99 protein-coding genes, 1 other RNA gene and 1 pseudogene (2 of these 101 running past the window's edge) are annotated in these 115343 nt (G+C 44.7%); 71 read left to right on the forward strand and 30 right to left on the reverse strand.

All coding sequences use genetic code 11. The features are described 5' to 3' along the window. The 7 genes from L4C34_RS01110 to purF all read left to right on the forward strand — a co-directional run. Positions 1–4036: the 3' portion of a FimV/HubP family polar landmark protein gene (locus L4C34_RS01110; protein ID WP_428787496.1), read on the forward strand. It extends 3431 nt beyond the left edge of the window; only the last 4036 of its 7467 coding nucleotides appear in the window; its start codon lies beyond the left edge, outside the window; it ends in the stop codon at positions 4034–4036. Between the two features lie 223 nt (positions 4037–4259). Beyond that, positions 4260–5054: a tRNA pseudouridine(38-40) synthase TruA gene (truA, locus tag L4C34_RS01115; protein ID WP_428787497.1), complete on the forward strand. Its 795-nt coding sequence runs from the start codon at positions 4260–4262 to the stop codon at positions 5052–5054. A 179-nt stretch (positions 5055–5233) separates the two neighbouring features. After that, positions 5234–6160 (forward strand): acetyl-CoA carboxylase, carboxyltransferase subunit beta, encoded by a 927-nt coding sequence (gene accD, locus L4C34_RS01120; protein WP_428787498.1) that lies wholly within the window; start codon positions 5234–5236, stop codon positions 6158–6160. 45 nt (positions 6161–6205) lie between these two features. Next, positions 6206–7471 (forward strand): bifunctional tetrahydrofolate synthase/dihydrofolate synthase, encoded by a 1266-nt coding sequence (gene folC, locus L4C34_RS01125; protein WP_428787499.1) that lies wholly within the window; start codon positions 6206–6208, stop codon positions 7469–7471. Beyond that, positions 7472–8032, forward strand: a complete 561-nt coding sequence (locus tag L4C34_RS01130; protein ID WP_428787500.1) for an SPOR domain-containing protein — start codon at positions 7472–7474, stop codon at positions 8030–8032. It begins immediately after the preceding gene. Between the two features lie 61 nt (positions 8033–8093). After that, entirely contained in the window at positions 8094–8585 is a 492-nt protein-coding gene (locus tag L4C34_RS01135; RefSeq protein WP_428787501.1) for a CvpA family protein, read from the forward strand. Between the two features lie 33 nt (positions 8586–8618). Then, on the forward strand, positions 8619–10133 hold the full coding sequence (purF, locus tag L4C34_RS01140; protein WP_428787502.1) for an amidophosphoribosyltransferase: 1515 nt from the start codon (positions 8619–8621) through the stop codon (positions 10131–10133). A gap of 58 nt (positions 10134–10191) precedes the next feature. On the opposite strand, the gene L4C34_RS01145 is transcribed toward purF, so the two are convergent. Further along, positions 10192–10614 (reverse strand): hypothetical protein, encoded by a 423-nt coding sequence (locus L4C34_RS01145; RefSeq protein WP_428787503.1) that lies wholly within the window; start codon positions 10612–10614, stop codon positions 10192–10194. Positions 10615–10859: 245 nt separating this feature from the next. On the opposite strand from L4C34_RS01145, the gene L4C34_RS01150 reads away from it, so the two are divergent. From L4C34_RS01150 to L4C34_RS01160, 3 genes are read left to right on the forward strand one after another with little or no spacing between them, the layout of a single operon-like run. Further along, on the forward strand, positions 10860–11090 hold the full coding sequence (locus L4C34_RS01150; RefSeq protein ID WP_428787504.1) for a FeoA family protein: 231 nt from the start codon (positions 10860–10862) through the stop codon (positions 11088–11090). Beyond that, entirely contained in the window at positions 11087–13357 is a 2271-nt protein-coding gene (feoB, locus tag L4C34_RS01155; protein ID WP_428787505.1) for a Fe(2+) transporter permease subunit FeoB, read from the forward strand. The genes L4C34_RS01150 and feoB (L4C34_RS01155) overlap by 4 nt, the downstream gene beginning before the upstream one ends. Further along, complete coding sequence (locus L4C34_RS01160; protein ID WP_428787506.1) at positions 13354–13584, forward strand: FeoC-like transcriptional regulator; 231 nt, start codon at positions 13354–13356, stop codon at positions 13582–13584. Before feoB (L4C34_RS01155) ends, L4C34_RS01160 begins: the two co-directional genes overlap by 4 nt. A gap of 114 nt (positions 13585–13698) precedes the next feature. Here L4C34_RS01160 and L4C34_RS01165 read toward each other — a convergent pair whose 3' ends face one another. Both L4C34_RS01165 and L4C34_RS01170 read right to left on the reverse strand, forming a co-directional pair. After that, positions 13699–14685 (reverse strand): ABC transporter substrate-binding protein, encoded by a 987-nt coding sequence (locus L4C34_RS01165; protein WP_428787507.1) that lies wholly within the window; start codon positions 14683–14685, stop codon positions 13699–13701. 303 nt (positions 14686–14988) lie between these two features. After that, positions 14989–15420 carry an HIT domain-containing protein gene (locus L4C34_RS01170; RefSeq protein ID WP_428787508.1) on the reverse strand — a complete coding sequence of 144 codons (432 nt, stop codon included), beginning with the start codon at positions 15418–15420 and terminating at the stop codon, positions 14989–14991. A 381-nt stretch (positions 15421–15801) separates the two neighbouring features. Between L4C34_RS01170 and L4C34_RS01175 the strand changes: the two genes are divergently transcribed. Together L4C34_RS01175 and feoB (L4C34_RS01180) are read left to right on the forward strand one after the other, a co-directional pair. After that, positions 15802–16029 carry a FeoA domain-containing protein gene (locus L4C34_RS01175; protein WP_428787509.1) on the forward strand — a complete coding sequence of 76 codons (228 nt, stop codon included), beginning with the start codon at positions 15802–15804 and terminating at the stop codon, positions 16027–16029. A gap of 45 nt (positions 16030–16074) precedes the next feature. Beyond that, the gene (feoB, locus tag L4C34_RS01180) at positions 16075–18426 is read left to right on the forward strand and encodes a Fe(2+) transporter permease subunit FeoB (RefSeq protein ID WP_428787510.1); all 2352 of its coding nucleotides are present in this window, start codon (positions 16075–16077) and stop codon (positions 18424–18426) included. Positions 18427–18668: 242 nt separating this feature from the next. Here the strand turns inward: feoB (L4C34_RS01180) and argS are convergent, their stop codons facing one another. Then, entirely contained in the window at positions 18669–20402 is a 1734-nt protein-coding gene (argS, locus tag L4C34_RS01185) for an arginine--tRNA ligase (RefSeq protein ID WP_428787511.1), read from the reverse strand. A gap of 200 nt (positions 20403–20602) precedes the next feature. Here argS and L4C34_RS01190 point away from each other — a divergent pair, with 200 nt between their 5' ends. Beyond that, positions 20603–21226: a VOC family protein gene (locus L4C34_RS01190; protein ID WP_428787512.1), complete on the forward strand. Its 624-nt coding sequence runs from the start codon at positions 20603–20605 to the stop codon at positions 21224–21226. Positions 21227–21279: 53 nt separating this feature from the next. Here the strand turns inward: L4C34_RS01190 and L4C34_RS01195 are convergent, their stop codons facing one another. Next, positions 21280–24069: an insulinase family protein gene (locus tag L4C34_RS01195; protein ID WP_428787513.1), complete on the reverse strand. Its 2790-nt coding sequence runs from the start codon at positions 24067–24069 to the stop codon at positions 21280–21282. A gap of 256 nt (positions 24070–24325) precedes the next feature. On the opposite strand from L4C34_RS01195, the gene sixA reads away from it, so the two are divergent. The 23 genes from sixA (at position 24326) to L4C34_RS01310 (ending at position 45867) form a co-directional block, all read left to right on the forward strand. After that, positions 24326–24790 carry a phosphohistidine phosphatase SixA gene (gene sixA / locus L4C34_RS01200; RefSeq protein WP_428787514.1) on the forward strand — a complete coding sequence of 155 codons (465 nt, stop codon included), beginning with the start codon at positions 24326–24328 and terminating at the stop codon, positions 24788–24790. A gap of 154 nt (positions 24791–24944) precedes the next feature. Further along, positions 24945–27038: a flagellar biosynthesis protein FlhA gene (gene flhA, locus L4C34_RS01205; protein WP_428787515.1), complete on the forward strand. Its 2094-nt coding sequence runs from the start codon at positions 24945–24947 to the stop codon at positions 27036–27038. A gap of 52 nt (positions 27039–27090) precedes the next feature. Next, the gene (gene flhF / locus L4C34_RS01210; protein WP_428787516.1) at positions 27091–28611 is read left to right on the forward strand and encodes a flagellar biosynthesis GTPase FlhF; all 1521 of its coding nucleotides are present in this window, start codon (positions 27091–27093) and stop codon (positions 28609–28611) included. Between the two features lie 13 nt (positions 28612–28624). Further along, positions 28625–29512: a MinD/ParA family protein gene (locus tag L4C34_RS01215; protein ID WP_428787517.1), complete on the forward strand. Its 888-nt coding sequence runs from the start codon at positions 28625–28627 to the stop codon at positions 29510–29512. Beyond that, complete coding sequence (locus L4C34_RS01220) at positions 29505–30239, forward strand: RNA polymerase sigma factor FliA (RefSeq protein ID WP_428787518.1); 735 nt, start codon at positions 29505–29507, stop codon at positions 30237–30239. Before L4C34_RS01215 ends, L4C34_RS01220 begins: the two co-directional genes overlap by 8 nt. A 44-nt stretch (positions 30240–30283) precedes the next feature. Further along, entirely contained in the window at positions 30284–30652 is a 369-nt protein-coding gene (gene cheY / locus L4C34_RS01225; protein WP_118088826.1) for a chemotaxis response regulator CheY, read from the forward strand. Between the two features lie 54 nt (positions 30653–30706). Beyond that, positions 30707–31426 carry a protein phosphatase CheZ gene (locus L4C34_RS01230; protein ID WP_428787767.1) on the forward strand — a complete coding sequence of 240 codons (720 nt, stop codon included), beginning with the start codon at positions 30707–30709 and terminating at the stop codon, positions 31424–31426. A gap of 9 nt (positions 31427–31435) precedes the next feature. After that, on the forward strand, positions 31436–33715 hold the full coding sequence (locus L4C34_RS01235) for a chemotaxis protein CheA (protein WP_428787519.1): 2280 nt from the start codon (positions 31436–31438) through the stop codon (positions 33713–33715). Positions 33716–33742: 27 nt separating this feature from the next. Then, entirely contained in the window at positions 33743–34852 is a 1110-nt protein-coding gene (locus L4C34_RS01240) for a protein-glutamate methylesterase/protein-glutamine glutaminase (RefSeq protein ID WP_428787520.1), read from the forward strand. Between the two features lie 10 nt (positions 34853–34862). Continuing rightward, the gene (locus L4C34_RS01245) at positions 34863–35639 is read left to right on the forward strand and encodes a ParA family protein (RefSeq protein WP_428787521.1); all 777 of its coding nucleotides are present in this window, start codon (positions 34863–34865) and stop codon (positions 35637–35639) included. Beyond that, on the forward strand, positions 35629–36693 hold the full coding sequence (locus L4C34_RS01250) for a chemotaxis protein CheW (protein ID WP_428787522.1): 1065 nt from the start codon (positions 35629–35631) through the stop codon (positions 36691–36693). Before L4C34_RS01245 ends, L4C34_RS01250 begins: the two co-directional genes overlap by 11 nt. Before the next feature lie 33 nt (positions 36694–36726). Next, complete coding sequence (locus tag L4C34_RS01255; protein ID WP_428787523.1) at positions 36727–37221, forward strand: chemotaxis protein CheW; 495 nt, start codon at positions 36727–36729, stop codon at positions 37219–37221. Further along, positions 37221–37715: a DUF2802 domain-containing protein gene (locus L4C34_RS01260; RefSeq protein ID WP_428787524.1), complete on the forward strand. Its 495-nt coding sequence runs from the start codon at positions 37221–37223 to the stop codon at positions 37713–37715. Before L4C34_RS01255 ends, L4C34_RS01260 begins: the two co-directional genes overlap by 1 nt. A 151-nt stretch (positions 37716–37866) precedes the next feature. Continuing rightward, positions 37867–38493, forward strand: a complete 627-nt coding sequence (gene ccmA, locus L4C34_RS01265; protein ID WP_428787525.1) for a cytochrome c biogenesis heme-transporting ATPase CcmA — start codon at positions 37867–37869, stop codon at positions 38491–38493. Beyond that, on the forward strand, positions 38493–39167 hold the full coding sequence (gene ccmB, locus L4C34_RS01270; protein ID WP_428787526.1) for a heme exporter protein CcmB: 675 nt from the start codon (positions 38493–38495) through the stop codon (positions 39165–39167). Before ccmA ends, ccmB begins: the two co-directional genes overlap by 1 nt. Positions 39168–39198: 31 nt before the next feature. Continuing rightward, complete coding sequence (locus L4C34_RS01275) at positions 39199–39969, forward strand: heme ABC transporter permease (protein ID WP_428787527.1); 771 nt, start codon at positions 39199–39201, stop codon at positions 39967–39969. Next, complete coding sequence (ccmD, locus tag L4C34_RS01280) at positions 39969–40175, forward strand: heme exporter protein CcmD (RefSeq protein WP_428787528.1); 207 nt, start codon at positions 39969–39971, stop codon at positions 40173–40175. The genes L4C34_RS01275 and ccmD overlap by 1 nt, the downstream gene beginning before the upstream one ends. Continuing rightward, a complete protein-coding gene (gene ccmE / locus L4C34_RS01285; protein ID WP_428787529.1) occupies positions 40172–40651 on the forward strand; it encodes a cytochrome c maturation protein CcmE in 480 nt (159 codons plus the stop codon). The genes ccmD and ccmE overlap by 4 nt, the downstream gene beginning before the upstream one ends. Continuing rightward, positions 40651–42627, forward strand: coding sequence for a heme lyase CcmF/NrfE family subunit (locus L4C34_RS01290; protein ID WP_428787530.1), 1977 nt, complete (start codon positions 40651–40653; stop codon positions 42625–42627). The genes ccmE and L4C34_RS01290 overlap by 1 nt, the downstream gene beginning before the upstream one ends. Before the next feature lie 3 nt (positions 42628–42630). Further along, positions 42631–43185 carry a DsbE family thiol:disulfide interchange protein gene (locus tag L4C34_RS01295; RefSeq protein WP_428787531.1) on the forward strand — a complete coding sequence of 185 codons (555 nt, stop codon included), beginning with the start codon at positions 42631–42633 and terminating at the stop codon, positions 43183–43185. After that, the gene (locus tag L4C34_RS01300; protein WP_428787532.1) at positions 43182–43715 is read left to right on the forward strand and encodes a cytochrome c-type biogenesis protein; all 534 of its coding nucleotides are present in this window, start codon (positions 43182–43184) and stop codon (positions 43713–43715) included. Before L4C34_RS01295 ends, L4C34_RS01300 begins: the two co-directional genes overlap by 4 nt. Continuing rightward, positions 43712–45016 (forward strand): c-type cytochrome biogenesis protein CcmI, encoded by a 1305-nt coding sequence (gene ccmI, locus L4C34_RS01305; protein WP_428787533.1) that lies wholly within the window; start codon positions 43712–43714, stop codon positions 45014–45016. The genes L4C34_RS01300 and ccmI overlap by 4 nt, the downstream gene beginning before the upstream one ends. 65 nt (positions 45017–45081) lie before the next feature. After that, positions 45082–45867 carry an MlaA family lipoprotein gene (locus L4C34_RS01310; protein WP_428787534.1) on the forward strand — a complete coding sequence of 262 codons (786 nt, stop codon included), beginning with the start codon at positions 45082–45084 and terminating at the stop codon, positions 45865–45867. A gap of 81 nt (positions 45868–45948) precedes the next feature. On the opposite strand, the gene L4C34_RS01315 is transcribed toward L4C34_RS01310, so the two are convergent. The 4 genes from L4C34_RS01315 to L4C34_RS01330 form a co-directional block, all read right to left on the reverse strand. Continuing rightward, positions 45949–47205 carry an OmpP1/FadL family transporter gene (locus L4C34_RS01315; RefSeq protein ID WP_428787535.1) on the reverse strand — a complete coding sequence of 419 codons (1257 nt, stop codon included), beginning with the start codon at positions 47203–47205 and terminating at the stop codon, positions 45949–45951. A gap of 265 nt (positions 47206–47470) precedes the next feature. Continuing rightward, on the reverse strand, positions 47471–48196 hold the full coding sequence (locus tag L4C34_RS01320; protein ID WP_428787536.1) for a DUF3379 domain-containing protein: 726 nt from the start codon (positions 48194–48196) through the stop codon (positions 47471–47473). Continuing rightward, positions 48189–48761 carry a sigma-70 family RNA polymerase sigma factor gene (locus tag L4C34_RS01325; RefSeq protein WP_428787537.1) on the reverse strand — a complete coding sequence of 191 codons (573 nt, stop codon included), beginning with the start codon at positions 48759–48761 and terminating at the stop codon, positions 48189–48191. Before L4C34_RS01325 ends, L4C34_RS01320 begins: the two co-directional genes overlap by 8 nt. A 341-nt stretch (positions 48762–49102) precedes the next feature. Beyond that, positions 49103–49639, reverse strand: a complete 537-nt coding sequence (locus L4C34_RS01330) for a hypothetical protein (protein ID WP_428787538.1) — start codon at positions 49637–49639, stop codon at positions 49103–49105. Positions 49640–50008: 369 nt separating this feature from the next. On the opposite strand from L4C34_RS01330, the gene fadI reads away from it, so the two are divergent. The 3 genes from fadI (at position 50009) to L4C34_RS01345 (ending at position 54175) form a co-directional block, all read left to right on the forward strand. Beyond that, positions 50009–51316, forward strand: coding sequence for an acetyl-CoA C-acyltransferase FadI (gene fadI, locus L4C34_RS01335; protein WP_428787539.1), 1308 nt, complete (start codon positions 50009–50011; stop codon positions 51314–51316). Continuing rightward, positions 51316–53436 (forward strand): fatty acid oxidation complex subunit alpha FadJ, encoded by a 2121-nt coding sequence (gene fadJ, locus L4C34_RS01340; protein WP_428787540.1) that lies wholly within the window; start codon positions 51316–51318, stop codon positions 53434–53436. Before fadI ends, fadJ begins: the two co-directional genes overlap by 1 nt. Before the next feature lie 190 nt (positions 53437–53626). Beyond that, positions 53627–54175 (forward strand): NAD(P)H nitroreductase, encoded by a 549-nt coding sequence (locus L4C34_RS01345; RefSeq protein ID WP_428787541.1) that lies wholly within the window; start codon positions 53627–53629, stop codon positions 54173–54175. Between the two features lie 112 nt (positions 54176–54287). Here the strand turns inward: L4C34_RS01345 and L4C34_RS01350 are convergent, their stop codons facing one another. Then, complete coding sequence (locus tag L4C34_RS01350; protein WP_428787542.1) at positions 54288–55160, reverse strand: LysR family transcriptional regulator; 873 nt, start codon at positions 55158–55160, stop codon at positions 54288–54290. Positions 55161–55394: 234 nt separating this feature from the next. Between L4C34_RS01350 and L4C34_RS01355 the strand changes: the two genes are divergently transcribed. From L4C34_RS01355 to recR, 6 genes and pseudogenes are all read left to right on the forward strand, one after another. After that, complete coding sequence (locus tag L4C34_RS01355; protein ID WP_428787543.1) at positions 55395–56495, forward strand: response regulator; 1101 nt, start codon at positions 55395–55397, stop codon at positions 56493–56495. 235 nt (positions 56496–56730) lie between these two features. Beyond that, positions 56731–57119 (forward strand): annotated as a pseudogene (locus L4C34_RS01360) (YbaN family protein). Between the two features lie 160 nt (positions 57120–57279). Next, on the forward strand, positions 57280–57825 hold the full coding sequence (gene apt / locus L4C34_RS01365) for an adenine phosphoribosyltransferase (RefSeq protein WP_428787544.1): 546 nt from the start codon (positions 57280–57282) through the stop codon (positions 57823–57825). A 24-nt stretch (positions 57826–57849) separates the two neighbouring features. Then, positions 57850–60051: a DNA polymerase III subunit gamma/tau gene (gene dnaX / locus L4C34_RS01370; RefSeq protein ID WP_428787545.1), complete on the forward strand. Its 2202-nt coding sequence runs from the start codon at positions 57850–57852 to the stop codon at positions 60049–60051. Between the two features lie 75 nt (positions 60052–60126). Then, entirely contained in the window at positions 60127–60456 is a 330-nt protein-coding gene (locus tag L4C34_RS01375; RefSeq protein WP_428787546.1) for a YbaB/EbfC family nucleoid-associated protein, read from the forward strand. 18 nt (positions 60457–60474) lie between these two features. Further along, positions 60475–61074, forward strand: a complete 600-nt coding sequence (gene recR, locus L4C34_RS01380) for a recombination mediator RecR (RefSeq protein WP_428787547.1) — start codon at positions 60475–60477, stop codon at positions 61072–61074. Between the two features lie 145 nt (positions 61075–61219). Here the strand turns inward: recR and L4C34_RS01385 are convergent, their stop codons facing one another. After that, positions 61220–61468: a YkgJ family cysteine cluster protein gene (locus L4C34_RS01385; RefSeq protein WP_428787548.1), complete on the reverse strand. Its 249-nt coding sequence runs from the start codon at positions 61466–61468 to the stop codon at positions 61220–61222. A 126-nt stretch (positions 61469–61594) separates the two neighbouring features. Here L4C34_RS01385 and L4C34_RS01390 point away from each other — a divergent pair, with 126 nt between their 5' ends. Beyond that, positions 61595–62044: a YcgN family cysteine cluster protein gene (locus tag L4C34_RS01390; RefSeq protein WP_428787549.1), complete on the forward strand. Its 450-nt coding sequence runs from the start codon at positions 61595–61597 to the stop codon at positions 62042–62044. Between the two features lie 262 nt (positions 62045–62306). After that, on the forward strand, positions 62307–62849 hold the full coding sequence (locus L4C34_RS01395; RefSeq protein ID WP_428787550.1) for a hypothetical protein: 543 nt from the start codon (positions 62307–62309) through the stop codon (positions 62847–62849). Positions 62850–62883: 34 nt separating this feature from the next. On the opposite strand, the gene L4C34_RS01400 is transcribed toward L4C34_RS01395, so the two are convergent. Both L4C34_RS01400 and L4C34_RS01405 read right to left on the reverse strand, forming a co-directional pair. Then, complete coding sequence (locus tag L4C34_RS01400) at positions 62884–63654, reverse strand: PilZ domain-containing protein (protein ID WP_428787551.1); 771 nt, start codon at positions 63652–63654, stop codon at positions 62884–62886. A 215-nt stretch (positions 63655–63869) separates the two neighbouring features. Then, positions 63870–64172 (reverse strand): MGMT family protein, encoded by a 303-nt coding sequence (locus tag L4C34_RS01405; RefSeq protein WP_428787552.1) that lies wholly within the window; start codon positions 64170–64172, stop codon positions 63870–63872. Positions 64173–64224: 52 nt separating this feature from the next. On the opposite strand from L4C34_RS01405, the gene L4C34_RS01410 reads away from it, so the two are divergent. From L4C34_RS01410 to L4C34_RS01450, 9 genes are all read left to right on the forward strand, one after another. Next, positions 64225–64965 (forward strand): VP0952 family biofilm-associated protein, encoded by a 741-nt coding sequence (locus L4C34_RS01410; protein ID WP_428787553.1) that lies wholly within the window; start codon positions 64225–64227, stop codon positions 64963–64965. 203 nt (positions 64966–65168) lie between these two features. Further along, an RNA gene (ffs, locus tag L4C34_RS01415) (signal recognition particle sRNA small type) lies at positions 65169–65265 on the forward strand. A gap of 89 nt (positions 65266–65354) precedes the next feature. After that, positions 65355–66176 carry a 4'-phosphopantetheinyl transferase family protein gene (locus L4C34_RS01420; protein ID WP_428787554.1) on the forward strand — a complete coding sequence of 274 codons (822 nt, stop codon included), beginning with the start codon at positions 65355–65357 and terminating at the stop codon, positions 66174–66176. Positions 66177–66510: 334 nt separating this feature from the next. After that, the gene (locus L4C34_RS01425; protein ID WP_428787555.1) at positions 66511–66852 is read left to right on the forward strand and encodes an STAS domain-containing protein; all 342 of its coding nucleotides are present in this window, start codon (positions 66511–66513) and stop codon (positions 66850–66852) included. A gap of 228 nt (positions 66853–67080) precedes the next feature. Beyond that, positions 67081–74838 carry a non-ribosomal peptide synthetase gene (locus L4C34_RS01430; protein WP_428787556.1) on the forward strand — a complete coding sequence of 2586 codons (7758 nt, stop codon included), beginning with the start codon at positions 67081–67083 and terminating at the stop codon, positions 74836–74838. A gap of 150 nt (positions 74839–74988) precedes the next feature. Further along, the gene (locus tag L4C34_RS01435; protein ID WP_428787768.1) at positions 74989–76188 is read left to right on the forward strand and encodes an MFS transporter; all 1200 of its coding nucleotides are present in this window, start codon (positions 74989–74991) and stop codon (positions 76186–76188) included. A 170-nt stretch (positions 76189–76358) separates the two neighbouring features. Further along, positions 76359–76778: an ATP-binding protein gene (locus tag L4C34_RS01440; RefSeq protein ID WP_428787557.1), complete on the forward strand. Its 420-nt coding sequence runs from the start codon at positions 76359–76361 to the stop codon at positions 76776–76778. Between the two features lie 162 nt (positions 76779–76940). Continuing rightward, the gene (locus L4C34_RS01445) at positions 76941–78710 is read left to right on the forward strand and encodes a SpoIIE family protein phosphatase (protein WP_428787558.1); all 1770 of its coding nucleotides are present in this window, start codon (positions 76941–76943) and stop codon (positions 78708–78710) included. 210 nt (positions 78711–78920) lie between these two features. Next, positions 78921–79757, forward strand: a complete 837-nt coding sequence (locus tag L4C34_RS01450) for an SMP-30/gluconolactonase/LRE family protein (RefSeq protein WP_428787559.1) — start codon at positions 78921–78923, stop codon at positions 79755–79757. A gap of 875 nt (positions 79758–80632) precedes the next feature. Here L4C34_RS01450 and cspE read toward each other — a convergent pair. Together cspE and L4C34_RS01460 are read right to left on the reverse strand one after the other, a co-directional pair. Continuing rightward, entirely contained in the window at positions 80633–80845 is a 213-nt protein-coding gene (gene cspE, locus L4C34_RS01455) for a transcription antiterminator/RNA stability regulator CspE (protein WP_428787560.1), read from the reverse strand. A 468-nt stretch (positions 80846–81313) separates the two neighbouring features. Further along, on the reverse strand, positions 81314–81697 hold the full coding sequence (locus L4C34_RS01460; protein WP_428787561.1) for a carboxymuconolactone decarboxylase family protein: 384 nt from the start codon (positions 81695–81697) through the stop codon (positions 81314–81316). A gap of 108 nt (positions 81698–81805) precedes the next feature. On the opposite strand from L4C34_RS01460, the gene L4C34_RS01465 reads away from it, so the two are divergent. Then, a complete protein-coding gene (locus L4C34_RS01465) occupies positions 81806–82705 on the forward strand; it encodes a LysR substrate-binding domain-containing protein (RefSeq protein ID WP_428787562.1) in 900 nt (299 codons plus the stop codon). Between the two features lie 65 nt (positions 82706–82770). On the opposite strand, the gene L4C34_RS01470 is transcribed toward L4C34_RS01465, so the two are convergent. Further along, positions 82771–83871: an extracellular catalytic domain type 2 short-chain-length polyhydroxyalkanoate depolymerase gene (locus L4C34_RS01470; RefSeq protein ID WP_428787563.1), complete on the reverse strand. Its 1101-nt coding sequence runs from the start codon at positions 83869–83871 to the stop codon at positions 82771–82773. A 247-nt stretch (positions 83872–84118) separates the two neighbouring features. Between L4C34_RS01470 and L4C34_RS01475 the strand changes: the two genes are divergently transcribed. Further along, a complete protein-coding gene (locus L4C34_RS01475; RefSeq protein WP_428787564.1) occupies positions 84119–85492 on the forward strand; it encodes a hypothetical protein in 1374 nt (457 codons plus the stop codon). A 23-nt stretch (positions 85493–85515) separates the two neighbouring features. Beyond that, on the forward strand, positions 85516–86394 hold the full coding sequence (locus tag L4C34_RS01480; protein ID WP_428787565.1) for a phosphatidate cytidylyltransferase: 879 nt from the start codon (positions 85516–85518) through the stop codon (positions 86392–86394). On the opposite strand, the gene L4C34_RS01485 is transcribed toward L4C34_RS01480, so the two are convergent. The 6 genes from L4C34_RS01485 to L4C34_RS01510 form a co-directional block, all read right to left on the reverse strand. Then, positions 86366–87100, reverse strand: a complete 735-nt coding sequence (locus L4C34_RS01485) for an SDR family NAD(P)-dependent oxidoreductase (RefSeq protein ID WP_428787566.1) — start codon at positions 87098–87100, stop codon at positions 86366–86368. The two genes, L4C34_RS01480 and L4C34_RS01485, sit on opposite strands and share 29 nt — an antisense overlap. Before the next feature lie 24 nt (positions 87101–87124). Further along, the gene (locus L4C34_RS01490) at positions 87125–88168 is read right to left on the reverse strand and encodes a patatin-like phospholipase family protein (RefSeq protein WP_428787567.1); all 1044 of its coding nucleotides are present in this window, start codon (positions 88166–88168) and stop codon (positions 87125–87127) included. Next, positions 88165–89865, reverse strand: a complete 1701-nt coding sequence (locus tag L4C34_RS01495; RefSeq protein ID WP_428787568.1) for a bifunctional alpha/beta hydrolase/class I SAM-dependent methyltransferase — start codon at positions 89863–89865, stop codon at positions 88165–88167. Before L4C34_RS01495 ends, L4C34_RS01490 begins: the two co-directional genes overlap by 4 nt. 7 nt (positions 89866–89872) lie before the next feature. Next, positions 89873–90460: a CDP-alcohol phosphatidyltransferase family protein gene (locus L4C34_RS01500; protein WP_428787569.1), complete on the reverse strand. Its 588-nt coding sequence runs from the start codon at positions 90458–90460 to the stop codon at positions 89873–89875. Positions 90461–90636: 176 nt separating this feature from the next. Then, positions 90637–92775 (reverse strand): ATP-binding protein, encoded by a 2139-nt coding sequence (locus L4C34_RS01505; protein ID WP_428787570.1) that lies wholly within the window; start codon positions 92773–92775, stop codon positions 90637–90639. Between the two features lie 5 nt (positions 92776–92780). Next, on the reverse strand, positions 92781–93281 hold the full coding sequence (locus L4C34_RS01510; RefSeq protein ID WP_428787571.1) for a putative pterin-binding protein: 501 nt from the start codon (positions 93279–93281) through the stop codon (positions 92781–92783). A 315-nt stretch (positions 93282–93596) separates the two neighbouring features. On the opposite strand from L4C34_RS01510, the gene L4C34_RS01515 reads away from it, so the two are divergent. Then, positions 93597–94109 (forward strand): NlpC/P60 family protein, encoded by a 513-nt coding sequence (locus tag L4C34_RS01515; protein ID WP_428787572.1) that lies wholly within the window; start codon positions 93597–93599, stop codon positions 94107–94109. A gap of 189 nt (positions 94110–94298) precedes the next feature. Here the strand turns inward: L4C34_RS01515 and L4C34_RS01520 are convergent, their stop codons facing one another. Continuing rightward, positions 94299–95777: a DEAD/DEAH box helicase gene (locus tag L4C34_RS01520; RefSeq protein WP_428787769.1), complete on the reverse strand. Its 1479-nt coding sequence runs from the start codon at positions 95775–95777 to the stop codon at positions 94299–94301. A 269-nt stretch (positions 95778–96046) separates the two neighbouring features. On the opposite strand from L4C34_RS01520, the gene L4C34_RS01525 reads away from it, so the two are divergent. Beyond that, positions 96047–96802, forward strand: a complete 756-nt coding sequence (locus L4C34_RS01525) for a substrate-binding periplasmic protein (protein ID WP_428787573.1) — start codon at positions 96047–96049, stop codon at positions 96800–96802. A 47-nt stretch (positions 96803–96849) separates the two neighbouring features. On the opposite strand, the gene L4C34_RS01530 is transcribed toward L4C34_RS01525, so the two are convergent. Together L4C34_RS01530 and L4C34_RS01535 are read right to left on the reverse strand one after the other, a co-directional pair. Continuing rightward, entirely contained in the window at positions 96850–97374 is a 525-nt protein-coding gene (locus tag L4C34_RS01530; protein WP_428787574.1) for a hypothetical protein, read from the reverse strand. A 48-nt stretch (positions 97375–97422) separates the two neighbouring features. After that, positions 97423–98298, reverse strand: coding sequence for a DMT family transporter (locus tag L4C34_RS01535; RefSeq protein ID WP_428787575.1), 876 nt, complete (start codon positions 98296–98298; stop codon positions 97423–97425). Positions 98299–98409: 111 nt separating this feature from the next. Between L4C34_RS01535 and soxR the strand changes: the two genes are divergently transcribed. Then, positions 98410–98859 (forward strand): redox-sensitive transcriptional activator SoxR, encoded by a 450-nt coding sequence (gene soxR / locus L4C34_RS01540; protein ID WP_428787576.1) that lies wholly within the window; start codon positions 98410–98412, stop codon positions 98857–98859. 97 nt (positions 98860–98956) lie between these two features. Here the strand turns inward: soxR and L4C34_RS01545 are convergent, their stop codons facing one another. Further along, on the reverse strand, positions 98957–99592 hold the full coding sequence (locus L4C34_RS01545; protein ID WP_428787577.1) for a DUF2057 family protein: 636 nt from the start codon (positions 99590–99592) through the stop codon (positions 98957–98959). Between the two features lie 85 nt (positions 99593–99677). Next, positions 99678–100793, reverse strand: a complete 1116-nt coding sequence (locus L4C34_RS01550) for a porin (protein WP_428787578.1) — start codon at positions 100791–100793, stop codon at positions 99678–99680. 651 nt (positions 100794–101444) lie between these two features. On the opposite strand from L4C34_RS01550, the gene L4C34_RS01555 reads away from it, so the two are divergent. From L4C34_RS01555 to L4C34_RS01570, 4 genes are all read left to right on the forward strand, one after another. Then, the gene (locus L4C34_RS01555) at positions 101445–102632 is read left to right on the forward strand and encodes a TroA family protein (protein WP_428787579.1); all 1188 of its coding nucleotides are present in this window, start codon (positions 101445–101447) and stop codon (positions 102630–102632) included. Then, positions 102629–103801, forward strand: coding sequence for a FecCD family ABC transporter permease (locus tag L4C34_RS01560; RefSeq protein WP_428787580.1), 1173 nt, complete (start codon positions 102629–102631; stop codon positions 103799–103801). Before L4C34_RS01555 ends, L4C34_RS01560 begins: the two co-directional genes overlap by 4 nt. Next, positions 103801–104550: an ABC transporter ATP-binding protein gene (locus L4C34_RS01565; protein ID WP_428787581.1), complete on the forward strand. Its 750-nt coding sequence runs from the start codon at positions 103801–103803 to the stop codon at positions 104548–104550. Before L4C34_RS01560 ends, L4C34_RS01565 begins: the two co-directional genes overlap by 1 nt. An 80-nt stretch (positions 104551–104630) precedes the next feature. Beyond that, the gene (locus L4C34_RS01570) at positions 104631–105347 is read left to right on the forward strand and encodes a riboflavin synthase subunit alpha (RefSeq protein WP_428787582.1); all 717 of its coding nucleotides are present in this window, start codon (positions 104631–104633) and stop codon (positions 105345–105347) included. Positions 105348–105458: 111 nt separating this feature from the next. Here the strand turns inward: L4C34_RS01570 and L4C34_RS01575 are convergent, their stop codons facing one another. Further along, positions 105459–106241, reverse strand: a complete 783-nt coding sequence (locus L4C34_RS01575) for a siderophore-interacting protein (RefSeq protein ID WP_428787583.1) — start codon at positions 106239–106241, stop codon at positions 105459–105461. A gap of 1005 nt (positions 106242–107246) precedes the next feature. Between L4C34_RS01575 and L4C34_RS01580 the strand changes: the two genes are divergently transcribed. The 4 genes from L4C34_RS01580 to L4C34_RS01595 all read left to right on the forward strand — a co-directional run bounded on the left by L4C34_RS01580 (position 107247) and on the right by L4C34_RS01595 (position 112955). Next, on the forward strand, positions 107247–108623 hold the full coding sequence (locus L4C34_RS01580; protein ID WP_428787584.1) for a DUF3137 domain-containing protein: 1377 nt from the start codon (positions 107247–107249) through the stop codon (positions 108621–108623). A gap of 463 nt (positions 108624–109086) precedes the next feature. Then, positions 109087–109713 (forward strand): LysE family translocator, encoded by a 627-nt coding sequence (locus L4C34_RS01585; RefSeq protein ID WP_428787585.1) that lies wholly within the window; start codon positions 109087–109089, stop codon positions 109711–109713. Between the two features lie 273 nt (positions 109714–109986). After that, positions 109987–110889 (forward strand): hypothetical protein, encoded by a 903-nt coding sequence (locus L4C34_RS01590; protein WP_428787586.1) that lies wholly within the window; start codon positions 109987–109989, stop codon positions 110887–110889. Positions 110890–110972: 83 nt separating this feature from the next. Next, the gene (locus L4C34_RS01595; protein WP_428787587.1) at positions 110973–112955 is read left to right on the forward strand and encodes a methyl-accepting chemotaxis protein; all 1983 of its coding nucleotides are present in this window, start codon (positions 110973–110975) and stop codon (positions 112953–112955) included. Between the two features lie 117 nt (positions 112956–113072). Here L4C34_RS01595 and L4C34_RS01600 read toward each other — a convergent pair whose 3' ends face one another. Together L4C34_RS01600 and L4C34_RS01605 are read right to left on the reverse strand one after the other, a co-directional pair. Beyond that, complete coding sequence (locus L4C34_RS01600; RefSeq protein WP_428787588.1) at positions 113073–114089, reverse strand: nickel/cobalt transporter; 1017 nt, start codon at positions 114087–114089, stop codon at positions 113073–113075. Between the two features lie 10 nt (positions 114090–114099). Continuing rightward, positions 114100–114810, reverse strand: coding sequence for a DUF1007 family protein (locus tag L4C34_RS01605; RefSeq protein WP_428787589.1), 711 nt, complete (start codon positions 114808–114810; stop codon positions 114100–114102). Positions 114811–115124: 314 nt separating this feature from the next. On the opposite strand from L4C34_RS01605, the gene L4C34_RS01610 reads away from it, so the two are divergent. Then, positions 115125–115343, forward strand: partial view of an efflux RND transporter periplasmic adaptor subunit gene (locus tag L4C34_RS01610; protein ID WP_428787590.1) — the 5' portion only. The gene runs 918 nt beyond the window's last position; 219 of the gene's 1137 nt are visible here — the first part of the coding sequence; the start codon lies at positions 115125–115127; the stop codon falls past the right edge of the window.

Genomic DNA, 115343 nt, shown 5'->3' on the forward strand with positions numbered 1-115343 from the left:
AGAACCAGTTGAAGAGATTTCCGATGAAGTGTCCGAGCTTGAAGGCCCATTGGAAGAAACAGCGGAAGAGACTCCTGATGAAGTGTTTGAACTTGATGCTTCGTTGGAAAGTGAGTTAGCGGTAGAACCTGAGGCTGTATCTGACGAGTCCGCGGAGATCGACGCTGAATTAGAAGAGGTAACGCCACAAAAAGAAGCTGGCATTACAGAGGATATTTTCTCAGCACCAGATGAAGAGTCTGAACTTGAAGCAGCACTAGAGAGCGAGCTAGCGCCAGAGCCGGAAGTGGTTTCTGACGAGCCAGCAGGCATCGGTGTAGAACTAGAAGATGTATTGTCACTAGAAGCAGTAGAATTTGCGGAAGAACCCGTCGCTGAATCAGAAGATCTTCTTCCTGAGTCAGAACCTTCTGAAGATACGCCAGTATTGGAAGAAGCAGGCGAAGCAGGCGAAGAGTTCCCCGATGAAGTACCTGAACTTGAAGCCGAGCCGGAAAGCGAATTGGAGTTAGAGCCGGAAGCCGTCTCTGACGAGTTAGTAGAACCCGATGCAGAACTAGAAGAAGCACAGTCATCAGAAGAAGTAGATTTTTCGGAAGAGCCAGTCGTTGAATCAGAAGATCTTCTTCCTGAGTCAGAACCTTCTGAAGATACAGCAGTATTGGAAGAAGCAGGTGAAGCAGCGGAAGAGTCTCCCGATGAAGTACCTGAACTTGAAGCTGAGCCGGAAAATGAATTGGAGCTAGAGCCGGAGGCCGTCTCTGACGAATCAATTGAACCTGATGTAGAACTAGAAGAAGCACAGTCACCAGAAGAAGTAGAGTTTTCGGAAGAACCAGTCGCTGAACCAGACGATCTTCTTCCGGAGCTAGAATTCTCTGAAGATACAGCAATAGTGGAAGAAGCAGGTGAAGCAGCGGAAGAGTCTCTCGATGAAGTACCTGAACTTGAAGCCGAGCCGGAAAGCGAATTGGAGTTAGAGCCGGAAGCCGTCTCTGACGAGTTAGTAGAACCCGATGCAGAACTAGAAGAAGCACAGTCATCAGAAGAAGTAGATTTTTCGGAAGAGCCAGTCGTTGAATCAGAAGATCTTCTTCCTGAGTCAGAACCTTCTGAAGATACAGCAGTATTGGAAGAAGCAGCGGAAGAGTCTCCCGATGAAGTACCTGAACTTGAAGCTGAGCCGGAAAGTGAATTGGAGCTAGAGCCGGAGGCCGTCTCTGACGAATCAATTGAACCTGATGTAGAACTAGAAGAAGCACAGTCACCAGAAGCAGTAGAGTTTTCGGAAGAAGCAGGTGAAGCAGCGGAAGAGTCTCTCGATGAAGTACCTGAACTTGAAGCCGAGCCGGAAAGCGAATTGGAGTTAGAGCCGGAGGCCGTCTCTGACGAGTTAGTAGAACCCGATGCAGAACTAGAAGAAGCACAGTCATCAGAAGAAGTAGATTTTTCGGAAGAACCAGTCGCTGAACCAGACGATCTTCTTCCTGAGCTAGAATCCTCTGAAGATACAGCAATAGTGGAAGAAGCAGGTGAAGCAGCGGAAGAGTCTCTCGATGAAGTACCTGAACTTGAAGCCGAGCCGGAAAGCGAATTGGAGTTAGAGCCGGAGGCCGTCTCTGACGAGTTAGTAGAACCCGATGCAGAACTAGAAGAAGCACAGTCATCAGAAGCAGTAGATTTTTCGGAAGAGCCAGTCGTTGAATCAGAAGATCTTCTTCCTGAGCCAGAACCCGCTGAAGATACAGCAATAGTGGAAGAAACAGGTGAAGCAGCGGAAGAATCTCCCGATGAAGTACCGGCACTTGAAGCCGAGCCGGAAAGCGAATTTGAGTTAGAGCCGGAGACCGTCTCTGACGAGTCAGTTGAACCAGACGTAGAACTAGAAGAAACCCTGTCACCAGAAGCAGTAGAATTGTCGGAAGAGCCAGTCGCTGAATCAGCAGATATTCTCCCGGAGCCAGAACCCGCTGAAGATACAGCAATAGTGGAAGAAACAGGTGAAGCAGCGGAAGAATCTCCCGATGAAGTACCTGCACTTGAAGCCGAGCCGGAAAGCGAATTTGAGTTAGAGCTGGAGACCGTCTCTGACGAGTCAGTTGAACCAGACGTAGAACTAGAAGAAACCCTGTCACCAGAAGCAGTGAAACTTGCGGAAGAGCCAGTCGCAGAATCAGAAGATATTTTCTCCGAGCTAGAACCTGTTGAAGATTCAACAGTATCAGAACAAGTGGTTGAAATAGAGGAAGAGTCTCCTGGTGAAGAATCTGAACTTGAAGTCGCACCGCAAAGTGAATTAGCACCAGATTCAGAGATTATCTCTGACGAGTCAGAAAAAATCGAGGCTGAGGCTGAACAAGAAGAGGTAGCGGAAGAGTCAATCGCGGAGCCAGAAGATATTTTCTCTGAGCCAGAACCCGCTGAAGATGCAGCCGTATCAGAAGTACTGGGGGAAACGGCAGAAGATGCTATTGATGAAGAGCCTGAACATGAAGTGCCAGAGACTCATTCCGATGAGCTTGAAGAGAGTGCGGCTGAACAAGGGGAGATAACCGCTCTAGAAGAATCGGAGGTTACAGCAGAACCCGATATCGCGGAAGAATCTTCTGTCGAAGATGTATTTGTTAACCTCGATAATATTGAAGTTGAAGAACACACGTCGCCGGAATTGGGAGATATTGACCGAATTTCCGAAAAAGATTCCAAATTAAGTTTAGGAGAGGCCGCAGAACAGGAGCCCCCTACCCATGACGCGTTTGCTGTTGATTTAGACGATATCGATGAAAACGAGTTTGCTCAGCCAAATATCGGTGAAATTGAAGAGGGTGAAGAGTTAGTTGCCCCAGAGCCAGAAGCGAGTGGAGAGAGTGAAGATTTATTCTCTCACTCGATTGGTGAAATAGAGGTTGAGGCGTCTGAACAACCTGAGTTAGGAAATATAGACGACGCGAGCGATGGCGTTCCGTTTGTAGGTGAGACTACAGCTGAGTTAGAGGTTGATGATAGTTCTATTCCTCCAGTAAGTATCGACGATACTGATTTGCCGGAGTATAACGAAGAAGATGCGCTTGAAGATGCATTTAGCGACCAGGCAGGAGACATTGACTCCAGTTTGGAATCAAGTTTGGATGAGCTTCCAGAGCCCGAAACAACGCCAATCGAGTTGGCTGAAAATGATTTGCCTGAATACAGTGAAGAAGATGCTTTAGCGGATTTGGATCTTGAAGAAATGTCTGACGACGAAGGCGATTTAGGCGAAGATTTCCATCTTGATGATATTGATTTACCAGACGTGGCAGAAGTCGAAGTGGCTGGTAATGAACATTTTACTTCCGATGAACAGCCAGCTTCCGATGATCGTGATGCTCAAGAACCAGAAGAGATGACGTTGGATGAAGCGCGTGAGTTTGATGAAGCAAGTTTACGCGAATTACTGACCGAACCAAGTGGTGACGATACGACGCCATACGTCGCAGACTCAGCAGATAATCCCGATTCTTTATACAACGCAGGCTTAGATATAGAGGCTATGCTGGAAGTCGGTGGTGAAGATTGGAATGGTTTTAGTTTATCTGAAGAGCAGCAAGCGAGCATTCCAGACGAAGTGCCGTCAGAAGAGCAATCTATTTGGAATGAAGATAATTTACCAGAGCAGGCCGAAGTTCAAGATGAAAACTGGGAGAACCAGCACCAGGTAAACGACCTATCGGATGATAGTTCTCAATATCGAACCATAGATGAACTGATGGCAGAAATTGATCAAGAAGAAACGGAGTCGAATGTTGAAGAAAGCAGCCCTGGCGTTGATTTGAATGTAGGCTTGAATGAATTTCCTGATGTGATTGGAGACATTGACGAAATAGATGTTGATTCTAATGCTGAGGCAGCGGGGAAATTGGACTTAGCTAAGATTTATATCGAAATGAATGACCCTCAAGGGGCTATAAGTCTGCTTGAAGAAGCGTTGGTTGATGGTGATGATGAGGTAAGGCAGGCTGCCAAAAACTTGATAGATTCCCTGAACAATCAACGCTAATCGGAAGTTACCCTTGTGACTTCATGTTACGAGGGTGCTTTAACGCATTAGATCGAGCTAGTTTATCCTCGCCCTTTGTATAATTTATCGCACTGAGATTGGCGGTGAACGCTGATTCTATAGCCATCAACTTCTCCTTTATGCTTTCCACTCAATGTTCAAAATTCGCATCACTTAGGTTTTGGGTATATACTTCACGCCCCGTTTTTAATGAGTATTTGAGATGAGAATAGCGTTGGGTATTGAGTATGACGGTGCTCGGTACTTTGGATGGCAGCGACAACGTGAAGTGAGAAGCGTGCAGCAAGAGCTGGAAAAAGCGTTATCGGTTGTTGCAAACGGCCCAATCGAAGTGCAGTGCGCAGGGCGAACTGACGCTGGCGTACACGGCACAGGACAAGTCGTGCACTTTGATACCGAAGCAAGTCGAAAGGTTGTTGCTTGGAGCATGGGAGCGAATGCCAACTTACCCAAGGACATTACGGTTCGTTGGGCCAAAGAAGTGGATGAGGAATTCCACGCTCGTTTCACGGCTACCGCACGTCGCTATCGTTACGTTATATTTAACAATGCGTTGCGTCCTGCTATTTTGGGGGCGGGTGTTAGCCATTACCACGGCGCATTAGATGCTGAAAAAATGCATCAAGCGGGGCAGCAACTACTGGGTGAAAATGACTTCAGCTCTTTTCGCGCCGCGCATTGTCAGTCTCGTAGCCCTTGGCGCAATATGATGCACCTTAATGTAAGCCGACATGGCAATTATGTCGTGATCGATATTAAGGCGAACGCCTTTGTTCATCATATGGTTCGCAATATCGTTGGTAGTTTGATAGTTGTAGGAAAAAATGAGCAGCCTCCAGAGTGGATTGGCTGGTTACTGCAGCAAAAGGATCGTAAACTGGCGGGTGCAACTGCTAAAGCAGAAGGCTTGTACTTGGTGGATGTTGATTACCCTGAAGTTTTCGAACTGCCGAGGGTAGCTATCGGTCCATTATTTTTGCCAGATAACCTGAACTAAATTCAGGTTTTAAGCTCTAACATAGGGCGGTTAGGAGCGCGAGTTATTAGCATTTGATATAGGTACAACCAGTTTTTTGTCTACAGTTGGCCTTATATATGCTTTAATCCACCGCGCGTAAATGTCGAATTTATTTCTTTCGCGATGGGGCGAAAGAATTTGATAGAAAAAGGTCTTCCATGAGTTGGCTTGAAAGAATTTTAGAAAAAAGCAACATTGTTAGTTCACGTAAAGCGTCTATCCCTGAGGGTGTATGGACTAAATGTGGTTCATGTGAACAAGTTCTATACCACGCTGAGTTAGAGCGTAACCTAGAAGTATGTCCTAAATGTGACCATCATATGAGAATGAAGGCGCGTCGTCGTCTGGATACATTCTTAGATGAAGCAAACCGCGTTGAGATCGCGGATGAGCTTGAACCACAAGATAAGTTACGTTTTAAAGATACTAAGCGTTATAAAGAGCGTTTAGCATCGGCACAGAAAAACACAGGCGAAAAAGATGCCTTGATCGTGATGAAAGGTGAGCTTTTAGGGCTTCCTATTGTTGCGTGTGCATTTGAGTTTTCTTTCATGGGTGGTTCCATGGGATCTGTTGTCGGCGCGCGTTTTGTTCGTGCGGTTGAAGCAGCAATGGAAAACAACTGCGGTTTGGTTTGTTTCTCTGCGAGTGGCGGAGCGCGTATGCAAGAAGCGCTGATGTCTCTGATGCAGATGGCGAAAACCAGTGCAGCCCTAGAACGTTTGTCTGCGAAAGGCTTGCCTTACATTTCAGTATTAACTGACCCAACCATGGGTGGTGTTTCTGCGAGTTTGGCGATGCTGGGTGATGTCAATATCGGTGAACCTAAAGCACTTATCGGCTTTGCTGGTCGTCGAGTGATTGAGCAAACCGTACGTGAAGATTTGCCTGAAGGCTTCCAACGCAGCGAGTTTTTGCTTGATCACGGTGCCATTGATATGATTGTTGATCGTCGTGAAATGCGTCAGCGTGTTGGTAGCTTAATAGCGAAAATGACTAATAAAAAGTCACCTCTAGTGGTTTCTATGGATGAAGCACCACAAGAGCCGTCTTATTCTGTACCAGAACCGCAAGAAAAAGAGTAAAGTAGACACTAACGTATAACCTTAAACATGTTGGTTAAAAGTTAGATGACGAATTCTCAAATACCCCAAGCCACATCGCCTCTATCGGTGTGGCTTGATTATCTCTCAAGTATCCACTCTTCTGCGATTGATCTCGGACTCGAACGAGTAGAGAAAGTCGCCTCCAAAACCCAATTGACTAAGCCTGCGCCGACTGTGATCACGGTCGCTGGAACTAATGGGAAAGGTTCAACTTGTGCCCTAATGGAAGCCATTTTGCTCGATGCAGGGTATTCCGTTGGTGTATACAGTTCACCTCACTTAATCCGTTACAATGAGCGGGTTCGAATCAATGGCCACGAGCTAGACGATGAGCGACATGCAGAGGCATTTGATTATATCGAAAAGCAGCGCGGCGATGTTACGCTGAGCTTCTTTGAGTATGCGACCTTAGCTGCATTACATATGTTTCAGTCCAATAAAGTTGAAGTTGTACTTCTTGAAGTTGGTTTGGGTGGTCGCCTAGATGCTACGAATATTGTCGATCACGATGTGTCGGTGATTACTAGCTTAGCTATCGATCATGTTGATTGGCTTGGAGACGATATCAACGTAATTGGTTATGAAAAAGCGGGTATTTACCGAGCGGGTAAACCTGCCATTTGTGGTCAGCCAAAACCGCCGGGGACCGTACCTGCTCACGCTGATGATATCGGCGCTGAATTCTACCAAGTCGGAATTCAATATGATTATCAAGTAATCTCTGAAACAAGCTGGAATTGGCGCAGTGGTTCATTTTTGATTGAGGATCTTCCTCTTCCAAGCTTACCTCTGCAAAATTCAGCGACGGCTTTGATGGCATTAGGCGCTTCAGAGCTTGCTCTTACCGACGTAAATATCGTGAACGGTTTAAAAGCTGCACGTCTACCTGGTCGAATGCAGCAGATCAGCCAAGCACCTGAAATCATACTTGATGTCGCGCATAACCCTCAATCCGCCGAATATTTGTCTCATGAGATCCAGCAACGTTACCCGAACAAAGCGGTTCACGTGGTGGTAGCGATGTTACACGACAAAGATATTCAAGCAACGCTGCAAGCATTAACGCCAGTCGCATCTTATTGGTATCCGGCATCACTAACGGGTGAAAGGGCGGCAACGGCTGAGCAATTGAACCAATATCTACCAACTAGTGTAGGAACATTTACTGATCCAATTAAGGCATTAGAAGCGGCAATCGAGCGAGCGCAATCGGATGAAGTGATTCTTGTCGTAGGTTCGTTCTTTACGGTGGGAATGGTGCTTGAGCATTGGGATAAAAAAGGAAAGTAGATGGCAAGCAAGTTTCAAAACCGTCTGGTTGGCACTATTATCCTGGTAGCGATAGGGGTAATAGTTTTGCCTGACTGGTTGGATGGAAAAAAAATTCATTACCAAGACAGCATTGCAAGCATACCGATTCAACCCGATCTCACGACCCAGCAAGACAATGTAAAAGTTGTGAAGCCCGAAGTTGATAACGCTTCACTTCCTGCTTCTCCAGTGCAAGCTGAAACAAAAGCTGAGGTAAACTCCATAGCGAAAAGTGAAGGGCATTTGTCTGCGGGCTCAGTAGCCGTGACGGTTAAGAGTGTACCGACAAAGGTAGCGTTTAAAGATAGTGCTTGGATCATTCAGTTGATGGCATTGAAAAATGCAAATAACGCGGAAAATTTGGTGAAAGACCTGAAAAAGCGTGGCTATCAAGCTCATACCAAAAAGGAAAATGGCTTTACGCGAGTTGTCATTGGACCAAATGTATCCAAAGATAAGTTAGAAAGGCAACTGGTTGAGTTAGAAAAGATCACTCGTTCAAAAGGTCGTTTGCTTAAATTTAATCCGTTAAATCCATAAGAAAACGTTTGCGCGGCGCATTTTTCTGTTAAAATGCGCGCCAACTTAAGATGAAGAATTCATGAATTGGTTAGATATTGTCATTTTAAGCGTGATCGGCTTGTCGGCTGTGATCAGTTTAGTTCGTGGCTTCGCAAAAGAAGCTTTGTCATTGATAACATGGTTTGGTGCTTTTTTTATTGCTAGCGAATATTACCAAAAGCTCGCAGTGTACTTTACCAATATCAAGGACGGCATATTTCGTGATGGCACGGCAATCGGTGTATTGTTTGTCGCAACTTTGATTGTCGGAGCAATTGTTAATTACGTCATCAGTCAATTGGTTCAGAAAACGGGCCTTTCTGGTACAGATAGATTGCTCGGTGCGGTTCTCGGTGCCTTACGCGGTGTATTAGTGGTGTCAGCGTTACTATTTTTTATGGAAGCGTTCACCAGTGCTGGAAGCATGCCTTGGTGGAAGGCCTCGACACTGGTTCCTGAGTTTAGCCGAATAATAGCGCCGTTTTTTGAGCACTTACAAGCAACTTCAAGTTTTTTATCTGGCGCTGTGTAGCGCCAGTCATTGCAGTAAATCGAGGGTTAGGACATGTGTGGTATTGTTGGAATCGTGGGTGCATCGCCTGTAAACCAGTCTATTTATGACGCATTAACGGTATTGCAGCATCGTGGCCAAGATGCTGCGGGTATTTGTACCATAGAAAGCAATCGTTTCCGTCTGCGTAAAGCGAACGGACTCGTGAAAGATGTATTTGAAGCTAAGCATATGCAACGTCTTCAAGGAAACGTAGGGGTTGGACATGTTCGTTATCCTACAGCGGGGAGCTCTAGTGCCTCTGAAGCTCAGCCATTCTACGTCAATTCCCCATTCGGTATCACGCTAGCGCATAACGGTAACCTCACTAACGCTCATGAAATTCGTGAAAAGTTATTTGAGAAAGACCGCCGCCATATCAACACGACATCAGATTCAGAAGTGTTGCTGAATGTTTTAGCGCATGAAATCGATACCATGAAAGGCAATATCGGAACGGATGATGTTTTCCGTGCCGTAACCAATGTACACCGTGCCATTCGCGGCGCTTACGCAGTGGTGGCCATGATTATTGGGCATGGTTTGGTGGCATTTCGTGACCCCCATGGTATCCGTCCTCTGTGCCTAGGTAAACGCGAAGAAAATGGCCGCACAGAATATATGGTGGCATCAGAATCAGTGGCACTTGATGCCGTTGGTTTTGACTTTATGCGTGATGTTGCGCCGGGTGAAGCCGTATATATCACCTTCGATGGTCAGCTATACACGCAGCAGTGTGCGGACAATCCAACGCTGAACCCATGTATCTTTGAATTTGTTTACTTCTCTCGTCCGGATTCGTTTATTGATAAAATTTCGGTGTACAGCGCTCGCGTTGAAATGGGCAAGAAATTAGGGCAGCGAATTCGCGAAGACTACGCTCACCTAGATATCGATGTGGTGATTCCAATTCCTGAAACCTCTTGCGATATTGCACTGCAAATCGCTCAGCTGATCGATAAACCTTACCGCCAAGGCTTTGTGAAAAACCGTTATGTTGGTCGCACATTTATTATGCCAGGGCAGCAACAGCGAGAGAAATCAGTGCGCCGGAAACTGAACGCAATCCGTTCTGAGTTTAAAGGCAAGAATGTTCTTTTGGTTGACGACTCAATTGTTCGCGGCACCACATCTGAGCAGATCATTGAGATGGCACGTGATTCAGGTGCGAAGAAAGTGTTCATGGTATCAGCGGCTCCAGAAATCCGTTTCCCGAATGTTTATGGCATTGATATGCCAACGGCCAACGAGCTTATTGCACACGGCAGAGACAACGACGCTATCTGCAAACAAATTGGTGCTGATGAGCTGATCTTCCAAACCTTGGACGATTTAGTGTCTGCAGTTGGTATGGGTAATACGGACATAGAAAAATTTGAAACGTCGGTGTTTAACGGCGAGTATGTGACTGGTGATATCGATCAGAAATATTTAGATTTCCTTGAGTCACTTCGCAGCGATGACGCTAAGATTCAACGAGAGATCCAGCAAGAGTTGGCAAACTTGGAATTGCATAACGAAGGCTCTTAAGCTGATCCGTTATTGAATTTGTTTAAATAAGGCCTCCTATACGGAGGCCTTTGTATTTCTAGCAAAGCGACTCTAACTCACTTCTTAGCCACGACAGCGCTTGTTGCTCTTCAGCAAAATATTGGATTATGATCGATGTGCCATTGACTGATTCTGTCGAATGTTTCGCTGCCATATTCTGCAGGCTCATTTTTGTAATCACCGCGAGTCGACACATTTTCTTGTCAGAGAACTGGATAAGACATTGATTGAAATATTCCATGACATCTGGAGGGCATAGGTCCCATCGCGTGATATCGTTCAGTATTGCCCACTGAGTCTCCGAGAGCCGCTCATCAATCACTATATTGATTTGACTAAACCAATCCTCAGCTGTTTGTATGTTCCACGATCCAGTCGCAACTTGTTTTATGATTCTTTCATTCAGATACAATAAATCAAATGTGAAGTTGCCATGTGCATTTTTGTTGAGTGTCATCATGTGCCTCTATTTTGAACCCTCTAATTATAGGTAGTGATCCAATTAAAGCCGTTGTGAACGGGTTAGAAAAGCGGGGTATGCCGGCCATAGGTTGCGTATGCGTAATTCACATGGATAGAGACTTAGTTCACTAATACCTATTTATAATTGATTTCTTTGATGTAAAACAAGACAACCCAGAGATAAAATGTATACTATTGCGCATGAAAATAATAACAATTCTCATTATCGGTTGGGTCGTATCTATGAAATTATCAGAGTTGCATCACGGGCAAAGTGCCACCATTCAAGATTTTAGCGAGTTATCGAATGATGTAAGAAAAAAGCTCATGATCATGGGGCTGCTGCCTCAAACCCCAATTACTCTGATTCGACGAGCACCCATGGGCGATCCCCTACAAGTTGAAGTGCGTGGTGTTACGCTAGCGCTTCGTGAGTCCATTGCCCAATCTATCGTCGTCAAGGAAGTAAAATGAATTACAAGATACTCACAGTTGGCAACCCAAATAGCGGAAAAACCACCTTATTTAATGGCTTAACAGGTGCTAAGCAGCAAGTGGGAAACTGGGCTGGGGTGACGGTAGAAAAGAAAACTGGGTATTATCAACATGCAGGTGATGACTTTAGCCTCACGGATTTACCCGGAATTTATGCGCTAGATAGCGGTAACGATAGCAACAGCGTTGATGAATCTATTGCTTCTCGCGCGGTACTGACTCTTGAAAGCGACGTGATCATCAATGTAGTGGACGTGACTTGCTTAGAGCGCAGTTTGTATATGACGTTACAGTTGCGTGAGCTTGGACGCCCTATGGTGGTGGTGCTAAACAAAATGGATGCACTAAAGCGAGAGCGTCAGTCGATTGATATTAAAAAATTGACCAAATCGCTGGGGTGTCCGGTATTTTCTTTATCCGCCAACAATCGCGATCAAGTGAGCAAGCTAAAGGCTCAATTGCATAAAACTTTATTGCAAGGCGTTGCCCTGCAAGATTTCTCCTTAAGCTATGGTGATGAGCTAGAAAGTGCGATTGACCAGTGCGCAGGGCTATTTCCCAATGATAGTAAAGTGTTGCCTCGAGCGCTGGCAATTCGCAGTCTTGAAAACGATCGTTTGGTTGTCAACGAGATGGCAGAAGTGACGCGCGATGTACTCAATGAAAAGCGTTCCGCCGTTACCGTAGATATCGACCTCCAAGTGGCCGACACTAAATATACTTTCTTGCACCAGCTATGTCACAAAGTACGTAAGTCAGAAGGAAAGCTCAGCCATAGCTTTACTCAGAAAGTGGATAACGTCATTCTCAATAAATGGGTTGGTGTGCCATTTTTCTTTTTCATCATGTATTTGATGTTCATGTTCTCTATTAATATTGGCAGCGCATTTATTGATTTTTTTGACATCAGTGTTGGAGCCTTGTTGGTGGATGGAGGTCACTATCTTCTCGATGGGTATTTACCTGTTTGGTTAGTGACTATCATTGCTGATGGCTTGGGTGGCGGTATCCAAACCGTAGCAACCTTTATTCCTGTGATCGCCTGTTTATATTTGTTCTTGGCAGGGTTGGAAAGCTCGGGATACATGTCACGAGCAGCGTTTGTATTAGATAAGGTGATGCAGAAGATTGGTTTGCCAGGTAAAGCGTTCGTTCCTCTAGTGCTTGGCTTTGGGTGTAATGTGCCGGCCATCATGGCGACTCGAACACTCGATCAAGAGCGGGAAAGAAAGCTCGCGGCATCCATGGCTCCGTTTATGTCTTGTGGTGCGCGTTTGCCTGTCTATGCTTTGTTTGCCGCCGCATTTTTTCCCGGTTTTGGTCAAAATGTGGTATTTGCTCTCTATCTATTAGGGATCGTGGCTGCAGTGTTAACTGGACTCATTTTGAAGAACACGCTTTACCCTGGTGCAAGCGATAGCTTGATCATGGAAATGCCTGACTACGAGCTGCCGACTCTGCAGAACGTAATGATTAAAACATGGCAAAAGCTGAAACGCTTTGTGCTTGGTGCGGGTAAAACCATAGTATTAGTGGTCACTATCTTGAGTTTTTTTAATTCGCTAGGTATGGATGGCAGCTTTGGAAATGAAGACAGCGACAACTCGGTATTGTCGAAGTTCTCTCAAGTGGTGACACCAGTGTTTGAACCTATAGGTATCAACAACGACAACTGGCAAGCGACGGTCGGAATCATTACAGGTATTTTCGCCAAAGAAGCCGTTGTCGGCACCTTGAACAACTTATATACCACATCAAATGATACCGGAAGTGAGTATGATTTACTGGGTAGCCTTAAAGAAGCACTGCAGTCTATCCCCAATAACTTGCTGGCATTGAACTATTCTGATCCATTGGGTATAGAAGTGGGCGATTTAGAGAAAACCTCTCAGGTGGCAGAGGAGCAAGAGGTCGATTCTTCGATCTTTGGAAACTTACAGGCGCATTTTGTTACTGGTCATGCTGCCTTTTCTTACCTTATTTTCATCTTGCTCTACACTCCTTGTGTTGCCGCGATGGGGGCCTATGTAAGAGAGTTTGGCTACCAATATGCCCGTTTTATCGCTGTGTGGACGATGGGGTTGGCATACGGCAGCTCTGCACTCTACTACCAAGCAAGCCGCTTAACGGTTGAGCCGGTAGAAAGCCTTTCGTGGATAATTGGTATTATTATTTTTTCCTATTTGGTCTATCAACGATTAAAAGCAACGGCTCGTCAGCAATCTTTACAGGAGCAATTTGCATGATTTTGGCGCAGCTACAGAGTTACATAAAAAAGCACGGGACAGCGTCCAGAAGCGAATTAGCTAAGCAGTTTGCGCTGAGTGAAGATGGCGTGGAAGCGATGATGCATATATGGGTAAAACGCGGCCAAGTGACGCGTCTTGTTGATACCAGCAAGTCTGAACGTGTTATCGGTGTTCGCTATTGCACCGGCAACGCTTCCTCTATTCCTCTAACGGTCATGCTATAGTTCAACCAATCGCCAAGCTGCTTACTGAAAGGGTGTGGTTTGGCGGTTTTCTACGATACGTATTAGGGTTCAATACCGCCCAAGGTAATAGGCGCCACCGAACGAAACGTCATCCTACTTATAGATAGCACGATGTTTTAAATGTACGGGTACAGTGAGGTTAAATTTTTCTAAATTTGTTTGATTTAAGTAAAACTGACCAGATCTTATCGTTTTGAATTTTTTAGGTTTTTCGCCATTCAATAGCATGTTCACCATATCCGCTGCTTCTTTTCCTTGATCGTATCCACGCAATACGAATGCTCCTACTGCCTTGTCTTTACTGACGGTGCGCGAAACAACCGAAAAAACAGGAAGTGGTGAGTGAGCCCCCGTCCAATCTAAAACAGCGCCTTCACGAATCACTTTATTGGATCTGTTATCTTTTAGCGTAAACCATGTGTCTAATATAATGGCGTCATACTGTTCAGTAGATGAGGTGACTTCTTTTTTCCAGTCATCAAAATGGCTAATGACTTTCCAGTTTAGCTTGGTTCCATCGACTAATAACTTCTTGTTTCCCTTTAATTCAACGTCAATTATAGATTTTGAAGTGTTGCTATCATCAAATAGGAGTAGGACTTTTTGATGTTTCATCGGCACGATGATATTGATGTGTCGTACTAGAGGAAGAAGAAGGTGGCGCTCTAATATGCCATAGACATTAGCTGGTAATCGCTCAGTTGCGAAGTAAACCCTGGGGTTGTTGTTTATCCCATAAAAAACAATCGGTATTTGATTGTCGCTAATTGTCTGGCCTAAAAAACTCAGTGCATTGTCATCTGCCAGCATAACTATGTCAGGCTTGATACTGTCTACCTGCCTGAGAGTCTTCTTTGCTATCTGTGGGTACTCTGATTGGGGCTTACGTTTTGTATCCATATATATAAAGTTGACATCATGCTGGGTGCCCAGTGTGTCTTTTACACCGTTAAGACAGTCTGCCGTCCAACTACTCTCTGGGTGGTAGCTGCTGATCACTAGTACGTTAGCAGCCAAAGCGGAAGGTGGAGTGAGTAATAAGAGCACTGCAATAGTCAATTTGAGTGACGCACTATTCATTTCGGCTGCCTTTTCAGCAATAAGTCTGTTTAATTATATGACATATTAAGGCGTATTTTAGAAAATACGCTTGTCTGATTTTATGCAGGAGCAACGCCTTAAATTTGCTCGAGTTTATTACTCTAATTTTAAAAAGAAAGGTGCAGGTTATTAGTTGGGTTCGCGTTCAGGCGGGCTTATAGATGAAGTGCTCATCAAGGAATAGAGCACTCAGAGGGGGGGGGGGAGCACTTCACATGTTACTTATTTAATCTTCAGCTCAGTTTGGTGAATAAAATAGGGTATGCAATTGCCATTATTCATTTAGCCTGACACAACGAAATTGTCATTCACTTCAAGCGCTTGCTTTATTTCACCTGCCAGCTTTTCTTGTTCTTGTTGTGAGCGGAACTGTCCTTTGGTATTCCCCCATATAGGCGCAGGCCACGCGATGTCGTGTTTGAATCTTGCAATGTGATGAATGTGGAGCTGCGGCACCATGTTACCTAGAGCGCCGAGATTCAATTTATCGGGCTGAAAGGTTTCTTCTAACATTTTGTTGATGGCTTGAGATTCAAGCAGAAACTGTTGCTGGTCTTGCATACTGAGTCGGTGAAGCTCAGCTGCTTGTGCGCATTTTGGTACGAGTATTAGCCAAGGGACGGCGGAGTCTTTATGTAATAACACCAGCGATAGAGGGAATTCGCCAATTTGAGTGGTATCGTTTGCCAGCTGAGGGTGCAGAGAGAAAGTCATGCGAGGCTTACCTAATAAGAAGTGTATGAGACGGACTAAAAGACTAACCGAATCCCTACGAGATTACAAAATCGCGATAGAATCAACTTAACCATTCGTTTAATCATTACCATTTTAATGGAATTATTAAATATTATAATACGTAAAAATTTATGTCAGGATAAGGTCAGGATTGGCGCCTTTTTCGTGACAGAAAGTTAATGATAAGTAGAATGATAACCGTTCTTATTGCCAAGTCTATTTAGAGCGGTAATGAGATATAGATAAACTGTGTGTTCGTTATACGACTTGGCCTCTGCTATCACTGGAATGTTTTAGAGCATTCGATGTCTTCTTCGCTAAGTTTGATTAACGGGTTAATGTTTCTGTTCGGATGTTGTTATGCAAACTTGTCATGCTGGTTCCAACTATAAAATTATCGGTTTTCAAAAAGATATTCAGTCTTCCTATCGACATAAGCTGATGACGATGGGAATGATCCCAGGGGCGACGTTCAAAGTCTGCCGTGTTGCGCCGATGGGCGATCCTCTTCTTATTGAAGTAAAACGCTTTCGATTGAGCATTCGTAAAGTCGAACTTGATGCGATTGCTTTTGAAAGTGCCTCTTAACGCGATTACTGACTACCAATCCATACTCTTTTAGGACTTATTTTTATGTCTTCTTTCACTATTGGTATTGCAGGCAATCCCAACTGCGGCAAAACCACGTTATTTAATTTGCTTACGGGATCTAACCAGAGAGTCGGTAACTGGTCTGGGGTAACGGTCGACAAGAAGGAAGGGCGGCTTAGTTATCAGCAGCATGATATTACTGTTGTTGACCTACCCGGAACTTATTCACTGAGCTCAGTTTCCAAAGAAAACTCGATTGATGAGCAGATAGCGTGTGAATATATTTTGTCACCGCAACATGATGTGATTGTGAATATCGTCGACGCAGCTAACCTAGAACGTAACTTGTATCTCACTATGCAGTTGCTGGAGATGAAAGTTCCTTGTGTCGTGGCGCTGAACATGGTCGATATTGCTAAAAAGCAGAATATTGAAGTTGATATTAAGGCATTGTCTGAGCATCTTGGTTGCCCCGTCGTGCCAATGACGACTACGAAGCGCGAAGGTATCAGTGAGTTAAAAACAGCCATTCTTGACGTCGCGCAGAGTAAAGCAATCTCATCAACAGAAATTCACTATCCAGACGAAATCATGAACGCATGCGGCGAAATTGTTGATACATTTGATGCCCGCTTTGAACATCCTTTCGCCACCGATCTGACTTTTGCATTACGCCTGTTAGAAGGGGATGTGCTGGCACATATGCGTGCGGCTGGCCAGCCTGAGACTCTGAAAGCAACGGACGCAGTGCGAGAGCGGCTTGCCGAGCAAGACATCATTGCAGAATTGACGATGGCGGATAGCCGCTATCAAATGGTGTCGGCTATTTTAGCCAGCTGCACCGATTATCGCTCTTATAAAAGTCATACGTTAACTGAGATGATTGATAGCGTGGCGCTGAATCGTTATTTAGGCGTGCCATTCTTTCTACTCGTCATGTATCTGATGTTTGTTTTGTCGATAAACATTGGTGGCGCTTTGCAGCCCATTTTTGATGAAGGCTCCGCCACCATCTTTATGAACGGAACCGGTTGGTTGCTAACACAGATGCATGCTCCAGCGTGGGTTATATCCTTATTAGCGACAGGTCTAGGCAGTGGTATCAACACGATTTTGCCGTTTATTCCACAGATTGGCTTAATGTTTTTGTTCTTATCGCTATTGGAAGACTCTGGCTACATGACTCGCGCTGCGTTTGTGATGGACAGGTTAATGCAATGGGTGGGCCTGCCAGGTAAATCGTTTGTCCCTATGATCATTGGCTTTGGCTGTAACACACCGGCGATCATGGCAACGCGTACTTTGTCTAGCCCTCGCGAGCGCTTGCTGACTATTGTGATGGTGCCGTTTATGTCATGCGGTGCGCGATTGGCTATTTTTGGTGTGTTTGCTTCGGCGTTCTTTGGCTCTTCTGGAGGCACAGTGATCTTCTTGCTCTACTTGACTGGGATCTGCGTAGCAATTCTTACTGGGTTGATATTTAGAAAAACGGTACTTAAAGGTGAAGCTGAACCTTTCGTCATGGAGCTGCCGGTTTATCACGCACCGAACTTGAAAACGATATTGATGCTGACGTGGCACCGTTTAAAAGGCTTCTTGCTGAAAGCGGGTCGTTACATCATCCCAATTTGTATCATCGTGAGTGGCTTGAACAGCATTACCCTTTCTGGAAAAAGTATCGACGGCACTGAAATTCAGCACTCTGCTTTGTCTGAGATAAGCCGTGTGATCACGCCCGTGTTCCACCCAATGGGTATTGAGCAAGATAACTGGCCAGCGACAGTGGGACTTATCACAGGTACTTTGGCGAAAGAAGTGGTCGTAGGTACGCTAAACACGCTTTACGCACCACCGACAACGGCAGCCAGTGAAGACGGTTTCGATTTTTGGGGCCAGATGGATCAAGCTTGGCAAGACACGGTCGATGGACTGAAAGATACCTTTAGCTTCAGTGCCTTAAGTAACCCATTTAAAGCCAGTGAAGCGGATGCTAACCTAGGGCATACAGCGATGGGCAATATGGTCGCGAAATTCGGTGGACCGATCAGCGCCTTTGCTTACTTGTTGTTTATTTTGCTGTATATGCCTTGTGTCTCGACATTTGGTGCGGGCGCTCGAGAAAGCTCTCTTGGCTGGGCAAGCTTGGCTGCTTTTTGGGGAACAGCGATTGCTTATTGTAGTGGCGTGGCCTTCTATCAGGTGGCGACGTTCAGTTCCCACCCAACCAGTAGTACATATTGGCTGCTCGGAATTGCTGCGTTCTTGATTGCTTTCTTTGGTTGGTTGAAGACCCAAGAGAAGAAAATGAACTCGCAATATATCCCGATCAAGATGGTGACATCAGATGGTACTTGTTGCTCTCCGAACCAAAAAAGCAGCTCATGCTGTGGTTAATTGGTAGCTAGTTAATAGCAAAGAAGAGTATTAAAAAGGTTGGCGCGAGTCAGCCTTTTTTGATCTAGCCTGACAATTATTGTCTACAGATAATTACGTCTGAGTAGTTACAAATTATTGGTTAACCTCTCAGCGGTTATGCTTTTAGTTGGAAACTGTTAAACCAGCAGCACTTCCTAACTTAATGATAAAAAAATAGCGAGAGGTCACTCTCGCTATTTGATTCAGGCTAGTAACTTAGATTACATGCGTTCTAGAGTTTCGATGCCTAGAAGCGACAAGCCAAGCTTGATGGTTTTCGCGGTTAGTGCAGCCATTTTCAAGCGGCTGTTTTTCACTTCTTCTTTCTCCGCAACCAAAATTGGGCAGGCTTCGTAGAAGCTAGAGAATTGACCGGCAAGCTCGAACAAGTAGTTACACATAATGTGTGGCTGGCCTTCACGAGCGACAGAGTGAACCGCTTCTTCGAATTGCAGTAATTTAGCAATCAGTGCTTTTTCTTTCGCATCACCAATGATGATGTCGCCAGACAGCTCATCCATTGAGATGTTTGCTTTAGCGAAAATAGACGCTACGCGAGTGTACGCGTATTGCATGTAAGGCGCGGTGTTGCCTTCAAACGCTAGCATGTTGTCCCAGTCAAACACGTAGTCAGTGGTACGGTGCTTAGATAAGTCGGCGTATTTCACTGCAGCAGTCGCTACAGTTTTCGCGATATTGGTTTTTTCTGCTTGGTCCAACTCAGGGTTTTTCGACTCAATCAGTTTACTTGCGCGCTCGTCAGCTTCATCAAGCAAATCAGCAAGGCGAACCGTACCGCCAGCGCGAGTCTTAAATGGGCGACCGTCTTTACCTAGCATCATGCCGAATGCATGGTGCTCTAGTGATACTTCTTCTGGCACGTAGCCAGCTTTTCGTACGATAGTCCACGCTTGCATTAGGTGCTGGTGCTGACGAGAGTCGATGAAGTAAAGCACGCGATCAGCGTTTAGCTGTTCGTAACGGTATTTCGCACACGCAATGTCTGTCGTGGTGTATAGGAAGCCACCGTCGCGTTTTTGGACGATCACGCCCATTGGCTCGCCGTCTTTGTTCTTGTACTCATCAAGGAAAACCACTTGAGCGCCATCGTCTTCTTTCGCTAGACCTTTGTCTTTAAGATCAGCCACGATGCCAGCAAGCATGTCGTTATACATGCTTTCGCCCATGATGTTGTCATTTGATAGAGAAACATTCAAACGGTCGTAGTTGCGTTGGTTTTGCACCATGGTCACTTCAACCAGCTTCTTCCACATGTCAACGCAGAACTCATCACCACTTTGTAGCTTCACTACGTAGTTACGTGCTGTTTTGGCAAACTCTTCGTCTTCATCGTAAAGGACTTTGGATTCACGGTAGAAGCCTTCAAGATCAGACAATTCCATTGAAATTTCGTTGCCATCTTTTTGCTTACGCTCAAGGTTTGCGATCAGCATGCCAAACTGAGTACCCCAGTCACCAATGTGGTTGGCACGGATAACGTTATGACCTAAGAACTCAAGTGTGCGAACCACTGCGTCACCGATGATGGTTGAACGAAGGTGGCCTACGTGCATTTCTTTGGCTACGTTAGGTGCAGAGTAATCAGCGACGATGTTTTGAGTTTGCTCGGCAGTCACACCTAAGCGTTCGTCTGCTAAAGCTTTTTCAGCTTGCTCAGCGATGAACTCTTCTTTCAAGAAGATATTGATAAAGCCAGGGCCAGCGATTTCTGTTTTGCTCGCGATGCCGTCAAGATCCAAGGCATCAATTACTTTTTGCGCAAATTCTCGAGGGTTAGTGCCAAGTCTTTTTGCCGCTCCCATCACGCCGTTAGCTTGGTAATCGCCAAATTGTGCTTTCGCCGACTGTCTTACGGCAGCTGGTGTGCCCGCTGGTGCACCTGCTGCTTCAAGAGCTTGAGACACTTTATCATTAATTAATGCTTGGATATTCACGCATTTCTCTCCCAATGCTTTGGAATGCTAAAATCAACGCTCTCAATAATGGATGAATAAGGGGCGCTGAATTTCTTATAAACTTTGGCTAATAATATCAACTTTATCGATTAGCTTGTAGGGAGATAATTAGTATTTTTCTGTTTTTACCAATAACTTTGTTACTATTACGTGAAAATCAATAAATTGGATAGTTCAAAATGTCAACATTACTTTGCGAAGCTGGTTTGATGCCTGATCAGATGCGTAATCGAGCCGATGAATTTATGGCAAAGATCAGTCTGCTTTGTCAGCAACTGCACTTAGATTTGAGTCAATTTCAAGCCGATCATATTGCCTTGCGAGTGAATGATGAAAAATTAGCGCAGTTGGCAGAAATTGAATGGAAAAAAGAAGCGCAAGTTATCTCAAAAGGGCAGGTTAACGGTCGGCCGATCGTCGTGCTAGAGTTTGACCAACCGTTTTCAGTAGGGCAATGGCAGGTGGAGTGTTTAGAGTTACCGTATCCTGCGCCGGGTAAAATCTATCCATCTCAGGATTGGGAACATGTTGAATTTGTCGTGCCTTCTCATGCCCAACTTTCTCATGTGCAACCTTCTCATGTACAATCGGCTGAGCAGTATTTGTCTGACCTTAAGCAGCAGTTTCCTGAATTCTCGAGTAATTTCGCTAGGTTGGGCGATCAAGGTATTCAGGTAAAGCTTTCTAGTCCGCAAGGGGAAAATGAACGTTTATCGAACCCGACGGTCGCGTTTAAATGGGATGGAGTCTGTATCAAACTTCATCCACACAGCCTGAAAGCGGTGGTGGAATCTGAGCGATAATTAGGGCTTAGAATTATTTTTCATACCCAAGCCCTATCGGTCACTTGGGTATATTAACCCACGTCATAATCTTTCGGCCGTAATTGAAAGGCCTCGATAGAGGCAATTTCGTTACCAAGATGCAAGTTTTCGTCTTCTAAATGCGATTTTCCTTTAGTGTGTAAGATCAATCGATTAGCTGTTCTCGGCTTGAGCTCAGTGACCACAAAGCGAATCATGTCACTTCGGCTCAGGTCTTTGAGCGCTTCTAGTACTTGTTCACGTTGGTCGAACTGTTCATCTTTATTACCAATTGAGACCCAAAGTCTTTGGGCGCGGGTTCGAAGTGTTTTGTCCGGCGTGGCGATCTGGTGCCAAAGCCCCTTTTTACTGCTGTGCCATTGGTAATCGTTGAGTTCGAGAAGAACCATATAAAAGGCATTGAGAAACTCATCAATCGAGCGAATTAAATCGGTGGGCGCGGCATTGGGTGATTGAACATAGAGCACAATGCCGGGATGACGGTTCAGGGGCATATTGCCTGTTCCGACCATATAGCCTAACTGTTGCTTGGTGCGAATTTCATGGAAAAAGGTCGCCGACATCAGCTGGTTAGCCAAAGAATATAGAGCGACACTACGCGGTTCTATGTCGTCACATTGGTAGTAGACTATGATGGCAGAGTCATCTTGGTTTGTGTCAACTTGGTGCTGAAAGGTGCCGTTTTCTCCAAGCATGACGAGCGGACGAAACGCTTCTTCATATTTTTGCTCTGGGACCCGCAGGGCATCTTTCAGTTCTTCGCCTAGTGCAAGTGCGCCTTGTTTGCTCCAGTCGCCATAGACAAACATTTCGATTTGTAATTCAGATAAGATTTCGTCAACGAAGCTTGGAAGTTCATCGGCTTCAATGGTGTGCAGCGCTTCAATGAGAGCGGCTTTGGGTGGATTATTGGGCTGTAAGATACCTGTCATGGCGTTGAACAGTTGCGATACAGGTCTGTCTTGTTGCGCGTTACCCCAATAGCGTAATAATTGCTGTTTAATCAGATCAAATCGCCGTGGTTGGAAATCTCGCTTACCAAAGCGTTGAATAATAAGGCGAAGCAATTCGGCCTGTTTTTGCGCGAAGCCGGAAATGGTTAAGGTCACTCCACCTTGATGGGTATATAAGTTGTACCCCATCCCTGCAATTTCTGCTTGATAGGTATCATCGTTGAGTGAATCTAAAAACATCTCGACACATAAGCGCGTTTTGACGATATTACGCGGATTTTGAACCGCGGCAGGGCTATCGATCGCGATGAATATCACGCCTTTAGGTACTTGGAATTGTCCATCTTGCAGGTGCCATAAACGAAAACCGGGTAAATCTTCAATAATGCTTGGTTTCGGGCTCTCTGATTGATCGTCACCGGAGTGAGGCATGGCAGGATCAAGTGAATAACACACATATGGGTTTTTCTCAGGTAACTCAAAGGGTAGGTTACTGGCTTTCAGAAAATGTGCTTTAGATTCGGCTGATATTGGCTGCACTGAATAAGGGGTGAAATACCACTTTGCTTCACGATCGTAGTGCTGATCTTGGGCAATGACAGTAATACGAAGGTTGTCGGGGGTAAAATGTTGAGCCGTATCGAGCAGCTGCTGCTCACGATATTCCTGCATCATGTAGTCGCCATAAACGACATCACGTGAGTCGTAATACTGCATACTCACCGATAACTGGCTCGCAAGATCAAGAGCTGGGATTGGTTCTTGGAAGCGAAATGCGGCTTCTAGAACGGCTTTCTTCTCTTGATAGCGCCATTCTTGCATTCCGTTTGATGTAATGAGACGTAAGTAATCGAATACGGCTTGGCATATGTTATCGATATTCTCTAGTCCTTCAGGCTCTAGTGAGCAGCTGATACTAAACTCGCGATAATTACTGCCGCTGGCCCCACGGCCAGCAGAAAGCGAGGTGATCCAGCCCTTGTCGTGCAGAGCATTCATTAAGCTGCCTTTTCCTTCATAGCCAACTAGATGTGCAAAATAGGACAAAGGTTTGGCTTGGTAACTGTCTTCTTGCTGTTCAAGGGGAAAGGTGAGGATCAGCTTTCGGATTTCTTTTATTGGCTCGATTTGGACAAAGGTCGCCACTTCTTGCGGAGTGACGTAAGGAGCCTCCACTTGTTTACCAGCTAGGTTCAGGTTTTTTATGATACTAAATTTTGTTTGAACCCATAGCTCCATTTCCTCCAATGAGTGTGCCCCGACCAATGTAAGAGTCATTAAATCGGCAGAATACTGTCGGTAGTAAAAGTCCATAATCTCGTCGCGAATCGTCCCTTGATCATTATCTGCAAGAGTCACGAGGTTACCGACGGAGAACTTAGCGTATGGATGGGTTGGATTAATGGTTTCTTTTTGAACTTGATAGAGACGACGTGTGTCGTCGTTGAGCTTGAGCCGATATTCGGATTCAATAGCCTGACGTTCTTTGTCGAGGGCTTCTGCATGAAAGAGTGGGGTTATGAAGAATTGGCTAAATCGGTCAAGGCCTTGTTCAAATGCGTTCGGTGCTATGTCGAAATAGAAGCTGGTGTGTTCTGTACCTGTCCATGCGTTGTTTGCGCCACCATGCTGGCTGGTATATTGTTGGAACTCACCCATCTGTGGGTATTTCTCAGTCCCTAAAAATAACATGTGCTCAACGTAGTGCGCTAACCCCTCGCGATCATTAGGGTCATCAAAGTGACCAACGTTAACTGTTAAGGCTGCCGCAGATTTTTGTGCCGAAGGATCGTGAACTAACACTACCCTTAGATTATTATCTAATACGAGGTCTTGGTATTTATTATTATCGTTAGGGCTTATGTGCACAATCTGACTCCGGCGGGATATTTATGTAAGTATGACGTTGACGGTATTCACTGCAACTCATCAAGCGGGGATCTGCGGTATATTTTTGATAAGTGGCGTTTATACTATTAGATTGTTAATAAACTTGGCTTGTTTGGCAAGGTAATTGATTGTTTTATGATTATTTTGGATTTAAAAATCAGGTCACGATAAGTGATTTTACTAGGTGATAGTAATTCGAATGAAATTAGGCATTAACAAGTTTTAGGGCTATAAAATGAAAATCTTTATTATGCGTCATGGTGAAGCGGAGAGCCGCGCACCATCAGATTCTCAACGCGCACTCACTAAACGTGGTCAGAGTGACTCTATTTCTGTGGTGGAAAGAGCATTGGAAAAAGGCTTTGGGCAGTTAGATAAAGTATTGGTCAGCCCATATGTTCGTGCTCAGCAGACGTGGCAGACTGTTTCTCATCTTGTGGATACGAAAAAACTGGATACGTGTGAGGATATTACTCCTTACGGAGACTCAAAAAATGTTTTTGATTATGTATCTGCTTTAGTCGAAGTTGAAAAGCTTGACCGACTGTTATTGGTTTCACATTTACCATTAGTCGGCTTTTTAACCGCTGAGTTTGTACCATCGATGGCACCGGTGATGTTTACTACTTCAGGACTTGCCTGTATTGAATACGACCCAATCAGTGGCAAGGGTGATCTACTGTGGCACTTGAACAATTAGCGACATGCTCTCCCCATAGATAATCCTTAAAAGCCTGTAGTGCTGCCCAGTTCAACAGGCTTTCACACTGTCATAAACTTGACGCATTGGCTGGACTAATTATTGCATTCTCACTCTAACCAATTAAAAGTTAAGAGTTTGCATTAACGCCTTTATGAAGTTCTCACTCCCATTTGCTGACAAACTGCCTTCTATACCTCAACGTGCCATGCCTGCGATTGGTGCGCCCATCATGGTCCTTGCGAGCTTGGCGATGGTGGTTTTACCCATCCCAGCAATTTTTCTCGATTTATTTTTTACTTTCAATATCGCGTTAGCCATGGTGATCCTTCTCGTCACCGTTTACACACGAAGACCGCTTGATTTTGCTGCATTTCCAACTGTTCTGCTTATTTCTACTTTGCTTCGCTTGGCCCTGAACGTTGCCTCCACGCGTGTCGTTCTATTGTACGGGCATGAAGGGCCGGGCGCGGCTGGTAAGGTGATTGAGTCTTTTGGTAGTGTGGTGATTGGTGGTAACTACGCTGTCGGTCTTGTCGTATTTATGATCTTAATGATCATTAACTTTATGGTTGTGACTAAAGGTGCAGGGCGTATTTCTGAAGTGAGTGCGCGTTTTACTCTTGATGCCTTGCCCGGTAAGCAAATGGCCATTGATGCTGATTTAAATGCCGGTCTCATCGATCAAGATCAGGCGAGACTCCGCCGCTCTGAAGTCACGCAAGAAGCAGACTTCTATGGTTCGATGGATGGTGCGTCAAAGTTTGTAAAAGGGGATGCAATCGCAGGGATATTGATACTGTTTATCAACATTATCGGTGGCCTTTCTATTGGTATGATTCAATATGGGTTGGGCTTTGGCGAAGCGGTACGTATCTACACCTTGCTGACAATCGGTGACGGCTTGGTCGCCCAGATCCCGTCGCTCTTGTTGTCGATCGGTGCGGCCATCATGGTTACAAGGCAGAACACGGATGCGGATATGGGTCAACAAGTTGTCTTTCAGATGTTTGACAACCCAAAAGCGCTCACGATTACTGCGTGTATCTTGGCAATTTTAGGGTTAGTACCTGGGATGCCTCACTTTGCGTTTCTGTTGCTTGCAATTATTGCAGGGGCAAGCGCCTATTGGTTGATTCGAAAGCAGAAAAAAGCACTAGAAGAACCAAAAGAGGCATTGCCTGCAGAGGCCGATGCTCCGAAACAAAAAGAGTTGTCTTGGGATGATGTGCAGCCTGTCGATATCATTGGGTTGGAAGTGGGCTACCGTTTAATTCCGCTGGTGGATAGAGATCAAGGTGGAGAGTTGCTGGAAAGAGTTAAAGGGGTGAGAAAAAAACTGTCGCAAGATTTTGGTTTTTTGATACCCGCAGTACATATTCGGGATAACCTGGAACTGACTCCCAACAGTTATCGCATCACCTTAATGGGTGTCGCTGTCGGTGAGGCAGAGATACGGCCAGATCAGGAACTCGCGATTAACCCAGGACAAGTGTACGGCATGATTGATGGTGAGCAAACCATGGACCCAGCGTTCGGGCTTGAAGCGGTCTGGATTCGCGAAGATCAACGTGAGCACGCTCAGGCGCTTGGTTACACCGTAGTCGACTCATCAACGGTATTGGCAACTCATCTAAGCCAACTTTTGACCAACAACGCGGCGCAGCTCTTGGGCCATGAAGAAGTACAAAATTTGCTGGAAATGTTGGGGCGCACCACACCAAAGTTGGTCGAAAACTTTGTTCCAGATCAGTTGTCGTTAGGCGTTGTGGTGAAAGTACTACAAAATTTGCTGCATGAAGCGATCCCTATCCGAGATATTCGTACCATTATCCAAACGCTCTCTGAGTACTCAAGTAAGAGTCAAGAACCTGACATACTTACCGCGGCATCTCGAATCGCATTGAAACGACTTATTGTTCAGGAAATCAATGGTATAGATCCTGAGCTTCCAGTGATTACGTTGATACCGGAGCTGGAACAAATATTGCATCAAACAATGCAAGCGGCGGGAGGTGAGTCAGCGGGGATTGAGCCGGGATTAGCAGAGCGGTTGCAGTCGTCACTGAGCCAAGCTACTCAAGAACAAGAGTTGAAAGGCGAACCGGCGGTCTTATTAACGTCGGGAGTGCTGCGCTCAACCTTAGCTAAATTCGTAAAAAATACGATTCCGTCGTTAAGGGTACTATCATATCAAGAGATTCCAGACGAAAAACAAATAAGAATAGTACAGGCCGTTGGCAACTAGTTCTTCACCTGGGTAAGCTCTTGAATAAAGCTACAGAAAACGGATATTTATTTTGAAGATTAAACGCTTTTTTGCCAAAGACATGCGTTCAGTTTTGCTCCAAGTGAAAGAGGAGTTGGGTTCTGACGCGGTTATTATGTCGAATAAAAAGGTCGCCGGTGGCGTGGAAATTGTCGCGGCGGTAGATGGCGATCAAGCAGCAAATATTTCAAAAGCATCTGCACCTCAAAAAGAAGACAGACATGTTCGCTCCCAAGCCCCTAATCATGCTCCTCATTCGCAAATGTCTGCTCCTCCAGTTAGAGCGTCAAGTCGTCAATTGGATGATGATCGGGTCAGTTTAAATGGCGCGAAATCTAGCAAATCGAAGAATGACAAGTTTGCTAACATGTTGCATCAATACGCGCAAAATGGTTTAGAGCAGACTGATAATGCAGGAGGCGAAGAAGACTCCTTATCTGCTTTGATGCACAGACAAACCCGCTCTCGTACAGAGAATCAGAACTCAAACAGTGGCTTGAAAATTCGTGAAGACTCTCCGTTGGCGAAACTGCTTGCCGAAGAGCGTGGTCCCCAATCAACAGCTTCTCGCTCGCCAAAACTTGACCCGACACGCTATGAAAGAAATAAGCTCGATGAGCCCGCTATGGGCAATGAAGAATTCGAGCAGATGCGTGAAGAAATGGTGTCGATCCGACGTTTGTTAGAGCATCAAGTCTCCGGGTTGATGTGGCAGGAAGTCGAACGCAGAGAGCCACTTCGCGCGATGTTAATCAAGCGGTTAGAACGAATGGGCGTCTCGCTTGATTTAGCTGATCAGTTAGCCTGTTATATCCCAGAAACGACCCCACCACCGAAAGCTTGGAAGGCTTTGCTCGGTTTAGTTTCAGACCAAATACCTATTTCCAAACAAGATGTCTTAAAACGTGGTGGTGTCGTGGCACTACTTGGCCCGACGGGCGTTGGAAAAACGACGACTATTGCAAAACTTGCGGCGAGAGCTGCAATGGAATATGGCGCAGATAACGTGGCTTTAGTTACTACAGATACTTATCGGATTGGCGCGCACGAGCAGTTATCTATTTACGGTCGCATTATGGGTTGCCCTGTCAAAGTAGCGAAAGATTCAAGAGAGTTAGCCGAGGTGATTTACCAGTTGCGTAATCGCCGTTTGGTTCTAGTGGATACGGCGGGAATGGGGCAAAGAGACGTTCGTTTGACTGAGCAACTCGATACTTTGATGCAAGATAGCGGCGAAGTGATCCACAGCTATTTGGTATTGCCGGCCACGGCTCAACGGAAAGTTTTACAAGAAACCATTGATCATTTTAGGCGGATTCCTTTATCTGGCTGCATCATGACGAAGTTGGATGAGTCATTGAGTTTAGGGGAATTTGTGAGCGTGGTTGTGCAAAACTCGCTTCCTGTCGCATACATAGCGAACGGTCAGCGGGTACCTGAAGATATTGTAATTGCCCAACCGAAATATATGGTAGCGAAAGCAAACGCGTTATTGGAAAAGTCGACAGAAAATGAACCTCATTACTGGAATAGTGAGGCAGAAGGGCTCTAAGCGGCATACAATTATGACAGATAATATGATACATGACCAAGCGAGCGGCTTGCGCCGCTTAACACAGCCATCACTCACCAAGGTCATTTCGGTTACTGGTGGCAAAGGCGGCGTGGGTAAATCAAACGTGACTTTAGGGCTGGCCATTTGCATGGCACGGCAAGGGAAAAGGGTCATGGTGCTTGACGCAGATTTGGGCTTAGCCAATATTGATATTATGCTCGGAATTCGGCCTAAACGTAATTTAGGGCACGTTTTGGCTGGGGAATGTGAGCTGCACGAGGCGATAGTGGAAGGCCCTCATGGCATCAAGATTATTCCAGCGACTTCAGGGACTAAGTCGATGACTGAGCTCAGTTCCGCGGAACATATTGGTTTGATTCGCGCCTTTGGCAGCTTAGAAGATGAAATGGACGTGCTGCTGATTGATACAGCGGCAGGCATATCCGACATGGTGGTGAGTTTTGCGCGCGCAGCGCAGGACGTACTGGTCGTGGTGTGTGATGAGCCGACATCAATTACTGACGCTTATGCCTTGATCAAATTATTGAGCAAAGAGCATCATGTGCAGCGATTTAAAATTGTCGCCAATATGGTTAGGAGCTATCGTGAAGGAAGGGAGCTATTTGCAAAATTGACTCTAGTCACCGAACGTTTTTTGAATGTGAGTATTGAGTTGGTTGCATGTATCCCGCTGGACGATAAAGTGCGGCAGGCAGTGAAAAAGCAAAAAATTGTTGTGGATGCTTTCCCGCGTTCACCTGCGGCCCTTGCACTGGGTTCACTGGCTAACAAGGCGTTAACTTGGCCAATCCCTAGTGCGCCGAGTGGACATTTAGAGTTCTTTGTAGAACGCTTAGTAAATGGAACTGAGACTTTAGAGGAACCTTTTGGTGAATAAAGCGCTAACTTACGACCAATATGCTAACCAAACGAACCAGCGTGCTTTCTTAGAAAAGTACTCGGTGTTGGTCAGGCGTATCGCGCATCACCTACTGGGTCGTTTGCCTCCGAGCGTGCAAGTCGAAGATTTAATTCAAGCAGGAATGATAGGCCTGCTTGAAGCGCAGAAAAATTATGATAGCCGTAAGGGAGCCAGTTTTGACACGTATGCAGGTATCCGGATTCGAGGTGCTATGCTTGATGATATTCGTCGGGGAGATTGGGTGCCAAGATCGGTACACAAAAACAATCGGGAAATAAATCAAGCTATCTCTATACTTGAAGGAGAACTTAACCGAGACCCGACTGATTCCGAGGTTGCAGCGCATATGGGACTTTCACTTGATCAGTATCACAGCGCAGTGAAGGATATCAGTAGTTCTAGATTAGTGGGTATAGAAGACTTAGGTATATCAGACGATGCGATATCTCCTGTTGATGAAGAAGAGCATGATTCTCCATTTAAAGGGGTTGCCGACGATTCGTTTAGAACATCATTGATCGAGGCAATAAAAACCTTGCCTGAGCGTGAAGCTTTAGTTCTTTCACTGTATTATGATGAAGAATTAAATTTAAAGGAAATTGGTGCGGTAATTGGAGTTAGCGAGTCTCGCGTTAGCCAAATACTAAGTCAATCCATGCAGCGTCTACGCACGAAGTTGAGTGCTTGGACGGAATATGAATAACATCACTGAACTCAAACTCAGTGGAGGCAATTTTGAATAAAAATATGAAGATCCTTATTGTTGATGATTTCTCAACAATGCGCCGTATCGTAAAAAACCTACTTCGAGATTTGGGATTTAATAATACCCAAGAAGCGGATGATGGGTTAACGGCATTGCCAATGCTTAAAAAGGGTGATTTCGAATTTGTTGTGACAGACTGGAATATGCCAGGTATGCAAGGGATCGATTTGCTCAAGAATATTCGTGCTGACGAAGAATTGAAACATTTGCCTGTATTGATGATTACAGCAGAAGCCAAGCGTGAGCAAATTATTGAAGCGGCTCAAGCTGGAGTAAATGGTTATATTGTTAAACCATTTACTGCTGCAACGCTTAAGGAAAAGCTTGATAAGATTTTTGAGCGTTTATAAAAAGTCTGATTGTTGGCTTGTACAATTCAATACGCGCAGAAAGGCCAGTTAGGGATGATTTCAATAGAGCAGGCGAAACAGCTAGTAGAGCTGTTAGAAAATGAAAAGCAACAAGAAGCAAATGAGCTTGTTGCGGAGATGGTTGAGCAAGTCGTCACTAATCCCATGTTAGCGGAAGTCGGCACTCTCACCCGAGATTTGCATGAGTCGCTAAAGCAGTTTGGTGACGACACAAGAATGAGCGAGATTGCCAAGGATGAAATTCCTGACGCTCGTGATCGTCTTCAGTATGTGATTGAGAAGACGGAGTTTGCTGCCAATAAAACGATGGATGCTGTTGATCGTTGTATGCCAATCGCTGACAACCTTCATGAAGGGCTTTTGGAAGTTCGCCCAAAATGGAATGAGCTGATGAAAGGGCGTATTGAGTTGGCAGAGTTTAAAGCATTGTGCCATCAGATTGATGAGTTGCTCGGAGAGGTAGAAGGAGATAGCTCCGAGTTAAGAGGGCAGTTAACAGAAATCCTTATGGCTCAAGATTTTCAGGACTTGACGGGGCAAATTATCAGCCGAGTGATCACCTTAGTAAATGAGGTAGAGGGTAGGTTGGTAGAAATATTGACCGTATTCGGGGTAAATCAGCTGGAAGAATCGGCAGAGAAGAAAGCATCATCGATAGAAGCAGAAGGACCTATTATGAATCCTCAAGAAAGAGCCGATGCAGTTTCATCACAAGACGAAGTCGATGACTTGCTGTCAAGTCTTGGTTTTTAGGGGAAGTGTATGAGCTACGAGTTAGACGAAGAGATTCTTCAAGACTTTTTGGTAGAAGCTGGTGAGATTCTAGAGCTTCTTTCCGAACAGTTGGTAGAGCTGGAAAACAATCCAGACGATAAAGAGTTGTTGAATGCTATTTTCAGAGGGTTTCACACCGTAAAAGGAGGCGCGGGGTTTTTAGCATTAACTGAGCTCGTTGACACCTGTCACGGTGCTGAGAATGTGTTTGATATCCTTCGTAATGGTCAACGTTCCGTCACTGCCAGCCTTATGGATACAATGCTGTCGGCATTGGATACGGTTAATGAGCAGTTTAAAGCCGTACAGGACTCAGAACCATTGGTACCGGCAGATCAGGCATTATTGGATGAGCTACATCGTCTTTGCAAGCCCGAATCGGAAGATGAAGAACCAGCGGCTGAGCCCGTAGCACAAGAACCTCCGCCGCCAGAACCCGCCGCCCCCCCCCCAGTTGAACCTGCTCCGGCGGAACCTGCAGCTAATGTCAATTCAGGCTCAATCGATGAAATTAGCCAAAGCGAATTTGATCAATTGCTGGACGAACTGCATGGTAAAGGTACGGCACCTAATGCCGGAACTGCGGCAAGTACACCTCCTGCAACACCACCGCCTTCGGCCCCAGCGCCGCCGCCAGCACCGGGCAGTGATATTACTGATGATGAATTTGAAAAGCTGCTTGATGAATTGCACGGTAGTGGGCAGAGCCCGACAGCTGGAGACTCAGCAGCTCCAGCAGCAGCGCCACCAGCAGCAGCAGCTCCGCCACCAAGCGCTCCTGCGCCATCAAGTGCCGCGGCATCTGATGAAGGCTTAATGACCGATGATGAATTTGAGAAATTGCTTGATGAACTGCATGGCAGTGACGGTGGTCCATCCGAAGCAGAACTAGCTGCGGCGACGAAACCTGCAGCTCCAGCAAGTGCACCTGCTCCTAAGGCGCCAGCCGCCGCGGCACCTAAGATAGAACCGCCAGCCCCAGCCCCAGCGCCTAAGAAAGCGCCGGCAGCTGCGGCAAAACCTGCGGTGAAGGAAGCTAAGAAAGAGCCTAAGCCCCCTGCTGAGTCCAGTCAGAGTAAGAAAGCACAAGCGGATGCAACCGTTCGGGTGGACACATCGACTCTCGATACCATTATGAATATGGTGGGTGAATTGGTATTGGTTCGTAACCGATTACTGAGTCTCGGCCTTAATAGTAATGACGAAGAAATGGCTAAGGCGGTATCTAACTTAGACGTAGTGACAGCTGACCTTCAGGGTGCGGTCATGAAGACTCGGATGCAGCCAATTAAGAAAGTGTTTGGCCGTTTTCCTCGAGTGGTTCGTGATTTAGCGAGAAGTTTGAAAAAAGACATCAACCTTGAAATGCGCGGCGAAGATACAGATTTAGATAAAAACTTAGTTGAGGCGCTTGCTGATCCACTAATTCACTTGGTGAGAAACTCGGTCGACCATGGAATAGAAATGCCTGATGATCGCTCTGCTGCTGGTAAGCCTCGCGGTGGTAAGGTCATCTTGTCTGCTTCGCAAGAAGGGGATCATATAGAACTGGCTATTGTCGATGATGGCGGTGGTATGGATCCTGATAAGCTGCGTGGGATTGCCGTGAAAAGAGGCATCATGGATGAAGACGCCGCGTCTCGTTTAACGAATAAAGAATGTTTTAACCTTATCTTTATGCCGGGCTTCTCTAGTAAAGATCAAATTTCCGATATTTCCGGCCGTGGTGTGGGCATGGACGTGGTGAAAACTGCGATCAATACCCTAAATGGTTCCATCGATATTGATTCCGAAATGGGCAAAGGGACCAAAATAACAATTAAGGTTCCACTCACACTAGCGATTCTGCCAACGTTAATGGTTGGTGTTGCGGGCAACCCGTTTGCGCTACCTTTAGCCAGCGTCAACGAGATTTTCCACCTCGATTTGAGCCGTACCAATATTGTTGACGGACAGTTGACGATTATTGTCAGAGAGAAATCGATTCCTCTGTTCTATTTACAAAACTGGCTGGTGCGTCAGGCAGGGCAAGTTGAATTGCGTAAAGGTCATGGACACGTGGTGATAGTTCAGCTTGGTAGTCAAAGAGTTGGATTTGTTGTGGATACGCTAATAGGTCAAGAAGAAGTGGTTATTAAACCGTTAGATGAGCTGTTACAAGGAACTCCTGGCATGGCAGGTGCAACCATAACTAGTGACGGCCATATTGCTCTGATATTGGACGTTCCTGATTTACTCAAACAGTATGCAGCAGCCTCTCGAGTCTAATTTAGCTGCGCATGGAAAAGGATACCTATGGCGATTAGAGTATTAGTTGTTGATGATTCAAGTTTCTTTCGTCGTCGTGTGAGTGAAATCATTAATTCTGAATCGCGTTTAGAAGTCATTGGTGTGGCGACAAATGGCAAAGAAGCGGTAGAGAAAGCGTTGGAGCTAAAACCTGACGTGATCACTATGGATATTGAAATGCCAGTGATGGACGGTATCACAGCCGTCAAACAAATCATGGCCAAAGAGCCTATCCCAATATTGATGTTTTCTTCTCTAACTCATGATGGTGCAAAAGCAACATTAGATGCGTTAGACGCTGGTGCATTGGATTTTTTACCTAAAAAGTTTGAAGATATTGCGCGTAATCGTGACGAAGCAGTCTCTTTACTGCAGCAACGTGTGGTTCAAATCGCAGCCAAAAAGCGCACCTTGCGTCGGCCAGTCTCAAGTGCTGATCGCACATCTAGCACTCAGCCCGTAGGCGGGGGCTCGGCGACAGCTAGCAAGCCAGTTCAGGGGCGTGTCCAGCCTGCAGCGCGATTCCGTCCGTCTGGAAAAAAATATCAGCTAACGGCGATAGGAACATCGACCGGAGGCCCGGTTGCGTTGCAAAAAATATTAACGCGACTGCCCGCTAATTATCCTCATCCAATTGTGCTTATTCAGCATATGCCTGCAACGTTCACTGAGGCTTTTGCTAGCCGATTGAATAGCCTATGTAAGATTCAAGTGAAAGAAGCGCAAGACGGTGATGCCTTACGTCCCGGTGTTGCGTATCTTGCGCCCGGCGGTAAGCAGATGATGGTAGAAGGCCGCCCCGGGTCAACGCGGCTGAAAATTATCGATGGCGGCGACAAAATGAATTACAAACCGTGTGTGGATGTGACGTTTGGCTCAGCCGCCAAAATCTACGCGGATAAAGTGTTATCTATGGTGCTCACGGGCATGGGAGCTGATGGCCGTGAAGGGGCGCGAATGTTGAAGTCAGCAGGAGCGACTATCTGGGCTCAAGATGAAGACAGTTGTGTCGTTTATGGCATGCCTCAAGCCGTTGCTAAGGCGGGAATTTCGACCGAGGATTTGCCGTTAGACCGTATAGCGGAGCGTATGCTGGTCGAAGTCGGCCTAGCATAAAGGTGCAGTCATGATTATATGGAGCGTTGCAAATCAAAAAGGAGGGGTAGGGAAAACCACCACTACTATCACTTTAGCTGGTTTGCTAAGCAAACAAGGAAAGCGGGTCTTATTGGTTGATACGGATCCTCACGGCTCATTGACGACCTATCTAGGCTTCGACCCAGATGGTATATCAACCAGCTTGTTTGACTTATTTCAGCTCAGAGAGTTTACGGCCCAGCAGATAAATCCGCTTATATTACGTACCCCAGTTGAGGGGATTGATATTATTCCCGCCCATATGTCGTTGGCCACTCTAGATAGGGTTATGGGCAACCGCAGTGGCATGGGGCTGACATTAACCCGAGCCTTGCAGTGTTTACGTGATTCTTACGACAATGTGTTAATAGATTGCCCACCTATTTTAGGGGTAATGATGGTGAACGCCTTGGCGGCGAGCGATAGGATTTTAATTCCAGTTCAAACTGAATTTCTTGCGATGAAAGGGTTGGAAAGAATGGTGCGCACATTGGCAATAATGCAAAAGTCGCGGCCCGATCCCTTTAAGGTCACTATAGTACCAACAATGTATGATAAACGCACGAATGCTTCTCTTCAGACGCTGACTCAGCTTAAGAAAAACTACCCTGATCAAGTGTGGACGTCAGCAGTTCCCATTGATACCAAGTTTCGTGATGCTAGCTTAAAGCATCTGCCAGTTTCACATTTTGCTGCCGGTAGTCGGGGTGTATTTGCTTATAAACAACTACTGATTTATTTAGAGAGGTCTGCGTTTGATGGGTAATGATTCTTGGGTTTCGAGTGAACAAGCTCTAGACGATTACTTCTCAGCGTTACTTGACGAGGATACATTTACGGTTGGCAAAGATTTAGTTGAGGCACTTCCTACCACGAGTGAAGAAGCGACCCAACCGCAACGCCAAGCAGTAGCTGAACAAGCTATAGGTGAAGAAGCGACTTCCGTAGTCACCCACGATGAACCAGAAATGCCTAATCTGGATGACGTGGAAAGGCTACTACGTCAGTTGGAATCGGAAAATCCGGTTGAATCACTCGATTTAGAAGAAGTTCTTGAACAGAATACTGATCAGATCAAACTTGAAAAAAACGAACAGCTAGCCGAATCTGAAGTTAGTGAAGTTAGTGAAGTTAGTGAAGTTAGTGAAGTTAGTGAAGTTAGTGAAGTTAGCGAAGTTAGTGAAGTTAGCGAAGTTAGCGAAGAATTCGTCGATGGCACCTCACTACAGACGGAGGTAGCAGAAGTTGCGCTAGAGCCAGTCGAAGTTGAAATCGAATACACAGAACCAGTAACTGAAACTGTCCATGAAATAGAAGCTGAAGTCAGCATAGATGATAGCGGTGAAAAAGAGTGGCATAGCACAATGCGAAGCGAGAGCTTTCAAGTGCTATATTTTGAAGTAAATGGTGTCACCTTTGCTGTTCCGCTTGATGAACTCGGTGGGATACACAAAATTGATGCAATGAATCAGCTTCTTGGCCGTCCAGATTGGTATCTAGGGCTGCAAACTAGTAAGGAATCCCAATTAGATGTTGTGGACACGGCGAAGTGGGTGATGGCAGAAAAACTGTGTGATGACAGTCATATTGAAGGCTACAAACATGTCGTGATGCTGGGGAGCAGTATGTGGGGGCTTGCCAGCACAGAGTTGAAAGGGACTGAAGTGCTCGAAATCGATAAAGTGCGATGGAGAGAGCAGGCAGGGAAAAGACCATGGCTTGCTGGAATGGTAAAAGAAAAAATGTGTGCGTTGATCCATGTTGAAGCAATGATAGCTATGCTTAAGGCAGGATTGGATGTTAAGGCACTCGATACATAGAGATATGTCGGTGACGACAAAAGAGGAAAGGGTATGTCTCAAACAAGTGAAGTAGAAGTAAGAAAAGATCAATCGAATGACGAAGTGCTTCAGTGGGTGACGTTCCAGCTAGAAGAAGAAACTTACGGCATTAATGTTATGCAGGTCCGTGAAGTCCTGCGTTACACCGAGATTGCTCCTGTGCCAGGTGCACCAGATTACGTACTCGGGATCATCAATCTACGTGGCAATGTGGTTACCGTGATTGATACCCGCTCTCGATTTGGCTTAATGGAAGGAGAGATCACCGATAATACGCGAATTATTGTGATTGAATCGGAGCGCCAAGTTATTGGTATCTTAGTCGATAGTGTCGCCGAAGTGGTTTACCTGCGCTCATCCGAAATCGATACAACACCAAGTGTCGGTACCGATGAAAGCTCGAAATTCATCCAAGGTGTCAGTAATCGCGAAGGAAAACTGCTCATATTGGTCGATCTAAATAAACTACTCTCAGAAGATGAGTGGGATGAGATGGAACATTTGTAATGAATATTGAGTTGTGGATGACCCCTTATTTTTTTATTGCCGGGGTTGGTGTTGTCACACTGATATTGATTGCAACATTGTTGAGTGTTAGAAAAAAGCTTTTTCGACTTACAGATCATCATCGCCAGCAATATCGTTTGCTGGAAAAAGAGGCGAAAAAATCGAATAAACAGCTGCTGGAAGTTCGTTCTATTGTGGTTGGTTTAGGGCAGAAAGTGAATGAGCAGCAAGAAATCCTCCACCACTTGAGTGAAAGGATTGTTGAATTAGAACAAGAAGACAGTGATGGGCGTTTGTACTCAAGAGCGACGAAAATGGCTCGGTTGGGCGCAGATGTAGAGGAGCTCATTGAACAATGCGAGCTCCCTAAAGCAGAAGCGGAACTGATGATGTCACTGCAGAAAAAGATCGCAGGTGAAGAGAAAATCCCTCCATTGGAAAATAGTCCCGAAGCGAGGACGAGATCTGGCCGACAATCGGTTGGCCGAAAGTAACAAACCACGCATTATTCGCGGTGAAATAAATGGCAGCTTGGCTGCCATTTAATCAATTGAATACATTTTCGTGACTTAGACGACACCGCTGACCTCTTGTCCTATCCACACTGTGTTACACTAAAAGTTCAAACATTATAAATAGTTAATTATGTTGGAAATTAACCAGCTTAGTGCTGCTCGCGAGGGGCGCACGTTATTTGAGTGTCTTTCTTTTAGATTAAACGCAGGAGAAGTGCTACAAATTGCGGGTCGTAATGGCTCTGGCAAAACCACCTTGCTGCGAATGGTCGCAGGGCTTGCCCGTCAAGACCAAGGTGAGGTCTATTGGAACCGCGAAAAAGTTAGCTCGAGTCGCGAGGCCTACCATTCCAACTTATTGTTTATTGGTCACCAAACCGGGATTAAGAAAGAGCTGACGGCATATGAAAACCTGCGATTTCTGCTTTCAGCACATGCAAATTACAATCATAGCAAGCAAGACCTTTACTTTGCATTAATGAAAGTCGGCTTAGTGGGAAGAGAGGATGTCGCGGTGGCTCATCTATCTGCCGGACAGCAAAGACGAGTTGCGCTAGCGCGTTTGTGGCTTAGTCGGCAACCGCTGTGGATTCTCGATGAACCTTTGACCGCTATTGATAAGCAAGGGGTGAAAGTGTTGGAGCAAGTGTTTCTACGACATGCGAGCGAGGGAGGGATGGTAATGCTAACCACTCACCAAGATATCTTTTTGAATCACGATAGCCTGCGCACCATCACTTTGGGGGATAAGCAGTAATGTTGGCCGCGATGACATCCCTTGTTCGCCGCGAACTCTTGATTGCTTACCGTAAATCGGTAGAGCTCCTTAATCCATTGTGGTTTTTTGTCATTGTATTGACGCTGTTTCCCCTCAGTATTGGCCCAGTACCGAAATTACTCGCCAAAATTGCGCCCGGTATTATCTGGGTCGCGGCACTGCTCGCGGCAATGATTTCATTTGAACGTTTGTTTCGCGATGATTTCCAAGACGGTTCGCTCGAGCAAATGATGCTCACACCCACGCCTTTATCTGCGGTGGTTGTTGCCAAAGTGTTTGCACACTGGCTGCTGACCGCGATTCCTTTAATTATTATCAGCCCCTTGTTGCTAATGCTCTTTTCTATGACATTACCAACATGGATTGCCACGGTATTGACCTTATTATTGGGCACGCCAGCATTAAGTTTCATTGGTGCGATAGGCGTTGCGTTAACTGTTGGTCTAAAAAAAGGGGGAGTGCTGCTTAGCCTGTTAATCCTGCCTCTATTTATACCGGTATTAATATTTGCCACCTCAGCGATTGAAGCGGCGTCACTCGGCATGAATTACAATGGGTTACTTGCAATTTTGGCGGCTATATCGGTCGCTAGTGTGACCTTATCTCCATTTGCTATAAGCGCAGCTTTAAGAATCAGCATTCAATCGTCGTGAAGATCACCAGATATAGAAGAGAGTTACAAAGATGTGGAAATGGTTACACCCCTACGCAAGACCTCAAGCGGCCTACCAATTGTGTGGGCGTTTTTTGCCTTGGTGCTTAAGCATCGCTTTGGTGTGTTTACTGGTGGGCAGCGTGTGGGGGCTACTTTTTGCACCTGCCGATTACCAACAGGGCGATAGCTTTAGGATTATTTATATTCACGTGCCCGCAGCGATTTGGTCGTTGGGTGTATATGTTTCTATGGCAATGGCGGCCTTCGTTGGCGTTGTCTGGCAGGTCAGGTTATCCGATTTAGCGGCGTCAGCGATGGCGCCTATTGGTGCAGTTTTCACATTCATTGCGTTGGTCACGGGCTCCATCTGGGGGAAACCCATGTGGGGGGCGTGGTGGGTCTGGGATGCGCGTTTAACTTCTGAGCTGATTCTATTGTTTTTATACTTGGGCGTTATTGCTTTGTATCACGCCTTTGACGATAGAAAGCTGGCGGCCAAAGCTGCAGGTATTTTAGCCATTGTCGGCGTCGTCAACGTGCCGATTATTCATTATTCCGTTGAATGGTGGAACACTTTGCATCAAGGTGCGAGCATTTCAAAATTTGCCAAACCTTCTATTGCTTCCGACATGTTGTGGCCGTTGTTGATTAACCTAGTGGGGTTTGCATTCTTTTTTGCCGCGGTGACGCTAATTCGGCTACGCAGCGAAATTATCATCAGCGAAGGCCATCGGCCTTGGGTCATTGAATTGGTGACCAACAAGCTTGCGAGTAACAACCTTGATGGGAGAACTCAGTGATGTATTTTCATTCGTGGGCGGATTTTATCAATATGGGCGGATACGCAGGGTACGTCTGGAGTGCGTTTTCGATCACTGCGATTGTGCTATTACTATTGATTTGGTTGAGCGTACGACGAGGTAAGCAAGCGATAAAGCAGATCCAGCAACACCTAGAGCGTCAAGCTCGCATTGAAGCGGCGAAAGGTTTGGAGGACACATTATGAATCCAAGACGAAAGAAGCGACTAACCATTGTGTTGGCGATTCTAGTTGGGATGGCCGTGACCATTGGATTAATTCTTTATGCGCTGAATCAAAATATTAACTTGTTCTATACCCCAACTGAGCTGGTGGATGGTAAGCCAGACGGCACTAAACCATATATTGGCCAGAGACTGAGAATCGGCGGTATGGTTGTCCCAGGGTCGGTGAAACGAGATCCTAATTCTCTTGAAGTGACCTTTAAGTTACGTGATGTGGGCCCAGAAGTAACGGTTACCTACACGGGTATTTTGCCGGACTTGTTCCGTGAAGGCCAAGGCATCGTTGCCCAAGGAACGCTGAAAAACCCCACCACGGTTGCCGCTTTTGAGGTTCTCGCCAAACATGACGAAAAATACATGCCGCCTGAGCTTGCTGAGGCGATGAAGAAAAAGCACCAAACTTATACGGGCACGGCCTTGGCGACAGGAGAACAATAGTGATAGCAGAACTTGGACACTTCGCTCTTATCGTTTCTTTGTCATTGGCGGTTTTATTAAGTGCGCTGCCCTTGATTGGCGCGATGAGACAAAACGAGTTGCTAATGCGTACTGCTCGCCCGTTATCTTGGGGGATGTTCACGTTAATCTGCCTCGCATTCGCGATTTTGCTGTGGGCGTTTTATAGCAATGATTTTACTATTCAATATGTTGCCAACAATTCCAATAGCCACTTGCCTTGGTATTATCGCCTCACGGCTATTTGGGGGGCTCATGAAGGCTCTTTGCTGCTTTGGGTTCTGATGCAAGCAGGTTGGACAGTTGCCGTTGCGAGCTTTAGTCGCGGTATGCCGTTAGAGTCAGTCGCGCGGGTGCTCTCTGTAATGGGCATGGTCAGTGTTGGCTTTCTTTTGTTTATTGTTGCGACTTCTAATCCCTTCCTCACCACCTTGCCATTTTTCCCCGTTGATGGCCGCGATTTGAATCCGTTGCTGCAAGACCCGGGTCTCATTATTCATCCGCCTCTTCTGTATATGGGTTATGTGGGGTTTTCGGTTGCGTTCGCATTTGCGATTGCATCGCTGATGACAGGGCGACTCGATACGGCTTGGGCTCGCTGGTCTCGGCCATGGACAACCGCCGCTTGGCTCTTCTTGACGCTAGGCATCGCGCTCGGCTCTTGGTGGGCGTATAACGAATTAGGCTGGGGCGGTTGGTGGTTCTGGGATCCGGTGGAAAACGCGTCATTCATGCCTTGGTTAGCGGGCACCGCTTTGATGCATTCGCTTGCCGTTACTGAGAAACGAGGTACCTTCAAGGCTTGGACAGTGCTACTGGCCATTTCCGCTTTCTCGCTTAGCTTGCTCGGAACATTTCTAGTCCGCTCAGGCATTTTGGTTTCTGTGCATGCTTTTGCCTCTGATCCTGCCCGCGGCATGTTTATTTTGGCCTTTATCGCGCTGGTGATTGGTGGATCTTTGCTCCTGTTTGCGCTAAAAGGTGGCTCGGTGAGCACGCGGGGGAACTTCTCTTTGGTGTCTCGTGAAAATGTGCTGCTGGGCAATAATGTCTTGCTTATTACTGCCTTGGTTGTGGTTCTGATTGGAACACTACTTCCCTTAGTGCATAAACAGTTGGGGCTTGGCTCTGTTTCTATTGGCGCGCCTTTCTTTGATAGCCTATTTGCTTGGCTCATGATTCCGCTGTCGTTTTTGCTCGGGATTGGTCCTTTGATTCGCTGGAAGCGAGATTCTTTGTCTCAGCTAAAACGGCCAATGCTAGTTTCAGGGCTAGGCGCGGCACTGTTGTCTTTTGCTTTTGTCTATGGATTATCTGGACGTTTTGAACTGATGGCGTATCTAGGCTGGGTAATGGCGCTTTGGATTATATTTATGCACGGGGTCGAGCTATATCAGCGGGCGACCCACAGGCACAGCTTTATTGTTGGCGTGGGTAAACTACAGCGCAGCCATTGGGCAATGATGCTGGCGCATGTTGGCCTTGCGATCACCGTTATCGGCATTGCCATGGTACAAAACTATAGCCAAGAGCATGATGTGCGTTTAGCACCCGGTGAACACACTCAAGTGGCTGGATATCAGTTACAGTTTGCCGCACTACGCACGGTGAATGGCCCCAACTATAACGCCTATGTGGCCGATTTTACCGTCAACAAATCCGGTAAGTACGTCAACACACTTCATGCCGAAAAACGTTTCTATCGAACGGCAAGCTCTGTGATGACGGAAGCTGCAATAGACAGAGGCTTTACTCGTGATTTGTACGTTGCGATTGGTGAACAGTTGAATGGCGGGCCAGCATGGTCTGTGCGAGTTTACTATAAGCCGTTTATTCGCTGGATTTGGGCAGGCGCTTTATTCATGGCACTAGGCGGCGCAGTGGCTATCAGTGACAAACGTTATCGGTTTAGGAAGAAAGTACGTGATGAGCGAGTCGCTCAGGCACAAGAGGCATAGTCGATGAATAAAAAGTTGTTATTTGTTCCATTCGCTGCGTTTCTTCTGTTGATTGTGGTGTTTTTCACCCAATTGGATCGCAACTCTAAAGGCGATGACCCAACGAAGCTAGAGTCTGTACTGATTGGAAAACCCGTCCCTGAATTCCATTTATCGAGTTTAGACAGTGAGTACAAGGTGTACGATCAAAGCCTCTTTCACGGCGAGCCTAAGCTACTTAACGTATGGGCGACATGGTGCCCAACTTGTTATGCTGAGCATCAATATCTCAATAAACTCGCCAGTCAGGGCGTGAATATTGTCGGTGTCGATTACAAAGATCAGCGTAACAAAGCAATTGATTGGCTAAACAAACTGGGTAATCCGTATCAGGTGACCTTGTATGATGGTGACGGTATGTTTGGTCTCAATTTAGGTGTGTACGGCGCGCCCGAGACTTTTCTTATTGATGCCAACGGAATCATTCGCTATCGCCATGTGGGCGATGTGAATCAGGAAAATTGGGAAAGCACCTTAGAGCCGATTTACAAAAAAATGCTCGCGGAGGCGAAATCATGACGCGGCTTTTTTATTTAGCACTGACCTTGATAGGCTTGCACACATCTTTCGCATACGCTGAGATAGACGTGTATAGCTTTGATACGCCGCAGCAAGAAAAGCAATTTCAAGATTTGAGTAACACCTTACGTTGCCCGAAATGCCAGAACAACACCATTGCTGATTCCAACGCCGCGCTGGCGCAGGATCTACGCAATAAGGTGTATCAGATGACCAAACAAGGTCAATCTAAGCAGCAGATAGTCGATTATATGGTGGCGCGCTACGGCAATTTTGTTACCTATGAGCCGCCTTTTAGCTGGTCAACTGCCATTCTTTGGCTTGGGCCACTTATGGTATTGGTGATCGGCTTCGGCAGTATTGTATGGCGAAGTCGCCGCGCGGCCTCCATTGAGGGAGGCGGCCAGTGGGATGAAGACAAACAGTCTCGATTAGATAGCCTGTTGAAAAAAACTGAACCCAACTCTACTCACACAGCTAATCACAAATCTGAGCATCAATCTCGGCAAAAACACGGAGAGGATAAATGAGCGTATTTTGGCTAGCGACGGTCGCCATCATTTTGTTTGCCACTTTTATTATTTTGTTTCCGCTGCTTAAACGCACGAATGTGGGTACGTCACAGCGTGATGAGTTGAACCAAGCTCTCTATACCCATCGTTTAACAGAATTGCAGCAAGAAGACGACGCAGGTTTAGTGGAAGACAAGCAGGCGATGATCGTCGATTTGCAGCATTCCCTCCTTGACGATATTCCAGAATCTGAGACGGATAAACGCACTTTTCTGATGTCTTCTAAGTTAGTGCTAATTGGTGCGGTGATTGTGATGATTGCCCTGTCTTATTCTTTGTATGTGCGATACGGGGCAGCGGAAAAGGTTGCTCATTGGCAAGCGGTGAGCGAGCGTTTACCTGAGCTTTCTCGATTGCTGATGTCTGAGAACCATAAGCCGATGACAGAGAGCCAGTTGCAAGATTTATCTTTGGCGCTGCGCACCCGATTATTTTATCAGCCAAATGATGCGATGGGTTGGTTGCTACTTGGCAAGGTGGCGATCGCTAACCAAGATGCTAATTCTGCGCAGGGTGCAATGGAAAAAGCCTATGCACTGAAACCTGAGAATCCAACCATTGCCCTTGGCTATGCACAGGCGCTGATGATGTCGCAAGATGAACCCGACCAGCAACAAGCGCGCGTGATACTGGAGGAATTAGTTAAGCGTGACTATGCTAATTTGCAAGTGCTGTCGCTTATCGCTTTTGATGCATATCGTAATCAAAATTACGCAAAAGCAATCACCTACTGGCAAGCGATGCAAAAGTTACTGCCTGAACAAGATAGCCGTCACGCTTTGCTAACACGCAGTATTCAGTCTGCAAGGGAAAGTGCTGCCAAAGAAATCTCCATTAAAGGAATCGCAGCCAAAGCAAATTCAGCTGAGGGGAAGGCCGTCAACGAAAGTGCCCAGGGTGGCACTAGGTATTCACAAAGCGTTGCCAAAGCTTCTGTACCAGTAGAAATAACGTTGGGCGCGAATGTTGCGATTGAGCCGGGTTCGGTGTTAGTGGTATCGGTGCATTCTGCGGATGGTTCACCGATGCCTATAGCGGCGGCGCGTTATCCAATAGAGCATTTCCCGCTGAAAGTTCGGCTTGATGATAGCAACAGTATGATACAGGGGCGGAAGATATCAGACTTTAGTACGTTTATGGTGAAAGCGCGTATTGATAAAGATGGCAACGTCTCGACCAAACAAGGGGATTGGTATGGGCAAAGTGATGTTGTAAAATCAGGCCAACTTGCTGAAATAGAGATAGATAAGCGATATTAATCGTTATACTCAGCGCTAAGTAAAGAGGCTGGCGACGACCAGCCTCAGTTTTATGGAAAGGTATCATGAAGAGTTATTACCCGAAACGGGTTTTGTCACTGTTATTAGTCTGTTTATTGTCAGCCTGCGCGAGCGCCCCAAAAGAAGAGGGTAATGTAGGCGCAGACTCGAAATCCTCCACTTCTCAACCGGGCGATCCTTTAGAAGGCTTCAACCGAGAAATGTGGAACTTAAACTACAATTATCTTGACCCTTATTTTGTTCGCCCTGTTTCTCTTGCTTATGTACACCATGTTCCGGTGCCTGTGCGAACTGGGATTGGCAATTTTCTCGCCAACTTAGATGAACCTGCCAGCATGCTCAATAACCTCTTGATGGGGAACGGGCAGGAGGCGGTGAATCACTTCAACCGCTTTTGGATAAACTCAACGATTGGTTTGCTGGGGCTGATTGATATTGCCTCGTATGCAGGGATCACTAATGACGACGATCGCACCTTTGGCGATGTGGCGGGTCACTATGGAGTGGGTAATGGCCCCTATGTGATGGTGCCGGGCTATGGCCCATGGACGGTGCGAGAATCGACCGACTATGTCGATGAATTATACGTGCCGCTTTCTCTGCTCAATATTTGGGCAACGCTAGGTAAGTGGGCGTTCCAAGGTATGGAAACTCGCGCAGCCTTGGTGTCTCAAGAGCCGATGGTGAATAATTCACCTGATCCATACGCGCTAACACGCGATGTGTATTTGCAACATCAAGACTTTAAAGCGGAAGTGAAACCGCCAGAGCAGCCAAAACAAACCGAAGATGATGATTTGATTGATCAGTATACGGATGGTAGTTACTAACGCGTAAACGTTTATTTAAACGCAAAAGAAAAGGGCTGATGATTCAGCCCTATCTTGTATCTATAACAGCAATAAGTTTATTTAGAAGCTGTAGCTGTATTGGACGCCCGTCACGACTGCGTCTGCATTGGTGACAGCTGTTATTTTTGGATACTCTGAAATTGTTTCAGATTCGCTGACATTGGTATCTTTGCCCATAACATAGGCAATGCCAAAGTCGATGGTATGGTGTTTGCTGAAGTGGTAACTCACGCCCGTCGTGAACCATTGGCGATCTGAATCTGGTACCGATATTGAGGTTAACTGATCTTGAGCAGAAGTATCATACATATAGCCAGCGCGTAAAGTCCATGCTTTACTTAAGTAGTAGGTGCCGCCAATGGCATAATGCCAGCTGTCCTTCCATTGGTATTCCTTAAGAGTGAAGTTAGTGCCATTAATACTACTGTCGTTTGCATTTAGCCTTTTAAATACGCTCCAATCGGTCCATTGAATGGAGTAATGGAGTGCAAATTTGCTATCTTGGAACTTATGATAGCCAGAAAACTCTGCAAAACTTGGAAGAGCTAGTTTGGTGTTGTCATAATGGTTAAATTCCAAAACGCTGACGGTACCCTTGGCCGTTATTTCTGGGCTATAGTGATAGTCTAATCCAAAGCGTGTATTTTTATCGACTTCATAAACCATGCCTGCATTCCAGCCAATGCCAGTACCTTTGGCATCAACATCGGTTAGTACCGTTGGTCCGTTGCCCGCATACCGGTGGAGTTTACCGTCGCCTTGGATGAAATCTAAACCAGCTCCAAAAGAAAAATGCTCGTTTAAGCGGTAGGATGTAGTGAGGGCATAATCAATACTTTTAACTTCAGTTTTACCACCAAATTGACTTGGCCCACTAGGGCTAGTTCTCCCCCAGTTGTCAGGAAAGTCATTTTTTATACCGAAGTTGGAGTAGACGCCAGCACCAAATGCCCAAGTATCATTTAGACGATACACATAATAGATATTAGGTACAGGAGTACCTTCACCGTTGTGGGCACTATCTACATTTTCCGAACTTCCTGCGGAAGGGTGAAATTGAACGTCCTTTATATGTATCGAGGTGTTAACTATGCTCACACCAGTAGAAAACTGAGATGACTTAAATAGTGCCATTGCCGCTGGGTTTTTCGCCATTACCGACGCATTGTCAGCAATAACGCCATCACCTGCAAAGGCGCGGCCTAGACCAGTGGCGGATTGGGCGTCCAGCTGGAAACCTGACGCCACAGCATGTTGGGAGGCAAGGGTTAGTGCCACTGCCAGTATCGATTTTTTATACAAACGAGAGTGTTCCATTGGAGCTTTTCCTTTTGTTAACTTTTCGCAAGCTCACCTCTAACGGGTGATTATTTAAACAAATGTTTGAAGGTGGAAAATCAGTATACTTATTAGAGCTCTGACCACTAGATCAGATCTTGCAAAATTTAACATTTTGTTAACTGAGTAGTTAAATGCTGTTAAATTAAACAGGCGTTTAGAGTTTTAGCTCTAAACGCCTGTTTTAATTCGAAGTCTGAGAAAGCGCGCTATCATATAGTATTCTGATAGTTAGCGCACTTATTTAGGCGGGGTGGATAATGTTGGCAATTTGTTGCGCGATGTGTTCGACGTTTTCTCCTTGTTGGCCAACAATAATTAAACTGCTGTTACCAATAGGTTTTACTACGCCAGACATACCTTGCTTGTTGAAATCGATGTTTTGCTTGCTCGCAACGTTGGTGACAAATAAGGTTACTTTGCCTTTTTTGCCTTGGAACACCATATGCAAGGCATTCGATTGGCCAAAGCCGCAGTGGTTCAGGTAATACACGTGATAAGGGAAAGGCTTATCAAATTGATAGGCGAACGGTGACAGCTTGGCATTGATTTGCTGGTTGGTGACTTTCTCATCAATTTTGTCGACAAACGGATATTCATCAATCACGTGCTGCATGGCCGTGTGCTCCAAGCTTGCTTGCGCAGGAGAAACCAATAGGTTCCCCCAATGAATTTGCCCAGCGACTAGGCCCACCACAAACGCAACCGACGCGGCCATCGCCATTGAGCGCCTTGCGAAATTTGGCTTCACAACTTTGCCTGTTTCTGCGGAACTTTGGTTAAACAAAATGCGATCGGCGAGATCGTCCGGCACCGACACATTCAGGGCGTTGGCAATTTGGCTGTCTAACTCCAATATGTCGTCGGTAAGCTTGGCGTTGGCCTCACTGCGTTCGATCGCCGCTTTAATGTCGTTGTTACGATGTTTTGGGTCCGACATAATTTGGCGGCGAAACTCTAGATCATCCATTTTTTTGCCCCCTGTTATCTTGTGAGTCCAGTCTGTCTTTCAACTGATTGCGCGCGCGAAAGAGTCTGGTCATCACAGTGTTTTTGTTTAACTCAAGGATCTTGCCGATCTCTTCGCCGCTAAAACCGCCCACCACCTGTAAAAACAGTGGCTCGCGATATTCGACGTCAAGTTTCATGATTTGCGCTTGCACCCATTCAGTTTGATGATGAGGATCATCGCTGACTTTAGCTTCATTGCCATGATCATCAATATCCACCAAATCGAACTGTTTGCGCTCAAAGCGCCGCGCATTTTCTCGCCGCAAAATGGTGATTAACCAAGATTTCGCGGCTTTTTCATCCAGCAAGCTGTCGAGAGATTTCCATGCCCTTAGGCAAGTTTCCTGCACCAAGTCTTCGGCGATGCTTTTGTCTTTACAGAGCCAAAAAGCATAGCGGAATAAATCTCGGTGATAGGCTCTGACGAGCGCTTCGTATTTTCTTTGTCTGTCCATATCTAAACTGACCGAGGTATTTGGTTTTTTATTTCCAAATAATTTTCCTATCGCCACTTGAGCCTCCAATTTGCTCTAAATTTACGCGTCGTTAATAGCCAGTATTATATACCCAGTTGCCTCAATGGATATATCCGATACAAAGTGAAAGGGGAGCAGAACTTCACACTAAAGTTGATCTAGTTCAAAAGCTTTTGATGAGTGAAGAGTATAGTGACTTTGTCATCTGGTTTACCGAGAGGTGAACTGTAAGCAGGGTGATGCTTCATTGGAAGGCTGACTTTACTTTCTTGAATCGGGATACTGATTTTTTGCGATATGATTGCGCATGATTCCAGCCACACGCTAGTTTAGCCGTGTGGCTTTTTTCTGTGCTGAAGGTAGTTCGGTAGAGTTTGAGTGGACGTCAATTACCAGCTTGGCGCACCATAGTGCACATCGGTCAGCAGTTTATTGATGTTCTTTACTTCGGCGATGGATTTCTTTTCCACCATCAGAGTATGTTTCCCACCTTGCAGGTAAGGCGCATCGTGACCGAAGGTAATGACTTCATCCTCGTTACCCGTCGCCATGGCAACATGGGCGAAGTATTTGGCTCCTTTCCCTTTTGCTGAGAAAAATACGATGTCTCCTCGATTGGGAGGGTTGGAGAAAAAACTCATTTTCGTGAGACCTTGATGCAACCAAGCGTCTGGCGTTCCATCATTCATGCCACTTTGCATTTGATTGATGATCAAATCTCCTGCCTCATCTTTGTCTAGTCGACCCGTTTCGATTCCGGCTGCGATGGGGAGATGGAAACAACACAATCCGCAAGTCATAAATTCTGGGCGCTGATTATTGGCACTTGAAGTCACCCAATGGTGGAATCCTCCCGTGCCTGCGGCAATCCACTTAAAACCAAAGTTTTCAAATTGCTCAAGTTTTCTTGTTACCACTTCACTCATTGTTGCTCTCCCTAGTTAACCAATGATTTTCTCGCTGTGCTCGTTTGGTTTGAATTCAGCTGATTTTAAACTGAGGTGTATTTTCAGTCTAAAGAGAGCAGAAGGTGAAACAAAATGTACATGTGTGAAAAAGTTAACTGGGTAGGGGTTTTATGCCAATCAAAGATCGCGAATGAGGGATAGAGTCATAGTTTTGCGTATGTCATCGCACGAGAAGGATTATCTTTGGATGGTGGCGTACAGTGGGGAAGTGCTTTTTCCTTGAGCTTTGCCTGTCTATGTCACGTTTGCTGACACCGTTATTTGAATGAGGTAACATTTTAATTACAATGCATTCAGGTCAGACCTCTTAATTTTGAAGGAGAAAAAATGGGCACGCAGGAATTAAAGACTCGTTCAGGGGAACGAGTAGCGATAGTGGCTGGATTAAGAACGCCATTTGCCCGGCAGAGCACTGAGTTTAGTCAGGTTCCCGCAGTCGATTTAGGGAAAATGGTCGTCAGTGAGATGTTGGCGCGTGTTGATGTCGATCCTGCTGTGATCGATCAACTAGTGTTTGGCCAAGTCATACAAATGCCAGAAGCACCGAATATCGCTCGTGAGATTGTGCTTGGAACAGGAATGAACATCCATACCGACGCCTACAGTGTGACTCGCGCTTGTGCGACAAGTTTTCAGTCGGCTGTGAATGTAGCAGAAAGCATTATGGCAGGCACCATCGATGTTGGGATTGCGGGAGGCGCTGATTCTTCTTCTGTGCTCCCTATAGGCGTATCGAAAAAGCTGGCTGCCAACCTATTGGCTCTGAGCAAAGCAAAATCGATGACGCAAAAGCTCAAGATTTTAAAAACACTGTCTTTTAAAGACTTGATGCCAGTGCCCCCCGCGGTAGCCGAATATTCCACAGGCCTATCGATGGGGCAAACCGCTGAACAAATGGCGAAGAGCCATAGTATTAGCCGTGAAGAACAAGATAGTTTGGCGCATCGCTCGCATACTTTAGCCGCTGAGGCGTGGAAAGATGGAAAAATTGCAGGCGAAGTGATGACTGCCTTTCCCGAACCGTATAAAAAATGGATCAGTCAAGACAACAATATTCGCTTAGACTCGACTTTGCAGAGCTATGCTAAGTTGCGCCCGGCTTTCGACCGCCGTTATGGCAGTGTCACTGCAGCGAATAGCACACCGCTAACCGATGGAGCCGCGGCGGTGCTTATGATGCGTGAAGGCCGAGCGAAAGAGCTTGGTCTGGAGATTCTTGGTTACATTCGCTCTTACGCGTTTTCGGCAATAGGCGTCGAGAAAGATATGTTAATGGGGCCGTCTTACGCAACGCCGCTCGCTTTAGAAAGAGCGGGCATTGGTTTATCGGATCTCGATCTGATTGATATGCATGAAGCCTTTGCAGCGCAGACACTCGCCAATGTAAAAATGTTTGCTAGCGAAAAATTCGCTCGGGAAAAATTAGGACGTTCACAAGCTATTGGCGAAATAGATATGGATAAATTTAACGTATTGGGTGGATCTCTTGCTTATGGTCACCCTTTTGCCGCAACCGGAGCGCGCATGATGACGCAGACTTTACGTGAGCTTAAGCGCAGAGGCGGAGGCTTAGCGCTTAATACAGCGTGTGCAGCAGGTGGTCTTGGCGCGGCAATGGTTTTGGAGGTGGAATAATGGATAAGCAACAAGCGTTTAGTTTAACAATCGATGATTCAAATCTTGCTTGGCTTGCTATCGATGTTCCCGGCGAAAAGATGAATACCTTACAGGCGGAGTTCGCCGAGCAAATGGAAGGTATCTTTCAGCAATTAAAAGACCATCGTGCGCAGGTAAAAGGGGTGATAGTCCATTCTCTGAAGCCAGACAACTTTGTAGCCGGCGCAGACGTGCGAATGCTGGACGCGTGTCAAAATGCGAGTGAGGCGGAAGGCTTAGCCAAGCAAGGGCAAAGGATGTTCCAAGAGCTGTCTGAGCTGCCTTATCCTGTGGTCGCAGCGATTCATGGACCGTGTTTGGGGGGCGGACTTGAATTGGCTCTAGCCTGTGATTATCGAGTGTGTACCGATTCTGATATCACGAAACTCGGTTTGCCGGAAGTTCAGCTGGGTTTGTTGCCGGGTTCAGGCGGTACACAGCGCCTGCCAAGGTTAATCGGCCTGTTGCCTTCCCTTGATATGATTCTAACGGGTAAGCAAGTTAGAGCGAAGAAAGCCCAAAAGCTTGGGATTGTTGATGAATGCGTTTCTGAGGATGTCTTACTCGATGTTGCTAAGGATATTGTCGAGAAGCGCAGTAAACATCGACATGGTAAAGGAAAGGGCTCGCTCAAAGAAAAGATGATTGCTGAGACTAACCTTGGCCGTAAATTTATATTTGAACAAGCGCAGAAAAAGACCCAAGCCAAGACGCGCGGCAATTATCCTGCGGCTAGCGCTATTTTAGATGTGATTCGCCTTGGTCTAGAAAAAGGGTTTGGTGAAGGGCAGAAATACGAAGCTGAACGATTTGGTCAGCTGGTGATGACGCCAGAATCAAAAGCGCTGCGCTCTATCTTTTTCGCGACCACGGAAATGAAAAAAGATAACGGCAGTGACGCCAAGCCCAAGTCAGTGAAAAGAGTCGGTGTGTTGGGTGGTGGCTTGATGGGCGCAGGCATTAGTCATGTTAGTGTCGCGAAAGCAAAAGTGCCAGTTCGGGTTAAAGATGTCTCGAACGATGGCGTGCTGAACGCACTTAACTACAACTTCAAGCTTTTTGAAAAGCAGCGTAAGCGTCGTATCTTGTCGAAAGCTCAGCTGCAAAAGAACATGTTAATGATGGCCGGAGGAACCGACTTTACGGGTTACCAACACACAGATTTAGTTATCGAAGCGGTATTTGAAGACTTATCTTTGAAGCAAGAAATGATTGCCGATATTGAAAGCAACGCTAATCCGCAGACCATTTTTGCAACGAATACGTCGTCGTTACCGATTAGTCAGATTGCCGAGCGCGCTGAGCGTCCGGAAAACGTGGTTGGTTTACACTATTTTAGCCCAGTTGACAAAATGCCTTTGGTTGAAGTGATTCCACATGAAGGCACGTCTGATGAGACTATTTCTACCGTGGTTGAGTTTGCTCGCAAGCAAGGTAAAACACCGATAGTTGTGAAAGATAGGGCAGGGTTTTATGTGAACCGTATTTTGGCCCCTTATTTGAGTCAGGCAGCGGCGTTGTTGATGGAAGGCGAACCTATTGACAGGCTAGATTCAGCGCTACTTAATTTTGGCTTCCCTGTTGGGCCAGTTACTTTGTTAGACGAGGTAGGCGTCGATGTTGCGGCTAAGATTAACCCAATCTTGGTGGCTGAATTAGGCGAGCGTTTTAAAGGACCTGATGTGTTCGATGTCTTGCTCAATGACGACCGAAAAGGCCGTAAAAGTGGTAAAGGCTTCTACAGTTATAAAGGCAAGAAAAAGCAAGTGGATAAATCCGTTTACAAACTGCTTAACTTAACTCCAGAGGCCAAATTAGCCGAGCAAGACATTGCGATGCGTTGTGTGCTGCCAATGCTCAACGAAGCAGTACGTTGTTTAGATGAACAGCTTATTGCCAGTGCACGAGATGGTGACATTGGAGCAATTTTTGGTATTGGTTTCCCACCATTCTTGGGTGGGCCGTTCCGCTATATGGATCAGATGGGCGTGAAAGCTCTAGTTGAAACGATGAATCAATACGCTCAGCAATATGGACCATTGTTTGCGCCTTGTGATGGGCTATTAACTCGCGCAGGGCTCGATAAGTCATTTTATTAGTTTTGTTGTGCTAGGGATGTTTGGCGAGCCGGTATAGGCTCGCCTTTTTTGTATGAGAGCGTAATACTTTTACTAGTTGCAACCAGCCATGGCCAAGTTCAAGTCGTAGGAATGATTAGATAGTTAATAGAATTGGTATTAATATAGCCGGCGAAAGTAAAGCATATATAACAATAGATAAGGAACTTAAATGGACGCATTAGACTTGTTGTTAAAGCGCCGTTCAATTGCCAAGTTAGCCGCGCCGGCGCCTGAAGGCATTGCTTTGGAAAACATCATTCAAGCGGGCCTACGTGCACCGGATCATGCTGGTTTAACGCCATGGAAATTTGTCATTTCTCAAGGTGAAGGTTTGCAAAAACTGGCTGACATTCTGGTGGATGCAGCGAAATCGGAAGGGGCGGAGCCAGCGGTCATTAAAAAGCTGAGTAATGCACCTTTTCGTGCGCCTATGGTGATTACTGTTATCGCTAAAGTGACCGATCACCCTAAAGTTCCAGCGATGGAGCAAGTTCTATCGGCAGGATGCGCGGTGCAGTCGATGCAAATGGCAGCCTGTGCACAAGGCTTTCAAGGTTTTTGGCGTTCAGGTGAATGGATGTTTCACCCAGAAGTACATCAAGCCTTTGGTTTGGAAGGGCAAGATGAAATTGTTGGCTTTCTTTACTTAGGGACGGCAGAATGTGAACCAATGAAAGTTCCGCAGCGCGACTTAAGCCAATTTGTCGAATATTTATAGTTATACATAGAGTTAAATATTCTTCATCTCGTTAGGTATACCCTATCATTTAAAAGGCCGACACTGAGTGTCGGCCTTTTCGGTAAATCTTATTTATGATGCCAGTGGAAACCTAAATTTTATAGGCAATGACAAAGTCGATAAATAGGCGTACTTTTTCAGGCAAGTGATCTTTGTGATTATAGAGCATATAAATGTCACGCGGGTTGGCACTCCATTCTTCTAATACTCGTACAAGATCGCCACTTTCAATATATTCCAGTAACATCACATCGGGCATCAAGGTGATACCTAGGCCTTGAGAACATGCTGTGCGAACCACATCCAAGGTGTTGGCTTGAAAGCGTCCTTTATCGTTATTGACGATAGATTCCCCTGAGCCATTGGTGAGTTGCCATTTAAGCAGTGGGTGGCCTTTTAACAAAGAATGATTGTGTAGGTCTTCCGCATGCTTCGGCACTGGGTTATTCGCTAAATAGTCTGGGCTAGCGACTAATATATCCTTTACTTCATTGATTTTTCGAGCAATTAAGCTGGAATCTCGCTGGGGGCCAACTCGGAAAATAACGTCCCATTCCGTTGGGTCAAGTTGATCAGCATGATTGCTGGTAGTCAGCTCGATGTTGATGTCGGGATAGTTTTTCATGAACTCATTGAACATCGGCATCATGGTGCGCTTGGTTAAGTTCGATGGCGCTGAAATTTTAATTTTACCGGCAGCCCCACGGCACTCATCTGTGAGTTCTTCTGCAGTGACGGATAGTCGCTGTAAGAGTGGGGAACACTCTTGGAAAAATCGCTCGCCAGCCTCTGTTAATGACAATTTGCGCGCGTGTCGGTTCAACAGGCGTAAATTGAGAGAATCCTCTAATGCTTGCACGCGTCGGGTAATGGTCGCGACCGGGATCATGGTTTTTCGAGATGTGGCGGTATAGCTTCCATTTTCTACAACTAGCCTAAATAAGTTGAGATCATCTAATTTCATTGTTCCAGACACATTTTATTGCAAATTGACGTAACCTATATGTATATCAGAACTTGCGCCGAGAGTCACATTAACTTGCTCTGAATGCTATCATTTCCATATATATAGTATGTCCAGTCGCCAAAAAGCCGCAGATTTGTATAAATTATGATTTCTGACTACTGTTAAAAGAGTGCTTGAAAAAAATAATAAAACGATAATTTACATTTAATGAGACGTAAGAGGCGAAAGCTTATGTATGGAACTCATAATACGGCTACTGTGGACTCGGTTAAAGTTTTGGAAAATCAAAAACTTATCATGTTGGTGGATGACGACCCAATTTTTCGTCGAGTGACAGGGGGCTATTTATCTGCTCAAGGTTACGAAGTAATGGAAGCAGAAAATGGCTTGGATGGACTCAAAAAACTGCGTAGTGCAGAACCAGATTTAGTTTTATGTGACTTGGCAATGCCTGTTTTAGATGGCATTGAGTTTGTTGAAGAAGTAAGCTTGGAATACCCTTCCTTGCCACTGATTGTGGTGTCAGCCACAGAAGACATGTCGGACGTGGCCAAAGCGCTTCGATACGGCATCAAAGACTTTTTGCCAAAACCGATTGGCAACCATGAAAACTTAACCTGCGCCATTGAAAATACTCTAGACGACACCTTTAATCACCTTGCGGACCAAAGAGACTTTTCTAGTCAATGGTTTAGGGTTGATGCTGGTGATATGCCTGAAGAGCAAGAGCTTCACTGGCACTTGGATTTTTTGCAGCAAAATCCTAACGCAGCAAGAGATTTGCTTCATGCACTTCTCCCTGAAAAAGACACCTCACAGGGTGCTTGGAAGTGTGGCTATCGCTTGCTCCAATCCGCAGACCTCATGCCACTCGTCTTTGATTATGCTTGGTTAATGAACGGTCAGTTTGCGTTTTATCTGGTGGATTCTGACTCCGAAGGCGGCAAAGGCGTCGCATCGACCTTGTTAGTGCGAGCGCTATTCCACGATTATTTGCGCAATCTAAAAAGCTTCAACGCCGATCTAAAAGATATGGCCGAGCTGTTGGAAAAAGGCATTGCTTGTTCAGATTGCGCCAGCCCTGTCAAAGGGTTATTTGGCATTGCGGACTTAGCAGAAGGTACCGTTTCGGTTTTACCGGCTGGTATTGATGCCCAGTGGTCTAATGGATACATCAACCAACATATATCGGCGGGATTAAGTTTAGGTGAGAATTGTGTTCGCAATTTTATGGTGATGGATTTACCAATCAATGAAGCGGGGCAATTGTCGCTAGGGCGGATCGGTTCAAGTAGCTTTAGCCTAGACATTCATAAACTGGTCACAGCCTAACAAACGTATGTCTTAGTGACAGAGCCTGTTTATGAGCTAGGTGATCGGGTTTGATCTATTTAGGCAGCAAAGACCCTAAAAGTGGCAGAGTAGATTTATTCGACTCAGCCGCTTTTTGGCGTTCATTTTGTGTAAGAGCGCATAAAGGTACCAAGCTGGTATCGTGGCCCTAGTTCAGGGTATGGTGTCATGATTCACTACCTTGAAGAAATGCAGTATCAACGGGTAAGGAAATATGGTTCGGCGAATACTATTGAACGTGTGTGGCATTCTCAGCTTAGTGCTGGGCATTATAGGTTCCTTCCTTCCTTTATTACCAACCACACCTTTTGTATTGCTAGCAAGTGCCTGTTTTATTAAAGCAAGCCCCCGCTTACATGCTTGGTTGCACACCCACCGCCTTTTTGGCCCTATTCTAGTCAATTGGCAACAACATAGAGCCGTCAGCCCTCAGGTAAAAAAAGAGGTGCCGTCTTTATAGTGGCCAGTTTTATGGTCTCTATTTGGTATGTGCCTCACCTCGGACTGAAAGTTGGGCTATTTTGCATGCTAGTCGTACTGCTTTACTGGTTTATACGGCTGCCAACACATTCGCTGGTTGCGGACAGAGAAGAAAATCACTAGCATTAGGCAGAGATATGCCCGCTCACAAGTGAAAGGTAAATTAAGCTCTGAGCGCAGGTGGCTGGCACAACCGTGTTAGCCAGAGATAACCCCTTATTGCTGAGCGAGTTCGCGCGCTAGACTCGCCCATTAAGAGCAGCCAACGGAAGTAACATAAATTATGACTACCGATACGATTTCTTTGATCCGAGAAAACATCAAGACTATTCCAGATTACCCGAAAGCTGGTATTTTGTTTCGTGATGTCACGAGCCTGTTGGAGAACGCTTCAGCATATCAAGCAACGATTCAGCTTCTAGTGGAAAAATATCAAGACCAAGGTATTACTAAAGTCGTGGGTACTGAAGCCCGAGGTTTTTTGTTCGGCGCGCCGTTGGCCCTGGAACTGGGTGTTGGGTTTGTTCCTGTACGTAAACCGGGCAAGTTGCCACGCCAAACTATTTCTCAGCCGTATGAACTTGAGTATGGTACCGATGTCTTGGAAATCCATACCGATGCGATTAACCAGGGCGACAAAGTATTATTGGTCGATGATCTTCTTGCAACTGGCGGCACCATTGAAGCCACCACTAAGCTAGTGCGTGAACTTGGTGGCGTGGTGGATGACGCTGCATTTGTTATTAATTTACCAGAGCTTAAAGGCGAGACTCGTTTGCAAGCAATGGGATTGGATGTTTACAGCATCTGTGAGTTTGACGGTCATTAATTTGATCTGGGGTTAGGAATTTTAATGAGTTACCTTGCATTAGCGCGGAAGTGGCGGCCAACGAAGTTTAACGAGGTTGTTGGCCAATCTCATGTTTTAACAGCGTTGGAAAATGCGTTAACACAAAATCGTTTGCATCATGCTTACCTTTTTAGTGGCACTCGAGGCGTTGGTAAAACGACGATCGGCCGGCTATTAGCAAAAGGGCTGAACTGTGAAACGGGGATCACGGCGTCACCGTGCGGAGAGTGTGGTACGTGTAAAGAAATCGACGAAGGTCGATTTGTTGATTTGTTGGAAATTGATGCGGCCTCCCGTACCAAGGTAGAAGATACCCGCGACTTGCTCGACAATGTTCAATATAAGCCAGCACGTGGACGCTTCAAGGTTTACTTGATTGATGAAGTGCACATGTTATCCCGGCATAGTTTCAACGCTTTGCTAAAAACATTGGAAGAGCCGCCAGAATACGTCAAATTTTTGTTGGCGACGACTGATCCACAAAAGCTACCAGTCACGATTTTATCTCGCTGTCTGCAATTTCATTTGAAACCGATCAGTGCCGATAATATTCACCAACAACTTGATGATATTTTAGGTAAAGAGCAAATTAGCTCTGAAGCTCGTGCATTGGGGTTAATTTCTCATGCTGCTGATGGCAGTATGCGCGATGCCTTAAGCCTCACCGATCAAGCCATTGCTCTTGGTAATGGTAATGTAGAGACAAAGCTTGTCTCTCATATGCTTGGAACTTTGGATACTGATCAAGCGATTCATCTCCTTGAATCGATCAGCAGTAAGCAGCCTCAGCAAGCGATGGCACAAATTCAAGCATTTGCCGAAAATGGTGTCGACTGGGATGGCTTACTTCAGCAGCTTGCTACTCAGTTACATCGACTTGCTATGTTTCAGGCACTGCCTGCTAGCCTAGATGGTGCATCGCCAGATGCGAGCAAAATAGAACTTTTAAGTCATGCTTTATCCCCGCAAGAGATACAGCTTTACTATCAGATTGCCTTAAAAGGTCGTGAAGATTTAGCCCTGTCACCGACAGGACGAATTGGCTTAGAAATGATCGTGCTACGCATGATGGCATTCCGCCCTGCATCGGCTGTTACTGCTAACGTGATTAGCACTGAGTCGCAATCAATTACCCCTACAGCGACCAGCGGCACTTCCTCGGAACCGGTAGTGTTAGCCTCGAATGCACAGCATTCAATCCCAGCAGCAACCGAGATTGCCAGCCCGCAATCGCCTAACCCAGCTCACTTGGCAACACCGATATCAGCGCCTAGCGCTTCGGGCGATATTCCTTATTCGTCACCTATGACAGAGCCTGTGCCCCAAGAACGCCTGTCTCAACAGAATATATCTCAAGATGTTGCGCCTGAAATTGTGCCAGAGAACGTTTTTTTTGAGCGTCCTGAGTCAGTATCTGAACCAGTTCAAGCATCGCCAAACATTGAAGAAATTCCACAGCCGCGTGTGACTTCAAGTGCTGTGGGCGGCTTACGCCATCAGCTACGCTCTAAGCGAAAAGGCTTAGTGTCAAATGACAACTCAAAAGGCGAAGACGGAAAAAAGTCTAGCGCGGCACCGACTAAGCACAGCAGTGTGCTGGATCGTGTCGCACAAAAACCGCGAGGAACTATTCCGCGATTTCAGCAGTCTGACTTGATGGTAGCCCCTGAATCGGAGCAATCAGAAGAAAAAGCCGACGAGCCTTATCAATGGAAACCGATTAATCCTGTTGAAATTGAACAAAAAGTGGAACTATCACCGAGTCAGCTTAAATCTGCGCTTGATCATGTTAAAACCCCAGAAATGGCGATTAAGTTAATCGATGAGGCCGCTGAGTTAGATCCTTGGTCTGCACTGGTCTCCCGCCTTAAAACCTCTAAGTTGGTGGAGCAACTGGCGTTAAATTCCTCATATCAAAAAGAGGCGTTAAACGTAACGCTCACATTGCGCCCAGCGCAGGCTCACTTAAATAGCGATAAAGCACGGCACGAGCTTCTCGCCGCTTTGAAAAGTGTTTTAAGTGAAGCGAGCCAATTACAGGTTAATATAGGTGAAGTTGGTACTTCACCACTAGAATTAAGAGAACAGCTCTACCAAAAAAAGCTACAGTCAGCTTTGCTTAGTTTGGAGAATGACAGTAATGTTCAGTTCCTCGCTAAGCGATTCTCGGCAGAGATAGAACCAGATAGTGTTAGACCTATCTAAAGTATGTATGGGGTTGAAAAGCACTGCTTTCTCCCCCATTTAGAAGTCAATAACCATTTAATCAGAGAGATAGACATGTTTGGTAAAGGTGGCATGGGCAACTTGATGAAGCAAGCCCAGCAAATGCAAGACAAAATGCAAAAGCTTCAAGAAGAAATCGCTAATATGGAAGTGACTGGTGAGTCTGGCGCGGGCCTAGTGAAAGTAACTATCACTGGTAGCCACAGCGTACGTCGTGTAGATATCGATGAAAGCTTGATGGAAGATGACAAAGAAATGCTAGAAGACTTGATTGCTGCAGCTTTCAATGATGCTGCACGTCGCGTAGAAGAAACTCAAAAAGAAAGAATGTCTTCAGTAACAGGTGGTATGCAGCTTCCACCTGGTATGAAGATGCCATTCTAAACCCTTAGCGGTATTTCAATGCGAACCAGTCATATGCTGGAGCAATTGATGGAGGCCTTACGTTGTTTGCCTGGGGTTGGCCCCAAGTCAGCACAGCGCATGGCCTTTCATTTATTGCAGAGAGACAGAAAAGGTGGGGTTCAGTTAGCGGATGCACTGCGCCAGGCCATGACAGACATTGGCCACTGTGCCGAGTGCCGGACTTTCACGGAACAAGACGTTTGTCATATATGTAATAATTCAAAACGCCAAGATAATGGCCAACTGTGTGTTGTTGAAAGCCCTGCGGATATTGCCGCAGTGGAAGCAACCGGACAGTATTCAGGCCGCTACTTTGTTTTGATGGGACATTTGTCGCCACTCGATGGCATTGGGCCTAGTGACATTGGCTTAGATACACTCGATTTTCGCCTTGGAAGAGGGGATATTAAAGAAGTGATCTTAGCAACTAACCCAACCGTGGAAGGCGAAGCGACGGCATACTACATTGCGGATTTGTGTAAAGCACATGAAGTGAACGCAACGCGAATTGCCCATGGTGTTCCCGTTGGCGGCGAACTTGAACTGGTGGATGGCACCACGCTATCGCATTCCTTATTAGGACGTCAGCGCTTATAATTGCTTATAACGTAGTTAAGCCTTAGCAAAAATAGAGATAAAGCCGCTCATTATTAGAGTGGCTTTTTATTTCTTCGAAATGAAGTCTTCAAAATTATACCTTTGAAAGAAAGGGCTTGATCGCTTGATGTTGGCGAATTTTTCTTTAGGTGAGCTGTTCCAATTCAATCAAATTATCTAGCGCTTGCTGGTTGCTGGTACTGCAAATATCTGGGCAAGGTTTAAATGCTAGGCACACTTTAGGCCGTTCTGGCTGTTCAAAAAGCTGACACAAGTTATCATCGTTAAGTTGGATGCAGCGCTCGCCAGCTTTTTTACCGTTGGGCATACCTGGTATTACAGATGAAATACTTGGGGCAATGCAGCAAGCCCCGCAGCCTAAACGACAATCCATAAATACCCACCAAACGAACTAAAATAAAAAGACGCGCGATGATAGCAAAAAATTGTGGCGACTTGCACTTTTTCATCTAGGCAGGTATAAACCCCACTCGATATCTACCAGCAATGAGAACTCACAATGAGCGCACCTTTTTGGCAAACCACACCACTTGAGCAAATGACCGAAGAGCAATGGGAATCCCTTTGTGATGGCTGTGGCCGATGCTGCTTACATAAGCTGATAGATGAAGACAGTGATGAGCTGTATTACACCAACGTGGCATGCAGCTGGTTAAATAGCAAAACGTGCTCATGTAAAGATTACCCAAATCGATTCCAATCTGGTGAAGAGTGCTTAAAGCTGACTCGTGAGTCTATCCCTGAATTTAATTGGCTGCCTGATACCTGCGCTTACCGTCTATTAGCCGACGGTCAATCACTTCCTGAATGGCACCCGTTAGTCACCGGTTCTAAATCAGCCATGCATGCCGCTGGTGCCAGTGTACGCAATCAAGTGGTGTATGAAGTCGATGTCGTTAACTGGGAAGATCATGTCCAAAACTTACCTAAGAAAGATAAATCTGTCTAGGCAATTCTGGCTAGGAAACACGCTACCCGATTTTTAGCCGTCTAACTCTCCGTTGAATTCAAGCTATTGTGCTCTACACTCAAGATATCCACCTAGGTGATACTTTACCTATTGAGATGAGGGCACAATGGAGCACTTTTCTACTATATACCACAGCAAAGTATGTAAGCTTAAACATCGCTCTTACCGGTTAGCGGCATTAAGTGTCCTTTTTTTTAGCTCGCTACTAGGCTCAACCACTCTGTATGCTCAAGGTATATACATGCCTATGATGCTTCGTCCTGAAAACCTTTATTTTGAAGTGGGAGTGGGGCAGGCGGAGCAAACGATCCCAACAATTGGTTTCAATAATGACGCATCTGATACACAAACATCGATTCGAATAGCGATTGGCCAAGAGGAGCCGACAGCACTCAACTGGATGACTGGGATTGATTTTGGTTACAGTCATTTTGGCACCGCGGACCTGCGTTTGGCGAGCGGCGATCAGATTCGAGCTAAAACATCTGCATTGGATCTTTCTTTGACGACGACTTATCGAATTGATCAAATTTGGTCAATATTTGGTAAGGGTGGACTTGGTTATATGATTTCAGATGTTGAACGTTCTAGTCTGGGGACAAAGGAGCGAGATAAGGCGTTGAAACCTCTATTAGGACTAGGGCTACGCTTACGTGTGGGGTATGCGGTGGATGTTAAAGCAACGGTAACGCATTATTTTGGCGATAAATCTGTGGAAAATACCGAGCAATATGTGCCTGTCGTGGATGAGTATTTACTTAGTTTCCATTTTCCTTTTTATTAAATTGGCCGAGATAGCTTAAATTGGGCCAGATAGTTTAAAGCAGGTAGCGAACTTGATTTTCATCAAAGGATAATTTATCCATTAGTTCAGTGGCTTTTTCTCGGCTCTCATCATCGAACTGCACACCATACTTCCAATATTGATTGCTGCGTTTCTTATTCTTCACCACGCCATGTAGGACCAGTGATTCATCCCCATCAGGGCTGTCGACAAACTGTATGTCGATCTTGTCGCCCAGCTTATAGTTGGTGTGCTTTTTATCGATGAAAATTTGACAGCCGTTGGCGGAGAAATCACGGATCTGGCAGGGGTGTTTGTGAGTCTCTGGGTCGAGAATGCCGGCGACGGATATCTCTAATCGAGCTTCAGATCGCAAGCCGTGTACGACATCAGCACTGGCGGGTAATCCTACAGCTATAACGCTTTTCCCCGTACCTTCCATTGGCATAATGAACTCTATCTGGCTACGAAAGTAAATTCTTGCACCTTCCCCACGTTGTGACAGGGCACATGCTTTGACGGGAGCCCCTTTTTGGAAATATAGCTGGAATTGCTCTTGGCTGAGCTCTGGTGTTTCAAATAAAACGAAATTGCTAGAGTGCAGTCCAATATACTTTGAACGGCATTTCAACGGTTTTCGACCAGTCGACGCAACATAGAAGGCGATTTCGTTAAGTGATGAGACTAGGGATAAGGCGTCTTCCCCTTTTAATATGGCACTTTCCCCCGCAGGAGACACTGAAGGATCAGTTGCAGGGCTTACGGGTTGATTATTGTGTTCGGTATCGCTAGCTATCTGAGTCATTGTCCTCACCCTATATTCATTCAGGCATCGTATAAAAGATATGACAAGATCCAGCTTTTTGTGAGATTAATTGCATAATTATGTGAGTGGCTTTCCGTTTACTTGTTCACAATCAGGCTCATTGCGCTACGTCGAGTACTCGGGATACATCATTGGTACGATTAATTCCCAAACATTGCGAGAAACTAAAACATCACGGCTGCCATACAGAAGTATTACGGCTTCCATAAATAGATAGCCAATGCGATTTTTCCACTAGGGCTAATCTCTATTCCCTCTTGTACTAAGAGTTTTTCCTGCAGTTCAGCAGCAGGGCCCTTCAAGGCTATTTTACCTTGGCTATTTACCACTCGATGCCAAGGTAGCTTGGTGTTGTCTGGCAGGTTTGATAGGGCTTTCCCTACTTGTCTAGCGTGGCTAGGGTATCCTGCCATGTGGGCAAGCGTACCGTAAGTTGTCACTTTTCCATGTGGAATTTGGTGAAGTACCGCAGTGATATGAACTAAAAATTGGTCCATAATAACAATGTCCTAATTCAATTGTTGCCAAGGATAGGTATAAGGAGAGGACATGGTATTTTCAATGTTTCAGTTTGTCATCACGACTTTATTGGCGGTGGTCTGTGCTAGAGCAATCAGTTTAGGAGAAGGCGAGGTCCCCGTACTCGCAATGCTGATTCCTGCACTCTGGATTGTTCCACAGCGTAAATTATCTGGCGTTGTTCTTATGCTGGGTATGACCGCTTATGGACTTTCCCTGCCGTATCAACCAGCATCTTTGTCCGTTTGTGTCTGGATGCTCATCCCTCTATTAATGGTCGCTTTTTCTAAGAGAAGCAGCATTGGCGTTGTTTGGACAACAGCACTGATTGCGGTCACTTTACTGATTGGTCTTATGGTCACACAAGCTGCGGATAAACTTGGCGGCAGTGCGATGATGACGGCGATTCAAACGTTAGCGATTGTGGCAATTTGGTGGGGAGCGAGCAGTTGGAAGCCTACCAATCAGCGGCGCTGGTGGTCGTTAGCACTTATCATTCCATTGTGGATTGCCGACCTTAATCATGCCGCGGTTGTTACCGTATGTATCTTGGGTATGATGGCCTCAATGGAAAGCTTCATCAAACCTAAATTCGATGGTTGGAATCAACTGTTGTGCTGGATACTGCCAACAATCGGTTTCGCATCGCTTGTCATCGCACCAGATATTGACGTTCCGAGTTCTGTCTTTGTCGTGTGGATGTGTTTGCTCGCGACAGCTTGGATGACCGATTACATACTGCGCTCTGAAGAAGAGAACGAAGAAATTTAATCTGGCTCATCAATTGATTGGGGAGATTATCGATTCATCGTGAGAAAATTGCACGCAAATTGTCTATTTTGAGCAATAGCTGAGCAAACAAACTCAAGTGCGGTGAACTTGGCTACTTTATGCTTGCAAAGATAAGGCAGATGCTTGATAATCCTTCCCACTTCTTCGGGAACATACAACGAAGAAAAACGAATCTATGGGGGCTCTGGTCCTCCCGCAACAATAGCTCGTGAACTCGGTCAGATCCGGAAGGAAGCAGCCGCAGCGTGTGACTTGTGTGCCGGGATGTGGCTGGGGCTTCCGCCCATTAGAAAAGCCGCTTATAAAGCGGCTTTTTGCTATTTGAAACCTGCAACTTATGCGAACATAAGTTGCAGGTTTTGTTGTATATGAGCGATAGACTTGCAGGGCTCATTGCGGGCGATCTTCTGCTTCAAACTACCGACAAACTATTTTACTCATATCAGGGAAATTGCCATAATCGCGCCAATTTAGCTTTCGGTGTGCCTCTGATGAATCATACATTTATCCAATTACTCGAGAAGAGCGTTCCATTAGATTTTGGAACGGCTTGTTGGGCTCATTCTTCCTATGCTCTTCCAAAATACCAGAAACAGTTGTTTTCTGCGTATCAGATAGATTTTCCAACTCAACTCAAACAAGCGGTTCCTAAGCGTTGCGCTGAGTTTCTTGCTGGGCGTTATGTTGCTCAACAAGCAGTGAAAGAGCTTACAACCCGAGTGCATCAAATTCCCGTTGCCAACGATAGGTCTCCAATCTGGCCAGAAGGTATCGTTGGTTCGATTAGCCATACTGACTCACAATCAATTGCGGCCGTAGCTTTTAAAGAGGACTGCCAACTCCTAGGGTTAGATCTTGAGAATTGGATTGAACCTGATTTGGCGTTGGAGCTTTCATCTCAGATCATCGATAGCACAGAAATCGATCTTTTGTCTGAAACGGAATTATCCTTTCATCAAGGTCTGACATTGATTTTTTCAGCGAAAGAAAGCCTTTATAAGGCGCTTTATCCAAAAGTTCAGACCTTTTTTGGTTTCGAGTCCGCTCGGATAACTAACATCGACCAAGGCAAAAGGCAATTTACCGTATCGCTCATACAAGCTCTGACCAAGGAATACTGTAGAGGCTGGCAAGTCACGGGGTGCTATTTTTCCACTGAGGATACCGTGTTGACAATTATCTATGATTAAAGAGATTTATCTTGTAAAGCAGTGAAGTACCTAGTTTTTTGTCTGCAGTTCATGGAAGAACGAGCGATATAAATTTAAAATCCTTTGTTTGTATATTTACTGAACACCCCCTTTGAAATCCTCCTAAAAAATATGTTGTCATTTTTTGATAATTGTCACAAAATTTACTTTTATTGTTGCTAGTTTTATTTATAATGCGCGGCCTTGGGCTTTGTTAGAATAAAAAATGTTTAAAAACTAAGCCCTGTGAGTGAGGAAAACTCAGACTTTATCGTGAAGAAAGTAAAAACCTCACAATATGATTACGTCTAAATCTTTCTATAGGGCAAATGACATGTTGAATGTTAATTCAGAAAATAAAGAATTCTATTCTTTGATATCACTCGATGGAGCGTTGGATATCAATACTCATGAGAGTTTTATTCAGAAATCACAAGAAATTTATTCACTATCAAACTCCCATATCGCTATGGATATTGATAACCTTCGCTACATCAGTAGTGTTGGCCTAAGAGCTTTTGTTTTGCTTTTTAAAAAGTTAGCGGCGAGCAACCATAAGCTTGTTCTCTATAGAGCTCAACCAATGGTAAAAGAAATTCTGGTTGTTTCTGGGTTTTCAAAATTAATGCCAATGTATGAAGACTTGAGTGAACTAGAATGTGCTCTTTCTGAGTAAATACACTAAGAAATAGTCTTCTCCCTACAGAGGGCTTGGATCTAAATAGGTCCATTTATCTATTACTGAATTAATACGCACATGTGTTGATTCTTTAAGTTGTGCTGAATACACTCAATCTCAGTTGCCATTTATATGGCGGCTTTTTTTGTGTGCCCGAAATATAGTGATATTAATTTTTCCAGTTCAGCATAGCGAATATCCAATATCGAAAAACTGAGGTTTTTAATGCAAATTGCAGCCAGTCATTACCTTAAAGGTATGTACCTTTCATATCAGAAATTAGATGATGAGGAAAAAGTTCGTTATCACCTTCCTTACCTATTGAAGCTTAAAGACGCATCACAAGTCGATTTGTCTCGGCTGCAACAGTGCTACGAAAATTTTATTCAGCAACATTACAACCTCAGAAGTCAGTTTTCTATTGATGCTAATGGCGAGTTGATCCAGCAGATTAACGAAAATGTTGAGGCTGTGATTACCTCGGATGAGTATGCAAGATACTCAGATTTGATCAAACAAGGTTTTGAGCTAGAAAATGCGCCTTTGTGTCGCCTTTATGTACTCAATGATCTGGGTGAAAGCTACTTGTTGTTCGTATTTCACCATATGGTTGTGGATGGTAATAGCGTCCATGATTTGGTGAAATCGCTTGTCGATAGCTACGAAGGTCACAACGCTGAATCAGTGGCAGTCGGTGTCGATGGTTTAAAGAAATACCTAGAATGTGAACAGAGTAAGATTCAGACAGCTCGTGATTATGAGAATAGCGCACTTGAATTGCATACAAATGAGCTAAGTCTTCCGTGGCAGCACGTTTCCGCAAAGTCATTCGAGGTTCTCGAACAAACAGGCTGTTTTGACCAAGACCTTTATAAAAAACTGATTGAGTTTTCTGAGAAAGAAAAGGTTTCAGTGTTCAACATCCTAAAAGCAAGCTATGGGGTTTTGGTTGCGCGTTACTCTCAAAGTGACGAGTTTATCATCGGTTACCCGTTCTATACTGCGAGAGGTCATGAAGTTGAAGGGTGCTTCGTGAATACAATTTTTGACACTTTTAAACTCAAGCAGAACTTCAAAGAACAAATTCATGCTCAGTCTATTGACGAGAATTTAAAAGTTTCCCGCTACCTTCCCGCGCCGGAAGCGCTGGACCGTGCGAAGTCGATTGATGCCTATCCGAGTATTAGCATGACCATGACAGATATTGGTCATGCTCCATCGGAACAATGGCAAGCCTCACCTGTCGCGGTAAACCTTGGTGACAGTGACCTTAACTTTGCCGTTCAATTGATTGACGATACTGTGAAGTATCAGTTTGTATACTCCAACAAGATTGAGTCCCCAATCTTACCTCGATTGAGTGTCCATTTTGTCAACTTGCTATCCAATTTACTTACCGATCCTCAGGCTGATTTAAAACGTATTGATTACCTTGGTCACGATGAAAAGGCGTTGATGCTGGAGCAATTTAATAACACGGATGCCATGTATCCGAAAGACAAACAATTTGTTGAGTTGTTTTCTGATGTAGTGAACAAATATCCGAACAGCAACGCGCTGGCATTTGATGGCGATGCCATGACTTACCAAGAGCTCGATGATGCATCAACGCGACTTGCGAATTATTTGGTGTCGCAGCACGGTGCAGGGCCTGAGAAGGTTGTTGGGCTCTTATTTGACCCATGTTTCGAGATGATCATCTCTATTTTAGCCGTCTTGAAATCCGGTGCGGCTTACGTGCCAATCGCGGTGGAGTACCCTCTAGAGCGTCGCCAATACATGCTCGAGAACAGCGAAAGTATTCTTCTACTGACTCACTCAGAATTACAGAGTGAGATGAACGCTGTCTTTAGTAATACCATTGCGCTTGATCAATTTAACTATAGTGCCCAAAGTGACCGCCTTGATAGCCGTGTATCACTGAGTCAAAACCTTGCTTATCTGATTTATACCTCAGGTACAACAGGCAACCCGAAAGGGGTGATGATTGAGCATGGAACATTGACCAATCTGTGTCATTGGTATGTTGATACTTATGAGCTAACTCACCCAGTAGCAACGACAAAATACGCAGGCTTTGGCTTTGATGCTAGTGTAGTTGAGATTTTTCCGTCTCTCATGTCCGGTTGCTGCTTACATATTATTCCTAAAGAGATGAGGCTAAATCTTCCTTCTCTTTATGACTATTTTAAAGAACATAAAATTGGAAGCGCATTTTTGCCAACCCAGTTTTCCGAAGTCTTTATGCAAAACCCTCTTGTTGATCTAAAACACGTCATGGTTGGCGGAGACAAGCTCAAGCAGGTGAACTTAGAGTCGCCAACGACTCTTCATAATGGCTATGGTCCAACAGAGGCTACCGTTATGACAACGGACTTCGTTGTGGATGCAGAATACACCAATATTCCAATTGGTAGACCGCTAGCAAACTACAAAGTGCATATTTTGGATGCGAATCTGAATCTATGTCCATTGGGTGTTCCGGGCGAATTGTGTATTGGAGGGCTTGGACTGGCTCGGGGGTATTTGAATCGACAAGATCTGACCGATGAGAAGTTTATCCAGCATCCAGAATTTGGCCGTATCTATCGTACTGGCGATCTGACTCGCTGGAAAGAAGATGGCAACATAGAATTTCTTGGTCGTCTTGATTTCCAAGTGAAAATTCGTGGATTCAGAATTGAATTGGGTGAAATTGAGTCACGTTTAACCGATATTGAGCAGATTAATGACTCTTTGGTGTTGGCTCTGGATGATGCGAATGGCAATAAATACCTCTGCGCTTACTATGTGAGCCAGCATCAAATTGATGAAGTTGAGTTGCAACGCGAACTCTCCAAGCATGTTCCAGAATACATGATCCCAGATGTCTTCGTTCATATGACGGAATTCCCGCTCACGCCTAACGGTAAAGTGGATAGACGAGGACTTCCGGAGCCAGATAAAAACCTTTTGACGCCAGAATATGTAGCTCCTCGTAATCAGACCGAATCTATTTTAGTCAACGAAGTTGCAACGCTACTTAACTACGAGCGCGTGGGTGTGGCTGACGACTTCTTCAAACTTGGTGGTAGCTCGATTAGTGCCGTTGCGCTTATTGGTAAGTTATCTAAGCTTGGGTACAGAGTGAATATCTCTGACATATTTAAAAACTCGAAAGTTGCAGATTTGGCCACAATTCTGGATTCAAGCACTAAGATTGAGGCCATTACCAAAGCTCCTGAGCTCGAATTTTATCCGGTCACGAGTGCGCAAAGAGGCATTTACTTAACGGAAAAACTGCAAGGGCCGGACACCACCTATAACCTCTACCTGAGCATCAATATTGAAGGTAGCCTAGATAAAGAAAAGCTCGGCCTTGCGATTGATCAACTTGTTGACCGCCACGAATCACTGAGAATGTGTTTCGATTATGTGGATGGTGAAGTTGTTCAGTATGTCTCTCCACAGGTCACTGTTTCTAAGAAGATAAAAAAGATATCGGAATCAGAGATTGAAAGTAACATTTATGATTTGGTTCAACCTTTCGATGTCGCCAATGGCCCACTAATCAGTGTTGGCTTGCTGGAGATCGAAAGAGATCGTCATGTATTAGTGCTCAATATGCACCATATTGTGGTAGATGGTCTTTCTGTTCAGCCTCTGATGGACGATCTTTTTGCGCTATATGACGATAAGATCAATGCACTTCCTGAGATAAGCTACAAAGATTATTCGTATTGGTATGCGCAACAGTACCTAGCATCTGATAGCTTCTCGGAAAATAAAGCATACTGGAAACATCAATTGGATGGTGCCAGCGCGCTTGAACTGCCATATGAAAGAGCGAAAACCGCGAGCAATGCGTTAGATCGCAATAATGAAACGGCTCGCGTAGATATTCCATCCGATCTTGCCAAGCGAGTGGAAGGCTTTTGTCAGCAGCATAGCCTGACTCCATATATGTTTTTTGTCGGTGTTTACGGCCTTGTTCTGTCCAAGTATGCACGTAACAACGATGTGGTATTCGGTGCCGCCGCATCTGGGCGTCTAGATAGTTCAGTAGAAAATATGGTGGGCATGTTTGTTAACACTTTGCCACTACGTTTGTCTGCTGAAAACGACAGTAGTTTCTCTCACTACTTTTCAAGTGTTAAAGAAAACTGTTTGGGCTTATTAAAGCACCAAGGCTATAACTTTGAACAGATTATTCAAGAGTTAGGCAGCGACTACAGCACTCTAGTTGATGTGTTCTTTAACTATTTTGAAAGTGAGCCTTCTCACCACACAGGTGGCTTGAAATATCAAGTTACGACGCCGGATCCGAAGGTTGCTAAGTTTGACCTCACTATGATGGTGAACAAAATTGCAGGCCGTTACGTACTGAGCGCCGATTATCGCTCAGCACTCTTCGGTCAAGATATGGTTATTCGTTTGATGAATCATTTCTTGCAAGCTGTTGACGTTGTAATAAATAGTGATTATGCCGAAGATCAGCTTAGCCGTATTTCACTGATCACTTCGCCTGAAAAGAAGCAGATCATTGAGGTATTCAATGATACCGCTCAAGCGTATCCAAACACTAAAACGCCAATTGCTCTCTTTGAAGAAAGTGTGCAGAAGAACCCTAACACCACCGCGGTTATTTTTGAGTCGGTGAAACTAACTTATGCAGAATTGGATAAAAAGGCGAACCAGTTAGCTCATTATCTAATTGAGGACGGTGGCGTCACTCCAGGAAGCAAAGTAGGGGTTTTGGTTGATCGCTCTGTAGAAATGATCGTGAGTATCTTGGCCATTTTGAAGGCAGGGAGCGCGTATATTCCACTGTCTAAGGAATACCCGCAAGACAGAATCGCTTATATTCTCGAAGACTCACAAAGCTCACACTTGATTGTATCAGATAACTTTGTTGATCAATTGGGTCCAGTGGCTACATCGAGTCAGCATCAGCTGGTGAATATTGATCAAATCAATTATCAGCATCACTCGACGAGCCCAACGGCAATCGTACCTAGTATCGATGACGTGATGTACGTGATTTATACTTCGGGAACCACAGGTAATCCTAAGGGTGTAGAGATAAACTCAGGAACGGTGACTAACTTAGCTTCAGGCCAGATTAATAAGTTTGGCGTAACTGATGACGAAGTTATTTTGCAGTTCTCAGAAATCTCATTCGATGCATCGGTCGAGCAGATTTGGATAGCGTTTGTCCGTGGCTGCTCGCTACTGCTTATTCGTAAAGACAAATTATTAGACGCAGCTGACTTTGAACAATACTTAGTTGAACATAAAGCGACCCATGTTCATGCAGTTCCGGCGTTTTTAAATAGCATTGACATGAACGAAAAATCGCATCTCAAGCGTGTGATTGCTGGTGGAGATGCTTGTACGGTTGAATTGGCGAAGAAGTTCGTCGGTAGCTGTGATTTCATTAATGAATACGGCCCGACAGAAACGACAGTAACTGCGATTCAGTATCATATCCCAAAGGGCACAGAACTCACGGCGATGAGCTCATTGCCGATCGGTAAGCCTCTGACGAATTACAAAGCGTATATTCTGGACGAAAACTTAAACCTTTGCCCGATTGGCGTACCGGGTGAGCTATGCATTGGGGGCGAATGTCTGGCCCGAGGTTACTTAAACCGCCCAGAATTGAACGCGGAAAAGTTCATTTATCATCCTGAACTCGGAGAATACATCTACCGTAGTGGTGATTTGGCTCGTTTGAAGTCGGATGGAAATATAGATTTCCTTGGAAGAATTGACTTTCAAGTTAAGGTTCGAGGTTTCCGGATTGAGCTGGGTGAAATTGAGTCCCGCATTATCGAATTTCCTAGTGTGACAGATGCTTTAGTGCTTGCTCTTGATGATGAGCAAGGGATGAAGTACTTGTGTGGTTACTATGTTTCATCTACCGAGTTTACAGATTCAGACCTGACAGGAGAGCTGAAAAAGCACCTGCCGGAATACATGATCCCAAGTGCATTTGTGCGTATGGACACTTTCCCTTTGACCCCAAATGGGAAAGTAAACAGAAAGGCAATGCCAAAGCCTGAAATCACCTTTGAAAGTGAGTTCATTGAGCCTCGCGATCTTGTTGAAGAGAAGCTATGCAAGCTGTGGGAGAAAACGCTCGGGCTTGCACGAGTTGGGATTTGTGATGACTTTTTCCGCATTGGTGGCAACTCAATCAAGGCGATTGGCTTTATTTCTGAGGCAAAAAAGCAGGGACTTAACTTAAAAATTAATGACCTGTTTAAGAATCCTACGATCAAGCAGATTTCTGAGAACGTTGATATTCAGGCATTTGATTTAAACAGTAACCTTGATCAGATTAAGCTGAATCTGACACGACCACCTAGTGATGAATTGAAGCGCCAAGTCGAACTTGAAAGCAATAAAGCTGTTGCTCGCTCTCAGACTTGGATGGACAAACTAGAAGAAAAAGATCTTGCGGAAAAAGTGAATGGTGATTGTGTTCTGGTGACAGGGGCAACGGGTCACTTAGGCGCGCATATCGTTTTTGACCTTCTTACGCAGGGTAAAGAAGTGATTGCGTTGGTTCGAGGTAAAAACGATTCACATGCACGTGAACGTTTGGAAGAAAAGCTTGAGTATTACTTTGGTGATGACTATAAAAAGTTCCAAAATAAGTTACAGGCGTTTTCCAGTGATCTTGAAGAAGCGGATCTTGGCTTAGGGCAAGATTGCTATCAGAGTTTAATCTCAAGGTTAGATGCAATCATTCACTCTGCGGCTAATGTGAGCCATTACGGTGAGTATGAAGTTTTCTATCGGACCAATGTATTGTCTACAGAAAACTTGATAGCGCTAGCCGAGAAAGGCTCTCAAGTTGGTCTCCACTATATATCGACTCGCTCCGTTTGTGAGGGAATCAATATCAAAGGCCGCGAGGTTGCGGCTTATGCTGAGTGTGACACTCCTAATGTGGAAGACAGTATCGATAATGTGTATCTCAAGACTAAGTTATTGGGAGAACACAGGGTCATCGATGCAAGAGAGCGTGGGTTACGTGCCAGCATTTATCGAGTTGGTAACTTGGCATTTAACTCACAAACGCTGACGCACCAATCAAACTTAGAGAGCAATGGCTTTTACAAGACATTGAAGAGCTTTTTCAATATGGGAATGATCTTTGATGGCTATCAGGTTGAAATGTCGTGTGTTGATAAAACCGCCGAAGCTATCTGTAAGATTTTTGACCGGAAAGCACTGCAAAGTGGTACTTACCACGTATATAACCCCAACAAGGTTAAATATGCTGAGATTTTCACAGCAGAAGATAACCCATTGGCTATTGACGTAGTTTCTGTCTCTGAATATATCGATTCGTTAAAAGAGCGTGCGGAAAGTGAATTATTCAAGGGCTATGTTGAGGATCAACTCTTGCACTTAGGGTGGAGCGAGAAACAATCCAAGGAAAGTACTCAACCGATTGTTATTCAGGGTATCACCAATAAGGCGTTGGCCATGCTTGGGTTTGATTGGGGACAATTAACAGCGGTCCATTTAGTTGACATGATGAAGAATGCCCTCAAATCAAGGATTGATTATCTTTCTAGCCATTCTCTGTTTGAGAAACTGGATGAGAAAATGCTGACAAGATTAGCATTAAAATCAACACTTTCCTCATACTCTGGTGATAAGCGCGCTGCTTTTGAAAGCGACAGCCGTGAACTAAGTGTTGTTTACTCTGGTTTTGCAAGCTTGTCATTGGCCTCCCCAGGTGGCTGGGAAGGGACGGTTCGTATCTTATCTGAAAGCAGCTTAGTTAATACCGGGTCATTGCTGACATCCACCATTAGTTCGAAGGGCCATCTAGACTCTCTTGTTGGTGAATTTGGGTTGTTAAAAATCGATCAGCAGTTAGTGAAAGATGTACTTGCTAAAGAACCAGAGTTTTTGATGTCGTTATTAGAATCAATATCAGATGAACGTGACGCATATAGAAAAATGCTTGTAATGACTCACTAATATTTTTATTAATCAAACATAACCAAAGTCTCCGGGTACTTCCGGAGACTTAACTTTTCAATTTAAGTAGAACCAGTTGCTATGAATGCTGTTAAAAAAAATAGTCCACTTGTGATCAATCTATTGATGATGACTATCATCATTGATGTTATGGGAGTTGGGCTGATCTTTCCCGTAATACCAGAAATAATAATGTCTAAGGCGAGTCCATTCTTTGCGCATACTGTTGCGCGCGAATCTCGCTATTTCTACTACGGACTTTCAATGGCGCTATGGCCACTAGGCGTATTTATAGGAAGTGCTCTAATAGGGAAGCTTTCTGACCTTTATGGCCGAAAAAAATTATTAATTATCACAATCTTAGGTATCGTTCTTTCCTATGCACTATCCATAGGTTCATTTTACTCTACCTCTTTGTTTGTATTTTTGTTTAGTCGATTTCTGTGCGGTTTTTTTGGCGGTAGCTTTAGCTTGGCGCAGGCATTTATCCTAGATATTTCATCAGACGATCGTCGAATGAGAAATTTAGGCTTAATCACCTTAGCAGCATCAATCGGCTTGGTCATCGGCCCTTTGGTGGCCACCGCCTTAAGCTATTTTGCGACTACACCTGAGCTTTCCTCTGTACTTCCATTTTGGTTTGGTGCTGTCTTAGCGTTAATTAACGTGTTGAATATCGTTATCTTTCTACCTAAGGTTCCAACCCCTTCAAACAATGAGAGTAAGCTCAATATACTTAAGTTGGTATTAAGCTTTTCAGTGATGTTTACTGATAAAAGGGTACGCTTATTAGCACTATGCTTCTTGTTTCTACAACTAGGTTGGGGATACTTTGCTCAATCGTTACCTTTGGCGTTAGAACAAATCTTCCACTTCGCCCCCGCGATTGTTGGTGTATTCTTTATTTTAATGAATGCTGGTTATTTATCTTCAACGCTTTGGATTCAAGACAGAATGCTGAAGAAGTTTGATGTTGCAACAGTTATGGTATTTATCGCAATATCAGTCGCCGCTTTACTCGCGCTAGCTGGAATTTATGTATCACCTTATGTGATGGGGTTTGTTGCGTTTTTTGCGTCGCTAATTGAGATCATTCTATACACTGCCGTGATGTCTGAAGTTGCAGCGCAAGTTAATCCTAGTGAGCAAGGTGAGTATATGGGAGGTGTGACATCGGTATTTGGTATCGCTTGGTTCCTCAATGCATTTAGTATGGGTCCTGTTATGACAGCTTCAATAACCGCGCCTTTTTTCCTAGCTTCTATCGGGTTATTAATGTGTGGTCTATTCGCCTACTTGTATAAAGTGAAGCAGACTAAGAGTGTATCCTTAGCAATAGCGGACGCTTAATAGAGGAAGGAACCGAAATTCTATACTAGATATATGGGTTGACATGGAAGGCATAGATCGAATCCTATGCCTCACTTATTTCTGAGACCTAGGGAGATTACTCGAGTCAGAGGGTTCACAATGAAACATAATATCAGATTGCTTGTGATAGATTACTTTTTGGATGTGTTATGGATATAAGAAAAGAATACCTAGATATTGCACTTTATGATCTCAAGGTTGAACTGGCCTCTTTTAAGGAAGATATACACCTTCACACTAGTAATGAGTTGGGAGGACAGGTTTTTAAAGTCGAACTAATTATAGAAGAGTTGATGACGAATTCATTCAATCATTTACTTCCTAGCGATTCTGCCATAAATGTGTCGTTTATTATTTCTAAAGATTTAACAGAGATTACCTATGCCGAGTATCCAGTATCTGACTTGAATGTGGAGGATGTAATTGATAATGCCAAAGAAAAAACTATGGAAAGTCCACTACAAGAGATTGGCGGGCTTGGGTTATTACTTGTTGAGTCTTTTAGTGAAAATATAGATTATCGATACGATTTAGATAATCGTCGTCGAACTTTTATATTGAAAATTTGATTTCGATACTAAATTAACTATACATTTCATAGTGAAAAGTTGGCCTATATGCTAGACCGAAACAAGAGCGTTTATCACAAGTTATATAAGACCAGTCGTTTATTAATAACGATAACCGTAATACTGTTATTTGTCGTCCTGTTTTATGTACTTACAAATTATTTGATAGATAAGAAACTAGATTTTGTCGATGACAAAATTGATCACTTACATGGGTTGTCTGATAGTATTGAAGGGAACATTACTGCTACCGCTGATATGTTTCAAGAAATCTACGCTAATCCTACTCGCTTGGAAACTAATATACTAAGCAGTATCGAGTTTTTTAAGCGAGTTGGTGATCGTAGCAACTATTTTTATGGAATAGGCTATGCCATTAATCCGAAATATAAGGATTATGGGGTTTATACCTACATGAATGATGATGACCACATTGTCGCTGATAGTATGGAACAAGTGTATAAAAAAACTGGCACTCATTATTATCAAAGGCCATGGTTTGTTCGTTCTCTAAAAGATAAAAAAAGTTTTTTTCTATCCCCTCAACCGAGCAAGTTTGGGAACCTTGACTATACAGTCACTTATTGTTTCCCATTTTTATATCATGATAACCTGTATGCCGTCGGTATCATCGACGTTTCTATGAATGCTTTTTTTAAGATTTTATCGGCTGAGGCAAACATGGATAATAATGTCCAAGTATTCTATGTTAGCCAAGAGTATGATGATCATCCTCGGCAGTTTATCAGTCTTGATAGCAAAAAAGAAAATGTACCGACGGAAAAGCTAAATTGGCTATATGGCAGTAATAAGCTCAAGTTTTCAAAGTGGACTTATTACGGAGGGTATCTTTATAATAAACCCACATTTATGGGGGGAGCCTTTAGCTTTATCATAAAAATATATATTATTCCTCTTATTGTAAAAATGCTAGGTACACTTCTCATCGTATTAGCATCGGTACTGGCTATATCGTACTATTTGAGGAGGTTTTCTAAAGAGTCGATAAAAACAGTGACACTACCCATAGAAAACCTTCTTAGCGAAGTCAACCGCATTGCTTCTGGTGATTTGGATAATAGGATATTGGCGACGACTGGAATTTATGAACTTGATAAACTCAGTTCTTCCGTTGACAGTATGCGTAGTGACATTTGCTCCCTGATAAAAAAAGAAAAGGACAGTGAGAGTCTTAAGTCTGGTATTGAACTGGCCTCTCGAATTCAAGCTGCTTTTTTATCTCAGTCAGATTTTGAAAGGAAAAACAAGTGTGACTCCTTAGATGTTTACTTCGCATATGAGAAGGGGAATATGATCAGTGGTGATATCTATTTGGTTAGTAAAATAGAAGATAGCTTATATATTTTGATCGGAGATGCGTCTGGAAAGGATGTTGCAGCTTCTATATTTTCGATATTTGTTCTAGCAAGGTTTAAGGTGTTATTGAGTCGCCAGTTAGCGCCTCAAGAGCTATTGACCGAGTTGAATGAATATTTATGTGAATTTAATAGCGAAACTATGTTTATAACAGCTACCTGCTGTAAAATAAACATGAAAACAATGGAGTGTATCGTCTCAAATGCTGGGCACTCCAGACCTCTTCTTTATTCTCTCTCGCAACCTGATGTTCAGGAAGTTGTATGTGACAGTAACTTGGTATTGGGTGTTCTTCCTGGTTATACATATACGGCCACTCGATTCATAATGAGGCAGGAGGAAGAACTGATTCTTTATACGGATGGAATTACCGAAGCTGCCAGTCATGAGGGATATTATGGCGAACAAGGGTTGGTTGAATTTATATCAACTTTAAATCGGAATAAAGTACGAGATCCAGCCAAAGATCTTATCTCTGATGTCGCACGCTATAACAGTGATGGGAAAGATAAAGACGATCGGACCGTGATATGGGTTAGAAATGTTAATAATTAAAATAGGTCGTGGATTATCACGACAACTTAAATTTATATTAGTTTATTGCTAATAGCAACTAATGTTGGTGATTTGCACGATTATATTTCGAGTCTTAATTCTATGCTTCATAGACTAAAAGTGTACCTGACACCTTAATAGAATAAAATGATTAGATTGTGTTCTTTTGTTTTATTCAGTTTTACGATTAATTTTTACGGTTTAAATTAAATGACTATTCAATTACAAGTTAATGAAAATATTATAAATAGTGGTATCTGTTTTCCTGAGGGATCAAGGTGGCGAGAAGGCAGCCTATATTTTACCGATATTGATGGCCAAGCTGTGTATTGTATCGGTTCAGATGGCATAAAAACCAAGTTATTCGACATGCCATATCCGTCAGGGCTCGGCTGGTTGCCATCGGGTGCTATGATTATTTCTTCTATGCGTGAGCAGAAACTATATCAGTGGCATGGCGGTGAATTAGCTGTCTACGCTGATTTATCTACAGTAGCTAAATCTTATCTCAATGATTTGGTCACAGATCCAAAGGGCAATGTCTACGTTGGCGATATCGGATTTTTATACGGTAAAGATCCGGAGCAACCTGGAAATGTTATTAAGGTGGATCAAGACAAAAATATTTCATCTGTTTGCGATCAATCCATGTTTGCAAATGGGATCTTGATTGATGAAGAAAATCAGAGATTGATATTGGCTGAATCTTGCGCGGAGAGAGTTGCTCAATATGATATGGATTCAGATGGCAACCTAACGAATAAGCGTGATTTATTCAAGATAGAGAAGATGACCCCTGATGGCATCGCACTTGATAGCGAAGGATCCTTGTGGGTTGCCGATCCGTTGGGTCGTCGGGCTGTGATTCGAGTTAATCAATCGGGGGAAGTGACACATGAGATCCCATTTTCTGGTGAACATTATCCGTTTGACTGTGTATTAGGTGGAGAAGATATGAAGAACTTATATATCATGAGTTCAACAGCCAATAATACTCAAGGCAGGGTGGATATGGTTCGCGTAACAACTGCTGGTAAGTTGATGTAATTTCATGATGGCGCTTACTGAGTGAGCGCCAATCTGCATTGCCCGAGTGCACTTAACTCTAATTAAGCTTTATGTAGGGTACGTTGCAGTCTGACTGGAAATAACTCAAACCTGACGAGATGCTATGACGGAGTTGTAGGTGGATGCGCTACGGAGATACCTGATTTCAAAAAAGAGGATTAGCTATCCACAAATGTCATTTCTTCATACTGAAAAGATAGAATTTCCTCATAAATCAATGTGTTGTTGCAATGTATTAGTACTATGCATACTGAAAGTATTGATTACGGTTGATATGAGGGAATGTAGAAGTATTGTATTAAGAGAGCAGGTTAAAAAGAAATATGAAATGTACCAATGAGTTGATTGGCGCTATTTAAAATATCACCTTGATGTTTCTTTTCACAATATGAGAATTCCATATCAGGGTCTCCCACATTGCCATTAACTCGAACATGACGTAATAGTACGTCACTATTTAATTGGTGTATGGATGATTGCCAAGAGATACCACCCTTTAGTATGTTGAAACTAACTTTCATTTGTTGACTTGCTTACTGCTCTTACTGCTCTTACTGCTCTTATTGCTTTTGCCACGGCATTGTTGAAACCAAAACCGTTTACGACCTAACGAACGAGACATAATTGCCCTATATAGTTATTTCTTAGCCCCACGCAATGGCAGCCCATTGAGATGGCGTAAGATATGTATTTTATTTATAGAGTATGAGAGAAAGACTAGGAAACGTAACAAATATGAGAGGAGGTGTTTGGAATGTTTAACTTTCGGAAATACGGTATAAATGTGCTGGGTTGATGAAGAAGAATTAGATGACGCAAATCATCTTAGAAGATATTTGCGTCATCTAAAAGAATTATAGTGCAGTTACGTTAGCTGCTTGAAGGCCTTTTTGACCTTGCTCTACTTCAAAAGATACTTTTTGGCCTTCAGTTAGAGTTCTGAAACCGTCAGCAGCGATTGCGTTGAAGTGTACGAATACGTCAGCGCCGCCGTTGTCTTGAGTAAGAAAACCAAAACCTTTAGTTTCGTTGAACCATTTAACTAGACCAGTTGTTTTATTAGACATGTTGTGTCCCTTATATATTTGAATTCATTAAATTATCGTGATATCACGGTGCACTGAAAGTCGAATTATTTAATTTACGATAAAGCAAGGGAAAAACTGAGAATAACAACAATAACGAAGAAATACTGAGGATTTAGCTTTTACTTAATGTTTCATTAATAACTCTTAACGACAGAGCGAGGACAATAATACATTGATTTAGATTATTGTAAAGACTTAATTTGAAATTAATTGCCCTCAGGGCGCAATCAGTTGAAATCACCCTGGGATTTTAGCCTTAGTGATTACCTCTAAGGGGATGTTGCTTAGGCTAGTAGAGGTCCGGAGGCTGATGCTGCGGGGGCTGATGGAGAGGTCGTCAATTTTACGTTGAAGCCAAGAGCTGAAGTAGGTGTGTCAGTGAGTATCGTTTGCAAAGCCCACAGTTACGTTAGTCTATGTATCGGTGGGCTTTGGCAGAAGCTTTGACTATAAAGAGGTGTTCTCTTGCTGGCCCAGCACTTCTTTTAAGGCGAACATGCCATTGAGCGCTGCCGGGAAGCCTGCGTAGACTGACATTTGTAAAATGATTTCTTTGATTTCTGTTGCTGTGCATCCCACGTTGAGGGCTGCGCTGAGGTGAACCTTGAGCTGTGGCTGACAATTACCTAGCGCGGTTAAGGCGGCAACGGTTGCGATCTCTCGCGACTTCACATCAAGGCCAGGGCGCGAATAAATATCGCCAAAATTTTCTACCGTTGCTTTCGCGAGATCGGGACAAATGTCTTGTAGGCTTTCGATTACCTTCTCTCCAGCACTGCCATCAACGTTTGTTAACTGCTCCAACCCGATATCAAATCTAGACTTTTCCATGTTGTTTCCTTTTCAGTTGTGTTCGAAGTAGGGCTAGTATGGCGCGGTTGTTCTCAGATTTTAATACTGCATAATGTTCATGGACTATGTAACTAAAGGTATATAATTGTGCGTAATGGTGAATACTCTGAACTCAAGGCGTTTCTCGCCGTCTCTGACAAAGGTAGCTTTTCTCAAGCGGCGAGTGCCCTGCAGGTTTCTCCTTCAGCGCTGAGTCAGATCGTTCGAAGGTTAGAACAAAGGGTAGGAGTACAGTTGTTTAGTCGTACGACACGAAGTGTCAAATTGACGGAGAGCGGCGTGCAATTTTATCATAGGGTTTCGCCTGCACTGCAAGAATTGGCTGCGGCAGTATCGGACATTCAACACAGCTCTGGCACTACCTCTGGTGTGGTGAAAATACACACGACATTAAGGGCTTCAGAAACGATATTGGCCCCTATTATTGGTGAGTTTTATCAGCGTTTTCCCGATATTTGTTTGGATATTATGGTCGAAGACGCATTGGTTGATATCACCCAGCAAGGTTTTGACATAGGGATATGCTTAGGAGAGTTTTTGCACAATGACATGATTGGTTATCCGTTAGGCGGCCCATTACGCATGGCCGCTGCCGCAGCGCCAAGTTATCTCTCGCAGCGAAAGGCTCCAGTGATTCCCAGTGATCTTCTTGACCATAACTGCCTCAATTGGCGCTATATGGCTGATAAAGATGTTTACCGTTGGGAGTTCTACCAAGACGAGCGCTGGGTGTCAGTTAACGTGAAAGGATCTCTAACAACCTCCAGTCGAGAACTCGCTTTATCGGCGGCGCTACAAGGAGTGGGCATTGTTTTTTGGACGGAAGACAAGCTAGAGCGATATGTTGAAGATGGCCGTTTAGTTCGGTTGCTAGAGCCGTATTGCCCCCCATTTGATGGCTGGCATCTGTATTATTATCGGCAGACACATATGTCTGCGGCTAGACGTGCCTTGATAGATTTTTTAAAGGAAAAATACCCTAGATAGGTGTTGGTACTGGAACGCCTTACTGGTATCAAGAGTGTGACTGCCCAGTAAGGCTCTAAACAAAACTAGTTCTTCGTCAGGTGAACGGGGCGACTGATCAATTTATCTATCATTGATTTGATCGCGACCATTTGCGGTGCATTTTTAGTGGAGTAGTTCTGCGACCAAGATAGCAGTGGTGACATTGATACGCTGTAGCCCCAAAAATCCCAGCAGCCTTTTGGGTTATACGGATAAGGGCCACTCGACTTTTTCACTTGAGGAAATAAAACGATAGTGTTGTTCGTGTCTGCGGCTTCAAGGTAGCCAGTGCCTTTGACGTAAATATCGCCGATCTCAGACATTCCTTGTTCGCAGCCGTGCATCGCGACATGAACTTTACACTGCTCGGTACGGCAACTCGTTGGGACGTAGACGAAAGCAGATTTATTCATACTAGCGAGTTCGTTGTTGAAAAAAGCACTTTGATCGAACTCAATTAATTCCCCTGTCCAAGTCGCCGCCGGTGGATTTTGCGAGCCATAAATGTGTTCAAAGATTTTTTGCGCTTGAGGGAGATCGCAGTTGTTGATGAAGGGCTCTTGGGTTTTTTTACACTGGGTATCTGCTTGGTTGGTTGTGATAAATGCGTGCCCCGCATCCACGGTTTTGTCGTATAAAATTTGGTCCCGTTTTAGCCCAAGGACTTGATAGAACTTTTCTGTGCTATCAACCACGCCAGTAGCAACGGTATGGTCATTTTTTCCCGAAAAAATATAGACTTTATCGCTTTTTAGATGCTCAGTACTGTCGATTCTTTCAGATTTAGCCGCTTGTTTTGCCAATGATGCGAGATAGTTACTGTTGGGGAACATCATTGTGGGGCAGAATGCTTCGTTGAGCTCACAAGGGTTCATACAAGTTGTCGTTGCGTTAACGATAGGTAGCGCATATGGGTTGTTCGCGGCGCAGTTCCACGGCCCTCCGGCAACTATACCCACCCCCATAAGATCTTTGGAATAAGCCACGTGAAATTGGGCTGCCATGAAAGCGCCGGACGATAAACCTGATATCGATGTTTTATCTGCGAGCGCATTCAGCGCAGGGAGCTCAGCGGTAGTCGCGATCGCGGCTCCGCTGTGAGCTATAGCCAATGCGATAATGGCTGGTTTGATTCCTTTCAACATAGTGCCTCCTGGCAATACTACTTTAATGAACTGACCACGAATAAACGGATTGCTAATGAATTGATGGTTCCACCTTATAATTAAGACAAACTTTTACTGAGAAACAGGTCAAATAAGTCGAGTTTTAGACGGAAATGCATAAAATTACTAACCAGCTGAAAAAATGAAATAAAAGCGCTGATTAATTCAACTTAGCTCTCTATTGGCGTGGAAGCCTTCGAGACTTTTTGATTAGGACAATGACACATTGAAACAACACCTAGAAAAGCCCTCAATCTCACCGTTTACACGCTTTATGGCGCTTGTCCTGCAAGGGATTTTATTTAGCGTTATTTATCAAGTGTCAAATGGGTACGCGGATTCAAACCAAGTTAACCAAGTGATGGCGACTCACTTAGACACTATGATCCCGTTGATCCCTTGGATGATTGTGCCTTACCTCAGCAGCGGTGCTTATTTTCTGCTTGCGTATTGGTTTATCGACAACCGCACAGACTTTCACTTTTTAAATCAATGCCTGTTATTGTCGACGGTTATCGCTGGATGGTCGTTTTATTTCTACCCACTGTTTTTTGGCGAGCTAGCCATTAATATCGCTTATCCATGGAAGTTAGGTTTTGACTTGATTGGCGCAGTGGATAAGCCCTTCAACCAGGCTCCTTCGCTGCACGTGATGTATGGCGTTGTACTTGGCGTGATATTCGTGAAGCGATTTACGGGTTGGCGGCGCGTGCTGATAGTCGGAGGTATCGCCTTGATGGTAGCCTCGACACTGTTTGTCCATCAGCATCATTTGGTTGATGTAGTGAGTGGGTTAGCCCTCGCAAGTATCATTTGTCTAGTGAGCCAAAAGGTAGCGATATCTGGATTAGCGCTGATCTATTTTACACTGGCTTCAAGTTGCATGCTTCTGGGGCTTGAGGTAGGCAGTGTTGTTCATATTATTTTCTATGGACTGTGTTATTTAGCGCTGGGCTTTGCTCTTATTTCGATCGCGTATCAAACCAACTGCGTGCGACTTTTAGGTAAAGGTTCTAGAGGTGAGCTGAAAACCCCAAGTAAGCTGTTGCTTGCGCCTTACCGTCTGGTGTATTGGTTGTTTTGGCGCTGGCAAGTCAGCAAAGATACGACGCCAGTCAACGCGTTTTTACCATGGTTGGGCGTTGGGCGGCGGTTAACAGGAAAAGAGCTGAGCGAGCAAAAGAGTTTGACTCACATTATTGATTTGGGGGCGGAGTTGCCAAGTGATTATCGATTAAAGAGTCAGTGGTACGGTGATTGCGTAAAACCTATCTATATCAGTCTGCCTGTGCTCGATCTTCAGCCGATTACATTCGATGACGCATTAGCACTTTGCTGCAAGTTGAATGAAATACATGAAAGTAGCGATGATGTTCAGGTTTATCTTCATTGCACAATGGGTTTGAGCAGAAGTTATGCCATGCTGGCGTGTTATTTGGCTTTTTCTGGGTTTGGTTCCGCAGTAGAGGTGAAAGAAAAGATATGGGATTTGAACCCTAACGCCGTAATACGGGCGAGCTACTTGAGCAATGACTTACTAGATCGACTCACACGGGGTGGCCTTTTAGCAAGAGTAACAGGCGCTCAAACAGGCACTTGAACAGGAAATCCAATAGGAAAATAATGATGGCAAGTGAATGGTTTATTGTGACTCTCATGCTGCTGATTACACTTGGCACTCTCATGACCCGGCGTAGCCACTCAGTGTCACGAGATTTTTATCTGCGAGTGCGCTCGTGGTGGTGGATGATTTTGCTGCTGACCGTTGTTACTTTTTCAGGAGAAAACGCGCGGCAAGTGCTATTGCTGTTTATTGGTTGGGTTAGCGTGTATGAAATATCGGTGGTGAGCAAATTAAAGCGACGAGTACAGGGAGCGGGCCACGCTGTTGTGTTGATGTTGGTGTTCATTGAGCATTACTTTGCTAATCCTATCGTGTTAACGGTTGCAGCAATTGGCATATCGCTTATCGTCTTTTTCTACGGCTTTCGTCGACCATGCGATATTGCGAGCCAGCGCGCGTTCAACATATTCATTGCGTTACTTATTATGATCACCGCTTGTTTATCACTTCGCTATTATCGTGACCCGGACACAGTTTTTGGATTGATGCTGTATTTAATTTTTGTCACTCAATCGTGCGATGTGTGCCAGTATTTCTGCGGTAAGGCATTCGGTAAGCGTAAACTCGCACCGAACCTAAGCCCGAACAAAACTTTAGAAGGAGCCGTTGGCGGGGCTTTGATTGCTGCGTTGCTCGCGACAGGCGTGTCGCAGTTAATTACGCCTTTACCACTGCTAAGTGCACTTTGGTTAAGTCTTGTTTTGGTGTCACTAGGAATAGCCGGAGATCTCTATGTTTCTTGGTTTAAAAGGCGCAGTGGTGTGAAAGATATGGGCCGCTTAATTCCCGGCCATGGCGGAATGATGGACAGGGTGGATAGCTTATTGTTTAGCGCGCCAATGTTAGCGGTTATCGCCGCCTATTTAATACCTGTGTGACCCAACCTAAAGGCAGCAAGTTTAGTGATTTTATGAGCCATTTCATTCTCATTGGGAACACCGCTAGTGATTTATTGCGGTCAATTGCCTGAATTATGTGTTGGACGGCGCGCTGCTCTGAAATTAAAAACGGTTTGCGTGAAGCATCCCCTCCATTCAGTGCTCTTAATTTTTCGGTATTGATGTAGCCGGGAGCAATCACAGTGACATTGACGCCATCGTGCTTTATTTGATTTCGGATTTCGCCCGCGTAAGTAATCATATGAGCTTTCTGATTGCCATATAAAGTGGGCTGTGCGCTGCGCACTAAGCCAGCAACAGATGCAATAGTGACTAGGTGCCCGTGTTTCTGCGCCTGCATCTTTTTCGCTCCCCAGTCAAAACAGGCTTTAAAGGCCGTGCTATTAACCGCGGTCAGCTGTTCGGTTTCTTGAGTATTTAGAGTTAGGCGGCGTTCGTTGAAATATTTTCCAGCGCAATAAATCAGGATATCGATCACTTGATCTTGCTGATCTAAAAAAAATGCCGATAGCTCACTTTGGATGGTGACATCCAGTTGGATTTGGTTCAGTTGGAGATAGGCAGAGGTTTCGGGAATTTTGGACAAGTCTCGGCCGCATACAGTTACTGTATGGCCAGTATCTAGATAGTGTTGAGCCAGTGAAAAGCCGATACCGCTGGTGCCGCCAATAATAATGATATTCATAAATTTCCTAAGTTTCACTATGCGCTATACGGGAGAAAGTGCGGCTAAGGCTTTTTGATATCCGTAATGCCATTGGGCTTCCATCATCGCCCGGTACTGGTCGTAATTATTGGGCATGACAAGCGCAATTTGTCGATTTCGCCACTCGATACGTTTATTGATTTGACGATGTTTCAATTGAGTTGCGGCGTCGGTCGTATTGATCCAAACGTCTTGCGCTCGGCGTGGAATTGCGTCGAGTTTTTGGTTTGGGTCGTATCCTAGTAGATGCTTAAATGCTGGTACAGCGGTGAAGCGCGCAAAGGGTGGCTTTTCTTCTAAAATCAGTGAATGGCAGCAATGTGCGGCTAATTCAAATGGAACTAGGTCCAGCATCCCACCCATATATTGATGCTGGTTGAGCCGATAGGGCGGTAAGTAGTAGATATCACTCAGGGAAATATGAATTGCGTCTTGGAATGACGTCTTGCTGTCTAGATGGAGTGTCGGTGCGATCATTGAGGATGGCGGCTGAAAGCCTGCCCCTTGCATCGCCTCGGAAATAGCGGGGTTGGAAAAAATGACTTGTTTGAACAAGGGCTCTTGGGCTCGGCGCTCGCCTATTTGATGAGGATCAAAGCACAGCTGTGAGCCCACAATGGCGACTTCTAAGGTTCTGGCAGACAAATTCTTTGAAGAATAGTCTACTTTGAAGGGAAATAGGATTCCTTCACCGCGAATGCGAAATAAAGCATCGGCTGACAAATCGGGAAAAGTGCGGCTGGGGCGAGATGATAGCACTCGGCACGCAGTGCTCGTCAGCGACTTGCGTAGCGATTGGTTTGGGTTCCACTCAAAGCGGCGCAGCATATCAAACATTTCTTCACTGAGCAGAGCTTGCTTTTGCTCATTGGTACTATCAAAGGCGCTGACTAAGCCCGCTGCAATTGCTCCGCCGCAGGTAGCGAAAATTACATCGGGTGCTTGCTCCATCTCAAGCGCTGCAGCGTAGATCCCTAAATAGTAGCCAAACCGAGAGCCACCACCCGACATCAGCATAGCGCGCTGGAAAGGTGGTGACGGGTTCATCGTTTTTTGGCAACAGAGACTGAGAATAGGCCGGATGGGTCAATCTGCATCTCGACTTTTTCAAAGCCAGCCTGTTTTACCAGTGCGTCCATTTCCGCCTGCGAGCGGCAGCGCATTAGCCAAGGTTGGCCTCTGTGGTTTGTTAAGGTTCTCGCGATGAACTCTTGCTGTGGGTGCCAAAGCTGGTTGGTATAGAGCACGTACCCATCGGCGTCTAGCTGTTGATGAATTCCCGCGAGCGCTGCCGTAATGAGTGCGTTATCGGAAAATAGTTCAAACAGTCCAGAGGCAATGGCCAATTGGTAGTTTTGTTCAGTGTTATACGATGTGGCAGAAAAAGCATCCGCTTGAATGGCATGAGCGCGGTCGCTAAGGTTTAACTGTTCGGCTTTTTTATTGATTATCTCGACATTCGATGATTCGAAATCACGCATCTGAGCGGTGATCGCTGGGTTATTTTGCAGTAATTCAAACAGGTAGTACCCGTTGCCGCTGGCGATATCCAATAGATTCATCGGCTGGTCTTGCGATGTATATTTCGTTAACAGCTCATTGATGATGGTTTTACGGGATCGAATGCCTTGCCAGCCAGGGCTATTGAGATAAATTTTATCGATCAGTTTACCAATCGGTGTTTTACCTTGGGGTTGGTTCTGGTAGACATAATCAAGAGAGCGGCCTGAGTCAAAGCCACTTTCTAAGCCAACTTTTATGCCTTGGCTCAATTTACCAATGCTACTAAAAGTTAATTTTGTTAGTGGATAAACTGGATTGAGGCTTGGCAGGTTACAGACATCCATTTTGTCTTTACTGCTGCCGTATTTGTGGCTATTCGTCGTATCAATATTCGCTACGGGAAGCTGGAAACATTCGTCAATAAACGTTGAACACCGCTCGAATACTGCAATTTGGTCGTCTTCATGGAAAAGAGCATGATAAGAATCAGGGTAGTAGGCCCATTCTTTTTTTGCGGATGAGAGACGCTGGTAAAACTTACGCTGAGTACGACGGCTAACAACCCAATCTTTCCCCGCACACATGACTAAAGTGGGCGTCTGGATACTTGGCGCATCGTCGAGTAGCCTCTGGCCAGTTTGGAAAGTGTCAATAAGTAGATCGGTTGAGATAGAGTTGGAAATCAGCGGGTCTTCATTATAGGTACGCTGCTGAGCGCGATCATGAGTCAATACTTTTGATTTAACGTAGCTGCTAACCTTAGGCATTAGCGCCAACTTTCGGGCGACTTTTAGCATGGGAATGGCAAAAGGGACATATAAACGAATGTTCAAAGCGGTGGTGGCTAAGATCATGCCGCGAATATTTGGTGCGTAGTCGTGTACCCAGCTACTGGCAATCACAGCGCCCATACTACTGGCGACTACCACAATATCTTGATAGTTAGCGTGAGTTTCGGTGAGAATTCTTTCGACAAATAGCTGCAAATCACGCACTAGAACTGAAAAGTGCTCGGCGTGGTCTCTTTCTCCTTCCGACAGGCCATTGCCGCGCGCGTCCCATGCATAGACAGAATAACCGTCGTTGGTGAAATGCTGCGCCATCGCTTCCATTCTACCGGAGTGTTCGTGCCCACGGTGGAGTAAAACCACAATACCTTTTTCCGTATTTTCGGCTCCCCAGCTGCGATAGACGATTTTTGTTTGGTCCCATGAAATAAAGTTGCTTTGCGTTGAGTTCATAATTGTCCTAAATGATGGTGCGTAATCGTCGGTAGCTGGTGACGAGAAGAGCCAAACAGGCGATTGCTATAACACCATCGCCCCACGCCGTGAGATCAACATTGAACCCGACTAAAATGGCGAGTATTGAAAATAATGTCGCGCGGTCACTTTTACCCAGTGGGCCATGGTTTGGCCTAGAATCGGTATGTTGTGCGGCTAGGATGGCAATGATTTCGCTTAGCCATGATAGCAACACGAAGATAAATAGCATGGTTGCGCTAAATCCAGAGATAGCAATAAAACTCAAATAGATGGCAGCATCAGCGATCAAATCTCCCAGCTCGTTTAACACGCCACCAAGCACGGATTGCATATGATGTTCACGTGCCAACATGCCATCGATGGCGTTGAGTGCCATGCGTACAAATAAGATGACAGGTAGCCAAAACCAATACGGGCTTTCACCCAGTGCAAATAGAGTAGCGGCGGCGGTTACGCTGATCAGGGCTGCAAATATTGTAACTTGATTGGCCGTGACGCCGAGGAAAGCCAGTAGCTTGACGCAAGGGCGTAAAAGAGTTTGGAAATAAGGTTTAAGTCGGTAAATACTCATTGGTCACGTGTTTGAATAATTTGTGAAAATTATCCATCTAATCAAATAAATAATTTCTGCAATTTAATCTCTAACGTGAGTCTAGTCAAGCTGGTGAAGTGCTGGATATCGTGGCGCTATAAGTGGGTTGGGGATAAGTCGTCGAGGACGTTAAGAGGTCATTAGCACCCCAGACGTCAAGAGCTGACGGGTGCTGGTCGGTATTTATTCAATAAGTGCTTCATTTGTTCGAGCTTGAATGGTTTGGACAGCACATCATCAAAGCCAACATCATAGTAATAGGCGATATCTTCACTAAAAGTATTGGCGGTGAGCGCCACTATGATTGTTGACGGGGCGAGATGGCGCGATTTTATCTGTTTGATCGCCGTAATGCCGTCCATCACTGGCATCTGAATATCCAGTAAAATAACTTGATAGTCATTTTCTTGGAGAGAGTCTAGGCACTCTTGTCCGTTATTAACCGTGTGATGAGTGGTATTGAGGCGATTGAGTGTTTGCTCAGCGATAAACTGATTGACCTTGATATCCTCAACAATAAGTACATTTAGAGTTAAAGCGTCGATTGGTCTATTGGAACCTTGTTGTGCAGTTGGAGCGGCAGAAGTCTCCAGCGCAGTCAAAGCCATTAATATGTCACGTGAGGTGTAGGGTTTGGCAAGGTAATGGATGTCATCTTGAGGTTCCATGCAGTTCTGCCAGTCAGAAATAACAAACTTTGGGCCTGAAAAACGTGATTTTAAATGCATTATTTCGTCGTTAAGGCTGTGAGTACTATGGTGAAAATACAGTGCCACGTCGCTGTGTTCATCATAGTAATCCATATGAGCTAAATCATCGATTATATAGTGATCGATGTGAGGTATGCTGGGGTAGATAGCCAATGAGGTTTTGTGTTCGTAGGGCGGAATAATATCAGCTTCTACAATGACTTTGATTGGAACCGTGACCGTAAATTTTGCGCCTTGTCCTACAGTACTTTCAACGGAAATATTGCCGCCGAGTAGCACACTGAGTCTTTGGCAAATGGATAGTCCCAATCCAGTGCCACCATATTTGCGGGAGATCGAGTCATCAGCTTGAGAAAACTCGCTGAAAATAGTGGCTAGTTGTTTGCTATCTATCCCTATCCCGCTATCAGATACCGTTACACAAAGTTGATCATTGGTTCGCTGCAATACTTGAATATCGACGATGATATGACCTTCTTCGGTGAACTTGAGGGCGTTGGAGCATAGGTTTGAGATAATTTGTGTAATTTTTATCGGGTCGGAGTTCAACGTATAGCGTTTATTGGGTGGTGTGATAAGTAGCACGTCGATTTGTTTCTGGTCCCCCATTTCGAAAAACATCATGCGGATTTTGTCTATGACTTCGTCGAGGTCAAAATCTTGCTGGTTAATATTAAGTTTACCAGCGTCGATTTTGCTAATGTCTAACACGTCATTGATTAAACCTAATAGGTGATCGCCGGAATTATTGATCATTTTTATTTTACGTTGAATGCTTTCCTCTGTGCTCTGGTAATACTCACTATCACTTAAGCCAATTATCGCGTTGAGAGGGGTTCGAATTTCATGAGACATATTGGCCAAAAACTTCGCTTTTGCTTCCGCACTCGCTTCTGCTTTTTTCTGCGCTTTTCTCATCTGAAGGCTTTGCAACTTTAAATTATCAAATAGCTTTATTTGGCTCATATACAAATAGGAAACAATGATGATGATGGCAAGGGATGTAATTAGGATAAAGGAGTAATAGATATATTGCTTCTTATAATACTCCTCTCGCGAATTTAATTGGTTGATTTGGTCGCGCTGGACTGAAGCAATAAACTCAGATAAATACTCATTAATGTAAACGTAAGTGCTGTCAATGTCCTCAATGATGTTGCGAGTTAGATCTAAGTTTTCTCTTTCTTGATCAACAGATTGAATCTTCTCTGCAAGCCGAGTTATTTGGTCGACAATACTGGTGAGCTCTTTATAGTTCCCATAGGCTTTATGTATGAGAATAGTTTTCTCACTGGATAGATCTTGTAATATGCTCGATTTATAGGCTCGGGACTTCAGCTTTAATGTAGTTAAATTTTTTTTGCTTGGGCTGTTCAAGTAAGTAAGGGCTTTCGCTTTGAGAAGAAGCACCTTAGTCTTTGCTCCTAGATTATTGTTCACGATCGCTACATAGGGCTGAGTTTGCAGATCCTCACTTTGACTGGAAGAATAAAAAATGTAGCTGATTGAGAACAGCAACCCAGTACACAGAGATAATATCACTGCGATGAAGGTTTTACCTTTAAGTGGCGATTTAGGAAACATCACGGTTACTTAACGATAATATCTCTTACTTGCCATACTGAAAGGTTGTAATACAAGTCATTTCTCAACTCCGCATATTGGCTAAACGGGAATACGACAAAGAACGGACCTTTGTCATCGAGTGTCATCCTAACGCCGTTTTCATGTGTCGCTAGCAAAACGCCGTACTTTTTAATCGTTTCGATAGGTATAGTGACCACGTAATCGTCCCAAGCTACAATTTTTACATCTGAACCACGGGCTCCCACTAAGCTCAATACACTCTCTAGTTTTGGCCCTTGGTAGTCGGCGACTTTTGATACCACGTGATTGTTTGTCGAAACAGTGTGATTGGTTAGTTTATCGACCATAGCTTGGTCTAGCTCGACGCCTTTATCACTGTTTGAATGCGCGATGTTGCCTGATACCCATAGAATTGGCTCGCCAGAGGGGGCCGGAAGCTGTTCGGCGGACACTGGCAAGGCGAGTATAAAACTGCTGATGAAGCATGCGAGTAGTTTAGTCATAGCCACGGCCCTCACGTAAGTTTTCACTAAGTATATATGCAAGTTCCGATAAAGGTGTATTTTGCCAAGGCTCCAAGGAGCCCTCTATTTTGTGAACGTAACTGAGGGGGTCGTGCCTTAGACGTTATCGGAAGTATGACGAGTGAGGTTTTACCTGAGCAGAACACATCTTCTGCTTCTTCCGTCACAATGCACGCCAAATCGCGGCGGTGTTGAGCTACTGTTATTTGAATGACGGTTAGTTGAATCACGGTTAGTTGAATTAATGTGAGTAGAGGGTCGCTGGTGTTCAATTGGATAGAAGTGAGAGTACGAATGTTTAAAAAGATAGGTTTAATTGTCATTGCTCTGCTGTTGAGTGCTTGTGCTTCGTCACCTCCCCATCAGTATTCAGTATCGCACCATCACAAGACCAATCATCATAGGGCTACCCCGCCTCTTAAGCATTACAATCAATCGCAAGTATTGCATCGTTTATACGCTCAATACTCTCACTGGAAAGGAGTGAGGTATCAATATGGTGGTTATTCGCATTCTGGGATCGATTGTTCAGGCTTTACTCGCACGACATTTCACAGTCAATTTGGTGTTCGGTTGAATAGAACGGCTGAAGAACAATCCGAACAGGGCTTCTCTGTGTCTAAGTCACATTTAAGGCCTGGGGATCTCGTGTTCTTTAAAACGGGGTTCTTTAGTCACCATGTGGGGATCTATCTTGATAGACATAGATTCTTACATGCCTCGACAAGTAAAGGTGTGATGATTTCCAGTTTAAACAATGTGTATTGGAAAGATCATTACTGGAAATCTCGCCGAGTATTGAAGTAGCGATAGTGCAGGATAAGGGGGGAATCTTTTTCTTGATTAACTGCTTAGTCCCGTTGAGAGCGAAGCTGACGAAAGTTCACTTTAAACTGAAGAGTGTTTTAGTTCTGGGTTAAAGCAGAGAAAAGAAGAAAGCTACCACGGCAAGACGGGTAGCTTTCGAACAGGTGCGTTATTTATCTTCGACTGATATTAGTCGCGAGATACTGGCTTGTTTGATGGACGACGAGGCCGACGAGAGGCTGGATTTTGGCTTGCTTTATCACCAGATGTGTTGTTCTGTCCGCTTGTTTGTTGAGGTTTACGCCTGGCTGGCTTACGTGTCGTTGAGCTTGCCTCGTTATTACCACTATTACTGCCGTTACTATTACCGCTAGTATTGTTGCCATTGTTGATGTGGCGACGGTTTTTACCGACTGGCTTGTGTCCACGGGCATTATCTGACGAGCGCTGACCATCTGCATGGTTGTGCTTTTTCGGTTTCTTCGCTTTTTTCGGCTTCATTGGGCGAGAGTCGAGTCTAGACTCAGGTAGAGTGTTAGTCACTGGGTAGCCTTCAAGTTCACGCCTGTCTAGCACTTGCTGAATTAACCTTTCGATCGCAAATAATTCAGCCGCTTCGTCGGCACACACTAATGAAAAGGCTTTACCTACTTCTCCAGCACGGCCGGTGCGCCCAATTCGGTGTACGTAGTCTTCTGCAACATTCGGCAAATCAAAGTTGACAACTTGAGGTAGTTGCGGAATATCGATACCACGAGCTGCGATGTCGGTAGCAACCAACACACGAATATCATTCGACTTAAACTCGGCTAATGCTCGGGTACGTGCCCCTTGGCTCTTGTTGCCATGGATTGCAGCCGCGGTAATATCTTGATCATTTAGGTATTGCGCCAAGCGGTTAGCGCCATGTTTCGTGCGGCAAAAAACCAGCACTTGGTGCCAATTGCCTTCTTGGATGAGTTTCGCCAGCATTGGTGCTTTTTTACGTTGGTCAGCTGGGTAAATACTTTGTTCAACGGTTTTTGCTGTCGAGTTCGTCGGGTTCACTGAAATCTCAACAGGGTTATTGACCAAGCCTTTGGCAAGCTCGACAATATCAGGAGAGAAAGTCGCCGAGAACAGTAGATTTTGTCGTTGGCGAGGAAGCAAATTGAGTATCTTGCGAATATCGCGAATGAAACCCATATCGAGCATGCGGTCGGCTTCATCTAGCACCAATATTTCTACTTGAGAAAATTTCACGGCATTTTGTTGATGCAAATCCATCAATCGGCCAGGCGTCGCCACTAAAATGTCGCTGCCTTTGCGCAGGTTCATCATCTGCGGGTTGATTTTTACACCACCGAAGACCACGTGTGACGTGAGTGGTAAATACTTGCTGTATTTAGCGACATTGTCTTGGATCTGTGCCGCTAATTCACGGGTCGGGGTGAGGATGAGCGCGCGCACATGGTTGCTCTTTGCTCTTTGCCCAGAACTGAGTTTTTCTAGTATCGGTAGCGTAAAGCCTGCTGTTTTGCCCGTACCTGTCTGCGCCGCAGCCATCACGTCTTGTCCCTCAATGACCGCAGGGATCGCACCCTCCTGAATCGGAGTTGGGGTGTCGTAGCCTTGCTCTGTCACGGCTTTTAAAATGGGAGCAGATAGCCCCAAGTGGGAAAAACTCATATTGATGACTCTCGGTTGGGTAATGTTGTATTCAACAGGCGGGAAAATAGTGGTGCCTATATCATAAGGCAGTATTCGCATCGCAAGCAAACAAAGGCGCGTATTCTGCCGCTTTTATGAGGTTAACTCAAGCAAGTAAACGGCGCATATATATTTTATGATTTTAATCTGTCCGATGGAGTGACACACGGAGAATCGAAATATCGTGATGGAAGCTATAGTTAAAATAGAGGATTGGCTTCAAATTAGATAAAGGAGGGGCGACAGATATGCTGAAAGGTTGTCAAAGCTTGCTTCTATTAAGTGTGGTTTTTAGCCTGTTGATCGATGACGCAAGTGCACGACCATTACGTTTAGTGACGTTAGAGTACCCCCCTTATGTGTATAGTAAAGGCGATCACGTGGAGGGAGTAGCGACTCGGGTTGTGAAAGAAGCCTTCACACGGATCAATCAGCCCATTACGATTGAGATATTACCTTGGGCGCGTGCCATCCGCTACGTAGAAACGGGTAATGCAGACGCAATCTACACTGTGTTTAAGACTCACGAACGAACTCAATTTGCCGATTATATTGATCAAGTTCTATTTGATCAGGCGGTGTCTTTTTTCATGAAGAAAGGGAACACGATTAAGTATCAAGGAGATATGGCGTCTCTTAAGCAATATTCGTTTTGCGTCGTTATCGACATCAGCTATGGGGCTAAGTTTGATAGGGCGGTTAAGGACAAAGTACTGACAAAAATATACCAAACTCGCTCAGCTCAGCAGTGTGTAAAGATGCTCCAGCAAGGAAGAGTGGATCTTTGGGTGAACAATTTGTTTGGTGCATTGTGGGTCGCTAAATCAATGGGTGTGTCTTCTAAGGTTGTTGCGCTGGAGCCAGCCATTCAGTCAACCCCGAGCTACATTGCTTTTTCGAAAAAAAACGGGCTCATTGATGTGAGGGATAAGTTTGATGGAGCGATTCAGGAAATGAAGCAAGACGGCACTTACCAAAGCATCGTTGAGGATTACTTTAGATGATAACCTCACTCCCCCCAGCGACACGTAATCCTATCACTTCGCAGTCATTATTTTAAAAAATGCCTGACAATCACCAGTGTGAGAATGATAAGAAATGAAGTCATGAGCACGGCCATGAGTGACTCAAAATCTTTCTGATAGCGAGAAAGTGTCGTATTTCTTTTTGCCTTCATTACTTGACATGACACGCTCGCAGGGCATAGGTTCTCGGTGTAATCGAATACATTACAGAGCCATTTATTTATTTTTTTGTCGTAGCCTAGTTTGACCGTGTCACCTTTTATGTAGATCTCGATATGTTGGTGAGTATCGATTAGCTTGTCTCGCAGGATAGAGTAGCGGGTTAAGTGATCGTAGTGCTGATCGAAATCCACTTTATTTTTGATTAACTCATCAATGTCGTCGCCATTGGATGCGCAATACAACTTCATACAGGTGAATAAATCTTGTTGGCAATCTTCTAAAAATGTTTCAAACGCCCGCATTTTTTTAGTTTGAGGGCGATTGAATTCGTGAAATCCGAAGCAAGGTTTAAGCTCACGGCCGATATTTTTGCTGACACCGAAGTACATATTTCACTCACGATTGACTGCGGAACTTAGTCATGAGTTTAGCGCAATTTATGTAGGCTTTTTTGCTAATAGTTGGTTCACTGCCAGTGCCGATAAGATGATCAATAACGCTGCCCAAGTCGTTGTGCGGATCACTTCATGATTAATGGCAGCCCCAATGATGACGCCAACCGCGGGCACAATGTAATTGGCCATTGAGGCGAAGACAGCCCCCGCATTTTTTAATAGCAACATATATAGATAATCGACCACGCCAGCGCATACAACGCCGAGGTAAAGTAATGATAAGCCTCCATCGGTTGATATGGTGTGCCAGTGAGGTGGCGCGCTAAGAATAGGGCTCACGACGATAAGTAACACACTTGATGCAATCAGCGAATTACGCGCCACGACGATCGGGTGTTCGGCTTTCACTCGGGAAAGTAGCAATAGAGCCAAAGCAAAGCAGGTGGCTGCAACAACAATCGCCAATGAGCTGAGGATGTCGATATCGCCGACACCTTGCGACAATTTCGGATAGAACAAGACCAATAGACCAACAAACCCAATCGTCACACTTAGCCACTGATTCGCCGCAATTCGAGCCCCTTTGATTAATATGGGGGCTAAGAGTGTTGCGTAGAAAGGCATGGTTCCCATCAATATAGCGGCGATGGAGCTGGCTAAATGCTGTTGGCCCCAAGGAATGAGCACGAATGGGATTGCGCCTTCTAATAAGCCGATTAAGGCAAAGAGCCGCCATTGACTCATGCTACCAGAGAGCTTTAGAGTGCGGCAGATGACCACTAATGATAGAGCGCCAATAATAGAGCGAATTGTCCCGACCCAAAGTGGTGAGAACTCGGCGAGTGCCGAGTGCATGACGATAAATTGTGATCCCCATATGAGGCCAACGGAAATTAAAGTAAGTACGTTTCTCAACATAGATGATTGCCAAATTGAATGAAAGAATATTGTGTGCTTGAATTCATAAGCGAAGCGCAGTATAAAAGTTGAAGTTAACTTTAAGTCAATGGCTTTATTGGAAGAGAAATTATGGTGGGGAAAGTATTTTTAACCATTGGTGAATTGGCTGTGAGAAGCGGCGTCGCCCAATCGGCGCTGCGCTTTTACGAGACCAAAAACCTAATAGCGTCTATTCGCACTCAAGGTAATCAGCGTCGCTACCACCCTTCAACGTTGAGACGAGTGGCTTTGATTCAGGTGGCTCAATCGGTGGGTTTTACGTTGGAAGAGATCATGCGAGAGCTAGAGGGTTTGCCAATGAATCGCAATGCAACGAAGCGAGACTGGCAAAGAGTCGCGAATAAGTGGCAAAAAGATCTGGATGCGCGAATAAGAAAAACTCAAGAGCTTAGAGACAATTTGACTGGCTGTATTGGTTGCGGCTGTTTAAGTATGAAATCGTGCCAGTTGTTTAACCCCGACGATAAATTGAGTGAAAACGGGCAGGGGCCGCAGCGCGCGTTTGTGAGTATCGATTAAATACACGCTGCGTCGGAGTATTCGAGCTCTGCTTGGCTGAAATTTACTTAGCTTGGTTTAATCTAGCTTAGCTTAGCTTAGCTTAGCTAAGTTTAATTTAACTTTGTTTAGCCTGTTGCAAAATCCACTGGTTGAATTGTGAACGCTCTGCATTTGATGCGCGGCTATACCAAAGTTTCAGTTGCAATACATTCTCAGTTTCACCCGTCACGGATTTCTTACCGGAGGCTTGCTCAACTTCTTTTTTTAGCTCGCGGATTTTTCCAGATTCAAACACTAAGCCATTTTTCTTGTTGTAGGCGGTGATGACGGCTAATACATTTTGATAGGGGAAAGCGCCTGCCGGTGCGGGTAAAACAAATTGTTTACTTAGAATCTCTTTACCTTGGCTGGTGAAGACAAACATTGGCTGATTGTTGTCAGAGAGTGATTTGATTTTTCCATATTGCTGAGAAATAGCGTTAACTTCAATTTCCTGCTGCCCTTCACTTCGAATCACCACCACGTAAGGCGCGGTGCTTAGATATTCGCGCTGAGCCCCTTTTTGTAATCGGGTGCCAAACTCCAGCACAAGTTGGTTATCACCCGGTTGAAGAAGCGCAGTCTTACTTGCCACTTTCTCACCGTTTAGTACCGCGATTTCAATACCTGAATTGGCTTTAAGGGTCGCCGCCGATGCAAACCCTGACATCAAGGCTAAGAGGCATGCCACAAATACACGCTTAAACGTCATACAGTTCTCCCAAACTAAAGTACAAGAAAAGCCAACGAATAAGTTGGCTTTGAATATAAACTAAATTATGGACAATTTAGAGTAATTAGAATGTGTAGTACGACCCAAGAATGACAGAATATGCGTCATAGTCGACAGTCTTTGTGAATCCAGACTCAGCAGTAGAAGTTTGATATTCGGCAAAGACAAGCAAGTTGTCAGAGATGGTGTAGTCAGTACCTAGCACCCAGTTGGACACATCGGCATCGTTTACGTCAGTTGTTGCGCTGGTAGTACTTGTCACAGCGGTTACTTTGTCGTTAGACATTACTGCATAAGTTGAATACAAGCGAACCTTATCAATAGTATAAGATGCTGCTAGGCCGTAAGAATTACCTTCGTAAAAATCAGCCCCAGTGACAGTAGGGGCTGTCCCTGCTGTAGCTGCGTCGAAGAAACCAAAGCCGTTAACGCCTTCGTAGGCCACATAGGTTGCTGCTGCGTAGAAACCACCAAATGTCGCTGAGGCAGAAATACCACCTTTGTAGTAGTCTGTCGCTGCATATGTACCAGTAACTCCAGTTATACCCGTCGCTTGATCACCAGCTTGGAAAGACGCACCGACGCTGTAGTTGCCCATTGTATAGTCTAAAGAGGTACCGTATGTTGGGTCGACGCCATCTGTTTGATCAGTCGTGATATCGGCAATATAAGTTAGGCCATCAATACCGTAGTATTTGTAGCTGATGCCATGGCCAGATGATTCAGTATGGTGGCCGCCAGCATTACCTAGGTAGTAACCTTCGTTGGTGATATCGTCTTTTTCTGTAGCATCCATTGAGTCGCCCCAATCGCCATGCTCACCGATTGCAACACCCCAAGTGTCTGTTTTTACACCAGCATAAAGGTCATCAAATACGGCATCGAAGTCACTGTCAGCTGTTAGATCGTAACCTGAGCTAGACTCGATTTCAAAAGAGCCAAATGCCGTAAACTTGTCATTCAATTGGTGCTCGGCGTCGATTTGGATCTTAGCCCACATGTCCACGTCTGGACTGCGTTTAGTATCGGCTGTTGCGCTGGTGTCTTGCTTAAAAGTCGATAAGTAAGAATCGATCTCACCCTTCATAGATACTTTAGATGTATCTGAACCATAGATCTGTGCTGCGTTTGCGCTACCTGCGGCCGCAAGTACTGCTAGTGCAATAAGCGTTCTTTTCATAATAATCCACTGCCTTTTCTTATTTTGGGAATTCCTTGTCCGGTTCCCTGTTATTTGATGAAAACTCACACTCTTGTCGGTTTGATGTCATCACCAGGTTAATTCGAAAGTCAGACTGCTCAATAAGTTTTACTCTGTCAAATGATGGCGAATAGGCTGTGCGGGTAAATATAGTTATTATGAATTATTGTTTATTTCAATTTAACATGTTGATTTTTAGTGGGTATTTATCTTATTTGTTTGTTTTGTCTGAAATGCAATAAAATTTAAATATAAAATATAAATATGCAATTTTAATCTACAGGAATGAATTGTTTTGGTGAATACCTCTGTCTGGTAAGGATTTGCAGGGATCATTATCTTTTCATTCTGTTAACCTTTACGGCACATAATTTTGCGACTCAGATCAATATATTGCGGTGATTGGCTCACTTTTACTCTACTTAATGTGGGCTTGTGCTGTACGAAAGGTGAGCCTTAATAAGGGGTTGGTGAAAAAATATGTATGCAATTAGTATCATTTGGATTGAATGGCGTGAGGTGATCCTGTTGTTATCGAAGTGATATCCAGGCAAAAATAGGGTTGCAAAAATCTAGATACATAATGATAATCGTTATCATTGTTATTTTGCTTATTGTTTGTAGTTCGATATGTCAGGAATAAAAAAATTAATCTCTGCGCGCATTTCTCTTGCCGCTTATGCTCTGCTTTCTCTTGTTGTCTTTTCTTCTTCAGCAATGGCTGACACGTATCCAGTTACGGTGACCGATGTTGCAGGGAGAACCATTACCTTAGAACATCAGCCGCAGAATATCGCTTTGTCGACTGGGCGGGTCTTTCCTCTTTTAGAAATTATGTATCAGAAGAAAGCGGCAGATCATTTGGTCGCGTGGCGCGATGATATGCGTGTCTCTGCGCCGAGCATGTATGCCAGCTACATAAAAGACTACCCACAGCTTAAGAATGTGCTGAAGATTGGTAAAATTAAATCGGGTGAATTTGACGCCGAGCGTTTTATCAATATGAAAAATAAGCCTGACTTGTTTGTTGTTGATCTTTCCAATATCAAGTTGGCGGAAGAAAAAGGTCTGCTGAAAAAGTTAGATGAAGCGGGCATCAAAGTGCTCGCGATCGACTTTCGTGAAAAGCCCGTCAAGAACACAGTAAAATCTGTAACCAGCTTAGCGACAGCGCTAGGGTATAAAGCTGAAGGACAGGCGTTCGCTAAGTATTATCAGCAACACGTGCAAATGATTAAGGATACGTTGGCAACTTTATCGACCAAAGAGCTGAATAAAAAAGTCTTTATTGAGCGTGCAGCAGGGTATGACGGTTCGTGCTGTAATACGTTTGCCTCTGGCAACATGGGCGCATACATCCCATTCTTGCATGCAACCAACATTGCGGAGAAGCCACTCAAAGGTGCAGTCACTGGAAAAATGTCACCTGAAAGCGTCATCATCGCGCAGCCTGATGTATACATCATGCAAACGACAGGCTGGATAGACAAAAAAGGCAATGCGACAGCAGGCATTCCTTTTGGGTATGCACCGCTTAATGATGCAGCTATTGCGAAGGCAACCAGTTCGTTAATGAACCGCCCGTGGTTGAAAGCCGTTAAAGGTTATCAAGATCATGACGTGTATTCGATTTATATGCCGTTTTATAACTCACCATATAACTTGGTCGCGATGGAATACTTTGCGAAATGGATTCATCCTGAGTTATTTAAATCTCTCAACCCAGAGAAGACCTTTGAAGAGATGAATAAGCGGTTCGCGGATCGCGATGCGTCGGGAATCTTCGGTCAAAATAACTTCAAGGCAATGCAGCTGTGAGTGATGCTCTTTACTTGCCAGAAGCCGCGACGGCAGCTTCGGTTTCAAACCCATCGGTTTCAAACCCATCGGTTTCAAACCCATCGGCTTCAAACACATCGATTTCCAATACATCGATAGCTGGACAAGAAATGATGCAGGCATTGAGCCTGCATCGAGCTCGAACACGGAAAAAAAAGGTCGCACTTGGGATCTTTTTTGTACTGAGTCTAGTGTTTGTTGTTGCGGATATTTTGATTGGCTCTCAAGGCTTAACGCTGTCACAGGTGTTAAATGGTATTTTCCATCCAAGTACCAGTGATGTGGCCAGCCGCATCATTATTTGGGATATTCGGATGCCGATGTCTCTAATGGCACCTTTAGTGGGCGGCGCATTGGCGCTGTCTGGCGCGCAAATGCAAACTACACTGAATAATCCATTGGCCGACCCATACACTTTCGGGGTGTCGGCAGCGGCTGGCTTCGGCGCTTCTTTGGTTATCACCAACATTGTTTCAGTTTCGTTTATTCCGGTGCAATACCAAGTGGCGGCAATGGCCTTTATTATGTGCTTGCTCACCACCTTTATGATTGCGGGCGTATCGGCGATTAAGCGCATTTCAATTGAAGGTGTCATGCTGTTTGGTGTCGCGATTATGTTTGCTTACGACAGCTTGCTAACGATGATGCAGTACATTGCGACCGAGACTCAATTGCAAACTTTAGTGTTTTGGCACATGGGTTCTCTTGATCGGGGAAGCTGGGATAAAATTGCAATATTAGCGATTTTGTTACCGATTGTACTAGCTATCATGATGAAAGATTCGTGGAAGTTATCATCGCTTAAGATTGGTCAAGAGCGTGCAGAGTCGATGGGGATCAATGTGAAACGTCTTCGAATCAAAACGTTGCTTTTGGTGTCGGTGATCACTTCTCTGTCGGTGGCCTTTGTTGGCGCGGTGGGTTTTGTTGGTTTAGTCGCGCCGCATATTGCTCGTATGATTCTTGGTGAAGATCAGCGCTTTTTCTTACCCGCCTCATTTTTGCTTGGCGCGGTATTACTAGAGCTCGCTTCAATCGCAAGTAAGTCCATTATGCCGGGTATTATTCTTCCTTTGACAGTTGTGATGTCGATGGTGGGGATCCCCTTCTTTATCTTCTTGATTGTGAAAAAAGGCGGGAGGTTCTGATGGCGTTGAAAATAAATAATTTGTCGGTGTCTTTTTCAGGACATCGGGTATTGGATGATTTATCTATCCCTGATATTCCTCCAGGAGAAATGGTTTCTCTGATCGGGAAAAATGGCGCAGGCAAATCAACGGTCCTCAAACAGATGACCAAGCTGATTCGTTTAGATCCTAATCTCATCACATTAGCAGGCCAGCCTCTTTCGCTAGATGATGTGGGTTATTTGCCGCAAGATCACCGCATTAGTGCCAGTATTACCGTCGTTGAACTGTTGATAACGACTATGCATGTGGGAGTGAGTTCGTTATTTACTCAAGCGAACAGCGCCGAAAAAGCATTATCTTTGCTCGATAGCATCGGAATTCTTCATCTTGCTAATAAAATATGTACTGAGCTATCTGGTGGAGAAAGCCAGATGGTTGGGTTAGCTCAAGCTGTTATCAATAAGCCTAAAGTATTAATTTTGGACGAACCAACAGCCGCGCTTGATATGAATAATCAGCTTAAGCTGTTGGAATACGTTAAAGCTTACACCAAGCGTCATTCCGCCTGCGCATTGATGGTTGTGCACGATCTCAACCTCGCGATTCAGTATTCTGATAAAGTGGCTGCTCTACATGATGGGCGTTTGTTTACTTATGGACAGCCGACACAAATTATTGATGAGCAATTGATCAAGCACTTGTTCAACGTGAACTCGCAGATCATACAGCTTGATGAATACCCGGTTGTCGTGACTCGCCCGTCTTAAAGAGACACAGGCTCAATCAGCGTTGGTCTGCTGGGGCATCGTGTTATTATGCCAATACAAATATGGATAGAGGGATTCACGTGTTCACAGGTATTATTCAGTCAGTTGCAAAAATAGAGAGCATTAAGGATGACTCGGGCATCCGCACGTTTGAGATTCAGTTTGACGAAGGCTTTTGTCAAGATCTCGAAATCGGCGCAAGTGTGGCGGTAGATGGTGTGTGTTTAACGGTTACTGAGCTAGTTTCATCGTCGCGAGTGACCTTTGATATTATGCTAAAGAGCCTAATGATCACAACGTTGAGTGAATATGAGCAAGGCTCCAGTATTAATGTTGAACGCGCTGCGAAAGATGGCGCAGAAATCGGAGGCCACCCTCTATCTGGCCACGTTGATTTTAAAACAGAATTAGTCGCGGTTAATCAGATTGACGACAATTACTGTATTCGTTTTTCTCTTACCGATGATTGGAAACGTTATGTGTTTTCGAAAGGATACATTGCTATCAATGGCGCGAGTCTAACCGTCGCAGATGTGAACAAAGAGCAAGGTTGGTTCGAGGTTTGGCTGATCCCTGAAACCCGCCGAATGACCACCTTTGAGCATAAAGTCGCAGGGGATAGCGTCAATATTGAGATTGAAAGGGGAACCCAAGTGGTGGTTGATACTGTGCGTGACACCATCAATGAAAGCCTTGGCCCTTTGCTGCCGCTATTTGAACAGTTTCTTAAAGATAACGGTGCAAGCTTAGATAGTCTCGCTCAAGGTACTCAACAGAACTTGCCAAAAAACCGCTAACTGCTCCGACCGAGCGGAGTTAACGCGCTATTCCTAAGTAATTTGCCTCATTGATGAGGCAAATTACTTAACTTCAATGATCGTTTTAATTTGCAAGTATGGCCGTGATGCTTACTGTGTCACGGATTCTTGTTGCTGCGCGTCTTGGCGTTTAATCACTTTGTGCCCATCTTCTGTGACGCCTTGTTTCCAGTAGCTACTGATATAGATGTTGTCTCTCGTCACTTCTTGCTCGTTACGGAAATATTGACGCAGCTGTCGCATATCATCAAATTCACACGCACACCAAACGGAGACCTCACCAGCCTGCCAAGGTAATGTTTTCACCTTGTCCGCTAATGGAGTATCGTCTGTCACCCAAATCACTTCCATATTCTTAGGCTGTTGTAGTAGTTGAATGTCTTCTTCGCTGAGCACTTTAATGACGGCGTAACCGCTCGCATCTTGCGGTAGTTTACGAATTTTGGCCGAAAGGGCGGGCAAGGATGTCATGTCTGCAGCCATAAAAAACCAATCAGCTTCGAGCTTCATGCTTACAATGTTACCTGGACCAGAGATATTAATTGTATCCCCCGTTTTTACTGAAGCTGCCCAACGTGCGGCGAATCCGCAGTGCTGGTCTTGCGTAATATGGCGTACGACATCAAGCTCTATTTGATTCTGCTGAGGCAGGAAGCGGCGAATCGTATAGGTACGCATCACTGGGCGCTCATTGTCTTGCAGTTGGCTAAGGTCGGTTTCTCCGGATTGGGAGAACAGCAGCTTAATATAGTTACCTTCGCAGTCTAAATCGAATTGTTTAAGTGATTCCGCTTCTAGGGTAATTCGCTGCATATTTGGTGTAATGGTTTCCGTATTAGTCACGACAACGGATTTAAAATTAACTTTGCTCATACTATTATATTCTTTTTTTGATAATCGTTCTCATTCGTGTTCATGCTATCAGCTTTCCTAAAATGAGGAAAGTGTCTTTAACTAAATTTACATTTGGAACGGAACGGTAGTTTGTTGATTCCTTTTCTTCTCATTGCTCACTCAAACGGTGTTGAATGGGCCACATATTCGTATGTCATGATTAAATGTGAATGGTTTGCATAGATATTCTATATTTTGGTTGGCGGTTTTATTGATCTAGACATGGGTTCTTGTGAGAAATGGTGTCTGTCATGGCTAGGTTAAGGATATAAATGCCTGTGATTTTGTGCGAGATATCTTACATGTCTGTAAGATTTAATGTTACCTTTGACGCTGTTTTTAGTGGTGTTAATATTTAACGCGTTGTTTTTAAATGATTTCATTGGTTTTTGTTTAGTTCGGCCATTAATTTATTTTTTGACTGTATTGAACAAAATGATGAAGTGGGTAATCTTAGAGGTGTCCACAGGAAGCGGACAAGGCGACGGATTAGCCACCTTCTATATGAAGGGTGAATTATTCAAAAGGATTGAATGGTTTTATGGATAGCTAGGACGATAAGCTGGAAGCTTAACACTAGGATGGTGACAAGTTGAGGCTGAAGGATAGCTCTAAGGATGAGCCGACGCCTATCAGGACGAAAATGGATAACATTTCAGGATGAAATGGAGATGTTAGTCAGGATGACTAACTTGCTATGGAAGCGAAGGACACCGCTAGGAAGGCGATGTAAGGATTGAGCTGAAGGAATCAGCCTACTATCAAGGATTAGATGCAGGGAGCACTTTAGTAGCAGGATAGCTGCAAGTAAGAAAAATACCCCATGGTCAGTTGCTGGCTGTGGGGTTTCTTCTATCTGAGGATCTGTGAATGGTAGGTTCACTGATAATTCAGTCATTTTGCCTAGTCATTCAGTGAGAATGCAACCAATATCTTATGCTACATTTGCCGCCATTGAAGGTAGCGAATTGAGCAGCAAGGGAAATGAATCACAATCAACAGGTCCACCAAAATATCCAGCGTATCCGTGACGAGGTTGACTCAGCGGAAACCCAACGAGATCTGACGAATATTTTGGTCAATATCGATTCACATAAAGGCAAATTGGATTATAAAACCCCACTATTGGGGAGCATTAAGTGGTCACTGCTCATGCTGGGGCTTGTGGCATTTGTATTGATCGTATTGCGCGATCGTACAGTAACGGCGAATACTCTAGCGCACTATGTCGTAGACGATTCGACATACTGGTTTCCGCTAGTCCTAGCAACGGTCATTTTATGCTTCAATTGGGAGCGCACAACGTCTAGATTGTTCTTTTGGTCCAGCCTCGCTGCGACTGCAACGTTGCTTGCTATATGCTTCTTAAACTCATCAACATGGAATGTGTTTTATTGGACATTATTCCTTTGCCTGAGTAAATTGATAAGTTTCATTATAGTGATAATCCTTGCACAGGGTTCTCATCAAGACGATTCTTACCATCATTCTTACCATCATTCTTACCATCATTCTTACCATCATTCTTACCATCATTCCCATGTAGATACCCCCATTTCCTTTGGAGCCTTTGATTTTGGATCACAATTTGCATTTTCTATAACGCTTTTAGTCAGTGGGGGCATTTTGTGGCTCGTTCTGAAATCTAAAAATAATTGGCGATCTAAAATTTCGGCCCAAATGTTTTTCTTAAGTACTATTTTTCAAAATGGTTTACAAAAGATGGCAACGCCAGTATGGGAGCTATCTGAATTCTACAAAAATAATTTCATGGAATTTAGTTGTGGCGATAATGAGAGGAAAATCAAGCCATTATATAAGGGGAAGTATTCAGAAGCTCAAAATAGCTTCGAGTATTTATTATATGAGTTCAGCTACAACAAGAAGCAGAAACGTGCTGAGAAAGATGATTATGGAAGAATGCGAACCAAAACGGTGACAGATAACCTCAAGCGGTATGGCATTGCTTTGGCATTCGCAAATCAACAGGAAATTTGCGTAGATGCAAGCGGAGAGCTTCTTCTGACTGATAGAATCTATCAGTCTAATTCCGAGAAATTTAATAATATCTATTCCGTCTCTGCATTTAACCAATCGTTTGCCGCTGAGCTACTTACTCCACAAGTGATGAGTGCGTTACAGGCACTAGACCACTTAGTCACAGGGGTAACGGTTGAATTACGGCAAGGCTATTTATGTATTGCATCGAGTAGCAACTTTTTAGGTATTAAAAGTAATAGCGATCTTAGACAGGCGAAGAAATTTTATAAGGAAATTGAGCGCCATAAAGAGCTGGACAGGTTGCAATCAGCCTTGGTTGTCGCAAATGAATTGATACTGGCGAATGGGAAAATTGTTTAGGAAGACGAAGAGCAAATCGGAGTGATTCTGCAGCTGAGTAAAATAAACATGACTTATTGTTGATTGAAGTATTTTTGTTCCCGCAACATATGTCTTATTTGTTTACAAATTTCACCAGTGTGAATAGAGAAAGAGATTGAATTAAGGCGATAGCCGATATAAATTCATTCAAGTCCTGTGAACACTTTGTTGGTGTTTCTGATTTTTTGCGGAGGAACGTCCATATTTCTCCGCATTATTTTTTTAAGTTATTCATTTCTCGTTTTCCCTCTTTTTTGTCCTCATCCACCTGCTAGCTATAATCGTGCGCTGCAGTGGTGATAAGCTGTCTGTTTATGTAGTTGTTGAGATCTAGGCTTGAGTCGTAATCATCCACTCGTTACTATAGCTTTTTATGGGTCCTATCATGCATTGATATGGGCTTCTGGCTTAGCTCTTAGCAATAGATTTTGGTAATCGCGTTATGTTCGTCAGTTCCGCAACATTATGGGTATTTATCCCGACATTTTTCTTCGTTTCTATCACTCCTGGAATGTGTATGACTTTATCGATGACTTTAGGGATGTCTATCGGTGTGCGCCGGACGCTTTGGATGATCATCGGTGAGTTATTGGGAGTCGGTTTGGTGGCTATCGCCGCTTTGTCGGGCGTGGCAGCGATTATGTTGTTGTATCCGATGATATTTACGGTGATTAAACTCGCTGGCGGCGCGTATTTGTTTTATTTGGGGATCCAGCTGTGGCGCTCTAAAGGAAAAATGGCGCTATCTTTAGATGACTCAGCGAGTATGAGTAAATCTCGGCTAGAATTAGCTCTGCAAGGATTTGTAACCGCGACAACTAACCCCAAAGGTTGGGCTTTTTTTATCGCTCTTTTACCTCCTTTTATCCATAGTAGCGAGCACATTGCTGCGCAGGCGGCGAGTTTGATTAGTATTATGCTATCACTAGAATTTGCTTGTTTGCTGATGTATGCCACGGGCGGGCGTTTTCTAAGCCAAAAGCTACAGCGCCAAGGTAATGTTTCTTTGGTGAACCGAATTGCAGGAAGCTTGATGATTGGCGTTGCGATTTGGCTAGCCGTTGGGTAACTTTGTTATGGGGAGGGGCATGCTCTCCCCTCAAACACGCTAAAATTTATCTCTCATTTATCTCTCATTTATCTCTCATTTATCTCTCATTTATCTCTCATTTATCTCTCATTTATCCCGACTTGAGTAATTATTTGTACCCGTCTGGCTATTGGTATTCTTATCAATTCTAGCTTGTTGATATGTACATCCTTGTCTATATCTTATTAGAACGCGTGAAAAGTTTTTGGATGCGCTAATAATGAGGCTGTTGTTATAACAAGGAAAATCAATATGTTACTAGGATTCTGTCGAAAACTCACACCAATAGGGCTTATTACTTTAGCGTTCAGTAGTAGTAACGCAATCGCCTACACTCCGTCGGATGTATTTACGCAGACAGAGCGGGCCATGGCTGAAGTCAATTTAATCCTAAAAAAGGAAGGGGCTGCAGCCACCACCAAAAAAGTAGGTGTGCAGAAGAAAAAGTCGCCCGCGCATGTGTTCGGTAAATGTATCGAGGTGGTTGAAAAGGTTACTCGATTGCAAGCAAAAGTTGGTGTTCCTGAAAGTACGATTCCAAGCCTTCCGTTTCAGAAAGTGACCCCCGATCAGGTTTATGGTTGCACAGAGACCGTTATTTCAGGTTTGGACGCTGTGAAAGTTAAACTTGGCATTGCCGATAAGATTGCCGAACCTACGCCAGCGGTTAAGAAAACCCCTTCTCACGTCTATCGCAATATGTGGCAGCTGTCTTACATGCTTGATCCCCTCGTTGGCCAACTGAGCCCTAGTGAAGTATTTAGAAACGTGAAAGCGATGGAAGAAGAGCTCGCGTTAATTGGCAAGAATAAATCGGTTAATTTCACTGGTTCAGCTGCCGCTGTTAGCGGTAAAAAACCAAGTGATGTATTGGTAAATTGTTTTAAAGGCTTAACTCTTTTGAAAAAAGTTCAGAGGAAATTGGATGTTCAAGCTCTGAAAGTGCCTAAAGTTCCAAGTGGTGATATCAAACCATCGGATGTATACGACTGTACAAATATGCAATTAACTGAGTTGCACTTTGTGAAAGTAAAATTGGGTATCCACGAGCCAAGAGCATCGATTGCTGAAATGTCAGGGAAAACACCTTCAGACGTATTTGCGCAAATGGATTTGTATCGAACACACTTGGAGCAATTGTTGGCTAAGCTTTAAACGTATTTAGGCTTTAAACGCATTTCAGCTTTGAACGTATTAAAAGCTCAACAAGGCTATTTTATATTAGGGAGGATGGGTGAATGAAACTAAGTGTGTGGTTAAACAGCTTGTCCTTAAAGGTGAAAATAGCCTTGATCCCAGTAGCGATCTTGTTATTGATGGTCGGGATCAATATCAACACCTTCTTTAATCTTTCTGAGGTAAAAAGCACCACCACATTGACGACAGAAGTGTATGCGAAAGAAGTGAAAATCGCCTCGGCCATTTTGCAAAATACCTTAGAGCGGCAGATATTGATCTATCAGTTTTTGCAGTCAGGTGAGCAAGCAGTGATTGATAGTTACAACACTCGCTTAACGGAGCTGAAATCTATCACTGATAGCATCGGCGAAATTACAGGTATTGCGAGATCTGACTTAGACAGTTTTGAGCAAGCCGCTTCTTTGAACCAGCAAGTTAATGATGTATTTATTGGTGAGCTGGTTCCAAATAAACAATCAATTATGGCGATCACGGCCAATCTTATTAACTATATTACCCCGTCAATTATCCAAGAAATTACGGATATTCAGGATCTCGCAGAGATTAATGAGTTGGATGAAATAAGAACCACCGCTAGCGAGATGTCCTTTGCGGTCATGAATGCGCGTTCTTTTATGCAAGTTTTTATTATGTCTCAGCAAGAAAAAGACTATGAGCGGTTTGAGTTTGAAATAGACTCCGCGCAAAGCCTCTATGAAGACTTGCAAGATGAGATTGAAGATTCTGAGTTCGATGGTCCGATGGATCACACAGGGAAGTTACTGAAAGAATTGAGTCAAGAGTTTGCCAGCGTGCGGGATAAGTTTCATCAAAATAAGAAAATAACCAAAGAGCGATTAGAGGTTGATATCACCAGTACTTTGAATGCGTTATTGGGCTTGCAAGACAATATTTGGCAAACCCTAGAAGAGAGCGGTGAGCAGTCGGTTGACAGCGTCGATAATGTCAACCAATCCAATATGATTTCAACTGTTATATTGGTGGTGTTGTCTGCTGTGACCATTAGTATTCTAGCGATTCAAATTACTAAGCCTCTTTCTGAAATGCTAAAAACCATGACGGATATGGCGTCTGGTGAGGGTGATATTCGAAGTCGGCTCGATGTTCAAGGTAAGGATGAAGTGGCGCAACTTGGCGGGCAATTCAACCTATTTTTGGAAAAACTGCAATCTATTATCGAGCAATTAGCCAGTACTACCGTTTCTTTGCACACATCATCCGAACGGGTATCAAGCGAGATGACTCAGTGTGAGCAAAGCGTGACTGTTCAGCAGCAAGAGACAGATCAAGCCGCCGTCGCAATCAATGAAATGGCCTCTACCAGCCAGGAGGTATCTAGCAATGCCGCGAATACGCTGAATACAGTGCGTGAGGCTGAACTGTCAGTGAAGTCCGGTGACGAAGCGGTGGCGTCGACGTTTGAAGACGTAAATAAACTGGCAGGCAATATTGGCTCGGCAACGGAAATGACTCGGTCTTTATCTGAGCAATCTAATCGAGTGGCAGGGATTTTAAGCGCGATTCACGCGATTACCGATCAAACGAATTTACTTGCTCTTAATGCTGCAATTGAAGCGGCGAGGGCGGGAGAGCACGGGCGAGGCTTTGCGGTGGTTGCCGATGCGGTTCGCGAACTAGCGACTAAAACGCACCAATCGACTGACGAAATACAAGATATCGTTGAAGGTTTGCAGAAGGCCGCGGAAAGCGCTGAAAAAATGATGGAAGACAGTAACGAGCAAGCCAAAGCATGTGTATTTGAAATGTCTCAAGTTGAAGAATCACTGGCAGCAATTAATAAAGCCTTCACTGATATCGATGGGCAGATGTGCTTGGTCGCTTCAGCAATGGAGCAGCAAGTGGCCACGGTGGAAGAAGTGAATCAGAATGTCGTGAAAATCAACGAGTCTTCTAGACAAAGCTTAACGAGTATTGCAGGTTCCCGCGAAGAAAGTGGTCAGCTGTTAAATCACGCGCAATCACTTAAAGCGATTGTTTCAGAGTTTAAGTTGGATGATTAGCCAATCGTGACATTTTAGTTTTAGTTATTAAAGCATATCAATCACTTGCCTCAGAAAGGCTTTTCTCTGAGGCAAATGTCTATAATATTACCAAACTTTAGAGTCTAATTTCCCGACTTACGACAATATTGGTGACATTCCGTAGGTTGGAATTTGTAGCAATAAGACCGCCATTAATACCAATACTATCCCACCTACGAACTGTAAGCCGATCGCACCAAATGATGTTGTATGTGACGTGTTCGCGCCAAGATATCGAGATACAATTTTTTTGCCCGAGAGGGTCATGAGTGCGATCGTTGATGTGGTTAAGGCGGTGCCAATTGACATCAAAAATGCGCTGACCACGCCAAGCCAGTAAGCACTGACGATATTCGCAAACAGTAAGGCCATAATCGCACCGGTGCAAGGGCGAATACCAATGCTAATAATAATCCCTAAGTATTCACGTAAGGTCGATGCTTGGTTGATAGCGTCTGCGCCAATTACGTGTTGATGTCCACAGCCACATTGGCCATCTTTGTCATGCTCATGCTCATGCTCATGCTCATGCTCATGCTCATGCTCATGCTCATGTGAACGATGGACAGTGACGGGTTTGGTTCGCATGTGCTGCCAAATTTGTCGCAGGCACCGAAATACAATGATAGCCCCGAGTATTCCCATTGCGTAAAAGCTCAAGCTAATGAAATGGTTTGCTTCACTGTTGACTTCTCGCATGGTGGAATTAAAAAATACCAGCAGGATACTGACCAACGCGATGGCCACTATGGCTTGGAGAAACGCTGATAATACAGTGAGCACCAAGCTGACTTTCACCTTGGTTGGGTGCGTAGCCAGATAGGTGGTGACAATCATTTTTCCATGTCCCGGCCCAACAGAATGTAATGCACCATAGATAAAGCTAAATCCGGCTAAATAAAGTCCTGCGGTGACGCTATGCGCTTTCGCTTGATACAAGAGATCCGTCAGCTGCATGTTGATCTCACGCTGCCATTTGATGCTGTTCAAAAGAATAAATGGCCAAGCTTGCCATAATATATAGCCCACGCCGCATAGGAAAATCAGCGCTGCGGCAGCGCTCGCGTAGCGGCGAAATTGATGACGCTGAATAGGTAAATTAGAGGTGTTCATGTTCAAGGTCCTACTTATTCGCTTTGGTTGAAGCTGGTTTTACATGGCAGTGGAACTCTACCGTCTGGGTAAATAATTGCCCGAGCGTGTTATCTGGATCAGCCTCAGCAGGCAAAGACATGGCGTAGCTGACTTCCTCGGGAGTTGGGTTGGCAGGAATTAATTTGGTCGAGCATGTTTTAGCAAGCTCTGGCGACAGAGTGATATCGCTGCTTTTATCCCACGTCATATCCATGTAATAAGTTGGCTCAAAGATGTGCAGTTTGATGGAGTCTTTGGTTACTTTCTTTGGATGAGCCAGTGGTAGCTCAAAGGTTAGCGTTGCTTTCGGTCCATTTTGGGTCAGCTTGCCCTTTCCAGCCACTAGGTATTTTATTGGCGTCGTTTTATCGTAGAAGTAAGTGTAGTAGTGGCTGTTGAGCAGGTTTTTCATCACCGAATCGGCCACTTTTTGCATGGTCGCTTTCTTATGTGAGGGTGACATGTCCTCCCCATCAAACATGTAGGCGGTTGTCATGGGGTCAAAAGTCCAAGACAGTTTGAACCCTGTGATGGTATCCGTTGTGCCCTGGACATAGGTTTTCATATCAACCCAAGAATGAGGGTGTGCTTGGCTGACGTTAGGAAATAGCAGAGCGAGTGCGGGCGCGCATAGGCAAAATAGTTGTGTTCGTACTTTGCGCTGCGGCCAGTGGGGCGGTCGGGATAAAAAGTTTCTCATGATTTTTCAGTCTGTATGAGGAAAGCGAAGAGTAAAGGTGAATATTATCAAAAATATGCTCGATTACGTTATTACATCCTTCGTTAATATAAAAGCAAAAAACACGTCAAATTCCTGTTTCTTACTGTGTTAGCAGCCTTATGATCGTGGCTTATTTTTAACCGAGATCCTTGCAGTCATTGGACGTGTGAGTGTAAAGGAAAGTAAATAAGAAAGATTTAAACTGTCAGCGTGCGATAATCCTTCGCCAGAATAGAGTGGGAATAAGCTCGTGTCTGCATTCCTTTTCAGCTTAACTTTCGGGATTTTATTATATGAGACATAAAAAACTTGCCTCTGTTACTGCGTTAGTACTGGTTTCAGCGATTGGCGTCGGCTATTTCAATTTGGAGCAAACACCACCCAAACGGGTGATGAGCCGTACCCAAGTTGAAACTCAGCCAGTGACGACGAAAAACTTAACCGATCAGGTGTCTGGATACGGCACGATAGAATCGAGCGATTACGTTGTGCTGAAAAGCTTGCAAACTAAT

It is taken from the genome of Vibrio profundum (assembly GCF_050337555.1).
GTDB classification, from domain to species: domain Bacteria; phylum Pseudomonadota; class Gammaproteobacteria; order Enterobacterales; family Vibrionaceae; genus Vibrio; species Vibrio profundum.

Bases quoted from the DNA above. Each gene is read 5' to 3' on its own strand.
- recR (WP_428787547.1), top strand. From the start codon at position 60,475: ATGCGAACCAGTCATATGCTGGAGCAATTGATGGAGGCCTTACGTTGT.
- L4C34_RS01480 (WP_428787565.1), top strand. From the start codon at position 85,516: ATGATGGCAAGTGAATGGTTTATTGTGACTCTCATGCTGCTGATTACA.
- L4C34_RS01320 (WP_428787536.1), bottom strand. From the start codon at position 48,196: ATGGATGATCTAGAGTTTCGCCGCCAAATTATGTCGGACCCAAAACAT.
- flhA (WP_428787515.1), top strand. From the start codon at position 24,945: ATGAAGTTCTCACTCCCATTTGCTGACAAACTGCCTTCTATACCTCAA.
- L4C34_RS01510 (WP_428787571.1), bottom strand. From the start codon at position 93,281: ATGACTAAACTACTCGCATGCTTCATCAGCAGTTTTATACTCGCCTTG.
- ccmD (WP_428787528.1), top strand. From the start codon at position 39,969: ATGTATTTTCATTCGTGGGCGGATTTTATCAATATGGGCGGATACGCA.
- L4C34_RS01580 (WP_428787584.1), top strand. From the start codon at position 107,247: ATGAATCACAATCAACAGGTCCACCAAAATATCCAGCGTATCCGTGAC.
- L4C34_RS01495 (WP_428787568.1), bottom strand. From the start codon at position 89,865: ATGAACTCAACGCAAAGCAACTTTATTTCATGGGACCAAACAAAAATC.
- L4C34_RS01420 (WP_428787554.1), top strand. From the start codon at position 65,355: ATGAGCGATAGACTTGCAGGGCTCATTGCGGGCGATCTTCTGCTTCAA.
- L4C34_RS01545 (WP_428787577.1), bottom strand. From the start codon at position 99,592: ATGACGTTTAAGCGTGTATTTGTGGCATGCCTCTTAGCCTTGATGTCA.
- L4C34_RS01555 (WP_428787579.1), top strand. From the start codon at position 101,445: ATGTCAGGAATAAAAAAATTAATCTCTGCGCGCATTTCTCTTGCCGCT.
- sixA (WP_428787514.1), top strand. From the start codon at position 24,326: ATGAAAATCTTTATTATGCGTCATGGTGAAGCGGAGAGCCGCGCACCA.
- L4C34_RS01450 (WP_428787559.1), top strand. From the start codon at position 78,921: ATGACTATTCAATTACAAGTTAATGAAAATATTATAAATAGTGGTATC.
- L4C34_RS01235 (WP_428787519.1), top strand. From the start codon at position 31,436: ATGAGCTACGAGTTAGACGAAGAGATTCTTCAAGACTTTTTGGTAGAA.
- L4C34_RS01460 (WP_428787561.1), bottom strand. From the start codon at position 81,697: ATGGAAAAGTCTAGATTTGATATCGGGTTGGAGCAGTTAACAAACGTT.
- soxR (WP_428787576.1), top strand. From the start codon at position 98,410: ATGGTGGGGAAAGTATTTTTAACCATTGGTGAATTGGCTGTGAGAAGC.
- ccmE (WP_428787529.1), top strand. From the start codon at position 40,172: ATGAATCCAAGACGAAAGAAGCGACTAACCATTGTGTTGGCGATTCTA.
- L4C34_RS01355 (WP_428787543.1), top strand. From the start codon at position 55,395: ATGTATGGAACTCATAATACGGCTACTGTGGACTCGGTTAAAGTTTTG.
- L4C34_RS01395 (WP_428787550.1), top strand. From the start codon at position 62,307: ATGCCTATGATGCTTCGTCCTGAAAACCTTTATTTTGAAGTGGGAGTG.
- L4C34_RS01170 (WP_428787508.1), bottom strand. From the start codon at position 15,420: ATGACTTTCTCTCTGCACCCTCAGCTGGCAAACGATACCACTCAAATT.
- L4C34_RS01260 (WP_428787524.1), top strand. From the start codon at position 37,221: ATGAATATTGAGTTGTGGATGACCCCTTATTTTTTTATTGCCGGGGTT.
- L4C34_RS01515 (WP_428787572.1), top strand. From the start codon at position 93,597: ATGTTTAAAAAGATAGGTTTAATTGTCATTGCTCTGCTGTTGAGTGCT.
- L4C34_RS01505 (WP_428787570.1), bottom strand. From the start codon at position 92,775: ATGTTTCCTAAATCGCCACTTAAAGGTAAAACCTTCATCGCAGTGATA.
- cspE (WP_428787560.1), bottom strand. From the start codon at position 80,845: ATGTCTAATAAAACAACTGGTCTAGTTAAATGGTTCAACGAAACTAAA.
- feoB (WP_428787505.1), top strand. From the start codon at position 11,087: ATGAATTACAAGATACTCACAGTTGGCAACCCAAATAGCGGAAAAACC.
- L4C34_RS01400 (WP_428787551.1), bottom strand. From the start codon at position 63,654: ATGACTCAGATAGCTAGCGATACCGAACACAATAATCAACCCGTAAGC.
- L4C34_RS01440 (WP_428787557.1), top strand. From the start codon at position 76,359: ATGGATATAAGAAAAGAATACCTAGATATTGCACTTTATGATCTCAAG.
- L4C34_RS01550 (WP_428787578.1), bottom strand. From the start codon at position 100,793: ATGAAAAGAACGCTTATTGCACTAGCAGTACTTGCGGCCGCAGGTAGC.
- truA (WP_428787497.1), top strand. From the start codon at position 4,260: ATGAGAATAGCGTTGGGTATTGAGTATGACGGTGCTCGGTACTTTGGA.
- L4C34_RS01315 (WP_428787535.1), bottom strand. From the start codon at position 47,205: ATGGAACACTCTCGTTTGTATAAAAAATCGATACTGGCAGTGGCACTA.
- L4C34_RS01160 (WP_428787506.1), top strand. From the start codon at position 13,354: ATGATTTTGGCGCAGCTACAGAGTTACATAAAAAAGCACGGGACAGCG.
- L4C34_RS01600 (WP_428787588.1), bottom strand. From the start codon at position 114,089: ATGAACACCTCTAATTTACCTATTCAGCGTCATCAATTTCGCCGCTAC.
- fadI (WP_428787539.1), top strand. From the start codon at position 50,009: ATGGGCACGCAGGAATTAAAGACTCGTTCAGGGGAACGAGTAGCGATA.
- purF (WP_428787502.1), top strand. From the start codon at position 8,619: ATGTGTGGTATTGTTGGAATCGTGGGTGCATCGCCTGTAAACCAGTCT.
- L4C34_RS01430 (WP_428787556.1), top strand. From the start codon at position 67,081: ATGCAAATTGCAGCCAGTCATTACCTTAAAGGTATGTACCTTTCATAT.
- L4C34_RS01485 (WP_428787566.1), bottom strand. From the start codon at position 87,100: ATGAATATCATTATTATTGGCGGCACCAGCGGTATCGGCTTTTCACTG.
- ccmB (WP_428787526.1), top strand. From the start codon at position 38,493: ATGTTGGCCGCGATGACATCCCTTGTTCGCCGCGAACTCTTGATTGCT.
- L4C34_RS01595 (WP_428787587.1), top strand. From the start codon at position 110,973: ATGAAACTAAGTGTGTGGTTAAACAGCTTGTCCTTAAAGGTGAAAATA.
- apt (WP_428787544.1), top strand. From the start codon at position 57,280: ATGACTACCGATACGATTTCTTTGATCCGAGAAAACATCAAGACTATT.
- L4C34_RS01470 (WP_428787563.1), bottom strand. From the start codon at position 83,871: ATGTTGAAAGGAATCAAACCAGCCATTATCGCATTGGCTATAGCTCAC.
- L4C34_RS01585 (WP_428787585.1), top strand. From the start codon at position 109,087: ATGTTCGTCAGTTCCGCAACATTATGGGTATTTATCCCGACATTTTTC.
- folC (WP_428787499.1), top strand. From the start codon at position 6,206: ATGACGAATTCTCAAATACCCCAAGCCACATCGCCTCTATCGGTGTGG.
- dnaX (WP_428787545.1), top strand. From the start codon at position 57,850: ATGAGTTACCTTGCATTAGCGCGGAAGTGGCGGCCAACGAAGTTTAAC.
- L4C34_RS01165 (WP_428787507.1), bottom strand. From the start codon at position 14,685: ATGAATAGTGCGTCACTCAAATTGACTATTGCAGTGCTCTTATTACTC.
- L4C34_RS01590 (WP_428787586.1), top strand. From the start codon at position 109,987: ATGTTACTAGGATTCTGTCGAAAACTCACACCAATAGGGCTTATTACT.
- L4C34_RS01215 (WP_428787517.1), top strand. From the start codon at position 28,625: ATGACAGATAATATGATACATGACCAAGCGAGCGGCTTGCGCCGCTTA.
- L4C34_RS01565 (WP_428787581.1), top strand. From the start codon at position 103,801: ATGGCGTTGAAAATAAATAATTTGTCGGTGTCTTTTTCAGGACATCGG.
- L4C34_RS01230 (WP_428787767.1), top strand. From the start codon at position 30,707: ATGATTTCAATAGAGCAGGCGAAACAGCTAGTAGAGCTGTTAGAAAAT.
- L4C34_RS01520 (WP_428787769.1), bottom strand. From the start codon at position 95,777: ATGAGTTTTTCCCACTTGGGGCTATCTGCTCCCATTTTAAAAGCCGTG.
- L4C34_RS01425 (WP_428787555.1), top strand. From the start codon at position 66,511: ATGTTGAATGTTAATTCAGAAAATAAAGAATTCTATTCTTTGATATCA.
- L4C34_RS01175 (WP_428787509.1), top strand. From the start codon at position 15,802: ATGCAAACTTGTCATGCTGGTTCCAACTATAAAATTATCGGTTTTCAA.
- L4C34_RS01310 (WP_428787534.1), top strand. From the start codon at position 45,082: ATGAAGAGTTATTACCCGAAACGGGTTTTGTCACTGTTATTAGTCTGT.
- fadJ (WP_428787540.1), top strand. From the start codon at position 51,316: ATGGATAAGCAACAAGCGTTTAGTTTAACAATCGATGATTCAAATCTT.
- L4C34_RS01575 (WP_428787583.1), bottom strand. From the start codon at position 106,241: ATGAGCAAAGTTAATTTTAAATCCGTTGTCGTGACTAATACGGAAACC.
- L4C34_RS01375 (WP_428787546.1), top strand. From the start codon at position 60,127: ATGTTTGGTAAAGGTGGCATGGGCAACTTGATGAAGCAAGCCCAGCAA.
- L4C34_RS01500 (WP_428787569.1), bottom strand. From the start codon at position 90,460: ATGAGTATTTACCGACTTAAACCTTATTTCCAAACTCTTTTACGCCCT.
- ccmA (WP_428787525.1), top strand. From the start codon at position 37,867: ATGTTGGAAATTAACCAGCTTAGTGCTGCTCGCGAGGGGCGCACGTTA.
- L4C34_RS01300 (WP_428787532.1), top strand. From the start codon at position 43,182: ATGACGCGGCTTTTTTATTTAGCACTGACCTTGATAGGCTTGCACACA.
- L4C34_RS01535 (WP_428787575.1), bottom strand. From the start codon at position 98,298: ATGTTGAGAAACGTACTTACTTTAATTTCCGTTGGCCTCATATGGGGA.
- L4C34_RS01530 (WP_428787574.1), bottom strand. From the start codon at position 97,374: ATGTACTTCGGTGTCAGCAAAAATATCGGCCGTGAGCTTAAACCTTGC.
- L4C34_RS01245 (WP_428787521.1), top strand. From the start codon at position 34,863: ATGATTATATGGAGCGTTGCAAATCAAAAAGGAGGGGTAGGGAAAACC.
- L4C34_RS01150 (WP_428787504.1), top strand. From the start codon at position 10,860: ATGAAATTATCAGAGTTGCATCACGGGCAAAGTGCCACCATTCAAGAT.
- L4C34_RS01135 (WP_428787501.1), top strand. From the start codon at position 8,094: ATGAATTGGTTAGATATTGTCATTTTAAGCGTGATCGGCTTGTCGGCT.
- L4C34_RS01330 (WP_428787538.1), bottom strand. From the start codon at position 49,639: ATGAGTGAAGTGGTAACAAGAAAACTTGAGCAATTTGAAAACTTTGGT.
- L4C34_RS01490 (WP_428787567.1), bottom strand. From the start codon at position 88,168: ATGAACCCGTCACCACCTTTCCAGCGCGCTATGCTGATGTCGGGTGGT.
- L4C34_RS01130 (WP_428787500.1), top strand. From the start codon at position 7,472: ATGGCAAGCAAGTTTCAAAACCGTCTGGTTGGCACTATTATCCTGGTA.
- L4C34_RS01190 (WP_428787512.1), top strand. From the start codon at position 20,603: ATGTCAACATTACTTTGCGAAGCTGGTTTGATGCCTGATCAGATGCGT.
- L4C34_RS01345 (WP_428787541.1), top strand. From the start codon at position 53,627: ATGGACGCATTAGACTTGTTGTTAAAGCGCCGTTCAATTGCCAAGTTA.
- L4C34_RS01385 (WP_428787548.1), bottom strand. From the start codon at position 61,468: ATGGATTGTCGTTTAGGCTGCGGGGCTTGCTGCATTGCCCCAAGTATT.
- L4C34_RS01410 (WP_428787553.1), top strand. From the start codon at position 64,225: ATGGTATTTTCAATGTTTCAGTTTGTCATCACGACTTTATTGGCGGTG.
- L4C34_RS01255 (WP_428787523.1), top strand. From the start codon at position 36,727: ATGTCTCAAACAAGTGAAGTAGAAGTAAGAAAAGATCAATCGAATGAC.
- ccmI (WP_428787533.1), top strand. From the start codon at position 43,712: ATGAGCGTATTTTGGCTAGCGACGGTCGCCATCATTTTGTTTGCCACT.
- L4C34_RS01275 (WP_428787527.1), top strand. From the start codon at position 39,199: ATGTGGAAATGGTTACACCCCTACGCAAGACCTCAAGCGGCCTACCAA.
- L4C34_RS01295 (WP_428787531.1), top strand. From the start codon at position 42,631: ATGAATAAAAAGTTGTTATTTGTTCCATTCGCTGCGTTTCTTCTGTTG.
- L4C34_RS01605 (WP_428787589.1), bottom strand. From the start codon at position 114,810: ATGAGAAACTTTTTATCCCGACCGCCCCACTGGCCGCAGCGCAAAGTA.
- L4C34_RS01390 (WP_428787549.1), top strand. From the start codon at position 61,595: ATGAGCGCACCTTTTTGGCAAACCACACCACTTGAGCAAATGACCGAA.
- L4C34_RS01435 (WP_428787768.1), top strand. From the start codon at position 74,989: ATGGGAGTTGGGCTGATCTTTCCCGTAATACCAGAAATAATAATGTCT.
- L4C34_RS01525 (WP_428787573.1), top strand. From the start codon at position 96,047: ATGCTGAAAGGTTGTCAAAGCTTGCTTCTATTAAGTGTGGTTTTTAGC.
- accD (WP_428787498.1), top strand. From the start codon at position 5,234: ATGAGTTGGCTTGAAAGAATTTTAGAAAAAAGCAACATTGTTAGTTCA.
- cheY (WP_118088826.1), top strand. From the start codon at position 30,284: ATGAAGATCCTTATTGTTGATGATTTCTCAACAATGCGCCGTATCGTA.
- feoB (WP_428787510.1), top strand. From the start codon at position 16,075: ATGTCTTCTTTCACTATTGGTATTGCAGGCAATCCCAACTGCGGCAAA.
- L4C34_RS01405 (WP_428787552.1), bottom strand. From the start codon at position 64,172: ATGGACCAATTTTTAGTTCATATCACTGCGGTACTTCACCAAATTCCA.
- L4C34_RS01350 (WP_428787542.1), bottom strand. From the start codon at position 55,160: ATGAAATTAGATGATCTCAACTTATTTAGGCTAGTTGTAGAAAATGGA.
- L4C34_RS01240 (WP_428787520.1), top strand. From the start codon at position 33,743: ATGGCGATTAGAGTATTAGTTGTTGATGATTCAAGTTTCTTTCGTCGT.
- L4C34_RS01145 (WP_428787503.1), bottom strand. From the start codon at position 10,614: ATGATGACACTCAACAAAAATGCACATGGCAACTTCACATTTGATTTA.